The organism is Herbaspirillum sp. SJZ099, assembly GCF_007828355.1.
Taxonomy (GTDB): domain Bacteria; phylum Pseudomonadota; class Gammaproteobacteria; order Burkholderiales; family Burkholderiaceae_D; genus Herbaspirillum.
This window is the reverse complement of the sequence record NZ_VIUO01000001.1, coordinates 113598-228940: the sequence shown is the minus strand read 5'-3', so window position 1 is coordinate 228940 and position 115343 is coordinate 113598. Positions and strand designations below refer to the sequence as shown.

General features: G+C 63.5%; 98 protein-coding genes (2 of these 98 cut by a window edge). 49 read left to right on the top strand and 49 right to left on the bottom strand.

Features of this window, described 5'->3' with window-relative positions; genetic code table 11:
- From FB597_RS00965 to FB597_RS00930, 8 genes are all read right to left on the bottom strand, one after another.
- A protein-coding gene (locus FB597_RS00965) for a cytochrome c (RefSeq protein ID WP_183405799.1) crosses the window boundary here: on the bottom strand, nt 1-534 show its start. It extends 777 nt beyond the left edge of the window; only the first 534 of its 1311 coding nucleotides appear in the window; its start codon is at nt 532-534; its stop codon lies off the left edge, out of view.
- A gap of 11 nt (nt 535-545) precedes the next feature.
- Nucleotides 546-2327, bottom strand: coding sequence for a GMC family oxidoreductase (locus FB597_RS00960; RefSeq protein WP_141912828.1), 1782 nt, complete (start codon nt 2325-2327; stop codon nt 546-548).
- Between the two features lie 2 nt (nt 2328-2329).
- Entirely contained in the window at nt 2330-3052 is a 723-nt protein-coding gene (locus FB597_RS00955) for a gluconate 2-dehydrogenase subunit 3 family protein (RefSeq protein ID WP_141912825.1), read from the bottom strand.
- A gap of 293 nt (nt 3053-3345) precedes the next feature.
- The gene (locus FB597_RS00950) at nt 3346-4113 is read right to left on the bottom strand and encodes a dienelactone hydrolase family protein (protein ID WP_144767655.1); all 768 of its coding nucleotides are present in this window, start codon (nt 4111-4113) and stop codon (nt 3346-3348) included.
- Nucleotides 4114-4447: 334 nt separating this feature from the next.
- Nucleotides 4448-5839, bottom strand: coding sequence for an MmgE/PrpD family protein (locus tag FB597_RS00945; RefSeq protein ID WP_255517049.1), 1392 nt, complete (start codon nt 5837-5839; stop codon nt 4448-4450).
- Between the two features lie 71 nt (nt 5840-5910).
- Nucleotides 5911-6702: a transporter substrate-binding domain-containing protein gene (locus FB597_RS00940; protein WP_144767653.1), complete on the bottom strand. Its 792-nt coding sequence runs from the start codon at nt 6700-6702 to the stop codon at nt 5911-5913.
- Nucleotides 6703-6864: 162 nt separating this feature from the next.
- Complete coding sequence (locus FB597_RS00935; RefSeq protein ID WP_255517048.1) at nt 6865-7791, bottom strand: MurR/RpiR family transcriptional regulator; 927 nt, start codon at nt 7789-7791, stop codon at nt 6865-6867.
- Between the two features lie 308 nt (nt 7792-8099).
- A complete protein-coding gene (locus FB597_RS00930) occupies nt 8100-9017 on the bottom strand; it encodes a LysR family transcriptional regulator (protein WP_141912812.1) in 918 nt (305 codons plus the stop codon).
- Nucleotides 9018-9174: 157 nt separating this feature from the next.
- On the opposite strand from FB597_RS00930, the gene FB597_RS00925 reads away from it, so the two are divergent.
- The 3 genes from FB597_RS00925 to FB597_RS00915 are packed head-to-tail and all read left to right on the top strand — an operon-like array spanning nt 9175 to nt 11056.
- Nucleotides 9175-10137: an agmatinase gene (locus FB597_RS00925; RefSeq protein WP_144767647.1), complete on the top strand. Its 963-nt coding sequence runs from the start codon at nt 9175-9177 to the stop codon at nt 10135-10137.
- Nucleotides 10138-10192: 55 nt separating this feature from the next.
- Nucleotides 10193-10606, top strand: coding sequence for a RidA family protein (locus FB597_RS00920; protein WP_144767645.1), 414 nt, complete (start codon nt 10193-10195; stop codon nt 10604-10606).
- A gap of 60 nt (nt 10607-10666) precedes the next feature.
- Entirely contained in the window at nt 10667-11056 is a 390-nt protein-coding gene (locus tag FB597_RS00915) for a hypothetical protein (RefSeq protein WP_141912808.1), read from the top strand.
- 150 nt (nt 11057-11206) lie between these two features.
- On the opposite strand, the gene FB597_RS20080 is transcribed toward FB597_RS00915, so the two are convergent.
- Both FB597_RS20080 and FB597_RS00910 read right to left on the bottom strand, forming a co-directional pair.
- The gene (locus tag FB597_RS20080) at nt 11207-11356 is read right to left on the bottom strand and encodes a hypothetical protein (RefSeq protein WP_183405798.1); all 150 of its coding nucleotides are present in this window, start codon (nt 11354-11356) and stop codon (nt 11207-11209) included.
- Between the two features lie 215 nt (nt 11357-11571).
- Nucleotides 11572-12453 carry a LysR family transcriptional regulator gene (locus FB597_RS00910; RefSeq protein ID WP_144767643.1) on the bottom strand — a complete coding sequence of 294 codons (882 nt, stop codon included), beginning with the start codon at nt 12451-12453 and terminating at the stop codon, nt 11572-11574.
- Nucleotides 12454-12567: 114 nt separating this feature from the next.
- Here FB597_RS00910 and bla point away from each other — a divergent pair, with 114 nt between their 5' ends.
- Together bla and FB597_RS00900 are read left to right on the top strand one after the other, a co-directional pair.
- Nucleotides 12568-13467, top strand: a complete 900-nt coding sequence (gene bla / locus FB597_RS00905; protein ID WP_144767641.1) for a class A beta-lactamase — start codon at nt 12568-12570, stop codon at nt 13465-13467.
- Between the two features lie 136 nt (nt 13468-13603).
- Nucleotides 13604-14245, top strand: coding sequence for a LysE family translocator (locus FB597_RS00900; protein WP_141912802.1), 642 nt, complete (start codon nt 13604-13606; stop codon nt 14243-14245).
- A gap of 8 nt (nt 14246-14253) precedes the next feature.
- On the opposite strand, the gene FB597_RS00895 is transcribed toward FB597_RS00900, so the two are convergent.
- Entirely contained in the window at nt 14254-15003 is a 750-nt protein-coding gene (locus tag FB597_RS00895) for a 2-keto-4-pentenoate hydratase (protein WP_144767639.1), read from the bottom strand.
- A gap of 182 nt (nt 15004-15185) precedes the next feature.
- Between FB597_RS00895 and FB597_RS00890 the strand changes: the two genes are divergently transcribed.
- Genes FB597_RS00890 through FB597_RS20555 form a run of 4 tightly spaced genes read left to right on the top strand, consistent with a single transcriptional unit; the run spans nt 15186 to nt 16918 of the window.
- The gene (locus FB597_RS00890) at nt 15186-15674 is read left to right on the top strand and encodes a MerR family transcriptional regulator (protein WP_144767637.1); all 489 of its coding nucleotides are present in this window, start codon (nt 15186-15188) and stop codon (nt 15672-15674) included.
- Nucleotides 15671-16705 carry an aldo/keto reductase gene (locus FB597_RS00885; protein ID WP_144767635.1) on the top strand — a complete coding sequence of 345 codons (1035 nt, stop codon included), beginning with the start codon at nt 15671-15673 and terminating at the stop codon, nt 16703-16705. Before FB597_RS00890 ends, FB597_RS00885 begins: the two co-directional genes overlap by 4 nt.
- Nucleotides 16698-16856 carry a hypothetical protein gene (locus FB597_RS20075; protein WP_186442738.1) on the top strand — a complete coding sequence of 53 codons (159 nt, stop codon included), beginning with the start codon at nt 16698-16700 and terminating at the stop codon, nt 16854-16856. Before FB597_RS00885 ends, FB597_RS20075 begins: the two co-directional genes overlap by 8 nt.
- Nucleotides 16847-16918, top strand: a complete 72-nt coding sequence (locus FB597_RS20555) for an FAD-linked oxidase C-terminal domain-containing protein (protein ID WP_370454636.1) — start codon at nt 16847-16849, stop codon at nt 16916-16918. Before FB597_RS20075 ends, FB597_RS20555 begins: the two co-directional genes overlap by 10 nt.
- A 74-nt stretch (nt 16919-16992) precedes the next feature.
- Here the strand turns inward: FB597_RS20555 and lpdA are convergent, their stop codons facing one another.
- The 4 genes from lpdA to gshA all read right to left on the bottom strand — a co-directional run bounded on the left by lpdA (nt 16993) and on the right by gshA (nt 25501).
- Entirely contained in the window at nt 16993-18780 is a 1788-nt protein-coding gene (lpdA, locus tag FB597_RS00875; protein ID WP_144767633.1) for a dihydrolipoyl dehydrogenase, read from the bottom strand.
- A 63-nt stretch (nt 18781-18843) separates the two neighbouring features.
- Entirely contained in the window at nt 18844-20508 is a 1665-nt protein-coding gene (gene aceF, locus FB597_RS00870; RefSeq protein WP_144767631.1) for a dihydrolipoyllysine-residue acetyltransferase, read from the bottom strand.
- A 192-nt stretch (nt 20509-20700) separates the two neighbouring features.
- On the bottom strand, nt 20701-23397 hold the full coding sequence (aceE, locus tag FB597_RS00865; RefSeq protein ID WP_141917117.1) for a pyruvate dehydrogenase (acetyl-transferring), homodimeric type: 2697 nt from the start codon (nt 23395-23397) through the stop codon (nt 20701-20703).
- A gap of 508 nt (nt 23398-23905) precedes the next feature.
- Complete coding sequence (gshA, locus tag FB597_RS00855) at nt 23906-25501, bottom strand: glutamate--cysteine ligase (RefSeq protein WP_144767628.1); 1596 nt, start codon at nt 25499-25501, stop codon at nt 23906-23908.
- Between the two features lie 274 nt (nt 25502-25775).
- On the opposite strand from gshA, the gene folD reads away from it, so the two are divergent.
- The 10 genes from folD (at nt 25776) to FB597_RS00805 (ending at nt 37693) form a co-directional block, all read left to right on the top strand.
- Entirely contained in the window at nt 25776-26621 is an 846-nt protein-coding gene (gene folD, locus FB597_RS00850) for a bifunctional methylenetetrahydrofolate dehydrogenase/methenyltetrahydrofolate cyclohydrolase FolD (protein WP_141917125.1), read from the top strand.
- Nucleotides 26622-26646: 25 nt separating this feature from the next.
- Complete coding sequence (locus tag FB597_RS00845) at nt 26647-28719, top strand: M3 family metallopeptidase (RefSeq protein WP_141917126.1); 2073 nt, start codon at nt 26647-26649, stop codon at nt 28717-28719.
- A 197-nt stretch (nt 28720-28916) separates the two neighbouring features.
- Nucleotides 28917-29336, top strand: a complete 420-nt coding sequence (locus tag FB597_RS00840) for a DNA polymerase III subunit chi (protein WP_141917468.1) — start codon at nt 28917-28919, stop codon at nt 29334-29336.
- Between the two features lie 15 nt (nt 29337-29351).
- Nucleotides 29352-29756, top strand: coding sequence for a hypothetical protein (locus FB597_RS00835; RefSeq protein ID WP_144767626.1), 405 nt, complete (start codon nt 29352-29354; stop codon nt 29754-29756).
- A gap of 182 nt (nt 29757-29938) precedes the next feature.
- Entirely contained in the window at nt 29939-31249 is a 1311-nt protein-coding gene (locus FB597_RS00830; protein ID WP_141917131.1) for a D-amino acid dehydrogenase, read from the top strand.
- A gap of 347 nt (nt 31250-31596) precedes the next feature.
- Nucleotides 31597-32496 carry a lipid A hydroxylase LpxO gene (gene lpxO / locus FB597_RS00825; protein ID WP_141917133.1) on the top strand — a complete coding sequence of 300 codons (900 nt, stop codon included), beginning with the start codon at nt 31597-31599 and terminating at the stop codon, nt 32494-32496.
- A gap of 675 nt (nt 32497-33171) precedes the next feature.
- Complete coding sequence (locus FB597_RS00820; protein WP_183405797.1) at nt 33172-34239, top strand: GGDEF domain-containing protein; 1068 nt, start codon at nt 33172-33174, stop codon at nt 34237-34239.
- Nucleotides 34240-34536: 297 nt separating this feature from the next.
- Nucleotides 34537-35580 (top strand): asparaginase, encoded by a 1044-nt coding sequence (locus tag FB597_RS00815; protein WP_255463964.1) that lies wholly within the window; start codon nt 34537-34539, stop codon nt 35578-35580.
- Nucleotides 35581-35794: 214 nt separating this feature from the next.
- Complete coding sequence (locus tag FB597_RS00810) at nt 35795-36037, top strand: hypothetical protein (RefSeq protein ID WP_141917138.1); 243 nt, start codon at nt 35795-35797, stop codon at nt 36035-36037.
- A 222-nt stretch (nt 36038-36259) separates the two neighbouring features.
- On the top strand, nt 36260-37693 hold the full coding sequence (locus FB597_RS00805; protein ID WP_141917140.1) for an NAD-dependent succinate-semialdehyde dehydrogenase: 1434 nt from the start codon (nt 36260-36262) through the stop codon (nt 37691-37693).
- Nucleotides 37694-37887: 194 nt separating this feature from the next.
- Here FB597_RS00805 and FB597_RS00800 read toward each other — a convergent pair whose 3' ends face one another.
- The 3 genes from FB597_RS00800 to FB597_RS00790 form a co-directional block, all read right to left on the bottom strand.
- Entirely contained in the window at nt 37888-40863 is a 2976-nt protein-coding gene (locus FB597_RS00800) for a DNA translocase FtsK (RefSeq protein ID WP_141917141.1), read from the bottom strand.
- A 142-nt stretch (nt 40864-41005) separates the two neighbouring features.
- Nucleotides 41006-41572, bottom strand: a complete 567-nt coding sequence (locus FB597_RS00795; RefSeq protein WP_141917143.1) for a DNA-3-methyladenine glycosylase I — start codon at nt 41570-41572, stop codon at nt 41006-41008.
- 23 nt (nt 41573-41595) lie between these two features.
- Nucleotides 41596-42603: a serine/threonine protein kinase gene (locus FB597_RS00790; RefSeq protein WP_141917144.1), complete on the bottom strand. Its 1008-nt coding sequence runs from the start codon at nt 42601-42603 to the stop codon at nt 41596-41598.
- Between the two features lie 153 nt (nt 42604-42756).
- On the opposite strand from FB597_RS00790, the gene FB597_RS00785 reads away from it, so the two are divergent.
- Entirely contained in the window at nt 42757-43452 is a 696-nt protein-coding gene (locus FB597_RS00785) for a UPF0149 family protein (RefSeq protein ID WP_141917145.1), read from the top strand.
- An 89-nt stretch (nt 43453-43541) separates the two neighbouring features.
- Here FB597_RS00785 and blaOXA read toward each other — a convergent pair whose 3' ends face one another.
- Together blaOXA and orn are read right to left on the bottom strand one after the other, a co-directional pair.
- The gene (blaOXA, locus tag FB597_RS00780; RefSeq protein ID WP_141917473.1) at nt 43542-44303 is read right to left on the bottom strand and encodes a class D beta-lactamase; all 762 of its coding nucleotides are present in this window, start codon (nt 44301-44303) and stop codon (nt 43542-43544) included.
- Between the two features lie 177 nt (nt 44304-44480).
- Entirely contained in the window at nt 44481-45074 is a 594-nt protein-coding gene (gene orn, locus FB597_RS00775; RefSeq protein WP_141917146.1) for an oligoribonuclease, read from the bottom strand.
- Between the two features lie 156 nt (nt 45075-45230).
- Between orn and FB597_RS00770 the strand changes: the two genes are divergently transcribed.
- From FB597_RS00770 to rsgA, 3 genes are read left to right on the top strand one after another with little or no spacing between them, the layout of a single operon-like run.
- Entirely contained in the window at nt 45231-46508 is a 1278-nt protein-coding gene (locus tag FB597_RS00770) for a M48 family metallopeptidase (RefSeq protein WP_141917147.1), read from the top strand.
- Between the two features lie 57 nt (nt 46509-46565).
- Entirely contained in the window at nt 46566-46922 is a 357-nt protein-coding gene (locus tag FB597_RS00765) for a 4a-hydroxytetrahydrobiopterin dehydratase (protein ID WP_141917148.1), read from the top strand.
- Complete coding sequence (gene rsgA, locus FB597_RS00760; RefSeq protein WP_141917149.1) at nt 46922-47854, top strand: ribosome small subunit-dependent GTPase A; 933 nt, start codon at nt 46922-46924, stop codon at nt 47852-47854. The genes FB597_RS00765 and rsgA overlap by 1 nt, the downstream gene beginning before the upstream one ends.
- Nucleotides 47855-47922: 68 nt before the next feature.
- Here rsgA and FB597_RS00755 read toward each other — a convergent pair whose 3' ends face one another.
- Entirely contained in the window at nt 47923-50064 is a 2142-nt protein-coding gene (locus tag FB597_RS00755; RefSeq protein ID WP_141917151.1) for a TonB-dependent siderophore receptor, read from the bottom strand.
- 35 nt (nt 50065-50099) lie between these two features.
- The gene (locus FB597_RS20070) at nt 50100-50267 is read right to left on the bottom strand and encodes a hypothetical protein (protein WP_186442717.1); all 168 of its coding nucleotides are present in this window, start codon (nt 50265-50267) and stop codon (nt 50100-50102) included.
- Between the two features lie 215 nt (nt 50268-50482).
- On the opposite strand from FB597_RS20070, the gene argF reads away from it, so the two are divergent.
- The 3 genes from argF to FB597_RS00740 are packed head-to-tail and all read left to right on the top strand — an operon-like array spanning nt 50483 to nt 53133.
- Nucleotides 50483-51397, top strand: coding sequence for an ornithine carbamoyltransferase (argF, locus tag FB597_RS00750; protein ID WP_141917153.1), 915 nt, complete (start codon nt 50483-50485; stop codon nt 51395-51397).
- Between the two features lie 52 nt (nt 51398-51449).
- Nucleotides 51450-52784 carry an argininosuccinate synthase gene (gene argG, locus FB597_RS00745; RefSeq protein WP_141917155.1) on the top strand — a complete coding sequence of 445 codons (1335 nt, stop codon included), beginning with the start codon at nt 51450-51452 and terminating at the stop codon, nt 52782-52784.
- A gap of 34 nt (nt 52785-52818) precedes the next feature.
- Nucleotides 52819-53133 carry a pyrimidine/purine nucleoside phosphorylase gene (locus FB597_RS00740; RefSeq protein ID WP_141917156.1) on the top strand — a complete coding sequence of 105 codons (315 nt, stop codon included), beginning with the start codon at nt 52819-52821 and terminating at the stop codon, nt 53131-53133.
- Nucleotides 53134-53764: 631 nt separating this feature from the next.
- Here FB597_RS00740 and murB read toward each other — a convergent pair.
- Nucleotides 53765-54790 carry a UDP-N-acetylmuramate dehydrogenase gene (gene murB / locus FB597_RS00735; protein ID WP_144767624.1) on the bottom strand — a complete coding sequence of 342 codons (1026 nt, stop codon included), beginning with the start codon at nt 54788-54790 and terminating at the stop codon, nt 53765-53767.
- A 131-nt stretch (nt 54791-54921) separates the two neighbouring features.
- Here murB and FB597_RS00730 point away from each other — a divergent pair, with 131 nt between their 5' ends.
- A complete protein-coding gene (locus FB597_RS00730; protein WP_141917158.1) occupies nt 54922-55407 on the top strand; it encodes a YajQ family cyclic di-GMP-binding protein in 486 nt (161 codons plus the stop codon).
- Nucleotides 55408-55498: 91 nt separating this feature from the next.
- Here the strand turns inward: FB597_RS00730 and FB597_RS00725 are convergent, their stop codons facing one another.
- The 5 genes from FB597_RS00725 to FB597_RS00705 all read right to left on the bottom strand — a co-directional run bounded on the left by FB597_RS00725 (nt 55499) and on the right by FB597_RS00705 (nt 64527).
- Nucleotides 55499-55981 (bottom strand): VOC family protein, encoded by a 483-nt coding sequence (locus tag FB597_RS00725; RefSeq protein ID WP_141917159.1) that lies wholly within the window; start codon nt 55979-55981, stop codon nt 55499-55501.
- A gap of 185 nt (nt 55982-56166) precedes the next feature.
- On the bottom strand, nt 56167-57237 hold the full coding sequence (aroG, locus tag FB597_RS00720) for a 3-deoxy-7-phosphoheptulonate synthase AroG (protein ID WP_141917160.1): 1071 nt from the start codon (nt 57235-57237) through the stop codon (nt 56167-56169).
- Nucleotides 57238-57799: 562 nt separating this feature from the next.
- Nucleotides 57800-59260, bottom strand: coding sequence for a metalloprotease TldD (tldD, locus tag FB597_RS00715; protein ID WP_141917161.1), 1461 nt, complete (start codon nt 59258-59260; stop codon nt 57800-57802).
- 77 nt (nt 59261-59337) lie between these two features.
- Nucleotides 59338-60144, bottom strand: coding sequence for a carbon-nitrogen hydrolase family protein (locus FB597_RS00710; protein ID WP_141917163.1), 807 nt, complete (start codon nt 60142-60144; stop codon nt 59338-59340).
- A gap of 111 nt (nt 60145-60255) precedes the next feature.
- Nucleotides 60256-64527: a YhdP family protein gene (locus tag FB597_RS00705; protein ID WP_144767622.1), complete on the bottom strand. Its 4272-nt coding sequence runs from the start codon at nt 64525-64527 to the stop codon at nt 60256-60258.
- Between the two features lie 263 nt (nt 64528-64790).
- Between FB597_RS00705 and glnE the strand changes: the two genes are divergently transcribed.
- Entirely contained in the window at nt 64791-67505 is a 2715-nt protein-coding gene (glnE, locus tag FB597_RS00700) for a bifunctional [glutamate--ammonia ligase]-adenylyl-L-tyrosine phosphorylase/[glutamate--ammonia-ligase] adenylyltransferase (protein WP_141917168.1), read from the top strand.
- Between the two features lie 273 nt (nt 67506-67778).
- Here glnE and FB597_RS00695 read toward each other — a convergent pair whose 3' ends face one another.
- From FB597_RS00695 to tkt, 4 genes are all read right to left on the bottom strand, one after another.
- Complete coding sequence (locus tag FB597_RS00695; RefSeq protein WP_141917170.1) at nt 67779-68285, bottom strand: hypothetical protein; 507 nt, start codon at nt 68283-68285, stop codon at nt 67779-67781.
- 227 nt (nt 68286-68512) lie between these two features.
- Complete coding sequence (gene gap / locus FB597_RS00690; protein ID WP_141917173.1) at nt 68513-69526, bottom strand: type I glyceraldehyde-3-phosphate dehydrogenase; 1014 nt, start codon at nt 69524-69526, stop codon at nt 68513-68515.
- A gap of 216 nt (nt 69527-69742) precedes the next feature.
- Nucleotides 69743-70306 (bottom strand): GNAT family N-acetyltransferase, encoded by a 564-nt coding sequence (locus tag FB597_RS00685; protein ID WP_144767620.1) that lies wholly within the window; start codon nt 70304-70306, stop codon nt 69743-69745.
- 17 nt (nt 70307-70323) lie between these two features.
- The gene (gene tkt, locus FB597_RS00680; protein WP_370454635.1) at nt 70324-72342 is read right to left on the bottom strand and encodes a transketolase; all 2019 of its coding nucleotides are present in this window, start codon (nt 72340-72342) and stop codon (nt 70324-70326) included.
- A gap of 227 nt (nt 72343-72569) precedes the next feature.
- Between tkt and FB597_RS00675 the strand changes: the two genes are divergently transcribed.
- From FB597_RS00675 to FB597_RS00645, 7 genes are all read left to right on the top strand, one after another.
- Complete coding sequence (locus FB597_RS00675) at nt 72570-73295, top strand: 16S rRNA (uracil(1498)-N(3))-methyltransferase (protein WP_141917181.1); 726 nt, start codon at nt 72570-72572, stop codon at nt 73293-73295.
- A 146-nt stretch (nt 73296-73441) separates the two neighbouring features.
- Nucleotides 73442-74419 carry a bifunctional riboflavin kinase/FAD synthetase gene (locus FB597_RS00670; RefSeq protein ID WP_144767616.1) on the top strand — a complete coding sequence of 326 codons (978 nt, stop codon included), beginning with the start codon at nt 73442-73444 and terminating at the stop codon, nt 74417-74419.
- 123 nt (nt 74420-74542) lie between these two features.
- A complete protein-coding gene (ileS, locus tag FB597_RS00665; RefSeq protein ID WP_144767613.1) occupies nt 74543-77437 on the top strand; it encodes an isoleucine--tRNA ligase in 2895 nt (964 codons plus the stop codon).
- Between the two features lie 134 nt (nt 77438-77571).
- On the top strand, nt 77572-78081 hold the full coding sequence (gene lspA, locus FB597_RS00660; protein WP_141917189.1) for a signal peptidase II: 510 nt from the start codon (nt 77572-77574) through the stop codon (nt 78079-78081).
- Nucleotides 78082-78121: 40 nt separating this feature from the next.
- Entirely contained in the window at nt 78122-79318 is a 1197-nt protein-coding gene (gene coaBC / locus FB597_RS00655) for a bifunctional phosphopantothenoylcysteine decarboxylase/phosphopantothenate--cysteine ligase CoaBC (protein WP_141917190.1), read from the top strand.
- A 65-nt stretch (nt 79319-79383) separates the two neighbouring features.
- A complete protein-coding gene (dut, locus tag FB597_RS00650) occupies nt 79384-79833 on the top strand; it encodes a dUTP diphosphatase (protein ID WP_141917192.1) in 450 nt (149 codons plus the stop codon).
- Between the two features lie 11 nt (nt 79834-79844).
- Nucleotides 79845-80942, top strand: coding sequence for a M48 family metallopeptidase (locus FB597_RS00645; RefSeq protein ID WP_255463960.1), 1098 nt, complete (start codon nt 79845-79847; stop codon nt 80940-80942).
- A 198-nt stretch (nt 80943-81140) separates the two neighbouring features.
- Here FB597_RS00645 and clpA read toward each other — a convergent pair whose 3' ends face one another.
- Nucleotides 81141-83444, bottom strand: coding sequence for an ATP-dependent Clp protease ATP-binding subunit ClpA (gene clpA / locus FB597_RS00640; RefSeq protein WP_144767611.1), 2304 nt, complete (start codon nt 83442-83444; stop codon nt 81141-81143).
- Entirely contained in the window at nt 83441-83755 is a 315-nt protein-coding gene (clpS, locus tag FB597_RS00635) for an ATP-dependent Clp protease adapter ClpS (RefSeq protein ID WP_050468104.1), read from the bottom strand. The genes clpA and clpS overlap by 4 nt, the downstream gene beginning before the upstream one ends.
- A 337-nt stretch (nt 83756-84092) precedes the next feature.
- Here clpS and FB597_RS00630 point away from each other — a divergent pair, with 337 nt between their 5' ends.
- The gene (locus tag FB597_RS00630; RefSeq protein ID WP_141917199.1) at nt 84093-84299 is read left to right on the top strand and encodes a cold-shock protein; all 207 of its coding nucleotides are present in this window, start codon (nt 84093-84095) and stop codon (nt 84297-84299) included.
- Nucleotides 84300-84475: 176 nt separating this feature from the next.
- On the opposite strand, the gene icd is transcribed toward FB597_RS00630, so the two are convergent.
- Nucleotides 84476-85732: an NADP-dependent isocitrate dehydrogenase gene (gene icd / locus FB597_RS00625; protein WP_141917202.1), complete on the bottom strand. Its 1257-nt coding sequence runs from the start codon at nt 85730-85732 to the stop codon at nt 84476-84478.
- 269 nt (nt 85733-86001) lie between these two features.
- On the opposite strand from icd, the gene FB597_RS00620 reads away from it, so the two are divergent.
- From FB597_RS00620 to FB597_RS00615, 3 genes are all read left to right on the top strand, one after another.
- Complete coding sequence (locus tag FB597_RS00620) at nt 86002-86562, top strand: pseudouridine synthase (protein ID WP_141917204.1); 561 nt, start codon at nt 86002-86004, stop codon at nt 86560-86562.
- Nucleotides 86563-86739: 177 nt separating this feature from the next.
- Nucleotides 86740-86910, top strand: a complete 171-nt coding sequence (locus tag FB597_RS20065) for a hypothetical protein (protein WP_006463172.1) — start codon at nt 86740-86742, stop codon at nt 86908-86910.
- Between the two features lie 214 nt (nt 86911-87124).
- Nucleotides 87125-87592 (top strand): DUF192 domain-containing protein, encoded by a 468-nt coding sequence (locus tag FB597_RS00615; RefSeq protein WP_141917206.1) that lies wholly within the window; start codon nt 87125-87127, stop codon nt 87590-87592.
- Nucleotides 87593-87766: 174 nt separating this feature from the next.
- Here FB597_RS00615 and rpsT read toward each other — a convergent pair whose 3' ends face one another.
- The gene (rpsT, locus tag FB597_RS00610; protein ID WP_050468109.1) at nt 87767-88033 is read right to left on the bottom strand and encodes a 30S ribosomal protein S20; all 267 of its coding nucleotides are present in this window, start codon (nt 88031-88033) and stop codon (nt 87767-87769) included.
- Between the two features lie 392 nt (nt 88034-88425).
- Between rpsT and murJ the strand changes: the two genes are divergently transcribed.
- Nucleotides 88426-89979 (top strand): murein biosynthesis integral membrane protein MurJ, encoded by a 1554-nt coding sequence (murJ, locus tag FB597_RS00605; RefSeq protein WP_141917208.1) that lies wholly within the window; start codon nt 88426-88428, stop codon nt 89977-89979.
- 152 nt (nt 89980-90131) lie between these two features.
- Entirely contained in the window at nt 90132-90980 is an 849-nt protein-coding gene (locus FB597_RS00600; protein WP_141917210.1) for a SirB1 family protein, read from the top strand.
- Between the two features lie 48 nt (nt 90981-91028).
- Here FB597_RS00600 and FB597_RS00595 read toward each other — a convergent pair whose 3' ends face one another.
- Complete coding sequence (locus tag FB597_RS00595; protein WP_141917211.1) at nt 91029-92951, bottom strand: ATP-binding cassette domain-containing protein; 1923 nt, start codon at nt 92949-92951, stop codon at nt 91029-91031.
- Between the two features lie 240 nt (nt 92952-93191).
- Here FB597_RS00595 and FB597_RS00590 point away from each other — a divergent pair, with 240 nt between their 5' ends.
- From FB597_RS00590 to FB597_RS00580, 3 genes are all read left to right on the top strand, one after another.
- A complete protein-coding gene (locus FB597_RS00590; protein ID WP_144767608.1) occupies nt 93192-95645 on the top strand; it encodes a penicillin-binding protein 1A in 2454 nt (817 codons plus the stop codon).
- Nucleotides 95646-96333: 688 nt separating this feature from the next.
- Entirely contained in the window at nt 96334-97053 is a 720-nt protein-coding gene (locus FB597_RS00585) for a cytochrome c (protein WP_370454619.1), read from the top strand.
- Complete coding sequence (locus FB597_RS00580) at nt 97050-98345, top strand: cytochrome c (protein WP_144767606.1); 1296 nt, start codon at nt 97050-97052, stop codon at nt 98343-98345. Before FB597_RS00585 ends, FB597_RS00580 begins: the two co-directional genes overlap by 4 nt.
- Nucleotides 98346-98432: 87 nt before the next feature.
- Here the strand turns inward: FB597_RS00580 and FB597_RS00575 are convergent, their stop codons facing one another.
- The 4 genes from FB597_RS00575 to ftsH form a co-directional block, all read right to left on the bottom strand.
- On the bottom strand, nt 98433-99131 hold the full coding sequence (locus tag FB597_RS00575) for a winged helix-turn-helix domain-containing protein (protein WP_141917218.1): 699 nt from the start codon (nt 99129-99131) through the stop codon (nt 98433-98435).
- Between the two features lie 69 nt (nt 99132-99200).
- On the bottom strand, nt 99201-100535 hold the full coding sequence (gene glmM / locus FB597_RS00570; protein WP_144767604.1) for a phosphoglucosamine mutase: 1335 nt from the start codon (nt 100533-100535) through the stop codon (nt 99201-99203).
- A gap of 100 nt (nt 100536-100635) precedes the next feature.
- Nucleotides 100636-101484, bottom strand: a complete 849-nt coding sequence (gene folP, locus FB597_RS00565) for a dihydropteroate synthase (RefSeq protein WP_141917223.1) — start codon at nt 101482-101484, stop codon at nt 100636-100638.
- A 193-nt stretch (nt 101485-101677) separates the two neighbouring features.
- Complete coding sequence (gene ftsH, locus FB597_RS00560) at nt 101678-103567, bottom strand: ATP-dependent zinc metalloprotease FtsH (RefSeq protein WP_144767602.1); 1890 nt, start codon at nt 103565-103567, stop codon at nt 101678-101680.
- Here ftsH and FB597_RS20060 point away from each other — a divergent pair.
- A complete protein-coding gene (locus tag FB597_RS20060; protein ID WP_186442716.1) occupies nt 103527-103883 on the top strand; it encodes a hypothetical protein in 357 nt (118 codons plus the stop codon). The genes ftsH and FB597_RS20060 overlap by 41 nt on opposite strands.
- 30 nt (nt 103884-103913) lie before the next feature.
- Here the strand turns inward: FB597_RS20060 and FB597_RS00555 are convergent, their stop codons facing one another.
- Nucleotides 103914-104558 (bottom strand): RlmE family RNA methyltransferase, encoded by a 645-nt coding sequence (locus FB597_RS00555; protein ID WP_144767600.1) that lies wholly within the window; start codon nt 104556-104558, stop codon nt 103914-103916.
- Nucleotides 104559-104633: 75 nt separating this feature from the next.
- Here FB597_RS00555 and yhbY point away from each other — a divergent pair, with 75 nt between their 5' ends.
- A complete protein-coding gene (gene yhbY, locus FB597_RS00550) occupies nt 104634-105092 on the top strand; it encodes a ribosome assembly RNA-binding protein YhbY (RefSeq protein ID WP_144767598.1) in 459 nt (152 codons plus the stop codon).
- 146 nt (nt 105093-105238) lie between these two features.
- Here the strand turns inward: yhbY and greA are convergent, their stop codons facing one another.
- From greA to FB597_RS00530, 4 genes are all read right to left on the bottom strand, one after another.
- On the bottom strand, nt 105239-105715 hold the full coding sequence (greA, locus tag FB597_RS00545; RefSeq protein WP_144767596.1) for a transcription elongation factor GreA: 477 nt from the start codon (nt 105713-105715) through the stop codon (nt 105239-105241).
- A 507-nt stretch (nt 105716-106222) separates the two neighbouring features.
- Nucleotides 106223-109456 (bottom strand): carbamoyl-phosphate synthase large subunit, encoded by a 3234-nt coding sequence (gene carB / locus FB597_RS00540; RefSeq protein WP_144767594.1) that lies wholly within the window; start codon nt 109454-109456, stop codon nt 106223-106225.
- Complete coding sequence (gene carA, locus FB597_RS00535; RefSeq protein ID WP_144767591.1) at nt 109449-110612, bottom strand: glutamine-hydrolyzing carbamoyl-phosphate synthase small subunit; 1164 nt, start codon at nt 110610-110612, stop codon at nt 109449-109451. The genes carB and carA overlap by 8 nt, the downstream gene beginning before the upstream one ends.
- A gap of 296 nt (nt 110613-110908) precedes the next feature.
- Nucleotides 110909-111316, bottom strand: coding sequence for a heme-binding protein (locus FB597_RS00530; RefSeq protein WP_144767589.1), 408 nt, complete (start codon nt 111314-111316; stop codon nt 110909-110911).
- A 256-nt stretch (nt 111317-111572) separates the two neighbouring features.
- On the opposite strand from FB597_RS00530, the gene FB597_RS00525 reads away from it, so the two are divergent.
- The gene (locus tag FB597_RS00525; protein ID WP_141917241.1) at nt 111573-112175 is read left to right on the top strand and encodes a C40 family peptidase; all 603 of its coding nucleotides are present in this window, start codon (nt 111573-111575) and stop codon (nt 112173-112175) included.
- Between the two features lie 111 nt (nt 112176-112286).
- On the opposite strand, the gene FB597_RS00520 is transcribed toward FB597_RS00525, so the two are convergent.
- The gene (locus FB597_RS00520) at nt 112287-113234 is read right to left on the bottom strand and encodes a patatin-like phospholipase family protein (RefSeq protein WP_141917243.1); all 948 of its coding nucleotides are present in this window, start codon (nt 113232-113234) and stop codon (nt 112287-112289) included.
- A 186-nt stretch (nt 113235-113420) separates the two neighbouring features.
- Between FB597_RS00520 and FB597_RS00515 the strand changes: the two genes are divergently transcribed.
- Both FB597_RS00515 and FB597_RS00510 read left to right on the top strand, forming a co-directional pair.
- Nucleotides 113421-114326, top strand: a complete 906-nt coding sequence (locus FB597_RS00515; RefSeq protein ID WP_144767587.1) for a hypothetical protein — start codon at nt 113421-113423, stop codon at nt 114324-114326.
- An 18-nt stretch (nt 114327-114344) separates the two neighbouring features.
- Nucleotides 114345-114935, top strand: coding sequence for a YigZ family protein (locus tag FB597_RS00510; RefSeq protein WP_141917247.1), 591 nt, complete (start codon nt 114345-114347; stop codon nt 114933-114935).
- Here FB597_RS00510 and FB597_RS20055 read toward each other — a convergent pair.
- Together FB597_RS20055 and FB597_RS00505 are read right to left on the bottom strand one after the other, a co-directional pair.
- Entirely contained in the window at nt 114875-115045 is a 171-nt protein-coding gene (locus FB597_RS20055; RefSeq protein WP_183405796.1) for a hypothetical protein, read from the bottom strand. The genes FB597_RS00510 and FB597_RS20055 overlap by 61 nt on opposite strands.
- An 11-nt stretch (nt 115046-115056) precedes the next feature.
- Nucleotides 115057-115343: the final stretch of an MFS transporter gene (locus FB597_RS00505; protein ID WP_144767585.1), read on the bottom strand. 1210 nt of this gene lie beyond the right edge of the window; the window shows 287 of its 1497 coding nt (coding positions 1211-1497); its start codon lies off the right edge, out of view; the stop codon is at nt 115057-115059.

Here is a 115343-nt window from a genome sequence, read left to right as displayed (position 1 = left end):
GAGCGGGCTGTTGTCGTCGGCGCCGTCAACTGCGACGGCCGGCGCGAATACCTTGCGCCAGATCGACAGCGGCCAGCGCATCGACAACGGCCAGACGATATCGACGCCGCGATTGGGCGTCGGATCGGCTTGCACGCCGTTCATGAAGTAGGCATACAGCGCCTTGACGTCGGCCGGCTTGACCTTGGCGTAGGACGGATACGGCATGGCCGGGTACAGCGACGCGCCATCCTTGCGGATGCCGTGGCGCAGGGCCTTGTCGAAGTCGTCCTCGCTGTAGTTGCCGATGCCGTGCTCCTTGTCGGGCGTGATGTTGGACGAGTACACGGTGCCGATCGGGGTTGCCATCGGCAGGCCGCCGGCGAAGGGCTTGCCGCCCTTGGCCGTGTGGCAGGCCACGCAGTCGCCGGCCTTGGCCAGGTACTCGCCGCGCTTGACCAACTGCTGGTCCGCCGGAGCGTTTTGCGCCGAGGCGGCAGCCGCGGACAGCGTCATGACTGCCGCGCAGGCGGCGATGAAATAGTGCTTGATCATGTTCGTTATCCTTATGCCTGAACCAGCGGACCGGGGTTTTTCAGATACTGCTCGCGGATCGCCTTGGCGGAGTGATACGCCAGCGCCGTGACCAGGCCGGTCGGGTTGTAGCCCATGTTCTGCGGGAACGCCGAAGCGCCGTAGACGAACACGTTGGGCACGTCCCAGCTTTGCAGGTACTTGTTGACCACGCTGTTCTTCGGGGTAGTGCCCATGATCGCGCCGCCGGTCAGGTGGGTCGACTGGTACACGCGGGTGTCCCACGACGAGCCGGTCTTGCGCACGGCCTTGACGACCTTCTCCGGGTTCATCGCGTGGCCGACCTTTTCCATCTGGTCGGCGATGTAGGTCAGCATCTTGCCTTCGTTTTCCTTCCAGTTCAGCGTCAGGCGCAAGAGCGGCTGGCCGTTGGCGTCCTTGTAGGTCGGATCCAGCGACAGGTAGCAATCGCGGTAAGCCATCACCGAACCGGACATGCCGATGGTCAGGGTGCGCTGGTAGGCGTCCTGCACGCTGCCCTTCCATTCCGATCCCCAGCTGGGCACCTTCTCGCCCGGCATGGTGCCGGTCTGCTTGATGGGGCGGCCGCCGTAGCGCACGTGGCGGATCGAGGCGCCGCCGATGAAGCCCAGCGGACCGTGGTCGAACTGGTCGGCGTTGAGGTCGTCCATGCCGACGCCGCCGGCGCCGGTGCCGATGAACGGGTTGAACTGGGTGCCCTTGGGCATGACCACGTTGATGCCGCCGTTGTACTGGTAGGCGAAGTTCTTGCCCACCACGCCTTCGCCGGTGACCGGGTCATACGGCTTGCCGATGCCCGACAGCAGCAGCAGGCGCACGTTGTGCGTCTGGAACGCGGTCAACAGCACCAGGTCGGCCGGCTGCTCGACCTCGCGGCCTTGCGAGTCGATGTAGGTAACGCCGGTGGCGCGCTTGCCGGAAGCATCGAGGTTGACCTTGATCACCTGCGCCTTGGTGCGCAGCTCGAAGTTCTTGCGCTTCAACAGCACCGGCAGGATAGTGGTCTGCGGCGAGGCCTTGGAATACATGTAGCAGCCGTAGTTTTCGCAGAAGCCGCAGTAGTTGCAGGGGCCGATGCGCACGCCATAGGGGTTGGTGAACGGCTCGGAGGCGTTGGCCGCCGGCGCCGGATAAGGATGGTAGCCGACGTCGCGCATGGCCTTTTCGACCAGCGAGGCGCTGTACTGGTATTGCAGCGGCTTGGTCGGGAATTCGTCGCTGCGCTCGCCTTCCAGCGGATTGCCGCCTTCGACGATCTTGCCCTTGAGGTTGCCGGCCTTGCCCGATACGGCCATCACCTTCTCCGAGAAATCGTAGAACGGCTCCAGTTCCTTGTAGGTGACGCCATGGTCCTGGATGGTCATGTCTTCGGGGATGAATTTCTTGCCGTACTTCTGCTCGTGGTGGCTGCGCATTTCCAGCTCTTCCGGCAGGTTGCGGTACATCATGCCGTTCCAGTGGAAACCGGCGCCGCCGACGCCGTCGCCCAGCAGGAAGGAGCCGTGCTGGCGATACGGCACGGCCACGTCGGCCACGCCGTGGCGGATGGTCACGGTCTCGCGCGAGAGGTCCTGGAACAGCGCGCCGCGCACCGAGTATTTCAGTTCGTCGACCGCCTTCGGATAGGGGGTATCGGTATTGGTGTCGCGCATGTCGCCGCGTTCCAGCGCCAGCACGTTCAGGCCCGCTTCGGTCAGCTCCATCCCCATGATGGAACCGGTCCAGCCCAAGCCCACCATCACCACATCTACTTTGTCTTTTTTGATTGCCATGATCAGCCCTTTTCTCCCAGAATCGACACAGGGCCGTATGGATATTTCACGTTGTACTGGTCGACCCAATCCAGGTAGTCGGCGCGCGCGCCGGGGAAGCCGACCATCTTCCAGCCGCCCATTTTCTGGTTGCCGCCGTACATCGGGTCGGCGAAGTAACCTTCCTTGGTGTTGCCCAGCATGAAACTGAAGAAAGTCTTGGCGGGCACGGTCTCGAACGTAATCTTGCCGGCTTCCATCTGCTTCAGGACCTCGACCTGCAGCTTCTTGTCCAATTCGGCGAACACCTTGCCGTGGTTCTTGGTGCACCAGTCGTTGGCGGCGGCGATGCCCTGGCGGTAGATGTCGCGCGGCACCAGCGAGAGCTGGTAGCCCAGTTCGGGCACGCTGTCCGGATGGAACGGGCCTTGCATGTACCACAGCTTGCCGGCGCCGTAGGGCGTTTCCATCTGGCGGTCGATGAACTCGGGCACGCCGGTCTCGAGCGCGCCCGCGCCGTACTGGTCGGAGGGAATCAGGTGGTCGACCGCGGCATTGATGAATGCCCATTCGGCGGCGTTGAAATAGGTCGGGGTATAAGCGCGCGGCTTGCCCGGTTCGGAGTTGTCGGCGATGGCCGGCTGGCTGACTGCGACTGCGGTGGCGCCGCCTAGCGTACTGGCTGCTGGGACGATCGCCAGTACCTGACGCAGAAAGCGCCGCCTCGGCTCTTTATCTTGTGACATGACTTTCCTTTGGACTGTGGTTTGAGGAGAGAGGTATTGCCGGGCACTCTTCCATTTGCAAACGTCGGGATGAACACGCCCCGGCGGCTGCGAATGGCAGTTGCCTCTTGTGGCGCCGCGGCTCGGGCCGGCAAAGCCGGAGCGATGGCGCTGTTTGGTTTGCGATCATGGCATCGCGCGAAAAGCTGTGCACTTGGCTTGCTGGTTTCGTCATGAAAACAACTGGCTGAAAAAGCGGGAAACCGGTCACATATGGCCAGCCGGTTTCAACATCGACACTTGCATCGATACTTTTAAGCGAACAACTCGCCGAAGAAGTTCTTCAGCGCCACCGAGGCACGCTCGGCGGTCTGGCGGTGATAAAAGAAACCCGGACTGTTGGAATCCGGGTCGGTGAATGAATGGCCGGCCTGGCCGTAATTGACCAGTTGCCAGTCGATCCTGGCGGCGTTCATCTCGTCGATGAAGCCATTGACCTGTTCGCGCGGCACGGACGGATCCTGCACGCCGTGCAGCACCAGCACCGCTCCCTTGATCTTGCTGGCGTCGGGCGCCGGGCTCGACAGGGCGCCATGCAGCGACACAGTGCCGCGCACGTCGGCGCCGGAGCGCGCCAGTTCCAGCGCGGCGGTGCCGCCGAAGCAGAAACCGCAGGCGCCGAACCTGTCGGCGGCGATCCGGACTTTCTGTTGATTGCGGAAGACTTCCAGCGCAGCGTTCATGCGCTTGCGCAGTTCGGCGCGATCCTGCTTGAGCGGGCCGATGACCGCCACCGCCTCATCGGGGTTGGCCGGCCGCACATGCTTGCCGTAGACGTCCGCCACGAACACGGCATGCGCCGCGCCGATGGTGGTAGCGGCGATTTCGAGCGCCTGCTGGCGCACGCCGAAATAATTGGGCACAGCCAGTATGCCCGTGGCAGGCGGCGCGGCCTTGTTGAACAGGAGGATGCTTTCGTATTCGACGCCATCGGTCGAATGGGGGATGATTTCAATGGCGAGGTCGGCAACGGCAATGCCGAATTTCTCGGCGATCGCGGCTGCATTCCAGGACTGGGGCATGTTCTGGCTCCTTTGATGGCAGTGGCCGGCGGCATGGCCGCGGCGGCACGGAGGAAACTTATTGATTTATTGGCGCGGCAACAAGTACAAAAACAAGTGCAAAAGATGCAATATCCCTTGTACATAACTCGCTATGTTCGCACAAACAATGCAACTTTGCAGGAGGTCATACCAGTTGTCGCCAGGAAAATACGATAGCTTGCCATACATTCCTCCTACATACCCCAGCCAGCAAAGGCGCTTGCCCGTTTTTTAACTGCGAGCAACAAATGCTTTACTGCACCATTGGCTGTGACCACACTTTCAGCCATCCGACCCGCCTTTGTCAAATGGTTCAAGCGCGGAACAATCCGCGCACCGACCCGCAAGACGCCAGCGAGCGCAAACGCGCCAGCCAGTCGTCGGACGACGCCAGGCCGGCGAAACGCAGGCATCCCAGGAACTTGGCATCGAGTTCTTCGGCACTGAGCGGATAACGCGCGGCGCCGCGCGCGAAATCGCGGAATGCCTGCACCACCCTGCCGTCGCGCAATGCGATGCTGACTTGCGCACCTTCCGGCGCGGCCGCCCGGCGCCCCGCATCTTCCCAGTACGCACCGCTGGTCATGCCGACCTTCGCCATCAATTCCCGCAGGCGCGGGTCTGCCAGCGTCGCGGCCGACAAATGTTCCAGCCCGACCGTGCCATGCAACAGCGAAACGGCCACTGCGAACGGCATGCTGAACTGCGCCTGTTGCGGCGTGGCCGGATCGTCATGGATCAGGTTGGCGATGACGATCGGCGGCACGTCGCAGGTGATCGTCGCGATCTCGCCGGCATCGATGGCATGCATATGCGCCAGCGCCATGACCGCGTCCACCGCCGCATGCGAAGACAGGCAGAGCGGAATGCGCTTGATGTCCACGCCCGGGTTGTGCAGCGCCCAGCGCATGCCCAGCATCTCCACCGCCTGCGCATCCCAATGGCCGCCATTGAACAGCCGCGCGAAACCGTTGCGATGCTCAACGGCATCGGTGGGGCCGCTGGCGCCGAGCTGCGCCATGAACGCGGCGGTCACGCCGGCCTCTGCCGCGCGCCCGGCGAGGAAGGCCTTGGCGTCGGTGCCGAAACAGGCCTTGATGCCGGCCGCCCCGGACAGCGCCAGGCCCAGCGCCGCCGCGGTTTGCCGTTCATCCAGCCGGAGCAGCCGCGCCGCCGCCGCGCATGCGCCCACCGGCCCCAGCACGCCGGTCGTCCACCAGCCCTGGTCGTACAGCACATTGGCGCTGGCCAGGCCGAGCGCATACTCGCACTCGGCGCCGGCCACCAAGGCCACCACCAGCTCGCGGCCGCTGGCATCGGCATGCTGGGCCGCCGCCAGCGCGGCCGGCACGATCACCGCCGAACCGTGGACGAAACCGGCATAACAGTTGTCGTCGAAATCCAGCGCGTGGGCCGCCACACCATTGGCAAAGGCGGCCTGCCTGGCATCGGCCTGCAACGCCGTACCGATGATGTTGCACATGCCAAGGTGGCTGCCCATGCTGCCCATGCCGGCCAGCGCGCGCGCATGGGCGGCGACCCTGGCGGCGGAACCGGCGGCGATCACGCCGACGGTATCGATCAGGCAATCTTGCGCAACGCTGCGAACGTGCGCAGGGATGTCGCCCTCCTCAAGCTGCGCGATCCACCGGCTCATCACGGTGATCGCGCCGCGTCCTGTCCCCTGCCCCGTTGTTTCCTTCACGCCTGTTCCTCCCGACAATAAAAACGGCCGGCCGCGTCGGCGGCCGGCCGGTGCACATCACGCGGGCAGGCTCAGTCCGGCAACTGGCCGGCCGGCGCCCCCAGCCAGGTCTGCGAGAACTTGTCGATGGTGCCGTCGGCGCGCGCTTCGCGGATGATCATATTGATCTTCGCCAGCAACGTCGATTCGCCCTTGGGCATGGCCACATAGCATGGCGCATTGGCCAGGATCACCTTCAGTTCCATGTCCAGCGAAGGGTTCATCTTTTGCAGCGCGGCGGCAACCGTGGTTCCGGTCGCGAACATCTGGGTCTGCCCGGCCAGGAAGGAAGACAGCGTCGCGTTGTTGTCTTCGAAGCGTTTGACGACCGCGCCTGGCGCCATCTGTTCCAGCTCCTGGTCCTGCATCGAGCCGCGTGTGACCGAGATGGTCTTGCCCTTGAGTTCGGCGAAGCTGCTGGCCTTCACATTCTTGCCGCCGAACACCGCGTCGAAGAATGGCGCATAGGCGATGCTGAAATCGACTACCTTGGCGCGCTCGGCGGTCTTGCCCAGCGACGAGATGGTGATGTCGGCCTTGTTGGTTTGCAGGTAGGCGATGCGGTTGGGCGCCGTCACCGGAACCAGCTCGACCTTGACGCCCAGTTTGCTGCCGATCAGGTTGGCCATGTCGATGTCATAGCCGCGCGGCCGCATGTCGGTGCCGACCGCGCCATAGGGCGGATAGTCGGTGGGAACGGCCACGCGTATCGACTTGCGCGACATGATGGTCTGGTACAGGTCATCGGCCAATGCGTTGGCCGAAGAAAAGCAGGCGGCGGCCGCGGTGAGGCCGATCAGGGCGAGTAGCGGGCGGCGTTTCATGGGTGATCCTTTCTGAAGATATGGCTCAATGCGAGGTGCGCGCTGCAAGGCGCACCGGCGTGGTTCGAGAAATCCCGGCGCCTGTTGCGGCGCCATTTTTTGTCGGCCGCATGTCTCGCGCATGCGCCGCTCCGGTAAATTCGTATTCGCCGATCCGCGGCGTCATGCGCCGCGCTTGGCGGGAGCCTTTGCGCGCGGCGCCGGCGCGGCGTCGGCCTGCATGCCCCACCATTCCCCCACGCCCCACAGTTTCTTTTCCGTGTCGGCGATCTGCGACTTGATGTTGATCCGGGAAGTGGCGGCCATCAGCGCCACCAGGATTTCCGCCACCAGGAAGGCCGGCAGCAGCGTGTCGAAAAACGAAGGCCCCTTGTTGGGCACCAGGATGCTTTCGGTGGCGATGCGCGCCAGCGGCGAACTGGCGCTGTCGGTAATCACCACCAGCTTGACGCTGGCCTTTTCCAGGTGCGTGGCGATCGACATGGCGCGGCGCGAGTGCGGCGCCATGCTGCAGATCAGCGCCACGTCGCGCGAGGAAGGCTGGTGCATGACCTTCATGATCCCGCTCTCGCCGGCCCCGTCCACCAGAGTGACGTTGCGCGCGAAGTATTCGCATACATGGGCGAACTGGAAAGCCACCGGGAAGGAACCGCGCAAGCCGAGGCAAAAGATCTCGCGCGCGGAAGACAGCAGCCTGGCCGCGCGCACGATGGACGACATGGTCTCGCCCGCGCACAGCGACTGGATCTGGGCCGTGGCGTTGTGGGCCAGATCCATCGCCAGGCCGGCTTCGCCGATGCGCTGGTTCAGCTCGACCAGGCCCTGGGCGCGCGAACCGAATTCATTGCCGCGGGCGCGCAGGCTGCTCTTGAAGACATCGCGGATGGCGTCATAACCGTCCAGCCCCAGCGCCTTGGCAAAACGCGTCATGGTCGACGGCGGCACTTCGGCCAGCCGCGCCTGTTCGCGCATGGACAGCACCGCCACTTCGTGCGGATTGTCCAGCACGAAGGCCGCCACCTGGCGTGCCTGGCGCGGCAGGCTGTCGAAGCGTTCCTTGATGAGGGCGGTCAGCGATGGCTGGTTCACGATAGGTTGGCGGCTGGCTGGATGATGCCAACCATTGAGCAACATATGTGCCAATCGATTCTACAAACGGTTCAAACGAACCATTTTCATGCCGATGCGACATCCCCCCGCGATCCGTTTGCATGGGCGTTTGTCTGGCTAAGTCGCCAAACCATTTCGGCACAAACGGTACAAAAATGGCCGGATCAATGTTCCGTCGCCAGCGGGCCTACGCCAGGACGGCACGGCCTGGCGCCGGCAAAACGCCCCAGCATGGTTAGCCGTGCGATCGGGTTCGCCCCATTTTGGCGTGCGCGGGAAGCGCCGGATTACGCGGCGGCGAGGGCGCCTGCAGAACGCGCGTGGAATTCCTTGAGGATGGACAGGAACAGGTCGACCCGATGGGTGGACGGGCGAACCGGGTCGGTCACCGCGCAAATGGTGTGGTGGAAGGTAGGGCTGCCGCGGCGCGCGCGCAACGCGTAGCGCTTGCCGATCAGTTGCGCGTAGTGCGTAGGCAGCAGGCCGACATAGTCGCCGGTGGCCACCAGCAGCGCGATGGCTTCCAGTCCGCCGGCATCGGGCCCGCGCACGTAGCCGCCCCCGGCCAGCACCGCCTCCACATAAGGATGCGGGCGATGCACCAACGGCAACTCCCTGGCGCCGCCGCGCCCGGCTTTACCCTCCCGCCCCTCTGGGCGGATGGCGCCGTAGATGCGGTGGCTTTCGGCAAACAGCGGCAAGTAGTCGAACTCATCGTCGCCGGGGTAACGCCCGCGGATGGCGATGTCGACGCGATGCTCGCGCAGCGCCTGGTTCAGTTCCGGGAAGGTCATCACCTCGATGCGCGGCTGCACCTTGGGCGCGCGCCGCTTGAGCATGGCGATGGCTTGCGGCAGCTTGCAGTCCGGATGGCCCAGCGCATGCTCGACCACGCCCAGCGCCAGCGGGCCGGACAGCACGCCATGCACGGCATCGATCTCGGGCCGGATGCGCTCCAGCGAGCGCAGCGCGCTGGTGGCCAGCTTGACCGCCACCTCGCCCTCCGGCGTCAGCCTGAAGCCGGCCGGGCCGCGCTCGCACAAGCGCACGCCAAGGCGTTCCTCGACCTCGCGCACATGGCGGCTGATGGAGGCCTTGGACATATGCAGCGACTTCTCGGCCGCGGAGAAACCGCCCGCCTCGGCGACGTTGCAAAACACCCGCAGCGAGCGCAGGTCGCGTTCATCGAGGTCGAGTCGGAGCATGGGATTGGTTTTTCATAAAGTCTTGAAAAATGGAACTATACCTCCAAAAGAATCATTTTCCATGCGCCATGGCAATCGCTACAGTGCATTCGAAACGGCACGCCGCAACGCCCGCCCTCCCGGACTATTACCGCCTCTTACCCCAAGGATGCCAGCCATGGAACAACTCATCGTCCCGCCGCGCAGCGGCCACAAGACCCTGCTTTACTCGGAACCGGTCGCCGACTTCACCGACCTGAAGTGCGACATCGCCGTGCTGGGCATGCCCTTCGGCGCCGCCTACAGCCCGCGCCAGTACAGCAACGACCAGACCAACGCGCCGCAGGCGCTGCGCGACCTGAGCGACCGCATGGTGCGCCATCCCACGCATTACGACTTCGACATCGATGGCCCGCTGCTGCAGGAGCGCGACGACATCCGCTTCGTCGACTGCGGCGACGTCATGCCCGACCTGGGCGATCCCGAAGCCCACAAGCGCCGCGCCGAAACCGCCATCCGCCAGATCGTGCGCGGCGGCGGCATGCCCATCGTGCTGGGAGGCGACCACGGCATCACCAACCCGGTGCTGCGCGGCTTCGATGAAGTCGGCCCGGTGACGCTGGTGCATATCGATGCCCACCTGGACTGGCGCGATGAAGTCAACGGCGTGCGTGACGGCCTCTCCAGCGTGATCCGACGCGCCTCCGAACTGCCCTTCATCAAGCACATCGTGCAGATCGGCCTGCGCGCGCAAGGCAGCGGCCGTCCCGCCGACTACCGCGCCGCCAGGGAATGGGGCGCCGACCTGGTCAGCGCCTACGAATTGCACGACATCGGCATGGACGCGGTGCTGGCGCGCATCCCCGACGGCGGCAACTATTACCTGACCATCGACGCCGACGGCCTGGACTGCGCCATCATGCCGGCCGTCGATGGCCCCGCGCCCGGCGGCGTGACCTTCCTGCAGGCGCGCAAGCTGATCCACGGCCTGGTGAAGAAAGGCCGCGTGGTCGGCATGGACATCGTCGAGATCCAGCCGGCCAAGGACAACGCCAGCAAGATCAGTTGCGTAACCGCCGGCCGCCTGATCGTCAACCTCATCGGCGCCACGATCCGCGCCGGGTATTTCGACAAGAAATAAGCAGCCTTTCAACCACTCATTCACCCACTCACCCACTCACCCATCGGGAAAAGACATGGCACACACACGCATCCGCAAGTTCAACACCAAGGCCACCTATCCGGAACAGAAGATCGACAACGACCTATGCCAGGCCGTGGTGGCGCGCGGCACCATGGTGTTCTTGCGCGGCCAGATCGGCCAGGACCTGGACACCTCCGAGAGCGTCTGCATCGGCGACGTCCGCGGCCAGACCGAACAGGCGATGAAGAATATCGACATGCTGCTCAAGGAAGCCGGCAGCAAGCTGGAGCACATCTGCAAGGTCACCATCTACATCTCCGACCCGCGTTTCCGCGAAGACGTCTACCTGGTGGTCGGCAGGTGGCTGAAGGGGGTGTTCCCGGTCTCCACCGGCATCGTGGTGACCGCCTTTGCGCGGCCGGAATACCTGGTGGAAGTCGATGCCACGGCGGTGATCCCGGATTAAGGGCGAGATCAAATCATGGCATTAGCACGGCCGCGGCCAAGCTTGGCCGCCAGCGGCAGGATGCATGCAATTTCATCCGCCGGCTTCGGCTTGCCGCGCTCGTTCATCGTGCAGGCATTGCGCCGCGAGCTGATCAGGATATACGGCCTGGCCGATGATTGCTGCACTGCCATGGGCGTCGGCGAGACAGGCGAGTTCCTGGCGCTGGATGGACAACCGGACTACAACGCCCCGGGCTTCGCCTTGCGCTTGTCGCTGGCCGATGCCAATGGCCGCCGCATGCAAAGGTTGCTGGAATTTGAGGTGGGTATCCTGATGCAGCAGTATCGCGTGCGCCTCGGCGCACGCAGTTTCAACATCGCTTTCCTGCCGGCGCTGGACCGGCCAGCCCTGGCCACCGCCGCGCGGGCGGCCATGCAGGAAGCCCTGCGCCCGCAGGCACAGGGCTGATCCTCACGTAACGTCTCTGGTAAGTCGCTGTACTTTGGGCCGCATCGCTGATGCGGCCTTTTTTTATGCACAGGCAAAAATCAGAAGGAATTGTTGAACGCCGGCGATGCCGCGCCTCGCGGGAAAAATAAGCGCGCTGCCGGCGCAATGTCACTGCTCGCGGTTGTCCCGTCCCATCGGGGACAGCCCGGAGTACAGGCTGCAGGATTGCGGCTGGCCGCGGTGCGAGCCGGTAGTGAGGTCGCCCGAATCATTGAGGTAATCGACCAGCTTGCGATAGAGCTTCGCGAAGTATTTCATGATACGCCCCGTCCTCTGCACTTGGATTGCTACGGATACCACCTGATCTTCACGGAAAGGGCCACGGCGATTCCGCCCTTTCTAAATTATTTATATCATTTATTCTATGCCGGACCATCGCCCCCGTCCACCAGGAAATTCTCCATCGATGCGGCGCTGTTGCCACAAGACCTCACTTTTCGGCCAGCCGGCAAGCTCTGCGTGGCGCCGCCGGCTCACGCCGGTTCGGGCAAGCCGGCCGCGCCGGAATGCGCCAGCAGCCACTGGCGAAACACCAGCATCGCCGGCGTCTCCTGCTTCGATTTAAGCCGCGTCAACCAATAGGCGCCGGCGCCGATGGCTATGTCAAACGGACAGACCAGCCGGCCCTGCTGCAACTCCCGCTCGAACATCAGGATCGGCAACAAGGCCACGCCGGCCTGCTGCGCGGCCGCCTCGGCCATGGTCAGCGAAGAGTCGAAGACGAAGCCGCGTATGGCCGGGCATACCGCGCCCGCCGCGGCGAACCACTCGCTCCATTCGTCGCTGCGGTAGGAGCGCAGCAGGGTTTCTCCCGCCAGGTCGGCGGGACGGCGCAGGCGGGCGGCGATCTCGGGAGAACACATCGGTGCCAGCGGCGCGCTGAACAAACGTTCAGCATCAGTCCCGTGCCAGGCGCCATCGCCAAAGCGGATCGCGTAATCCAGGCCTTCGCCGGCCAGGTCGACGCGGTTGTTGTTGGTCAGCAGCCGCAGGTCGACGAAGGGATAGGTCTGCTGGAATTCGCGCAGGCGCGGCATCAGCCAGCCGACCGCGAAGGTGCCGACCACGCCCAGCGTGAGCACCTCGCGCTTGCGGCCGTTCTCGAACTGCGCCAGCACGGTGCCGATGCGGCTGAACGATTCCGCCAGCACCGGCAACAGCGCCAGCCCCTCGTCCGTCAGCGCCAGGCCGCGCGGCAAGCGGCGAAACAGCGCCACGCCAAGGCGCTCCTCCAAGTTCTTGACCTGCATGCTGACGGCAGTCTGGGTCACGTTCAGTTCATCGGCGGCGCGCGTGAAACTCAGCTGGCGGGCCGAGGCTTCGAAGGCGCGCAAGGCATTCAGGGGTAAATACATGACTTCTCCATGACCAAGTTTTTCTAATGCCTGCTGCCAATTATCGTGAATTGCGGGCCTTTACACCACCTCCTATCATCTTGGCTCGCACACTAACAATAGCAAGGAGAACTCATGCTGGACAGACGCAATTTCCTGACGCTGGCAGGCCTGGCGGCAAGCGGATGGCTCACTGGCGCCTTGGCGGCGCAAGGGTCGAATACAAGTAAACCTGATGGATCGGGCAGCTTCGTCCAGCAAATGGCGAAGCTGGAAAGCGGCGTCAACGGCCGCCTCGGGGTCTTTATCCTGGACACGGCCAAAGGCCGTCAATGGGGCTACCGCGCCGACGAGCGCTTCCCAATGTGCAGCACCTTCAAGTTCCTGGCCTCGGCCGCGGTCTTGAAGCGCGTCGACCAGGGCGAAGAACGCCTGGAACGCCGCATCGTCTACACCAAAGAATCCCTGGTGCCCTACTCGCCCGCCACCGGCAAGCACACCGGCGGCAACGGCCTGTCGATGTCTCAGTTATGCGAAGCGGCCATGACACTCTCCGACAACACTGCCGCCAACCTGATGCTGGAAAGCCTGGGCGGCCCGGCCGGCCTGACCGCTTTCATCCGCTCGCTGGGCGACGACCTGACCCGGCTGGATCGCAACGAACCCACGCTCAACGAGTCTCTTCCCGGCGATCCGCGCGACACGACGACTCCGGCGGCCATGGTTGCCGACCTGCGCAAGATCGTGCTGGGCAACGCCCTCAACCCGGCCTCGCGCACGCTGATCACGCAATGGCTGCTGGACAACCAGACCGGCGCAAAACGTGTGCGTGCAGGATTGCCCACGGGCTGGAAGGTGGGCGACAAGACCGGCACCGGCAGCCACGGCAGCACCAATACCGTGGGCGTCGCCTGGACGCCGCAAGGCGTGCCGCTGCTGTTCGCGGTTTACCTCACCGAGACCGGCGCCGATGAGGCGCAGCGCAACGGCCTGCATGCGGCAATTGGCAAGCTGATCGCCGCGAAACTGGCCTGAGAACCTGTTCACAATCTCGCCGGCAAACAGGCATGCCATAATGCGCCGCAAGGACGAAGGCGTGCCGGCCTTCGCAGTTTGCGGCGCAGAACAAAAGCCAGGGTGCTGCCCACAGCCGCTTTGCCAAGGAGCCCCGATGACCGCCCACAGTCTCAGCCTCACCACACTGTTCCTGTTTTCGCTGGTGGCGATGGCCACCATCGCCACGCCCGGCCCTACCGTCTTGTTGGCCTTGTCCAATGGCGCGCGCCTGGGCGTGCGGCGCGCCTTGCCGGGCATGCTCGGCGCCGTCGCGTCGGACTGCGTCCTGGTGGGATCGGTAGCGGTGGGCCTGGGCGCGCTGCTGGCCGCCTCGGAATTCTGGTTCTCGGTGGTGAAATGGGTGGGCGCGGCCTACCTCGCCTGGATCGGCCTGCGCATGCTGCGCTCGGGCGGAACCGATCTCGCCGTGGAGGCGGGCGATCCGCAGGCCAGCCCGCGCAAGGTATTCATGAAATCGTTTCTGGTGGCGGTAACCAACCCCAAGGGCTACCTGTTCTGCTCGGCATTGCTGCCGCAATTCATCGACAGCGCCGCTCCCCAGGCCTGGCAATACCTGGCGCTGGGCACGGTGTTCTGCGCCCTCGATTTCGCCATCATGTTCGGCTACGCCGCCATCGGCGCGCGCGCCATCAGCTTGCTGCGCCGGCGCGCGCTGCGGTGGATGGACCGCACCTGCGGCGCCATCCTGCTGGCGCTGGCCGGATCGCTGGCGTTCTACCGCCGCAGCGGCAGCTGAAACCGGCATCAGTCCCCGAAACTGAAGGCCACCGCGCCGATCCCATCCAGCACGGCCTCCACCTTCATGCCCGGGCGCGCATGCTGCACACCCGTACATGAGCCGGTGGTGACGATCTGCCCTTTCTTCAGCGGCATGCGGCGCCGCGCGCAATGGCGCGCCAGCCAGGCCAGCATGGCCCACACGTCGGCGGCGGGGTTGCCGCCGGTCATGCGCGCCACTTCCTTGCCATCCAGCGACAGGCTCGCACTGATGGCGCGCAAGTCGGGCGCGGCAGCGGGCATGGGCAATGGCGTGCCGAGCACCAGCGCGCCGTGGCTTTGCAGGTCGGCCATCGCAGCCCAGGGGTTGCCGCAAGGCGCCGGCCCCAGCCGGGTTTCCACCACTTCGATGGCAGGCAGCACGGCGTCGAACACGCCCAGCAGCTCCTCGCGGGACGGCAACGCATCGCCCGGATCGAAGTCTCGCCCGACGCGCAACGCCAGCTCGGCCTCCAGTCCGCGTATCCGCCACTGCGGGCCGGACAATTCGACGCCCGCGGCCAGCATGCCGGAGGCCGGCAACGGCGAACAGGCCGGCTCCATTCCCTCACCCTTGCTGCCGACTTTCCAGCCGCCCACCGGCCCCAGGCGCAACAACTGCGCATCCTGCACCGCATAGGCGGTGGCAGCATCCCCGACTGCCAGCCGGCGCCAGTCCAGCAAGAGGCCGCTGGTGCGGGCATCGAGCAGAAGTTGTGTGGCGGCGTGGGCGTTCATTGGTGCTTCCTCCGGAGGGCAGGGTCATGGGCGGCAGCGCGCATTGTACGCGGACATGCCGCCCCCCGGCAGCATGGCAAGATGACAATAAACCACGGCCGCCAGCAAGCCGGCGCCAAGTTGCCGATAATGGAAAAACCGCGCTTGACTTAGAGCGCACTCCAACAAATAGACTGCCTCCCATGACGACTTCCATGACCATTGCCCAGGCTGCCGCGGCTACCGGACTTTCGGTGCATACGCTGCGCTATTACGAACGCATCGGCCTGCTCGATCCGGTCGAACGGCGCGACAACAGCCACCGGCGCTATACGCAGGAAGACCTGAACTGGGTCGCCTTCCTGCTCAAGCTCAAGGCTACTGGCCTGCCGGTGCGCGCAATGCTGCGCTACGCCGAGCTGCGGCGCCTGGGCAATACACTGGAAAGCGTCACGGAACGGAAAGCGATCCTGCAGGCCCATACGCTTTCCGTACAACAAACGCTGGCCGAACTGCAGAGCAACCTGGCCGTGTTGCACCAGAAGATCGACCTCTACGGCGACATTGAAAAAGAAGCCGCAGCCAACGCCGCGCGCTCTTCGCGCAAGCAGGAACGCCGCGCCGCCGATCGCAACGATGCAGCCGTCGCCGCGCGGCCCGCCAGCGTCAACCATGAAAGGACGCCAACATGACACAGCAAACTTCCGCCAACCATCTCCAACCCGGATCGGCCGTCGGCACCCGCCGCCTGGGCGCCAACGGCCCGCTGGTCTCCGCCATCGGCCTGGGCTGCATGGGCATGAGCGATTTCTATTCCAACCGCGACGACGCCGAATCGCTGTCCACCATCGACCGCGCGCTGGAACTGGGCGTGAACCTGCTCGACACGGCCGACATGTACGGCCCCTTCACCAATGAAGAGCTGGTGGGCCGCGCCATCAAGGGCCGCCGCGACAAGTTCTTCATCGCCACCAAGTTCGGCTTCGTGCGCGATCCCAACGATCCTTCGGTGCGCGGCGTCGACGGCAGCCCCGGCTATATCCGCAAGGCCATCGAAGGCAGCCTGAAGCGGCTGGGTGTGGAAACCATCGACCTCTACTACCAGCACCGCATCGATCCCAACACGCCGATCGAGGAAAGCGTGGGCGTGCTGTCGGACCTGGTGAAGGCCGGCAAGATCCGCTACATCGGCTTGTCCGAAGCCTCGGCCGCCACCATCGAGCGCGCGCACCGCGTGCATCCGATCGCCGCGCTGCAAAGCGAATACTCGCTGTGGACGCGCGATCCGGAACAAGATGCGCTGGCCACCTGCCGCAAGCTGGGCATCGGCTTCGTCGCCTACAGCCCGTTGGGACGCGGTTTCCTCACCGGGGCGATCACCAGGTTCGAGGACCTGGCCGAGGATGACTTCCGCCGCACCAATCCGCGTTTCCAGGGCGAGAACTTCGCCAGGAACCTGGCGCTGGTGGAGAAGGTAAAACAACTGGCGCAAGGCTACGGTTGCACGCCCAGCCAGTTGGCGCTGGCCTGGGTCATGGCGCAGGATCCGCACATCGTGCCCATCCCCGGCACCAAGCGCCGCCGCTATCTGGAAGAAAACGCCGGCGCAGCCGGCGTGAAGCTGAGTCCGCAAGACCTGCTGCAGCTCAACGCCTTGTTCCCGATCGGCGCGGCGGTCGGCGAGCGTTATACCGAAGCCAGCCTGAAGTTGGTCAATGGTTGATTCGATTAATTGGGCAGATCAGGCTGATGGCCTGGCGCTTTGGCAACGGTCGCTGGCGGCGTTCACGCAGGCGGCCGAAACCGCCATCGGCGGCGAGGACAGCGCCGCGACGAACTGCGCCATTACAAGCAACCGCTGGAGATGGAATTGATGTTGCGGATCAAGCAGGCTTTCGATCCCAACCTGATCATGAATCCGGGCAAACTTCTTTAAGCGCCGCCGGTCCTGTCCGCAGGCGAAAAAAAACGGCGAACCGGAGTTCGCCGTTTTTCATTGCGCAGCAACGCTTACTTCTTGCGCTGCGGCGGCAGGTCGGTGCAATGCCCTTCCGCCACTTCCGCCGCCATGCCGAGCGATTCGCCCAGCGTCGGGTGCGGGTGGATGGTCTTGCCGATGTCGACCGCGTCGGCGCCCATCTCGATGGCCAGCGCCACTTCGCCGATCATGTCGCCGGCGTGCGTGCCGACGATGCCGCCGCCGATCACGCGGTGCGTCTCGGCGTCGAACAGCAGCTTGGTGAAGCCTTCGGAACGGCCGTTGGCCACCGCGCGTCCGGAAGCGGCCCACGGGAAGTGGCCCTTCTCGATCTTGATGCCGCGGGCCTTGGCTTCGTCTTCGGTGACGCCGACCCATGCCACTTCCGGATCGGTGTAGGCCACCGACGGGATCACGCTGGCGTCGAAGAAGCTCTTCTCGCCGGCGATCGCCTCGGCCGCCACGTGGCCTTCATGCACAGCCTTGTGCGCCAGCATCGGCTGGCCCACCAGGTCGCCGATGGCGAAGATGTGCGGCACGTTGGTGCGCATCTGCTTGTCGACCGGGATGAAGCCGCGCTCGCCGACGATCACGCCGGCCTTGTCGGCCGACACCTTCTTGCCGTTGGGGCTACGGCCCACGGCCACCAGCACCAGGTCGTAGACTTGCGGCTCGGGCGACTTGGCGCCGGCTTCGGCGGCCTCGAAGGTGACCTTGATGCCTTCCTTCAACGCTTCCACCGCCACGGTCTTGGTCTTGAGCATGACGTTGTCGAAGCGCTTCTCGTTGAACTTCTGCCAGACCTTGACCATGTCGCGGTCGGCGCCCTGCATCAGGCCGTCCATCATCTCGACCACGTCGATGCGCGCGCCCAGCGTGGAGTAGACCGTCGCCATTTCCAGGCCGATGATGCCGCCGCCGATGACCAGCATGCGCTTGGGCACCTGGCGCAGTTCCAGCGCGCCGGTGGAGTCGACGATGCGAGGATCCTGCGGCACGAACGGCAGGTTCACCACCGATGAGCCGACGGCGATGATAGCGTGCTTGAACTGCACCACCTTCTTGCTGCCGTCGGCGGCCGTCACTTCGATATGGTTGGGGCCGGCGAACTGGCCGTTGCCGTTGACCACGGCGACCTTGCGCGCCTTGGCCATGCCGGCCAGGCCGCCGGTCATGGTGCCGATCACCTTGTCCTTGTAGCCGCGCAGCTTGTCGATGTCGATCTCGGGCTTGCCGAAGGTGACGCCGTGCGAGGCCATGGCGGCGGTCTCGTCGATCACGGCGGCCACGTGCAGCAGCGCCTTGGACGGGATGCAGCCGACGTTCAGGCAGACGCCGCCCAGCGTGGCTTCCTGTTCGACGATGACGGTGTTGAGGCCAAGGTCGGCCGCGCGGAAGGCGGCCGAGTAGCCGCCGGGACCGCCGCCCAGCACCATCACGTCGCACTGCACGTCGGCGCTGCCGCCGAAGCTGGCGGCGGCCGGTGCGGCCGCTGTGGCTGCGGGAGCGGCGGGCGCTGCCGCCGGTGCCGCCGCTGCAGGCGCCGGAGCGGCCGCCGGCGCAGGGGCCGCGGCAGCCGCGTCCGAAGCTTCCACCATCAGCAGCACCGAGCCTTCGGCGACCTTGTCGCCGACCTTGACCTTCAGTTCCTTGACCACGCCCGCCGTCGACGACGGGATTTCCATGCTGGCCTTGTCGGACTCGACGGTGATCAGCGACTGGTCGACCTTGATCGTGTCGCCCACCTTGACCATCACTTCGATGACTTCGACTTCCTTGAAATCCCCGATATCGGGGACCTTGACTTCAGAGAGACTCATTGTCTTGGCTCCGTTATGTTCTGTTTCGCTGCGCGCCGCCACCGGGGCGGCGCATCGACTTGATTAGAGCAAGGACTTGCGCAGGTCGCCCAGCACGTCAGCCAGGTAGGCCGAGAAGCGGGCCCCCATTGCACCGTCGATGACGCGGTGGTCGTAGGACAGCGAAGTCGGCAGCATCAGGCGCGGCACGAACTGCTTGCCGTCCCACACCGGCTTGGTGATCGACTTGGACAGGCCGAGGATCGCCACTTCCGGCGCGTTGATGATGGGCGTGAAGGCGGTGCCGCCGATGCCGCCCAAGGACGAGATGGTGAAGGTCGCACCCTGCATGTCGGCCGGCTTCAGCTTGCCGTCACGCGCCTGTGCCGACAGCTCGCCCATTTCGGTGGCGATCTGGCTGATGCTCTTCTGGTCGGCGTTCTTGATCACCGGAACCACCAGGCCGTTCGGCGTATCGGCCGCGAAGCCGATGTTGTAGTACTGCTTGAGGATCAGGTTTTCGCCATTGGCGTCCAGCGAGGAATTGAACGCCGGGAATTTCTTCAGCGCGGCGACGCTGGCCTTGATGACGAACGCCAGCATGGTCAGCTTGACCGGCGACTTGGCCTTGGCGTAAGCGGCATTGGAGGCGACGCGGAATTCTTCCAGTTCGGTGACGTCGGCTTCGTCGAATTGCGTCACGTGCGGGATCATCACCCAGTTGCGGTGCAGGTTGGGGCCGCTGATCTTCTTGATGCGCGACAACGGCTGCAGCTCGGTGGCGCCGAACTTGGAGAAGTCCAGCGACGGCCACGGCAGCAGGTCCATGCCGGCGCCGCTGCCGTTCTTGCCCGGTGCGGCGGCAACCTGGGTCGAACCGGCCATCACGCCCTTGACGAAGTTCTGCACGTCCTCTTGCAGGATACGGCCCTTGGGGCCGGTGGCCGGCACGCGCGCCAGATCCACGCCCAGTTCGCGCGCGAACTTGCGCACGGACGGCGAGGCGTGGGCCTTGCCGCCGGTGCTGGTCGCCGATGCGGTGGCGATGGCCGGCGCGGCGGCCGGTGCTGCCGCAGGCGCTGGCGCAGCCGCGGGGGCCGCGGCAGCAGGCGCTGGTGCGGCGGCCGGAGCAGCCGCGGCAGGCGCGCCGCCAGTGGTTTCCAGCGAGGCGATGATGCTGCCCTTGGCGACCTTGTCGCCCAGCTTGACCTTCAGTTCCTTGATCACGCCGGCGTGGCTGGACGGGATTTCCATGCTGGCCTTGTCGGACTCGACGGTCAGCAGCGACTGTTCGGCCTTGACCGTGTCGCCGACCTTGACCATCAGTTCGATGACTTCGACTTCCTTGAAGTCGCCGATGTCGGGCACTTCGATCTGGATCACGCCGCCGGCGGCAGCGGGTGCAGCAGCGGGAGCAGCAGCAGGTGTCGGTGCGGGCGCCGCAGCCTGTGCCGCTGCCGGCGCCGCTGCTGCGGCTTGTGCTGGGGCCGCGGCCGGCGCTGCGCCGGCGCCTTCGCCTTCGACGATCAGCAACAGCGAGCCTTCGGCGACCTTGTCGCCGACCTTGACCTTGATTTCCTTGACCACGCCAGCCTGGCTGGAGGGAATCTCCATGCTGGCCTTGTCGGATTCGACGGTGATCAGCGACTGGTCGACCTTGATCGTGTCACCGACCTTGACCATCACCTCAATGACTTCGACTTCCTTGAAGTCGCCGATGTCCGGGACTTTTACTTCGACTTGACTCATCTGTTGCGCTCCGTTGTTCTGTTCCCCGGCCTTGGGCTGGGAGGGGGTATTCGCAGAGGGGAAGGTGCTGCCGCGTGGCCATTGCATCTTAAGCCATGTTGCGGCCGCCGTTTTCCTGTTTTCCGGCTGGCACCGACACGAAACATCCCCGCGATCAGGAAGCTGAAGCGGGGATGCTCGGGTCGGCGGAACTTACTGGGTCACCGGGTTCGGCTTGTTCGGGTCGATGCCGTACTTGGCAATCGCCTGCGCCACGACTTCAGGCTTGATCTTGCCTTCATCGGCCAGCGACTTCAAGGCCGCCACGGTCACGAAGTAGCGGTTGACCTCGAAGAACTCGCGCAGCTTGGCGCGGGTGTCCGAACGGCCGTAGCCGTCGGTGCCCAGCACCTTGTAGGAACGGCCCTTGGGCACGAAGGCGCGGACCTGTTCGGCATAGGTGCGCATGTAGTCGGTGGAGACCACGATCGGGCCGTCGGTGCCTTCCAGCGATTGCTCGAAGTAGCTCTTCTTCGCGGTCTCGGCCGGGTGCAGCATGTTCCAGCGTTCCACGTCCTGGCCGTCGCGGGCCAGCAGCGTGAACGAGGGCGCGGACCAGACGTCGGCGTCGACCTTCCAGTCGTCGCGCAGCAGGTCGGCGGCGGCGATGACTTCGCGCAGGATGGTGCCCGAGCCCAGCAGTTGCACGCGCAGCTTGTTCTTCTTGCCGCCTTCGTTCAACAGGTACAGGCCCTTCAGGATGCCCTCTTCCTGGCCCGGCTTGATGCCAGGATGCGCGTAGTTCTCGTTCATCACGGTGATGTAGTAGAACACGTCTTCCTGGTTGGCCACCATGCGGCGCAGGCCGTCATGGATGATCACCGCGACTTCGTGGGCGAAGGTCGGGTCGTAGGGTACGCAGTTCGGGATCGCCGAGGCGAACACGTGGCTGTGGCCGTCTTCGTGCTGCAGGCCTTCGCCGTTCAGGGTGGTGCGGCCGGCGGTGCCGCCGATCAGGAAGCCGCGCGCGCGCATGTCGCCTGCCGCCCATGCCAGGTCGCCGATACGCTGCAGGCCGAACATCGAGTAATAGGTGTAGAACGGGATCATTACCCGGTTGTTGGTCGAGTACGAGGTCGCCGCGGCGATCCACGAGCTCATGCCGCCCGCTTCGTTGATGCCTTCCTGCAGGATCTGGCCGGCCTTGTCTTCGCGGTAGTACATGACCTGGTCCTTGTCGACCGGTTCGTACAGCTGGCCGACCTGGCTGAAGATGCCGATCTGGCGGAACAGGCCTTCCATGCCGAAGGTACGGGATTCGTCGACCATGATGGGCACCACGCGCGGGCCCAGGTTCTGGTCGCGCAGCAGCGCGGTCAGCACGCGCGAATAGGCGGCGGTGGTGGAAATTTCACGGCCTTCGGCGGTCGGCTCCAGCATTGCCTGGAAGGCGGACAGCTCAGGCACCGGCAGCTTCTCGTCGGCTTGCGGACGGCGCTGCGGCAGATAGCCGCCCAGGGCCTTGCGGCGCTCGTGCAGGTATTGCATTTCAGGCGCGTCGTCGGCCGGCTTGAAGAACGGGATATTGGGCAGGTCGGCGTCCGAGATCGGCAGCTGGAAGCGGTCGCGCATGGCCTTGATGGCCTCGTCGTCCAGCTTCTTGGTGTTGTGCGCGGTGTTGCGCGCTTCGCCGGCCTTGCCGAAGCCGTAGCCCTTGATGGACTTGGCCAGGATCACGGTCGGTTGATCCTTGCTCTCTTGCGCGACCTTGAAGGCGGCGTAGATCTTGTGCGGATCGTGGCCGCCGCGGGTCAGGCGCCAGATGTCGTCGTCGGACATCTTGCTGACCATTTCCAGCAGCTTGGGGTGCTTGCCGAAGAAGTGCTTGCGCACGTAGGCGCCATCCTTGGCCTTGTAGTTCTGATATTCACCGTCGACGGTTTCCATCATCACCTTCTGCAGGATGCCTTCCTTGTCCTTGGCCAGCAGCTCGTCCCAGCCGCTGCCCCAGATGACCTTGACCACGTTCCAGCCGGCGCCGCGGAAGTCGGATTCCAGTTCCTGGATGATCTTGCCGTTGCCGCGCACCGGGCCGTCCAGGCGCTGCAGGTTGCAGTTGACCACGATGACCAGGTTGTTGAGCTTTTCGCGGCCGGCCATGCCGATGGCGCCCATCGATTCCGGTTCGTCCATCTCGCCGTCGCCGCAGAAGGCCCAGACCTTGCGGTTGTCGGTCTTGGCGATGCCGCGGGCGTGCAGGTACTTCAGGAAGCGCGCCTGGTAGATCGCCATCAAGGGGCCCAGGCCCATCGAGACGGTCGGGAACTGCCAGAATTCCGGCATCAGTTTCGGGTGCGGGTACGAAGACAGGCCCTTGCCGTCGGCTTCGCGACGGAAATGGATCAGTTGCTCTTCGGTCAGGCGGCCTTCCAGGAAGGCGCGCGCATAGATGCCGGGCGAGGAGTGGCCCTGGATGTACAGCAGGTCGCCGCCGTGGTCTTCGGTCGGGGCGTGCCAGAAGTGGTTGAAGCCGATGCCCAGCATGTTGGCCAGCGAGGCGAACGAGGACAGGTGGCCGCCGAGGTCGCCGTCGACGCGGTTGGCCTTGACCACCATGGCCATGGCGTTCCAGCGCATCCACGAGCGCAGGCGCTCTTCGTATTCGAGGTTGCCGGGGCAGTGCTCGCCCTGGTCGGCGGGGATGGTGTTGACGTAGGCGGTATTGCTGGAAAACGGAATATGCGCGCCGCGGCGGCGGGCCAGGTCGACCATGCGCTCCATCAGGTAGTGGGCGCGGTCCGGACCTTCCTTCTCGATCACGGCTTCGAGGGCGTCAAGCCACTCCTGGGTTTCCATCACGTCGGGATCGTTGGCGGCCTGCGCCAGGACTTGGTCGATTTGGGCTGACATGTCATGTCTCCTGTTTGTTGAAGGCCCTGGCCAGATCTCATGGACTGGCCGGGTCGGTCGGGTCATTCAGTGCAAATAGCCGCCGGCGATGATGCGTGGAAAACACTCATAAACTCTAATGTACGGTCTTCCAGCCGTATGGACGACGCATTTTATCAGGGATTTTTTGATTTTCAAATTGCGATAATTGATTTCATAATGCAAAATTATGCTGCAAAGCGGCATGAACAGGCGCTTTCCAGCCACCGTATTTTTACGGTCAGGACGATATGAAGGGGATTTTTTGCCATGTTTGCAATGCCGCAAAATAATCCTTCGCCACCCCGTTCAGGCCATCGAAGAAGCACTGCGACCGCAGCGGCCCACCACGAAAAATATCAAAAAGACAATGAAGTTCGCATCACAAGCCTGGCGGCAGCAGCGATACCGCCCCATGGATCATGCACCGGATGAGGTCGGTTCTATATAGATAGGCGTAAAGACGGCGGCTTGGTTCCGGCCTGGAGGATCAGACGCTGATATTGCCCAGCGTGCTGGCGCGGTAGGCGGCGACGAAGGCGTCGAAGTCGCCGGTCTGGGTGCGCTCGATTTCGCGCTGGGCCTCCAGCGAAGCCTGGGCGATGGCGACGAAGTCGGCGGTCTGCGCCGCCGTCAGCGGCTCGGCCAGCAGTTGTCCGGCCTGCGCCGCGCTGTTTTGCAGGGCCCAGGCCGGGAAGGAATTGCCGGCCGCGCGGATCTCGCGCAGCACCCGCGCCGATGGCGTGGCGTCGGGGTCGGCCAGCTTGGCGCGCTGGGCGGCCATGCTGTCGCGGTGGGCGCTGCCGCCGGCCTGCCGGTCCAGCAGTTCGGCCACCGGCGCCATGCGCTCCAGCAGTTGCTCGCCCCATTCCTTCAAGCCGATCGCACGGCCCTTGAACTGCAATTGCAGGCCGGGCTGACGCCCCTGCTTGACCGTGGCCATGAAGTTGGCGCGGTTCTCGATACCCTCCTCGTCCGAGGTCAGGCAGCTGTCGTCGAAAGCCAGGAAGTGCAGGAACACATCGAGGAAGCGCGCCGTCTGCAGGTTGATGCCCAGCGGATCGAACGGGTCGATGTCCATACAGCGCACTTCCACATACTGCACGCCGCGCGCCGACAAGGCCTGCACCGGGCGTTCGCCGCTGTAGATGACGCGCTTGGGGCGGATCGACGAATAGAACTCGTTCTCGATCTGCAGGATGTTGGTGTTGATCTGCACCCATTCGCCATCGCGCTTGGTGCCGATCGCCTCGTAAGGCGGATAGGGCTCGCTGACCGCATGCGCCAGGCTGCGGATGTAGGCCGGCAGGTTGTTGTAGTGCGGGGTGATGTTGGCCTGGGCGTTGTTCTGGTAACCCAGGTCGCTCATGCGCAGGCTGGTGCCGTAGGGCAGGTAGAGCGTGTCGTCGGACAAGGTCTCCAGCTGGTGCGGGCGGCCGCGCAGGAAATTGGTCGCCACCGCCGGCGAGGCGCCGAACAGGTACATCAGCAGCCAGCTGTAGCGGCGGAAGTTGCGGATCAAGGCGATGTAGCGTTCCGACTGGTAGTCGCGCCGCGAAACCGAGGCATCGACGCCGCGGTCGCTTTCGCGCAGCACGTCCCATACGCCTTCATTCAGCGAGAAGTTGTAATGAATGCCGGCGATGCACTGCATGGTGCGGCCATAGCGCAGCGCCAGGCCGCGGCGGTAGACGTGCTTGAGCATGCCGATGTGCGAACTGCCGTACCAGGCGATGGGAATCTCGTCCTCAGGCGGCAGCACGCAGGGCATCGAGGCATTCCACAGCAGCTCGCCGCCCAGCCGGGCGTAGACGAAGCGGTGGATCTCATCCAGCCGTTGCAGGGCGGTGGCGATATCCGGCTCGGCCGGCGTGATGAATTCCAGCAGCGACTCGGAGTAATCGGTGGTGATCAGGTCGTTGGTCAACGCCGAACCCAGCGCCGGCGGATGCGGCGTATGCGCCAGTTGCCCGTGGCGGTCGACCCGCAGCGTTTCGCGTTCCACGCCGCGCAAACCCTGGCCGAGCAGCGCGATATGTTGCGGGCTGGCGAGCTGTTGCAGGCGTTGGTTCAGCAAATCGGTCATGCGGGCGTCCTTCAAAAGTGATGTCGTAGCGCTTTGGTTGCGGGAGCATAACCGAAATTGAAATTCCCCGTCGCGCACGGGGCAAAATGCCCCCATTGTGGAAGCGCGGGCATTTTGATTGCATGAAAGGCAATTTTCTTCGATGCTCTTCCGTCGGGCGCCGCATCGTCGCCCGGCCGCGCTGGCTTTATAATCACGGGTTCTGCGCTTCATGCGCTTTCATCGCCCCGGCGCCGCCCGGGGCTTTCGCCACCGCCCTGCTTCTATATTTGCCATGCCAGCTCAACTGATCGACGGAAACCTGCTCTCCCAACAACTGCGCGCCGACGTTGCCAAACGCGCCGCCGCCCTGACCGCTCAAGGCAAGCAGCCTGGCCTGGCGGTGATCCTGGTCGGCGACAGCCCGGCGTCCCAGGTCTATGTGCGCAACAAGGTCAAGGCTTGCCAAGACAACGGCCTGTATTCGGTGCTGGAAAAGTATGAGGCCTCGCTGACCGAGGCCGAACTGCTGGCCCGCATCGACGCCCTGAACCAGGACCCGAAGATCAATGGCATCCTGGTGCAGCTGCCGCTGCCGGCCCATATCGATGCGCACAAGGTGATCGAAGCCATCGCCCCCGAGAAGGATGTGGACGGATTCCACATCAGCAACGCCGGCCTGCTGATGACCGGCCAGCCGCTGTTCCGCCCCTGCACCCCGTACGGCGTGATGAAGATGCTGGAATCGATCGATTACCCGGTGCGCGGCGCCAACGCCGTCGTGGTGGGGGCTTCCAACATCGTCGGCAAGCCGCAGGCGATGTTGCTCTTGCAAGCCGGCGCCACCGTCACCATCTGCAATTCCAAGACCCGTGACCTCGGCGCGCATACCCGCAACGCCGACATCCTGGTAGTGGCCACCGGACGCCGCAACATCGTCACCGCCGACATGGTCAAGCCGGGCGCCGTGGTGCTGGACGTCGGCATGAACCGCGACGACAACGGCAAGCTGTGCGGCGACGTCGACTTCGCCAACGTCAAGGAAGTCGCCGGCTACATTACCCCGGTGCCGGGCGGCGTCGGACCGATGACCATCACCATGCTGCTGGTCAACACCATCGAAGCCGCCGAACGCACCTGATATTGAACTGAATAGAGAAGACTCCATGACCACTGACATCGCCGCCAATCCCCTGCTCGACTTTTCGGGCTACGCCCAGTTCGACGCCATCCAGCCGGAACACGTCACGCCCGCGCTGGACAAGCTGCTGGCCGACGCCGGCCGCCTGGTAACCGAACTGGAAGCGCCGATGGCGGAGGTCACCTGGGACAACTTCGTCGAACCGCTGGAGTCCGCCACCGAAAAGCTGGGCCGCGCCTGGAGCGTGGTCGGCCACCTGAACTCGGTGATGGATACGCCGGCGCTGCGCGCCACCTACAACGAGAACCAGCCGCGCCTGGTGGAATTCTGGACCGGCCTGGGCCAGAACCTGGCCTTGTTCGAGAAGTACAAGGCGCTGCAGGCCAGCCCGGCCTTCGCCTCGCTGTCGGCCGCGCGCCGCAAGGTGGTGGACAACGCCGTGCGCGACTTCCGCCTGTCCGGCGCCGAGCTGCCCGACGACAAGAAGGAACGCTTCGCCGCCATCCAGGAAAAGCAGGCGGCGCTGACCACCCGCTTCTCCGAGAACGTGCTGGACGCCACCAACGACTTCGGCCTGTTCGTCGAGGACGAAGCCGAACTCGCCGGCCTACCGGATGACGTCAAGCAGGCCGCGCGCGCCGCCGCCGAGAAGGACGGCAAGCCCGGCTTCAAGTTCACGCTGCACTTCCCCTCCTACTTCCCGGTGCTGCAATACGCCGACAACCGCGCGCTGCGCGAGAAGATCTACCGCGCCAACGCCACCAAGGCGTCCGAGCTGGGCGCCAGGCCGGAATGGGACAACAGCGCCAACATCGACGACATCCTGAAGCTGCGCAAGGAAGAGGCGCAACTGCTGGGCTACGCCAACTTCGCCGAAGTCTCGCTGGTGGCCAAGATGGCGCAATCGCCGGCCGAAGTCATCGCCTTCCTCGAAGACCTGGGCCGGCGCGCCCGCCCCTTCGGCGAAAAGGACTATGCCGAACTGAAGGCCTTCGCCAGGGAAAAGCTGGGCCTGGACACACTGGAAGCCTGGGACAGCACCTATGCCTCGGAAAAGCTGCGCGAGCAGCGCTACGCCTTCTCGGAACTGGAAGTGAAGCAATACTTCCCCGAGCCCAAGGTGGTGGGCGGCCTGTTCCAGGTCGCGCAGCAACTGTTCGGCGTCACCATCAAGCCGGACACCGCGCCGGTGTGGCACAAGGACGTGAAGTTCTTCCGCATCGAGCGCGACGGCCAGCTGGTCGGCCAGTTCTACCTCGACCTGTACGCGCGCAGCGGCAAGCGCGGCGGCGCCTGGATGGACGACGCCCGCGCCCGCCGCCTGACCGCCAACGGCGTGCAGACGCCGATCGCCTACCTGGTGTGCAACTTCACCGAACCGGCGGTGGTCGACGGCGTGGCCAAGCCGGCGCTGTTCACGCACGATGAAGTGATCACGCTGTTCCACGAGTTCGGCCATGGCCTGCACCACATGTTGACGCAAGTCGATGAAGTCGGCGTGTCCGGCATCTCCGGCGTGGAATGGGACGCGGTCGAGCTGCCGTCGCAGTTCATGGAAAACTTCTGCTGGGAATGGGATGTGCTGCAGCACCTCTCCGCGCATGCCGAGACCGGCGCGCCGCTGCCGCGCGCGCTGTACGACAAGATGATCGCCGCCAAGAACTTCCAGTCCGGCCTGCAGATGCTGCGCCAGGTGGAGTTCTCGCTGTTCGACATGATGATCCACCACGAGTACCAGGCAGGCGGCGACCAGACCGTGCAGCAATTGCTCAACGAATTGCGCGACCGCATCGCCGTGATCCGCCCGCCTGAGTTCAACCGCTTCCAGCACTCGTTCTCGCACATCTTCGCCGGCGGCTATGCGGCGGGCTATTACAGCTACAAGTGGGCCGAAGTGCTGTCGGCCGACGCCTACAGCGCCTTCGAGGAAGCCGCTGCCGGCGGCGGCAACGTGGTGTCGATCGAAACCGGCCGCCGCTTCCAGCAGGAAATCCTGGCCGTGGGCGGCTCGCGCCCGGCCATCGAGTCGTTCAAGGCCTTCCGCGGCCGCGAACCGAGCATCGATGCGCTGCTGCGGCATAGCGGCATGGCGGCTTGAACACCACACCGTCGTCCTGATGAAAGTCAGGGCCCAGCGTCGTTTGTCACGCTCTGCAAGCGCCTGCTGAGCGTAACGGACGGCGCTGGATCCCGGGGCATGCGCCGGGATGACGGCGCCATGAATATGGCTCGCGGCGAAGCAATCTTCTCCGCCCGATCATGGCAGCCCGTACCGCTTGCCACTATACTTCCGCCATGACCCGCATCGACTTCCATAGCAACGTCCCGCAAAAACTCGCCTATGTCTGCCGGCTGGTGCGCAAGGCGCGCGGCGCCGGCACCCAGATCGTGCTGCGCGTGCGCGATCGCAGCGAACTGCAGCAGCTCGACCAGGCGCTGTGGACCTTTTCCGAACAGGACTTCCTGCCGCATGTGGCCGCAGGCGATCCTCTGGCCGCGCAGACCCCGATCATCCTGACCGCCAGCGACGACATCGAACTGCCGCACCACCAGGTGCTGATCAACCTCTCAGGCGAAACGCCGGCCCATTTCGCCCGCTTCGAGCGCATGCTGGAAATCATTTCCGTCGACGACGCCGACCGCGCCGCCGGCCGTGAGCGCTACCGCTTCTACAAGGAACGCGGCTATCCGCTGTCCCACTTCGTGGCCAGCTAAGCGACGGTGCATGCCATGAACCACGACGACAACAGCATCCCGCTCCTGACCGAGGTCATCCCGCTGGCGCCGCCGCAGGCCGGCCATCCCGCCAGCGCCGCAGCCCAGCCCGGCGCCTTCTGGCAGCCGTCGGTGCCGGCCGCTCACCAGGCCCAACCCGCACCAGAAATGGCCAGCCCGAGCGCCGAACAGTACCGCCAATGGGAACAGGAAATCAGCGAAAACGTCCTGCAAAACCTGCTGGCGCAAGCCGATTCCGTCCTGCAGCAACACCTGCAGGACCAGATGGCGGTGGTGCTGGACAATATCTCCGACATCCTGACGCAGCGCGTCAAGGAGAGCCTGCGCCAGGCGCTGGCAGAAACCGTGACCCGCGCGGTGGCCGAGGAGATGGCCCGCTTCTCATCTTCAAAAAATTAAACATCTGCTCCAATTTCTTTGTTTTTTAAATAAACAAAGCCTCATTGCTTAATATTGAAGAAAATTCCTTGCCGGTATTGAATACATCGGCAATCGGGAAATTCTTACAATGCTGCTATCTGCTATCTGCTGGCAGCTCGGCGCCGCCGCGCACCAGACCACGCATAAACCGGGAGAATGAGATGAAAGTGATCGTATTGGGCGCAGGCATTATCGGGACCGCTTCGGCCTGGTTCCTGCAGAAAGAAGGCTACGACGTCACCGTCATCGAGCGCCAGCCCGGCGCGGCGCAGGAAACCAGCTTCGCCAACGGCTGCCAGATCTCGGTCTCGCACGCCGAGCCGTGGGCCAACCCGGCCGCGCCGATGAAGGTGCTCAAGTGGCTGGGCAAGGAAGACGCCCCGCTGCTGTACCGCTTCCGTCCCGAATGGCTGCAATGGAAGTGGGCCGTCAGCTTCCTGCGCGAATGCACTGCCGCCCGCACCGACGAGAACATCCGCAACATCGTCGCCCTGTGCGAATACAGCCGCCAGACCCTGCAGGCCGTGCGCGCCGAAACCGGCATCCAGTACGACCACCTGACCCGCGGCATCCTGCACTTCTATACCGAGGAAAAGGAATTCCAGGAATCGCTGCCGGCCGCCAAGCTGATGCGCGACCTGGGCTGCCCGCGCGAATCGATCGGCGCCGACGAAGTGGTGAAGATCGAACCGGCGCTGGCCTCGATCCGCAACAAGATCGTCGGCGGCGACTTCACCGCCACCGATGAATCCGGCGACGTCTACAAGCTGACTACCGGCCTGGCGCAAAAGGCCGAGCAAGCCGGCACACAGTTCCGCTTCTCCACCACCATCACCCGCCTGATCACCGAAGGCGCGGGCGCTTCGGCCCGTGTGACCGGGGTCGAAGTCATCAATCCGGACGGCCGCCATGAGGTATTGAAGGCCGATGCCTTCGTGGTCGCCATGGGCAGCTTCTCGCAACCGCTGGTCAAGCCGCTGGGCATCGACCTGCTGCTCTATCCAGGCAAGGGCTATTCGGCCACCTACAAGGTCATCAATCCCGACGCCGCCCCCACCGTCTCGCTCACCGACGACGGCTACAAGCTGGTGGTCTCGCGCCTGGGCGACCGCCTGCGCGTGGCCGGCACCTGCGAACTGAACGGCTATACCCGCGAGCTCAACACCACCCGCTGCGAAGCCATCACCCGCCGCACCCGGGAACTGTTCCCGGACGGCTGCGACTACGAGAACCCGGTCTACTGGACCGGCCTGCGCCCGCTGACGCCGTCCAACGTGCCCTATGTGGGCAAGACCAAGTTCAGCAACCTGTACCTGAACACCGGCCACGGCACCCTGGGCTGGACCATGGGCTGCGGCTCCGGCCGCGCCATCGCCGAAATCGTCGCCGGCCGCGTACCGGAGATCGACTTCGCCTTCACCGGCCTGCCGCGCTGGAACCGCGGCCCGGCCGTGGTGCAGCAAGCCGCCTGAGCGATACGCAACGTCTCATCCTTCACTGTTGTTGTCCCTCGCGGGCCGGTTTCCCCGGCCCGCTTTTTTATTGCCTGTTTGATTTCCCTCATGCCGTAGCCGCGCAGCGGGGCCAAGGCGGCAGGTACGCTTACATTTGCTGACACCCCCTTGGTGTAGAATCGTTTGCTTGCCTCGCGCGCTGCGCGGGCCTACGCTCGGGAACCAACTCAGCTCATCCGCGCGCTTTGGGCGCCTTCAGACGCTTTCTGCGGTTGGTTTTTCCCGATCCGACTCCATCTGGCAGACATCTGCCTTGCCGCATGCCAACATCGGCCGGCGGCCTGCAACATCAAGAGGACCATGCAATGAAGTGGGTAATCGTCTTTATTTACCTGTTTTCGATCGTTTTCATCCATTTCCGCGGACGCGTGCGGCTGCCCTTCCTGCGCCAGTTCTTCGACCACTCGTCGATCATGTCGCCGATCAACCTGTTCATGTACGCCTTCTCGCGCGTACCGGCGGTGCCCTATCCGGCCGTGCGCGAGTTCAAGGACCTGGCCCTCATCGACGAGAATTGGGAAACCATCCGCGATGAAGCCGTGGCGCTGCAGAACCTGGCCAAGATCAAGGCCGCCGAGAAAAACGACGATGCCGGATTCAACTCCTTCTTCAAGGCCGGCTGGAAGCGCTTCTACCTGAAGTGGTACAACGCCAGCCATCCTTCGGCCGAGAAATTCTGCCCCAAGACCGTCGAGATCCTGCGCCGCGTCCCCAGCGTGAAGGCGGCGATGTTCGCCGAGCTGGCGCCGGGCGGCACGCTCAATCCGCACCGCGACCCCTATGCCGGTTCGCTGCGCTACCACCTCGGCCTGGTCACGCCCAACGATGACCGTTGCTTCATCGAAGTCGACGGCAAGCGCTATAGCTGGCGCGACGGCCAGAGCGTGGTGTTCGACGAGACCTTCATCCACTGGGCGCAGAACGGGACCGAGACGAACCGTATCATCCTGTTCTGCGATGTCGAACGCCCGCTGCGCTACCGCTGGGCCGAAGCGATCAACCAATGGCTGGGCCGCACCATGATGACCGCCGCCGCTTCGCCCAATGAAACCGGCGACCAGACCGGCCGCGTGAACAAACTGTTCCGCTTCGTGTGGCTGGCCGGCCAGTATCGCCGCCGCTTCAAGAAATGGAACAAGACCGTCTACCGCATCACCAAATTCGGGTTGATCATCGCCATTGCGCTGCTGATCATCTATGCCTGACAAGCTGGCGAAACTGAAAGCAGCATAAAAAATCGCCGGCCTAGCAACCTAATGCCGTTCAGTTAAACGCTGAACGGCATTTGTGTTTGTGCGGTCCAGATTCCGTTCGCCCTGAGTAGCTGCGCAAGCAGCGTATCGAAGGGCAGGCAAGAGCGCTAAACGGTGACACGCTGGCTTCGATACGCCCCTGACGGGCCTACTCAGCCCGAACGGGCTTGGGGGATGAGCGCTTCAGAATTAGCCTTGACTGAACGGCATTACGGCCTAGCAACCGGCGATTTTTTTGCGCGCGTTTTGCCGCGCTTGCATACGGCGCCGCCGTCCCTCGGGTATGCATGCGATGCCAGGATCAATTCTCACAAATACTCACGAAACGCACTCGGGGCAAGGCTTCCAGGCAACTGTCCATGAATCGGCAAACGCGCACAAAGTCAAAAGACTATCAAACCAGCGCGTAAATATGACTCACTGCAAAACAAAATTTCCAAGTGGAAATGAATTCGATATTTTCGGTTTCAAACTGCAGAAACTGCTTCATCCCAGCGCGCGCGAACGTGTAAAATCATCCCGCTTCCTTGCTTGATTCATGGCGTGATTCTTGCATAAGTGCTGATACATCGCGCGAATGGCGAAGCACGAAATCCGAGTACCGACCATACATAGAACAATGGGCTCATGCAGGACATCGATAACGAGATGAAGAAACCGCTGCTCAAGCATCTGGTAGAGATCACTGCTCACCGGGAGCATTCCCGTCTGGCGCTCTCCGTCATCTCGGCGCTGTACCAGCTGACCAATGTGCAGGAAATCCGCATGCTGGATATCTTCAACATGCGCGATACGCACTACGTTCAGGAAAAGATGGTGATCCGCGACGGCGAAGTCCACACCATCGACGAACACACCAGCGACGACCCCAAGGAACCCCTCTCCAGCTACCCGGCGATGGTGGCCTGCATCCGCAGCCATCTCAACGAATATCTCGAAACCGCCGAGGACGGCACGCACATCCTCTGGCTGCCGGTATGGCTGCACGGAAAGATGAACTCCTGCGTCGAAATTCGCAGCACCAAGCCCTTCGATGCACAGATGCTCGATGTCATCCATGGCATCTTCCATGTCTACTGCAATTACCAGAGCCTGCTCGACTACAGCGAGCGCGACGCCTTGACCGGCCTGTTCAACCGCAAGACCTTCGACGAACAGTTCACCAAGTACGCCTTCGCCATCGCGCCGCATGAAGCGCATTCGCTGGAGAAGAACGACCGCCGCCATGACGGCCTGGCTGAAGCCAAGGGCCACTGGCTGGCCGTGGTCGACATCGACCACTTCAAGCAGGTCAACGATCGCTACGGCCACCTGTACGGCGATGAAGTGCTGATCCTGATGGCCAACATCCTGCGCGCCTCCTTCCGCAGCCACGACCGCATCTTCCGTTTCGGCGGCGAAGAGTTCGTCATCCTGCTGCGCTCGACCACCCTGTCCGACGCGCGCAAGATATTCGACCGCTTCCGCCAGAACGTGCAGGAATACGACTTCCCGCAGGTCGGCAAGGTCACGGTCAGCCTCGGCTTTGTCGGCATCTCGCGCGAAACGCCGGTGGTCATCCTCGGCCATGCCGACCAGTCCCTGTACCACGCCAAGAAAAACGGCCGCAACCGTATCTGCTTCTATGAAGAGCTGGTCGATTCCGGTGTACTGCATTCCGGCATCACCACCAACGACACCGTCGAATTCTTCTGACCCGCCGTCTTCGACGAACGCCTCCCCAACCGCCTTCACGGCGGTTTTTTCTTGCCCTCCCCCCGCGATCCGGGCCGCCGGCGGGACTCATGCGTTTGGCGCATCCTTCCATGTTTTAAAAGCATGAGACATCGCAATTCGGCTTTCGTATGATCGCTGCGTTCCTCACCATCCGTGCGGGACCGGCCGTTTCGACGCGCCATCAGAACAACGGAAGCAAGCCGTAAAACGGACTTACAAACTGTCACCAGGAGACTTCAAATGCAGCAGGCAAAATTCAAACAAATCGGCGCTGTCATGATCATGTCCGCCGCCTTCGCCGCCCTGAGCGTATCGGCGCAGGCCCAGGACAAGAAACCCAACGTCGTGGTCATCGGCACCGGCGGCACCATCGCCGGCGCGGGCGCTTCCAGCGTCAACACCGCGGCCTACCAGTCGGCCGTGGTTCCGGTCGACAAGATCATCGCCGCCGTGCCGGAAGTGTCGAAGATCGCCAACGTGCGCGGCGAACAGATTTTCCAGATCGGCAGCGAAAGCTTCAATGACGAGCGCCTGCTGAAGCTGGGCAAGCGCGTTTCCGAACTGCTCAAGCAAAGCGATGTGGACGGCATCGTGATCACCCACGGCACCGACACCATCGAAGAGACCGCCTACTTCCTCAACCTGGTGTTGAAGAGCGAGAAGCCGGTGGTGGTGGTCGGCTCGATGCGCCCCGGCACCGCGCTGGGCGCGGACGGCGCGCTGAACCTGTATGACGCGGTGCTGGTCGCCGGTAGCAAGGAAGCCGCCGGCAAAGGCACGCTGGTGGTGATGAACGACGAAATCCATTCCGGCCGCGACGTCACCAAGAGCAACTCGTTCAAGGTCGAGACCTTCCGTTCGCCCTACGGCCCGCTGGGCTACGTGGTTGAAAACAAGCTGATGTTCTACCGCCTGCCGGCCCGTCCGCACACCACGCAAACCGAGTTCGACATCGACAAGATCAACAGCCTGCCGCGCGTGGATATCGCCTACAACTACGGCAACGTCAGCCGCGCCGCCTATGACGCCTTCGTCAACGCCGGCGCCAAGGCGATCATCCATGACGGCACCGGCAACGGCAGCGTGGCCGAACAGATCGTGCCGGTGCTGCAGGAAGTGCGCGGCAAGGGCGTGCAAGTCATCCGCGCCACCCGCACCGGCAGCGGCGTCGTGATCCGCAACGGCGAGCAGCCTGACGACAAGTACGACTGGGTCGTCACCGACGACCAGAATGCCCAGAAGGCCCGCATCCTGGCCGAACTGGCGCTGACCAAAACCAACGACAGCAAGGAACTGCAAAAGATCATGTGGAAGTACTGATCGGCCAACCTTGGCGCAAACCGGCGCAGACCGGGCCGATTTGCGTTGTTGCAAAAAAACTGGGATGACTCCCAGTTCCCTCTTTGCCCCGCTTCGGCGGGGCTTTTTTCGTCCGCAAGGCTGGCCCCGGGCAATGCAACCCGCCGCCTTCCCGGCTCCGGAACATTCCCTCTTGCGGCACAGTCTCACCAGACCCGACCAAGAGGAGATCGCCATGGACAAACGGCTTGCCTTGCTGACAAGCATCGCCGAACTGAAGAGCTCCCACGACGAAGCAGCCACGATGCTCTCGCACATCATGCTCAACGTCATCCGCACCGCCAGGCACGAAGATAGCGGGCCGCCGCTGCTGAAGTCGGTGCGCCAGTACCGCAAGGCCATCAAGGAACTGAAGATACAGTGCCTGCAGGTGGAAATGATCCTGGCCGAAATGGAAATCCCCCGGCACGTCCATTGACTCATTGCCCCGTTGGCGGTCCGCAGGCGCCGCCTGCGGACATGCGCGATGCGTGGTATAACTCTCCTTCTCGCAGGCCGGCCCATCCACAAGCAACTGGCCGGCCCGCACATCGACAAGACGCCGCCAGAGCTGTCGCCATCACCATCATTGACGCCCGCCGCGCAAGCCGCAACTGCCGTCGGCGGCATCCCTGTAACCCCTGACGAACGAGGACCTCATATGTATAAGGACGTACAGCTTTTCATCAACGGCGAATGGAGCGCCAGCGTTTCCGGCGGCACCATTGACGTGGTCAACCCGGCCACCGAAGAAGTCATCGGCAAGATCGCCCACGCCGGCCGCGAAGACCTCGACCGCGCGCTGGAAGCCGCCCAAAAGGGCTTCGACGTATGGCGCAATATCTCCGCCTTCGAGCGTTCGAAGATCATGCGCCGCGCCGCCAACCTCCTGCGCGAACGCGCCGACGAGATCGCCCGCCTGATGACGCTGGAACAAGGCAAGCCGATTCCCGAAGCCAAGATGGAAACCCTGGGCGCGGCCGACACCATCGACTGGTTCGCCGAGGAAGCCCGCCGCACCTACGGCCGCCTGGTACCGGCGCGCGTGCCGGGCGCCTACCAGATGGTGATCAAGGAGCCGGTCGGCCCGGTGGCTGCCTTCACGCCCTGGAACTTCCCGCTCAACCAGGTGGTGCGCAAGCTGTCGGCCGCGCTGGCCGCCGGCTGCTCGATCATCGTCAAGGCGCCGGAAGAAACCCCCGCCTCCCCGGCCGAACTGATCCGCGCCTACGCCGATGCCGGCGTGCCGGCCGGCGTCATCAACCTAGTCTACGGCGTGCCGGCCGAGATCTCGGAATACCTGATCCCGCATCCGGTGATCAAGAAGATTTCCTTCACCGGCTCCACCCCGGTGGGCAAGCAACTGGCCGCGCTGGCCGGCCTGCACATGAAGCGCGCCACCATGGAGCTGGGCGGCCACGCCCCGGCCATGGTGTTCGACGATGCGGACATCGACGCCGCCGCCAAGCAACTGGCCGCCGCCAAGTTCCGCAATGCCGGCCAGGTGTGCGTCTCGCCGACCCGCTTCCTGGTGCAGAAGAACGTGTTCAACGCCTTCGTCGACAAGTTCGTCACCTACGCCGAGCAACTGAAGGTCGGCAACGGCATCGACGCCGGCACCACCATGGGCCCGGTGGCCAACAAGCGTCGCATCCCGGCGCTGGAATCGCTGATCGACGACGCCGTCTCGCAAGGCGCGCAACTGCGCACCGGCGGCAAGCGCATCGACGGCCGCGGCTACTTCTTCCAGCCCACCGTGCTGACCAACATCCCGCTGTCGGCCCGCGTGATGAACGAGGAACCGTTCGGCCCGCTGGCGCTGATCAACCCGTTCGACACGCTGGATGAAGTGATTGCCGAAGCCAACCGCCTGCCCTTCGGCCTGGCGGCCTACGCCTTCGCCAAGTCGGCGCACACCAAGCACGCGCTGGCCGCGCGCGTGGAAAGCGGCATGCTGACCATCAACCACCTGGGCCTGGCGATCCCCGAACTGCCGTTCGGCGGCATCAAGGACAGCGGCTACGGTTCCGAAGGCGGCACCGAGGCGATCGAAGCCTATATCAACACCAAGCTGGTGACCCAGTTGGATGTCTGATCGGCCTGGATGAAATAAAAATGGCGAACCGGAAATCCGGTTCGCCATTTTTTTATCTGCCGCTCAATTCACCGTCGTCCTGACGAAAGTCAGGACCCAGCGTCGTTCGTCGCATCACCCCGACGCCGGTTAATCGCTACCAACGACACTGGATCCCGGCCTGCGCCGGGATGACGGGAAGCTGCGATAAGGATTTATTCTTCGCCCGACGGCGGCACCAGGATATCGCGGCTGCCATTGCGCGACATGGCCGACAGCACGCCGGCCGTCTCCATCTGTTCCACCAGCCGCGCGGCGCGGTTGTAGCCGATGCGGAACTGGCGCTGCACCGATGAAATGGACGCGCGGCGCGACTTCAGCACGAAGGCCACCGCCTCGTCATACAGCGGATCGGATTCGGGATCGGGCATGTCGCTGCCGAACATGTCGCCTTGCGCCGCATCCTCCGCGATCAGCGGCGCCAGGATCTCTTCGATATAGCGCGGCTCGCCGAACGACTTCAGGTATTCCACCACACGGTGCACCTCCTCGTCGGAGACGAAGGCGCCATGCACGCGCTGCGGATAACCCGAGCCGGGCGGCAGGAACAGCATGTCGCCATGGCCCAGCAGCGACTCCGCGCCCATCTGGTCGAGCACGGTGCGCGAGTCGATCTTGGACGATACCTGGAAGGCCACGCGGGTCGGGATGTTGGCCTTGATCAGGCCGGTAATCACGTCCACCGACGGGCGCTGCGTGGCCAGGATCAGGTGGATGCCGGCCGCACGCGCCTTTTGCGCCAGGCGCGCGATCAGCTCTTCCACCTTCTTGCCGACCACCATCATCAGGTCGGCCAGCTCGTCGATGACGATCACGATGGTGGGCAACTTGTCCAGCGGCTCGGGCGCGTCCGGCGTCAGGCTGAACGGATTGGGGATCTTCTCGCCGCGCGCATGGGCGTCATCGATCTTCTGGTTGTAGCCGGCCAGGTTGCGCACGCCCAGTTTCGACATTTTCTTGTAGCGGCGCTCCATCTCGTCCACCGCCCAGTTCAGCGCATGCGCGGCCTCGCGCATGTCGGTCACCACCGGCGCCAGCAGGTGCGGAATGCCTTCGTAGATCGACAGTTCCAGCATCTTGGGATCGATCATGATCATGCGCACTTCTTCCGGCGTGGCCTTGTAGAGCAGCGACAGGATCATGGCGTTGATCGCCACCGACTTGCCCGAACCGGTGGTGCCGGCCACCAGCATGTGCGGCGCGCGCGCCAGGTCGGTGACCACCGGCGTGCCGGTGATGTCCTTGCCCATGGCCAGCGTCAGCAGCGAGGCCGACTTGCGGTAGGCTTGCGAATGCACGATCTCGGACAGCTTGATCATCTGCCGGCGCGCATTGGGCAGCTCCAGGCCCATGCAGGTCTTGCCGGGGATGGTCTCGACCACGCGGATCGAGGTCAGCCCCAGCGCGCGCGCCAGGTCCTTCATCAGGTTGACCACCTGCGCCCCGCGCACGCCCTGCGCCGGCTCGACTTCAAAGCGCGTGATCACCGGCCCCGCTTCGGCGCCCAGCACCGCCACCGGCACCTTGAATTCCTTCAGGCGCTGTTCGATCAGGCGGCCGGTCTCTTGCAATTGTTCGGCATCGACTTCGATGGCGGCATCCGGCACCACATCGAGCAAATCCAGCGCGGGCAATGGGATCTGCACCTGCGGCTCGGGCGCTTCATCTTCCGCATAAGCGGTAACGGGCGGCGCTACCGGCGCCGGCCCGGGGCTGCGCACCGCAAACGATGGCGTACCGGAAACCGGACCGGAAGGCGCTTGCGGCGCAGGAACCGATTCCGGTTCCTGGTCGAACAGCGACATGAAAGGATCTTCAATATGAAGCGCTTCAGGCTGCGCCTCGACAGGCGCAACAGAATCAACAAGAGCGGCCGGAACCAGCGGTTCCGGCACAGCTTCGAGCCATGGCGCCGTGTACGGCTCGACGGCTGCAGGCTGGGCTGCCGCCGGCATGTCTTGCGGCATCTCGCCGTGCGCCATGCCGGATTCCGCAGCTGGGGCGATGGCGCCGCCATCCGCCATCTGCATCCCGCCCGCAACCGCAGGCGCCTGTGGCTCGGCCGCTTCGCCGCCGGCAACCGCTTTCTGCCCCGCCGCTTCTTGCAGCGAGCGCATCAGGCGCGTGGGAATGACATCGGCGCGCTCGGCCGGCGTACTGGGTTCCGGGGCCTGCCTGGCCGCGCGGCCGACACTGCTGATGCGGATGCTGCGGGTCGGCGCCAGGCCGGGTTGCGAAGATTGGCTAGGCGTCGCGCGCACGATCGACGGCGGGATCTGCTGCGCCGGCGGCATCGGATTGGCCGCGCGCGACAGGCTGGCATTGGCCGCTGCGCTGGCGGCGGTAATGGCGCTGCTGGCAGCGGCGCGCGCCAGCATGGCATCGGTCGGGCGCAAGGTCTCGAAAGTCGCCCATTCCGATTCAGGGCGCGGGCGCGCATCTTGCGCCATGGGCTTGAGGGAAGGCCATTTTCCGCCGTGTCCGGAACTGTCCTGCGGTGGCGTGAACTGGCGCTGCGCGGCGCTCCTGTTCAGTGCCGACAAAGGCACTTGCCAGTCCTCCCGCCCGGCCATGCCGGGGTGGCGGCCGGGTGCGGCGGCGGGTGCGCCGGTCGCCCGCTGCATATTGGCCAGACCGGCTGGACGGGCCGGCGGCATGCGCCGCTCGGCGCCTTGCGCCGACGAGCCGCCATAGCGGAGCCCCGCCAGCCGGTTGCGTTCGCTCTCGATGCTGCCGCGCCGCGGCGGCGCCAGGTCGAGCTCGGGATGGTCGTCGCGGTCGGCCTGGTTGCCGCGTCCGAAGAACGCGCCCAGCAGCCACTTCAACCCCAGCGCCGCCAGCGCCAGCATCAGCACCACGGCGATCACTTTGTTGAACTTGCCGGCCAGCGCGCCCATCAGGGCGAAACCGAACAGGTCGGCGCTGGCGCCCTCGTCGGCGGTATCGAACTGCGCGCGGATGAGCGACTCGATAGCGCTGCTGCCGCACAGCAGCAGCAAGGTGCCGAGCCAGACGCGGATCGCGCCGCGTCCGCCGAGAATGGATTTGCGGGTCAGCGCGGACACCGCCGACCTCAGCAACAGGGGCAGTATCCACAGCACCGACCAGCCAAACCACTTGATGAAAATCATGCTATTCCCAAACTGAATCCGGCAGGCTGCTTGCCTGAACCGGCATCTTGATTCCAGATCCACGGCCGGTCAGGATCCGGCCGCCAGCGAGTGTAAACCATCCTGGCGTCATTGCTCCCCTGCCCCGGCCCCTGCCTCTGCTTCAATGCTTGCGGCCATGGCAGTGGCAGCCCACCACATGGTCGTCGACCATGCCGATGCCTTGCATGTAGGCATAGACGATAGTGGAGCCGACGAACTTGAAACCGCGCTTGGCCAGATCCTTGGAAATCTGGTCCGACAGCGGCGTCTTGGCCGGACATTCCCCGTGCGCCTTCCATTTGTTGCGGATCGGCTTGCCGCCGACGAAGCCCCACAGGTAGGGATCCAGCCCGCCCGTTTCTTCTTTCAGCCGCAGATAGCTATGCGCATTGGTGATGACCGCGGCCACCTTCAGGCGGTTGCGGATGATGCCTGGATTGGCCAGCAATTCGGCTACCTTGCGCTCGTCGTAGCGGGCGATCTTGCGGGCGTCCCAGTGATCGAAGGCGGCACGGTAGTTGGCGCGCTTGTTGAGCACGGTTTCCCATGACAGGCCGGCTTGCGCGCCTTCCAGGTTGAGCATTTCGAACAGCCGGGTCTCGTCGTGGCAAGGCACGCCCCATTCCTCGTCGTGGTAGCTCACGTACAAGGGATTGTTCATATTGACCCAGGCACAGCGTGTTTTCATGTTTCCCCCTTCGTCTTGTCGATTCAGACCGGCCATAGCGGCGGCTCATCCATCAGCGCGATCTGCTCGCGCAGCTCCAGGATGCGGTCTTGCCAGTAGCGTTGCGTGTTGAACCACGGGAAGGCGACCGGGAACGCCGGATCGTCCCAGCGCCGCGCCAGCCAGGCCGAATAATGGATCAGGCGCAAGCTGCGCAGCGCCTCGATCAGGTAGAGCTCGCGCGGGTCGAATTCGCAGAAACTCTCGTAGCCGGCCAGCAGGTCGGACAACTGGCGCACCATGTCGCCGCGCTCGCCCGAGAGCAGCATCCACAAATCCTGCACGGCCGGGCCGCTGCGGCTGTCGTCGAAATCGACGAAGTGCGGGCCGGCGTCGGTCCACAGCACATTGCCGACGTGGCAGTCGCCATGCAGGCGCAACGCCCGCACCTCGCCGGCACGCTCGAAGCAGCGGCGCACGCCATCCAGCGCGTGGTCGACGGTACTGAGCCAGGAAGCCTTGAGCTCATCCGGGATGAAATTGTGGGAGAGCAGCCAGTCGCGCGGCTCTATGCCGAAGCTGGCGATATCCAGCGCCGGGCGCTCGGCGTAAGGCTGCTGCATGCCGACCGCATGGATGCGGCCGATGAAGCGCCCCATCCATTCCAGCGTGTCGGGGCTGTCCAGCTCGGGCGCGCGTCCGCCGTGGCGGCGAAATACCGCGAAGCGAAAGCCCGCATAGCGCTGCAGGGTCGCGCCGTTTTCCAGCGCCAGCGCCGGCACCACCGGTATCTCCTCGTCGGCCAGTTGCTGCGAAAACGCATGCTCTTCCAGGATCTGCGCGTCGCTCCAGCGCAGCGGCCGGTAGAACTTGGCCACCAGCGGCGGCCCCTCCTCCATCCCGACCTGGTAGACGCGGTTTTCGTAGCTGTTCAAGGCCAGCAGCCTGCCATCGCCGAAGAGGCCGACGCTGTCGAGGGCATCGAGCACCATGTCGGGCGATAGCGTGGCGAAGGATGTGGCGTCGGGAAAATTGCTGGCGGATTCATTCATCCGGCTATTGTACTGGCGAGTACCGGCGAGGCGGCGGTCTGCGTGCTTCAAAGACCTCTCGCGGCAGTAGACAAACCGACAATGCTCGCACCGCTGGCTGAATAGAATTACACTGGCAAGCTGATTATCAGTAATTCGCATACCAAGGAAGCCATGCACCTCGACCAGCCCCTTTCCGATCAAGAGTTCGACGAACTCGACGATTTCCTCCTGTCCGACCGCTGCGCCGACGACGTCATGACCATGGACACGCTGCACGGCTACCTGACCGCGCTGGTCATCGGCCCGCAGGAAGTGCTGATGGCCGAATGGCTACCGCGCGTGTGGGGCAGCCGCCCGGAAGACACGCCCAAGTTCAAGTCCGGCAAGGAAGCCGAGCGCATCACCAGCCTGATCGCGCGCACCATGAACGAGATCGCCATCACCTTCGAGGTTGCGCCCAAGGAATACGAACCGCTGTTTTGCGAGCGCGAGCATGAAGGCAAGCCGCTGCTGGATGCGGAAGCCTGGGCCTGGGGTTTCTGGGAAGGCATGCAACTGCGCGCCCAGCAATGGGACGAGATCTTCCACTCTGACCTGGCGCCGCTGATGCGCCCGATCTACCTGCTGGGCTCGGACGAGCTGGAGGAAGAAGAAACCAAACTGATCGACGATCCGGTCAAGACCCACAAGCTGGCCATCGAGATCGAATCGGCCATCCCGCATATCCACCGTTACTGGGCGCCCAAGCGCAAGTCGGCGGTGGAGCAGGTGCAGCGCGACGCGCCCAAGGTCGGCCGCAATGACGATTGCCCCTGCGGCAGCGGCAAGAAATACAAGAAGTGCTGCGGGGCCGATGGCCAGGAGTAAGACTGTCCCGCCATTGTCGTCGCAAGCCAAGGTAAAACGGCGCGCCAGCATGAACTGGCGCGCCGTTTTGCATGAAAAGGACTGCGCAATCAGGCCGGCAACACGCCCATCTTCTTCAACGCCTGGCGCACGATCCGCTCGCGCTTGGGCAAGTCGGCCATGCGGTTGGGCGTGTCGATATTGAGCGCGAAGAACACCGGGCCTTCCTCCCGCTCCACCCAACCCACCCACCAGCCGATCTTGCCGCTCCAGCCGGATTTGGCGCGCAGGATCCAGTCCTTTCCGGCCTCGTTGACCATCACATCCTTGACGATCAACTGGTGTTCCACCTTGAAAGGCAATTCATTGCGATACAGGCGGCGCAGGAAGGCGATCTGCTCATTGGCTGAAATGGCCAGTTGGCCATCGACCCAGAACGGCTCGGGGCCGTCGGCCGAGGCATTGCCGTACGGGATCTTGCGCATATAGGCGACTTCGCGCTCCTTGCCGATCTCGGCGGCGAAACGCTCGAACACCCAGACCGCCGAATAGCGCATGGCCGAGCGCAGGTCCTGGTCGCGGTTCCATGCCGGGACGGAGCGTTGCACGCCATCCCATGGGATCACCTGGAACTCGTCGCGCAGCACGCCGGCATCGAGCGCGATCAGGCTGTGCGGCACCTTGAAGGTGGATGCCGGCACGAAGCGCTGCGCCGCCCGCTCCTGTGCATGTACCAGGATGCGTTCCTTGCCGCCGCGCAGGTCCGCTACGACCAGCGTACCCGGCACGCCGGCTTCGGCAAAATAGGCCGCCCAGTTTTCTCCCGTTTCATTACCTGAAGAAGAGGCGGCTGCTTTTGCCAAACCCGGCATGGCGCCGGCGGCAATGGCGGCCTGCAGGAATAGGCGTCGACTGGTTGACATGGCGTTCCTTTCATCATGTTGTACACACCTGGGCGACACTGCCGCCCTCGCGCACAGGCCGCCCAATATAAAACGCCCCGGTTCAAGCCGGGGCGTCAGGTGTAGAGCTGCGCGCTCAACCCAAGTTCATTCCTGGATGAAATGCTCGCGATAAAACTTCAATTCTTCGATCGATTCCAAGATATCCGCCAGCGCGGTATGCATCTGGCGCTTCTTGAAGCCGGTGGCGATGGCCGGCTTCCAGCGCTTGCACAGTTCCTTGAGCGTGGACACGTCCAGGTTGCGGTAATGGAAGAATTCTTCCAGCTTGGGCATGCCGCGCACCATGAAGCGACGATCCTGGCAGATCGAGTTGCCGCACATGGGCGACTTGCCGGCCGGCACGTATTTCTTCAGGAATTCAATCAGTTGCTTCTCGGCGTCGGCCTCGGTCACGGTCGAGGCCTTGACGCGCTCGATCAGCCCCGAGCGGCCGTGGGTGCCCTTGTTCCAGGCGTCCATGCCGTCCAGCACTTCATCGGATTGATGAATCGCAAACACCGGGCCTTCGCCCAGCACGTTCAGCTCGGAGTCGGTCACCACCACCGCCACTTCGATGATGCGGTCGTTGTCCGGGTCGAGGCCGGTCATTTCCATATCCACCCAGACCAGGTTCATCTCATTGGGGCGGATCGGTGCGGCAACTGCTTGCCCGGCGTTGGCGTCGGCGGCTTGTGACATAATTCTTCCTTATCGATGCAGTGGGAAAACGCCCATCTGCAGGTTTATTCGTTCGCTTGCTGTATGGATTGATCGTCCTGCTGTACAGCGCTGTCGCCCAGAAACTCTCAGGACAGGCCGGACATTGAACCTCCGCCATTTTCGCACAGGGAAAGCATGTCTTCACTCACGTTCTCGGTTTTGTTCGTCGCATTCCTGGCCGCCAGCCTGGCCGTTCGCTTCTGGCTGGCCGCGCGCCATGTCCGCCATGTACTGGCGCATCGCGCCGCGGTGCCGGCCGAATTCGCCGAGAAAATCCCGTTGGCCGCGCACCAGAAGGCGGCCGACTATACCGTGGCGCGCACCAGGTTCGGCCTGGTGACGCTGGCGGTCAACGCCGCGGTGCTGGTCGTCTTCACGCTGCTGGGCGGGCTGCAATGGCTGTCCGGTACCATCCTGGGCTGGACCGGCGGCCCCGGCATGTGGTACCAGATCGGCCTGGTGGCGGCCTTCGGCATCATCTCCGGCGCGGTCGACCTGCCCTTCGATTACTACCGCCAGTTCCGCCTGGAAGCCCGTTTCGGCTTCAACAAGATGACGCCCGGCCTGTTCTTCAGCGACCTGGTCAAGCAATCGCTGGTCGGCGCGGCCATCGGCCTGCCGCTGCTGTGGGTGGTGCTCACGCTGATGGAAAAGGCCGGCGCGCTGTGGTGGCTCTACACCTGGATCGTGCTGTGCGCGTTCCAGCTGCTGATGCTGGTGATCTACCCCAGCTTCATCGCCCCGCTGTTCAACAAGTTCACCGCGCTGGAAGACGATAACCTGCGCCGCCGCATCGAGGGCCTGATGCAACGCGTCGGCTTCGCTTCCAAGGGCCTGTTCGTGATGGACGGCTCCAAGCGCAGCGCGCACGGCAACGCCTATTTCTCCGGCTTCGGCGCGAGCAAGCGCATCGTCTTCTTCGACACCCTGCTGGCGCGCCTGGCGCCGCAGGAGATCGAGGCGGTGCTGGCGCACGAACTGGGCCATTTCAAGCTCAAGCACATCGTCAAGCGCGTGAGCGTGATGTTCGCCATCTCGCTGGGCTTTTTGGCGCTGCTGGGCTACCTCAAGGGCCAGGTGTGGTTCTACACCGGCCTGGGCGTGAACCCGTTGCTGTTCGGCAGCAACGATGCGATGGCGCTGATCCTGTTCATGCTGGTGCTGCCGATCTTCACCTTCCTGCTGTCGCCGCTGTCGTCGCTGACCTCGCGCAAGCATGAGTTCGAGGCCGATGCCTTCGCCGCCCAGCACACCAATGCGCAAGACCTGGTGTCGGCGCTGGTCAAGCTGTACGAAGACAATGCCTCGACGCTCACGCCCGATCCGCTGCACTCGGCCTTCTACGACTCGCACCCGCCGGCCTCTCTGCGCATTGGCCGCCTGAACCTGGCGCAAGGCGCCGCGGGCCACTAGCCACTAATCAACATGTTCCGGCTGCGCCTCGGCGCAAGCGGAACCGAGGAGAATTTCATGAGCATTACCGCCAACGAACTCGCAGCCCGCCGCTGCGCCCACCAGACCGACGCCCTGGACGCAGCCGCCATCCAGGCCCACCTGGCCGCCTTGCCCGGCTGGCAGGTCGACGGCGGCAAGCTGGCGCGCAGCTTCGACTTCAAGGACTATTACCAGACCCTGGCCTTCGTCAACGCCATCGCCTGGGTGATCCATGCCGAAGACCACCATCCCGAGCTGGCGGTCAGCTACAACCGCTGCGGCGTGAAGTTCGATACGCACAGCGTCAACAACGGCAAAGGCGGCCTGTCGATCAACGACTTCATCTGCGCCGCCAAGGTGGATGCCGTGTTCGCCCAGCGCGCCGCCTCCTGATGGCATCGAAGAAACCGCACGCCGCACCGCGCCAGGCAGCCGGCGCCTTGGAAGCCGGCCTGGTGATTGCCGCCCACGGGCGGCATTATCTTGTCCAGGCCGGCGAGCAGAAATTGCAATGCGTCACGCGCGGCAAGAAAAGAGATGTGGCCGTCGGCGACCGCATCCGCTTCGCCCGCACCTCGTCCAACCAGGGCGTGGTGGAATCCATCGACGAGCGCAAGACGCTGCTGTACCGCTCCGACCAGTACAAGTCCAAGCTGTTGGCCGCCAACGTCACGCAATTGTTCATCGTGGTGGCGACCGAACCCAGCTTCTCGGACGACCTGGTATCGCGCTCGCTGGTGGCGGCCGAATCGGCCGGCGTAGCCGCCCACCTGATCCTGAACAAGACCGACATCGCCGAAGCGCTGCCGAAGACGCGCGAACGGCTGCAGGTCTACTCCCGCCTCGGCTATCCGGTGCACGAAGTCTCGGCCACGGCGCAACCGGAGCAGACCCGCGCCGCCTTCATGCCGCTGCTGCAAAACCAGAGCACCATCCTGATCGGCCAGTCCGGCATGGGCAAGTCCTCGCTGATCAACCTGATCATTCCCGACGCCGACATCGCGGTGCGCGAAATCTCGGCGGCATTGGATACCGGCAAGCACACCACCACCTTCACGCGGCTGTACCAGATGGGGGAAGAGACCAGCATCATCGATTCGCCCGGTTTCCAGGAATTCGGCCTGTACCAGTTGAGCGAAGGCATGCTGGAACGCGCCTTTCGCGACTTCACGCCGTACCTGGGCAAGTGCCGCTTCTACAACTGCCACCACCTCAACGAACCCGGCTGCGCGGTGCTGGAGGCGGTGCAGTCCGGCGCGATCTCGGGCATGCGGCATCAGTTGTATGCGCAGCTGGTGCATGAATCGTCGCAGACCTTGTACTGAGTTCTGCCCGCCAGGAAAAACGGCCGCCTTGCATGTGCAGGCGGCCGTTTCTGTTGGCACCGTCCGGCTCAGAATTTGTAGGCTGCACTCAGCAGGACACTGCGCGGCGCGCCGGGCATGATCTGCGTCACCGCGGTGGAACTGGCGTAGTACTGGCGATTGGTCAGGTTGGTGACGGCGAGCGTCAGTTCAAGCTTGGGCAGGCGATAGCCCACCTTGCCATCCCAGCGCGTGTAGGCGGGCAGGTCGAGCCGGTTGGCCACGTCGGCGTAACGGGAGCCTTCGTAGACCAGCCCGGCCTCGCCAAAGAAGCCCAATGCCGGCGCATAGCTGACGAACAGGCTGCCGTTGGCGCCGGAGATGCCGGTCGAGCGCTTGCCCTGGAGATCCGGCGTGGCGCAGCGGTTGCAACGGGGCGCATCGACGATGCGGGAGCGCTGAACCGCAAAACCGCTGCGGATGAACCAGCTCGGCGCCACCTGGCCGTCTACCGACAATTCAATGCCGCGATTGCGTTCCAGGCCGCTGGTGACGAACAGGTTCGGGTTGCTGGAAATCAGGGTGCGGCGGTTATACAGATCCAGCTGGAATACCGACAAGGTGGTGCTGATTTTCTTCTCCAGCCAATCGCTTTTCACGCCGACCTCGAATTGCCGGCTGGACTGCGGCTGCAGCGCATTGTTGGACACCGTGCTTGCGCCGGTGTCCAGGTTGACGGTATCGGCCCCTCCGCTCGGGATAAAGCTTTTGCTGTAGGAGGCATAGAAACTGTGCTCGGCCAGCGGCGACCAGACCAGGCCCATACGCGGGCTCAAGGCGGAAGTCGTGCGTTCGGCCCGGGCTCCCGCGCCCATGCGGCTGGTCGAATCGACCGCGAAGCGATCCCAGCGCACCCCCGCCAGCATCTTCCATTGCGACGAAAGGGTGAGTTGATCCTGCGCATACAGGGCGATGCCGTCGGCGCGATGCAAACTGTTGCTGAACAAGGCCGGTGGCGCCAATGCATCTGGCGCCTTGGAGGGATTCAACAACGACACGCTGCCGGCGGGGGCACGGGAATACAGCGTCGGCTGCCGGCGTTCCACGCTGTATTCGGCGCCGAACAGCATGTCGTGACGCACGGCGCCGGTCATGGCGCGGCCTTCCAGCTCCAGATTATTCTGCCAGTTGCGCTGGTGCATATTCTGCTGCCAGCGCGCGCGCCTCACCATACTATGGTTGGCTCCCTCGAGATTGGTCGCGAAGGTATTGTCGAAGATGCTGTTCAGATGGAGCATGCCCAGCGTGTAGCGCAACTTCCAGTCCTGGTCGATCCGCTGTTCCAGCGTGGAGCGCAGGTACAGCATGCTGTCCTTGATGTAGTCGCGCTCCGGCACGCCATAGGTGGTGGCCCGGCCCGCCGGCGGCAACTGGTAGGGGCTGCCGGCGTTGCGGCGCCAGGCCGGCATGCCGCGATCCGGGGTGCGGTCGAATTCGGAAAACTCCGCCTGCAGCAGCCATGAGGTGCGGCCGTCGTCCCACTTCAGCGAGGGAGCGATGTATTGGCGCGCGCTGTTGACGTCGTCGCGAAAGCTGTTGGCATGCTCGCGGCCGGCATTGATGCGCATGGCCCATTGCTCGCTCAAGACCTTGTTCACATCCGCGGCAAAGCCCAGGCGGCTGTAACTTCCGGCGAATAGCTTGAGGCTGCTCTGGACATCGGCTCCCGGCTGCTTGCTGATGCGGTTGATCACCCCGCCGCCGCTGCCGCGCCCATAGAGGACGGCGGCCGGCCCCTTCAAGATCTCGATGCGCTCGATATTGCCCAGGCTGCGCACGTACTGCGCATCGTCGCGGATGCCGTCGAGGAAGACGTCGCCGGCACTGGAGAAGCCGCGGATCTTGAAGGAATCGAAACGCGTGTCGGAATTATTGGTGACGCCCGGCACCCCCGCCAGCGCCCCGGCCATGGTTTGTGCGCCGTAGGAGGCGGCGTCTTCCATGTTGACGCTGTTGACGGTTTGCGGCACATCCCTGAGATCGGCGGCCGTGCGCGTCGCCGTCGATACCTTGCCCGGACGCGGGTCGTAATGGCTGCGCTCGCCGGAGACTTCGATGTGCGGCAGCTTGTCATCCGCTTCGCCTTCTGCGAAGGCCGGGATGGAAAACAGGGAGGAAAAGGCCAGCGCCATCACGCTGAGGCGATGCTCGGAAATGCATTGGGTAGGCATGGATTGAATGAGGCCCGGACAGGGCCCCTCTCTGATCAAAAAGGAGGGGCAATTCCAGGACCACAAACAACAATAATTCTCATTACCATCAACGCGAGAATGCGAAAGCGCCAACAAATCACAAAACATGGCGCCCGCCCTTCAATAAATGAAAGAAATCCACCGATGTCTTTCTGACGCTTGATCGCTTGATCTTTTGACATGCCGGAACCGGCGCCAGGCGGGCATCAAGCCCCGCGTCGTACAATCCGATCCGCATCCGGCCGGAACACCGATGCCTCGCGGCAGGCACAGCACGGGCTGCGGCCCGGTTTCCTCCCGGCAACCCCGGTCGGGTATCTTTTTGCCCTGAATCCCTTATAATCTAAGCAGTTATAACGATCGGCGGCAGGCGCCACGCTGGCCGCCGTTTTCATTTATGGCAATCAAACACTACCTTCAGTTTTCCGACTTTACGCTTGATGAATACGAATACGTGATCGAACGTTCTCGTGTGATCAAACGTAAGTTCAAGAATTACGAGCCCCACCACACGCTGGCCGACCGCACGCTGGTGATGGTGTTCGAGAAGAACTCGACCCGCACCCGCCTCTCCTTCGAAGCCGGCATGCACCAGATGGGCGGCGCGGCGATCTACCTGAACACGCGCGACAGCCAGCTGGGCCGCGGCGAGCCGGTGGAAGATGCGGCGCAGGTGATGTCGCGCATGTGCGACGTGATCATGATCCGCACCTACGGCCAGGAAATCATCGAACGCTTCGCCGCGCATTCGCGCGTGCCGGTGATCAACGGGCTGACCAATGAGCAGCATCCCTGCCAGGTGCTGGCCGATGTGTTCACCTTCATCGAACACCGCGGCTCCATCTGCGGCAAGATCGTGGCCTGGATCGGCGACGCCAACAACATGCTGTATTCGTGGCTGCAGGCGGCCGAGGTGTTCGGCTTCCATGTCAACGTCTCCACCCCCAAGGGCTACGACATCGACCCGGCGCAAGTCACGCCCGGCAACAAGAACTACACCTTCTTCGCCGACCCGGCCGACGCCTGCCAGGACGCCGACCTGGTCACCACCGACGTGTGGACCAGCATGGGTTACGAAGATGAGAACGCTGCGCGCCTGAAGGCCTTCGACGGCTGGATCGTCGACGGCCCCAAGATGGCGCGCGCCAGGAAGGACGCCCTCTTCATGCACTGCCTGCCGGCGCACCGCGGCGAGGAAGTCGCCGCCGAGGTGATCGACGGCCCGCAGTCGGTGGTCTGGGACGAGGCGGAAAACCGCCTGCACGTCCAGAAGGCCCTGCTCGAATACCTGGTACACGGCAAGTTCGACTGAGCCGCCCGCACCAGCAACAAGTCATATCAACACACTCGCAACAGCCAAGATCATGTCCAACATCCTGCAATCCGTTCCGGTCAAACAAAAAGTCGGCATCGCCTTTTCCGGCGGCCTCGACACCAGCGCCGCGCTGACCTGGATGCGCCAGAAAGGCGCCATCCCCTACGCCTACACCGCCAACCTGGGCCAACCGGACGAGCCGGACTACGACGCCATCCCCAAGAAGGCGATGCAATACGGCGCCGAACTGGCGCGCCTGATCGACTGCCGCGAACAGCTGGCCAACGAAGGCATCGCCGCGCTGCAAAGCGGCGCCTTCCACATCTCCACCGCCGGCGTGACCTACTTCAACACCACCCCGCTGGGCCGCGCCGTGACCGGCACCATGCTGGTGGCCGCGATGCGCGAAGACAAGGTCGACATCTGGGGCGACGGCAGCACCTTCAAGGGCAACGACATCGAGCGCTTCTACCGCTACGGCCTGCTGGTGAACCCCAACCTGAAGATCTACAAGCCGTGGCTGGACAATACCTTCATCGATGAACTGGGCGGTCGCAAGGAAATGTCCGAGTTCATGATCAAGTCCGGTTTCGACTACAAGATGTCGGTGGAAAAAGCCTACTCGACCGACTCCAACATGCTGGGCGCGACCCACGAGGCCAAGGACCTGGAGTTCCTGAACAGCGGCATCAAGATCGTGCAACCGATCATGGGCGTGGCGTTCTGGCGCGATGACGTCGAGGTCAAGGCCGAAACCGTCACCGTGCGCTTCGAGGAAGGCCGCCCGGTGGCCCTGAACGGCAAGACCTTCGCCAACATGACCGAGCTGATCCTGGAAGCCAACCGCATCGGCGGCCGCCACGGCCTGGGCATGAGCGACCAGATCGAAAACCGCATCATCGAAGCCAAGAGCCGCGGCATCTACGAAGCCCCGGGCCTGGCGCTGCTGTTCATCGCCTACGAGCGCCTGATCACCGGCATCCACAACGAAGACACCATCGAGCAATACCGCGACAACGGCCGCAAGCTGGGCCGCCTGCTGTACCAGGGCCGCTGGTTCGACTCGCAGGCAATCATGCTGCGCGAAACCGCGCAACGCTGGGTGGCGCGCGCCATCACCGGCGAAGTGACCATTGAACTGCGCCGCGGCAACGACTACTCGATCCTCAACACCGAGTCGCCCAACCTGACCTACCAGCCGGAACGCCTGACCATGGAAAAGGGCGAAGGCGCCTTCACCCCGGCCGACCGCATCGGCCAGCTGACCATGCGCAACCTGGACATCACCGACACCCGCCAGAAGCTGGCGATCTACCAAAGCACCGGCCTGCTGGACAGCAGCACCGCCGTTTCGCTGCCGCTGCTGGACAAGGATTCGAAGTAATCGCCTGCAACCGAGATATCTGAAAGAATTTCTGATGAGCACCCAATTCGACAACGTCACCGTCCTGAAAAAGGGCAATGTCTACTTTGACGGCAAGTGCGTCTCGCACACCGTGCTGTTCGCCGACGGCACCAGGAAGACCCTGGGCGTGATCCTGCCCGCGTCGCTCAATTTCGGCACCGCTTCGCCGGAAATCATGGAAATCATCAGCGGCAGCTGCCGTGTGCGCCTCAAGGGCGAAGAAACGTGGAATACCTACGGCGCCGGCACCCAGTTCAGCGTACCGGGCAATTCGTCCTTCGACATCGAAGTCACGGAAACCGTGGATTACGTCTGCCATTACGGCTGATCCGCCGGCAGTTGCAGCGCATGTAAAAAGCGCCAGTCGATGACAAATGCCGTTCAGTTAAGCACTGAACGGCATTTTCATTTGTGGAGTTGTGTTTGTGGAGTCCAGACTCCGTTCGCCCTGAGTAGCTGCGCAGCAGCGTATCGAAGGGCAGGCAAGGCCGCTGACGCTGGCGCGCTGGCTTCGATACGACCCTGACGGGTCTACTCAGCCCGAACGGATTCTGTGGTGAGTGCTTCAGAATTAGCCTTAGCGGAACGGCATTTGTGTTTGTGCACTCCAGACCCCGTTCGCCCTGAGTAGCTGCGCAGCAGCGTATCGAAGGGCAGGCACGGCCGCTGACGCTGGCGCGCTGGTTTCAATACGGCCCTGGCGGGCCTACTCAGCCCGAACGGACTCGGTGATGAGTGGTTCTGCATTAGCCTTGACTGAACAGCATTTGTGCTTGTTGAGCCCCGCTCCCGTTCGCCCTGAGTAGCTGCGCAGCAGCGTATCGAAGGGCAGGCAAGGCCTGCTGACGCTGGCGCGCTGGCTTCGATACGGCCCTGGCGGGCCTACTCAGCCCGAACGGACTCCGGTGTTGAATAGCTCAGCATTAGCCTTGACTGAACGGCATTCCAGATCTGCCCGCTCAGATGAAAACCGGCTCCAGCTCCAGCGCCACCCCGAACCTTGCCTGCACGTCGGCCTGGATCGCCCGCGCCAGCGCCGCCACCTCGGCCCCGCTGGCGCCGCCCCGGTTGACCAGCACCAGCGCCTGCTTCTCGTACACACCGGCCGCGCCCAGCGACTTGCCCTTCCAGCCGCACTGGTCGATCAGCCAGCCGGCGGCCAGCTTGTAGCTGCCGTCGTCCTGGCGATAGCTGACCAGGCCGGCATGCTGCTTCACCAGGGCCTCGCGCTGCTGCGCGCTGACGATGGGGTTCTTGAAGAAACTGCCGGCATTGCCGATCCGTGCCGGGTCGGGCAGCTTGCGCGTGCGGATGGCGATGACGGCATCGGCGATGTCGCGCGCGCCGGGTTCAGAAATCTGCTTGTCGGCCAGCGCCTGCGCGACATCGGCGTAGCTGGCGTTGGCCTGCCATTTCCTGGGCAAGGCAAAGGTGACGTCCAGCACCACGGCGCTGTCGCGCAGTTCATGCTTGAACACGCTGTCGCGATAGCCGAAGCGGCAGGCCGGGCGGTCCAGCACCGTCACTTCGCCGGTGGAGAAATCGAAGGCGCTCAGCGCATGGAAACGATCCTTGACCTCCACGCCGTAGGCGCCGATGTTCTGGATCGGCGCGGCGCCCACGCTGCCGGGAATCAACGACAGGTTCTCCAGCCCGCCCAAGCCCTGGGCCAGCGTCCATTGCACGAAGCCATGCCAGTTCTCGCCGGCGGCGGCGCGCACATAGGTGAATTCGCTGTCCTGGCCGACCACGGCGATGCCGCGGCCGCACATGTGCAGCACCAGGCCTGGAAAGTCGCGCGTCAGCAGCAGGTTGCTGCCGCCGCCCAGCACCAGGCGCGGCAAGGCGGACAATTCGGCGTTTGCGCGCACCGCGCGCAAGGTATCGACGGCATCGACCGCCAGGTAGGCCTGCGCGCGGGCGTCGATGCCGAAGGTATTGAGTGCGCGCAGGGAAAAATCGCGCTGTATGGGGATCGGGAACATAAGGGCTGGATTATAGCCGCTGCCGGAGAACGTCTGTCGGCGCACATGCCATAGCCCTGCTGCCGCCAGTCCGTTAAAATCTCGTTGGTAACGCCGGAACCCTCCGGCCGCAAGAATAAAAGGATACTGCCATGCCCTCATTTGATACCGTTTGCGAAGCCAACCTGGTCGAAGTCAAGAATGCCGTCGAGCAGGCCAACAAGGAAATCTCTACCCGTTTCGACTTCAAGGGCACCGACGCCCGCGTCGAGCAAAAGGAACGCGAACTGACCGCCTTCGCCGACTCGGAATTCCAGCTCGGCCAGGTGCGCGACGTGCTGACCAACAAGATGACCAAGCGCAACGTCGATGTGCGTTTCCTCGACGAAGGCAAGATCGAGAAGATCGGCGGCGACAAGGTCAAGCAGGTGATCAAGGTCAAGAACGGCATCGAAAGCGACGATGCCAAGAAGATCGTGCGCGTCATCAAGGACAGCAAGATGAAGGTGCAGGCCAGCATCCAGGGCGATGCCGTGCGCATCGCCGGGGCCAAGCGCGACGACCTGCAGGCCGCCATGGCGCTGCTGCGCAAGGAAGTGAAGGATATCCCGCTGGAATTCAACAACTTCCGCGACTAAGCGGCGGCAATACGATGACGACATAACGACAACGCCGGCATGATGCCGGCGTTGGCGCTTCAGGCCACGCTGTTGCGCTGCGTGGTATCGCTTATTTCCCCGCCGCGGCCATCATGGCGTTGGCGCCCTCGCGTATCTCTTCCGGAGTCAGGTCGCGCACATGCGTGGCCACCGACCATTTATGACCGAAGGGATCGACCAGTTGCCCATAGCGGTCGCCCCAGAACATGTCGGTCAGCGGCAAGGTCACCTGGGCGCCGGCCGCCACGGCCTGGGCGAATACGGCATCCGCGTCTTCCACGTACAGGTGGATGGTGACCGGCGAGCCGCCCAGCGCCTTGGGCCCCAGGCTCTTCCATTCCGGCGCTTCATCGACCAGCATCAGGTAAGAATCGCCGATGCTGATCTGCGCATGCATCAGCCTGCCGTCGGGACCGGGCAAACGCCCCCGGTCCACGGCGCCGAAGGCTTTCTTGTAGAACTCGATGGCGTCTGCGGCGCCGGCACAGACCAGGTGCGGCGTGATGGAATGCATGCCTTCGGGAATCGGTTTGACTTTGGATGAAGTAGACATCTGCAATCTCCTTAAGTATTTTAAGCATCAGCAATGGAACTGCGGATGCCATTCTGCACCGGGACACATGCAAAACAAAGCTCTTCCATCACACTTGCGCCGCACGGCCGCCAGTGATGCGGATAAAAAAACCGCCGTGGCCACAACCTGGCTCACGGCGGCTTGCCATGCAACAACAGCAATGATCAGGCGGCGTCGCGCTCACCCACCAGGCGGCGCTGCTTGACCGAGTCGGCCAGGCCTTGCAGCACTTGCAGGCTTTCTTCCCAGTTGATGCAACCATCGGTGATGGACTGGCCGTAAGTCAGTTCCTTGCCCGGCACCAGATCCTGGCGGCCGGCCACCAGGTGCGACTCCACCATCACGCCGACGATGCGGGTGTCGCCGGCGGCGACCTGGCGGCCGATGTCGGCGCACACCGGGATCTGGTTTTCCGGCTTCTTGGAACTGTTGGCGTGCGAGGCGTCGATCATCAGGCGCGAGGCCAGGCCGCTCTTGGCGATGTCCTGGCATGCGGCTTCCACGCTGGCGGCGTCGTAGTTGGGCGTCTTGCCGCCGCGCAGGATGATGTGGCAATCCTCGTTGCCGGCGGTCGAGACGATGGCCGAGTGGCCGCCCTTGGTGACCGACAGGAAGTGGTGCGGCTGCGAGGCGGCCTTGATCGCGTCCACCGCGATCTTGACGTTGCCGTCGGTGCCGTTCTTGAAGCCGACCGGGCACGACAGGCCCGACGCCAGCTCGCGGTGCACTTGCGACTCGGTAGTGCGGGCGCCGATGGCGCCCCAGCTGATCAGGTCGGCGATGTATTGCGGGCTGATCACGTCGAGGAATTCGGTGCCGGCCGGCAGGCCCAGCTCGTTGATGTTGAGCAGCAGTTCGCGTGCGGTGCGCAGGCCGTCGTTGATGCGGAAGCTGTTGTCCATGTACGGATCGTTGATCAGGCCCTTCCAGCCGACGGTGGTGCGCGGCTTTTCGAAGTAGACGCGCATCACGATTTCCAGCTCGTTCTTGTGGCGCTCGCGCTCGACCACCAGGCGGCGCGCGTATTCCATCGCGGCCTTGGTGTCGTGGATGGAGCACGGGCCGATGACCACCATCAGGCGGTCGTCCTGGCCGTGCAGGATGCGGTGCAATGCGGTACGCGCTTCGGCCGTGGTGCTCTCGACCTTTTCGGTGCAGGCAAACTCGCGGATCAAATGCGAAGGAGGAAGCAGTTCTTTCATTTCTCGGATGCGAAGATCGTCAGTGCGCGGCATTTTTTCTCCTGAGTTGCTTTAGCTTGGTTAGCTGGAAATCGACTAAAAAAAAACCGCCATCACTGGCGGTTTTTTAGGAAATTCGGTTTTGTCTTTTTACGAACGCTTACCGCTTTTCACCGCCGTGGGGCTGGAATAGCTAAAGTAAAAATAAAAGTAAGCGCGGAAGAAAGACATCGTCGGCTGCATGGATAAATCGAAACAGGCACCCATAGTGCTACAAATCCCGGGCTTTGGCAAGCGAAGCCACCAAAATGGCTTTCCCATGATTATTTACACAAAACATCCAAAAATAATGACTTAAATGAAAATTTAAACTCAAAATATGTGCAAAGACGGCTACAAATACAATAAATAACCAAGGCCGATGCACGGAATCTGGCCCCTATCCGATCATCCCGGGTGTGGCGGACATGCAAAAAAACATTGAAATCGCCTGCCCATTTCACCTTTTTACTGCTTCGGCGCCGCAGGCTCACCCCGCTCCGCAGCCAATCGGCTTCCTAAAAAAATAAAAGCCGCCGGGAACGCCGGCGGCTTTTGTGAGGCATGCGAAAAACGCTCAGGCGGTGCCGCCCACCGTCACGCCATCCAGGCGCAAGGTCGGCTGGCCTACGCCCACCGGCACGCTCTGGCCCTCCTTGCCGCACACGCCCACGCCCGAATCCAGGCTCATGTCGTTGCCGATCAGCGAGACGCGGTTGAGTACATCCGGGCCGTTGCCGATCAAGGTGGCGCCCTTGACCGGATAGGTCACCTTGCCGTTCTCGATCATGTAGGCCTCGCTGGCCGAGAACACGAACTTGCCGTTGGTGATGTCGACCTGGCCGCCGCCGAAGTTGACCGCATACAGGCCGTTCTTGACCGAGGCCAGGATCTCGGCCGGGTCCTTGTCGCCGGCCAGCATGTAGGTGTTGGTCATGCGCGGCATCGGCAGGTGCGCGAACGATTCGCGGCGGGCGTTGCCGGTCACCGGCATCTTCATCAGGCGCGCGTTCATGGTGTCCTGGATATAGCCCTTCAGGATGCCGTCTTCGATCAGCGTGGTGCACTGGGTCGGATTGCCTTCGTCGTCGATGTTGAGCGAACCGCGGCGGTCGGCCAGGGTGCCGTCGTCGACCACGGTCACGCCGCGGGCGGCGACGCGTTCGCCGATGCGGCCGGAGAAGGCGCTCGATCCCTTGCGGTTGAAATCGCCTTCCAGGCCGTGGCCGATCGCCTCATGCAGCAGCACGCCGGGCCAGCCGGGCCCGAGCACGACCGTCATCGGGCCGGCCGGGGCCGGGCGCGATTCCAGGTTGACCAGTGCGGTGGCGACCGCTTCGGAAGCGTACTTCTCCAGCAGCGCGTCGGTGAAATAGGCATAGCTGTAGCGGCCGCCGCCGCCGCTGCTGCCCATCTCGCGGCGCCCGTTCTGCTCGGCGATGACTGTCACCGACACCCGCACCAGCGGGCGGATATCCGCCGCCAGCACGCCGTCGGCGCGCGCCACCAGCACCACGTCGTATTCGCCCGACAGGCTGGCCATGACCTGCACCACGCGCGGATCCTTGGCGCGCGCGATGCGCTCGACGCGCTCCAGCAACTGCACCTTGGCGGTGGCGTCCAGCGAGACCAGCGGATCGTGCGGCAGGTACAGCGCACGGCCGCCGCCGGGAGTCATGTTGCCGGCGACCTTGATCTTGCCCGCGCCCTGGCGCGCGATGGTGCGCGTGGCAGCCGCGGCATCCAGCAGGGCGCGCTCGGAAATCTCGTCGGAATAGGAAAACGCGGTCTTGTCGCCGGACACGGCGCGCACGCCGACGCCCTGGTCGATGGAAAAGCTGCCGGTCTTGACGATGCCCTCTTCCAGGCTCCAGCCCTCGCTCTTGGTGAACTGGAAATACAGGTCGGCGTAATCCACTTTATGGGTGAACATGCTGCCCAGCGCTTTCAACAGCTTGGACTCGTCCAGGCCGAAAGGGGTCAGGAGCACGTCGCGCGCCACTTGCAGGGCGCCCATATTCGGTTCAAATAATTTCATAGGATCTTCTGGAAGGCTTAATACAGTGCAGCGACAGCGACATCGGCAACAACATCGGCGACGACATCAGCAACGTTTCAAAACTTGCGGTGGCGCAATGCCGGCAGGCTTTCTCTGACATATTGTAGACGATGGGGGTCGATATCGCCGATCACAAGGCCTTCGCCTTCGGGCAATACGGAAATGATTTCCCCCCAGGGGTCGACCAGCATGCTGTGGCCCCATGTGCGGCGCCCATTGACGTGCTTGCCGCCCTGGGCCGAAGCCAGCAGGTAGCACTGGTTCTCGATGGCGCGGGCGCGCAGCAGGGTTTCCCAATGGGCATTGCCGGTGGTGTAGGTGAAGGCGGCCGGCATCACGATCAATGCGCACTCGCCCATGGCCCGGTACAGTTCCGGGAAACGCAGATCGTAGCAAACCGACAAGCCCACCCGGCCGAACGGCGCCTCGAACGTCTTGACCTCGGTGCCGTATTCGATGGTGCGCGCCTCGTCGTAGTTTTCTTCGCCGCGGGAAAAGCTGAAGAGGTGGATCTTGTCGTAGCGCGCCACGCGCCGTCCCTGCGGATCGTAGACCAGCGACGTATTGAGCACCTTGCCGTCGGTGGCCGCGGCCATCGGCAGCGTGCCGCCGATCAGCCAGATGCCGTGCCTGCGCGCCAGGTCGGCCATGAACTCCTGGATGCGGCCGGCCTGGTCGGTCTCGGCATGGCCGAGCTTGTCGCGCTCGTGCATGCCCATGATGGGCCAATATTCCGGCAGCAACACCAATCCCGCGCCCTGCTCCGCCGCCTGGCCGACCAGGCGCGCGGCGCTCTCGAAGTTCTGTCCTACCTCGGGCGTCGACACCATCTGTATCGCCGCCACCCTGAATGCTTGCGTCATGTTGTCATGCCTCATCGGAAATGCCTGCATTGCTTCAAGTACATTACCTCAAGTATCGCGCAGAACCGCCTGCCGCGCCGGCAACGTCAAGCTCCCGGCGCATCGACGGAATCAGTGGCCCACGTTGATCGGCGGGCCGATATTCTGTGCCCGGCGGCGCGCAGTCCCGGCAGCTTCGGCCGGCGTCGACGGCATGCCCGTCGCCGGCTTGCCGTTATCCGGTACGCGCTCGGGTTCGACCTGCGACACCTGCCCCTGCTTGACCACGATAGGATCGCTCCACGGGCCGGTGACCTTGTACTCGAAAGTGAGTGACTTCATCACCGGATTGCGCAGGAACAGCTGGGCCAGCAAGGTGCCTACGCCGACCACCGGATTGACCGCCATCGCCACCACCGAAGCAGTGCCGAGGTTAATTTCGGGAATCACCACGACATGCAGGTCCTGCGTTTCCCTGGCGATGTCGGCCGAACCGTTCATCAGCACCGAGGCGGTGACGCCGGTCATTTTCAGGTTGTCGGTGGTTGCAATGCCGCGGTTGACCGAAGCGGTGCCGACCACGTTGTCGAACGCAAAGCCTTCGGAAAACACATCGCGGAAATCCAGCGTCAGGCGGCGCGGCAGCGCCTGCAGGTTCAGCACGCCCAGTAGCTTGCCCGCCCCCGGGTCGACCTTGAGGAATTGCCCTGAATGCACATCCATGTGCAGCTGCCCGCCCAGGCTGGCCATGTCCATGGCATAGGGCAGGCCCTTCCAGCTCAGGTCGCCGTCCAGCTTGCCGTGGCCGCCCCTGATCGTGCCCGGATAACCGAAGCGCTCCAGCAACTTGCCGGCGTCGTTGATATCCAGCGCGTAGGTGATGTTGGTGGTATTGCTGGCGCCGAAAGACATCCAGTTGCCGGCGGCGCGGAACTGCGCATCCTCATTGGCCAGCACCAGGCGGTTGATGCGCCATTCACGGCCCACCGCAGTCATCATATTGTTGGCGTCGAGCTCCAGGCGGCCAAGCTTCTTGCCTGCCAGTTCGAACTGCTCCGCGCGGATATCCAGCGCGGGCATTTGCTCCGAACCGCCGGCGCCTGATGCATTGGCATTGGCGGCGTCGGCCGCGCCATTCCCCTTGGGCAGAACCAGCGAAGACAGGCGCGCCGTGACCTTGCCCGACCCGCGGCTGCCGCCGGGCTCGTCCCAGGTAATGTCGCCGGAAACCTGCTGCGACTCCAGCTTCATTTTCCAGGCGTTCTTCTGGTGTGTGGCGTCCAGCACCAGCTTGTTGAGTTTTTTGCCCATCAGCGTGAATTCGCCTACGCGCGCCGAGACCATGTCCGGCTCCACGTATTGGGCCATTTCCGAACTGGTCAGCTTGCTCTGTCCCGCCGCCGATGCCGCATTGCCCTTGCCCGCGATCTCGGCCTTGAAAGCCTGCCAGGCATCCATGTCGACACTGTCGGCGGACAATGCCAGCCTCAAGCCCGACGCCGGCGACGGCAGCGGCTGGTTGTAGGCGATGCCGCCGCTGACCACGCGCCACTCGTCGGAGCGGGCCGCGACCTTCTCGCGCAGATAATGCGATGCGATGTTCGGGCCCAGCGCGACCTTGATCTCCTCGCGTTCGATCAGCGGATCGTTGGAGGCGACGGGCTGCAGCTCGAAGCGCATCGGCAGGCTCTCCTGCGGCGACTTCCTCAGCGGCGCCGGCAACTCCGACCCCAGCCCGGCCAGGCTGGACTCGACGATCACCTCGGGATGATGCTGGCGCACCAGCACCGAAGCGGTATAGCGGGCGCCGCCGGACAGGCGCGCCAGCAGGCGTTGCATCGAAGCTTCGGGATAGAGCTGGCGCAAGGCCTCGATATTGATCGCGCCATCCATGCGAACCTGGCTGCTGCCGTCGCGCTGCGTGCCGCCGGTAATGGCCACGCTGTCCCCCAGGAACTGGCCGCGAATGCCGTTGAGGCTGAAGCCGCGCTCGTTGAACTCGACCTTGCCGACGGTGCGATACATCATGGGCAACGTAGGCAACAGGTCGACATCGTTGTTGGCGAAACTGAACACGCCTTGCGCCTTGGTATCGATGGCATGGTTCAGCGGCATCTGGAATTTCAGGTCCAGCCGCGCATCGCCGGTGGCGCTGGCCTGGGCCATGACCTCGCCGGTCCAATGCGCCACCGGGCTTTGCCTGACATATTGCAGGAAGGTCGACATCGGGCCGTTGGCCGCGCCATCGATCTCCAGCACGGCCTCATGCGAGGCCAGGTCGGCAATGCGCGCCGTGACCCGGCTCAGGTTCGCGCCCAGGGTCCTGGCGCTGTCGGCCTTCACTTCCAGCTGCGTGCTGTCGATGCTGAATCTGCCGCTCCCGTCTTCCAGCAAGGGCCATTCCGGTTCCTTGCCATCCTGGTTCACATGGCCGGGCGTGTAGTTGATCTTGAGCCCGTCGAAGTCGCCGCTGACCAGGAACCGGCCCTTGGGCTTGTCGCCCGGCTTTGCCGCATGAAAAGGGAAGTCGGCCAGTGCGCCCTTGAGCGTCAGCTGCACATCGCGCATGGTGCCGTCCATCAGCCCTTCGGTGAGCCAGCGCCGCAGCGGCTCGCTGATATGCGCCGGCAGGTAGCGCCGCAGCGTCTTGAGGTCGAACGCGCTCAGTTCGCCGGTGATGTCCACGCTGCCCAGCGACTGGCCCTGCAACGGCAGCAAATGCGTGCCGCGCAGGCGGCCGGCCACGCCCGGCTGGGTAAATTGCATGTCGTCCAGCGCAAACAGCAGGGTCTGGTCCTTCTGGTATTGCCAGTGCGCCTTGAGTTCGAGACTGTCGAAAGGCATGCTTGGCTCGGCAAACATTTGCTCCGGCAATTGCAGGGCCATCTTCTTCGAAGACAGGCGCACCGTGCCGCCTTTCTCGGTCGCATCGATTTCCCCGGCCAGGTTCTCCACGCCCGGAAGACCTGCCCACTGCGCCGGCACCGCCTGCTGCAGCGCGGTCTTGCGCACCTCGACATGGCGCGCCTGGGCCTTCAGGCCAAGACCGGTAAAACCGCCCCGGATGCGGTAGGAAGTCAATTCCGGATAAGTCCCCTGCCACTGCACGGTGAAATCGTGAAGCTCGCCGCGCGGAGCCAGGTCATCCAGCAGCTTGCGCTGCGACAGCGTCAAGGGCAGGCGCGCCGCCAGTTGCGACAGAGCCTCCAGGTTCAGGTGGGTGGCCTTGACGCTGGTCTGTTCGGCTTTGAGCAGGGTGGCCGGCTCATAGCTTTCGGATATCGATGTGGGCGGCAGGCTGAAACCATCCGGCATCTCGATGGAGAAATCCGAGAGCGCCACCTTGTGGCCGTTGGCGCCGAAGGTAGGCACGCCGTCCTCGGGCGTGCCGCCCAGGCTCTCGCTGGCCGAAATGCGACCATTGACGCGCTTGAGGTTCAGCGGCTCCAGCTTCTTCGACAGGCGCGCGGTGAAATCGGACAAGGCCAGGTCGGCGGTGAAATTGGCCACCTTGGCGCGATCCAGCGCCAGCCAGGCGCGCACCGAACCGCGCCCCTGGGCAATGTCGAGCGGATAGTCGAACCAGGCGCGCCAGACCGAAAGATCGGTCTGGCGCAGGTCGGCATAGAGGGTGCCGGTCCAGTGCGAAACGTCGGAAATGCGGCTGGCAAAGGCCGGATGGCTGAAATCTGCGCGCACATCCAGCGGCGCCGCATACGCGGCCGGTGGCGTGGCGCGCAGGGCCATGCGGTGGCGCAACCAATGGTTGTGCAATACCAGGTCGACATCTTCCAGCGCCAGTTCGGGCGCGCCGCGCATTTCATCGCTCCAGCGCAGCTTGCTGCCGCGGATGACAATCTCGCGCTGCGACAGCAACCAGTCCAGCGAACTGCCGTCGCCGCCGGTCGGCACCGGAATGCCGGCCACGAACAGCTTGCCGGAGGGATCGCGCCGGATGGCCAGGTCGGCTTGTTCGATGACCAGGCTCTCCAGGCGCAGGCCGGCCACCAGCACGCTGGTCCACGACAGGGTGGCGGACACGTGCGGCAAGGTCAGCGCAGGCTGGCCGGCCTCGTCGTGTACGGTGATGTTGTTCAGCGAGAGTTGCGGCCGCAAGCCGCTCCAGGAGGCGTCGATGGCATCGATGGACACCGCGCGGCCGATGGCCTTGGAAGCCACGCCCTCGATCTGCGGCTTGTAGTGGCCGATTTCGGGCAGCACGACATAGCGCAGCACCAGGAACAACGCGCAGAAAATGAAATAAGCCGCCAGCAGCAGCTTGAAGGTGAAGCCGAGGACGCGATAGCTGGCCCGGTTCAGGTGAAAACAGGTGCCCCGCACGATTCGCCAGCATAGCGCCCAATGGGCAGGCTTCGATGTGGCGTTATGTTGTTCTTCGGACATCAGGCTAAGGCAACTCGATATGAAATAATTCGCGCGAATGACATGATCGCATGGAAAACATGGTGTTGCCATCCGAACGGAATAGCTATGAACAGCAAAAACAGCGATAAGTTTAAAAACGGGGGATAAAATCCGCCTTTGGATAAAAATCCGTCAGTGCCGCGTCAGGCCAGTCCTATTTTCGGTTGTCGCCGGCCGGGACTGAACCTGTTTTACGCCCTGTTTTCCTTCTTTTACACCTGCGCCAACCCATTCGTCCCCTTATGCCAGATCCGACCGCTCCCCTCGTCAACGCCCAGGCTTCACGTTATTTCACCCGCTGGACCCAGGCCGACGCCGCCCGTCCGGCACTGGTCGCCGAAGCAGCCGCCCGGGCCATGGATCGCGCATTCTTTGCACGCCGCCTGCAGGCCGACCTGGATACCGGCCTTGCGCTCAACGCCGCCATGCGCCGCCTGCGCAACCTGGTTGTCTGCACGCTGATCGAGCGCGACCTGGCCGGCCGCGCCGACCTGGGCGAGGTCGTCGCCACCATGACCGAGTTCGCCGACTTCGCGGTGCAGACTCACCTGGCCGCCCTGATGCGCGAGCAGACCGCGCTGTACGGCGTGCCCATGGGCGAGGAATCCGGGCGCCAGCAGCAGATGATCGTGCTGGGCATGGGCAAGCTGGGCGGCGGCGAGCTCAATGTCTCCTCCGACATCGACCTGATCTTCGTCTACCCGGAAGACGGCGACACCCGGGCAGAAGATGGCCAGAAGCAACTCTCCAACCATGAATTCTTCGTGCGCCTGGGCAAGAAGCTGATCGGCGCCCTGGCCGAGATCACCGAGGACGGCTTCACCTTCCGGGTCGACATGGCGCTGCGCCCCAACGGCAATTCCGGCCCGCTGGTGGCCAGCTTCAACATGGTCGAGGAATACCTGGTGCGCCAGGGCCGCGAATGGGAGCGCTACGCCTGGACCAAGGCGCGCGCGCTGACCGGCGACCCGCAAGACATCGCCGCGCTGGAAGCCATCAGCCGCCCCTTCATCTTCCGCCGTTACCTGGACTTCGGCTCGATCGATGCGCTGCGCTCGATGCACGCGCAGATCCGCGCCGAGGTCAAACGCCAGGAAGCGCTGCATCCGGACCGCAGCAACAACGTCAAGCTGGGACGCGGCGGCATCCGCGAGATCGAATTCGTCAGCCAGGTATTCCAGCTGATCCGGGGCGGCCGCGATCCGGAACTGCGCGACCGCTCCACCCGCGTCACCCTGCGCACGCTGGCCGCCAAGAACCTGCTGGCGCCGGAGGTGGTGGAACAGTTGCTGGCGGCCTATGCGTTCCTGCGCGACCTGGAACATCGCCTGCAATACCTGGAAGACGCGCAGACCCACACCCTGCCGGTCAATCCCGATGACCTGCTGCTGGTGGCGCGCATGATGGGCTACCCCGACAGCGCGGCCCTGCTGCAGGCGCTGGAAGCGCATCGGCGCATCGTGGCGGCGCAGTTCGATGCCATTTTCAACGACAAGCAAGCCGCGCCCGACAACGAAAGCGAAACCCCGGGCATCAACGACACCGACGGCCTGGAAGCCATCGCCGATGCGCTCACGCTAGTCGGTTTCCCGGCGGCCGATATCGAAGCCGGCGCCAAGCGCCTGCAACTGACCTGGCAATCGCCGCGCATGCAAAGCCTGCCGGAACAGAGCCGCAACCGCCTCAATACCGTCATCAACGCCGCCCTGCCGCTGGTGGCGGCATTGCATTACGACCAGTTGCCGACGCTGGGCCGCCTGCTCGACTTCCTTGAGGCCATCGCGCGCCGCGCCGCCTACCTGGCGCTGCTGACCGAATATCCCCATGCGCTCACACGCCTGATCCGCATGATCGGCGCCAGCGGCTGGGCCGCCACCTACCTGATCCAGCACCCCATCCTGCTGGACGAACTGCTGGACGACCGCAACCTGAAAGCCGACTCCGACTGGGCCGCTTTCGCCGACAACTGCCAACGCCAGCTCGACACCGCCCCGGGCGATACCGAACGGCAGATGGATATCCTGCGCGAGCTGCACCACACCGAACTGTTCCGCCTGCTGGCGCAAGACCTGGAGGGCGACCTGTCGGTGGAGAAGCTGGCCGACGAACTCTCGGCGCTGGCCGACATCCTGGTCGCCGCCACCATCAAGGCGGCATGGCAGACCATCGCCCAGCGCCACCGCGAAGTGCCGCAGTTCGCGGTGATCGCCTACGGCAAGCTGGGCGGCAAGGAGCTGGGTTACGTGTCCGACCTCGACGTGGTGTTCCTGTACGACGACGACGACCAGGAGGCCCCGGCGCTCTACGCCAAGCTGGCGCAGCGTTTCATCACCTGGATGACCAGCCACACCCCGGCCGGCACGCTGTTCGACATCGACATCGCGCTGCGCCCGGACGGCGCCAGCGGGCTGCTGGTGTCGCCGGTCAGCTCGTTCGAGAAATACCAGCTCAACTCGGCCTGGATCTGGGAACACCAGGCGCTCACGCGCGCACGCTTCTGCGCCGGTGACGCCGCCATCGGCGAACGTTTCGAAGCGCTGCGCGAACGCGTGCTGCGCCAGCCGCGCGATTACCAGAAACTGGAGGAGGAAGTGCTGTCGATGCGCCGCCGCATGCGCGACGCCCATCCCAACCGCAGCACCCAGTTCGACCTCAAGCACGATGAAGGCGGCATGATCGACATCGAGTTCATCGTCCAATACCTGGTGCTGCGCCATGCGCCGGAACATCCGCAGTTGACCGGCGACATCGGCAACATCGCGCTGCTGAAGCTGGCCGCGCAACTGGGCCTGATCGACACCGCGCTGGCGGCTGAAGCCGCCAATGCCTACCGGCTCTTCCGCAAGCTGCAGCACCAGATCCGCCTGCAAGGCGCGGAACGCGCCCACATCGACGCCGAGCGCGTGGAACATGAGCGCGCCTGCGTGATCCGGCTGTGGCAGTTGGTGTTTGGTTGAGCGGACCGCTTGCCGGAAAAACAAGAAGATCCCGTGAGGGGTAATGCCGTTCAGTTAAGGCTAATTCTGAACCACTTATCACGGAGCCCGTTCGGGCTGAGTAGGCCCGCCAGGGCCGTATCGAAGCCAGCGTTAGCGCTCTTGCCTGCCCTTCGATACGCTGCTGCGCAGCTACTCAGGGCGAACGGAGTCTGGACTGCACAAACAAAAATGCCGTTCAGCGCCTAACTGAACGGCATTACTCCGTAAGGGGCGTTTTTGCTTTGCTGCGCCTCAATACTTGGGCGTGGGCTTGCTGTCGTCGTCGCGGCTGGCGCGGCGGTCGCTGGAACCGCTGTCGCGCGAGGAGCTGCTATCGCGGTCGCGCGACCGGTTGCTGTCGCGGGTACTGTCGCGCTCGCGCGAACGGCTGGAGGAATCCTTGGCGTCCCTGCCATCCTTATTGTCCTTGCTGTCCTTGGCCGGTTCAGGCGGCGGCGGAGGTGGCGGCGTGACGGTCTGGATGTTCTTGGCCGCCATGTATTCGTGCATGTCCTTCCAGCCGGCAAAGATGCCCGCCTTCAGGGCGTCCGGATTGCGCTGGTAGCAGTCTTCCAGGGTCTGGCCGGCCTGGCGGCAACCGGCGCCCAGGGCAATGCCTTCGGCCTTGGCTTCCTCCGGGGTCTGCTTGGGCTTGGCGAAACTGCTGATGTAGTCGCACGCGGAAAGCGAAAAGGCGACACCGGCGATCAGGGCCAGCCTGGCAACGAGGCGATGCGCTTGGAATGAGGTTGCTGACATGACGTCCCTCTTGTGGATTCGAATTGATCTTGTTTGAAATGCAATGCCGCAAACGGACGAAAGGCCATTGCAAACCGAAGTTTGCAACAGCCTTTCGATCCTTTGCAGGCTGATGACATATTTTCACCGGCCTGCGCAAGCTTGCATCCGAGGAAAAGAACCCGAATCAGCCCGGAAATTGACGATACCGACCGGGAAAATTTCCAGCGGCCGGTATCGCCGGGGTCTTACTTGGCGGTCGCCAGGGCCACGGTGGTGTCCAGCATGCGGTTGGAGAAGCCCCATTCGTTGTCGTACCAGGACGAAACCTTGACCAGGCGGCCGGAGACCTTGGTCAGGGTGGCGTCGAAGTTGGACGATGCCGGGTTGTGGTTGAAGTCGACCGACACCAGCGGATCGGTGTTGTAGGTCAGGATACCCTTCAACGGACCGGCTTCCGAAGCGGCCTTCAGGATGGCGTTGACTTCGTCCACGGTGGTGTCGCGCGCGGCGACGAAGGACAGGTCGACCAGCGAAACATTGATCGTCGGCACGCGGATCGCGAAGCCGTCCAGCTTGCCGTTCAGCTCAGGCAGCACCAGGCCGACCGCTGCTGCAGCGCCGGTCTTGGTCGGGATCATCGACTGGGTGGCCGAGCGGGCGCGGCGCAGGTCTTCGTGGTAGACGTCGGTCAGCACCTGGTCGTTGGTGTAAGCGTGCACGGTGGTCATCAGGCCGTTCAGCAGGCCGATCTTGTCATGCAGCGGCTGCACCAGCGGCGCCAGGCAGTTGGTGGTGCACGATGCGTTGGAGATCACGGTATCGCTGGCCTTGAGCACGCCGTGGTTGACGCCGAACACGACGGTCGCGTCCACGTCCTTGCCGCCCGGAGCGGAGATGATCACCTTCTTGGCGCCGCCCTTGATGTGGGCGCTGGCCTTTTCCTTGGTGGTGAAGAAGCCGGTGCATTCCAGCACCACATCCACGCCCAGCTCGCCCCATGGCAGCTCGGCCGGGTTGCGCTGCGCCAGCACCTTGATGCGGTCGCCATTGACCACGATCGAATCGCCGTCGACGGCCACGGTGCCCGGGAACTTGCCGTGCGCGGTGTCGTACTGGGTCAGGTGGGCATTGGTCTTCGGATCGCCCAGGTCGTTGATGGCGACGATCTCGATGTCGTGCTTCTTGCCGCCTTCGTAGTGGGCGCGCAGGATATTGCGGCCGATGCGGCCATAACCGTTGATTGCGACGCGAATTGCCATGCTCTTCTCCTTAAGGTATTAAAAAATCAATGCAAACCGGTTCTGCCGGAAAACCGCCCGCAGCAAGAGAGTCTACTGGGGCGGCCGGGGCGCTCCCGGCCATTTTTCGGTCTTTCCCGGCCTTGTTCTTGCGTATTGTTCTGGCCCTGCCCTGCACTGCACCGGATGGCCTGCGTCTCAGGCAAACCTTCCGGCTGACGATTCCCTGCCGTCCGCTTAAGACGATGATGACTTCAGCTTGCGCCAGACGAAACCGACTTCGTCGATCTCGGTGCCGTCGTCCCAGGTGAAGGTCTGCTCGAACAGCTGTTCGGCGCCCAGTGCCTTGAAAAACTCCCGCGCCCCCTCGTTCTTGGCCAGCACCCAGGCCATCAGTCCGGTGGCGCCGGCGCTGATCAGGGTCGCCGCGACGTTGGCCAGCAGCTTCTTGCCCAGGCCGCGGCGCTGTTCGTCGGGCAGCACGCAGATGGCGGAGAGCTCGGCATCGCAGCCGAACTTGCTCTCGGCCAGCGTCATGCCCGAGGCGAAGCCGATGATCTCGCCGCCGGTTTCGGCCACGAAGGTGCAGGCCGCGTCCGAGGACGCGCCCAGCACCTGTTCCCACAGCTTCACGCTCTGCTCGGGCTGCAAGCTGTCCAGGTAGCTGTCGGGCACCAGGCCGCGATAGCTGGCGCGCCAGCTGTCGATGCGCACCCCGGCAATCGACGCCGCGTCCGAAACGCGGGCGCGCCGGATCGTGACTTCCTCGGCCGGCGCGCCCGTTGCTGCTGCTTGTGTCATTGCGTTGTCCTCGGGGGTCAGGCCAGCAGTTGCTTGGCCTTGCCCACCACGTTCTCGACGGTGAAGCCGAAGTGCTTGAACAGCACGCCGGCCGGCGCCGATTCGCCGAAGGTGTCGATCCCGACCACGGCGCCGTCCAGGCCCACGTACTTGTACCAGAAGGCGGTCACGCCGGCTTCGATGGCCAGGCGCGGCAAGCCGCGGGGCAGCACGGATGCCTTGTAGGCGGCGTCCTGGCGGTCGAACACGTCGGTCGACGGCATCGACACCAGGCGCACGGCGATGCCTTCTGCCGCCAGCGCGTCGGCGGCCTTGGTGGCCAGTTCGATCTCGGAACCGGTGGCGATGATCACCAGCTTGGCGCCAGGCGCATCGCGCAGCACGTAACCGCCGCGCGCGATGTCCTTGATCTGGGCCTCGGTGCGTTCCTGGAACGGCAGGTTCTGGCGCGAGAAGATCAGGGTGCTGGGACCGTCGTTGCGCTTGATGGATTCAGCCCAGGCCACGGCGGATTCGGTAGTGTCGCACGGACGCCAGTTGTCCAGGTTGGGGATCAGGCGCAGGCTGGAGACGTGTTCCACCGACTGGTGGGTGGGGCCGTCTTCGCCCAGGCCGATCGAGTCGTGGGTGAACACGAACAGCGAACGCACCTTCATCAGCGCGGCCATGCGCAGCGCATTGCGGCTGTAGTCGGAGAAGGTCAGGAAGGTGGCGCCGAACGGCAGGTAACCGCCATGCAGGGCGATGCCGTTCATGATGGCGCTCATGCCGAACTCGCGCACGCCGTAGTTGATGTGGTTGCCGGCCTGGTCGGCGCGCACCGCCACCGATTCCTTCCAGTTGGTCAGGTTGGAGCCGGTCAGGTCGGCCGAGCCGCCCAGGAATTCCGGCAGCACCTGCGCGTAGGCCTGGATGGCGTTCTGGCTGGCCTTGCGGGTGGCGATGTTTTCCTTCTTCTCGACGGTGGAGGCGATGTAGGCGGCCACGGTCTTATCGAAATCGGCCGGCAGCTCGCCCTTCAGGCGGCGCAGCAGTTCAGCGGCTGCGGCCGGGAACTTGGCCGAATAGTCGGCGAACGTCTTGTTCCACGCGCCTTCCAGTTGCGCGCCGTTGGCCTTGGCGTCCCATGCCGAATAGACGTCGGCCGGGATTTCAAACGGGGCGGAAGTCCAGCCCAGCGCTTCGCGCACGGCGGCGATTTCCTTGTCGCCCAGCGCGGCGCCGTGCACCTTGTCGGTGCCGGCCAGGTTGGGCGAACCCTTGCCGATCACGGTGCGGCAGCAGATCAGGGTCGGCTTGTCGGCCAGCTTGGCCTGGTGGATGGCGGCGTTGACCGCTTCCACGTTGTGGCCGTCGACGGCCGGAATCACGTTCCAGCCGTAGGCTTCGAAGCGCTTCGGGGTGTCGTCCTTGAACCAGCCTTCGACGTGGCCGTCGATGGAGATGCCATTGTCGTCGTACAGCACGATCAGCTTGGACAGGTTCAGCACGCCGGCCAGCGAGCAGGCTTCATGCGAGATGCCTTCCATCAGGCAGCCGTCGCCGACGAAGGCGTAGGTGTAGTGGTCGACCACGGCCAGGCCGGGCTTGTTGAATTCGGCCGCCAGCAGCTTCTCGGCCAGCGCCATGCCCACCGCGTTGGTGATGCCCTGGCCCAGCGGGCCGGTGGTGGTTTCCACGCCCGGGGTGATGTGCACTTCGGGGTGGCCGGCGGTCTTGGAATGCAATTGGCGGAAGTTCTTGATCTCTTCCATCGGCAGGTCGTAGCCGGTCAGGTGCAGCAACGCGTAGTGCAGCATCGAACCGTGGCCGTTGGACAGCACGAAGCGGTCGCGGTTGGCCCATTGCGGATTGGCCGGATTGTGGCGGTAGTGCTTGGCCCACAGCGCCACGGCGATTTCCGCCATCCCCATCGGCATGCCCGGGTGTCCAGAATTAGCTTTTTGTACAGCGTCCATCGCCAGCGCGCGGATCGCGTTGGCCATCTTATCGGTGGGGAGAGTGGAAATCATGTCGGTGTCAGAGAGTTGCTGGATGCGCCCGCAGGCGCCAAAAACCTGTATCGGGGAGCCAACGCCCTGTTGCCGCCGGCTCCGGTGCTGCCATTCAAATGCAAACCCCGGAAATGTCCGGGGTCGCGCGGGGCTATATTTTACCAGAGAGCGCCCGCCCCCAAGCCCTGTGCGCCATAAATGGGCCGGGAGCGGGGGCGGAGGCGGTAAAATCTCGGATCGCCCCATATTTATCGCCAAGTCCCATCCACATGCCCCGTTTCTTTTGTCCGCAACCCCTCAGCATCGGGGCATCCCTGGTGCTGCCCGACCACGTAGCCCATCACGTCCAGGTGCTGCGGCTGCAGCCGGGCGAGCATGTCACGCTGTTCAACGGCGAGGGCGGCGAGTACACCGCCACCCTGAGCGCCATCGAAAAAAAGCGCGTCCATGCCGAGATCAAGACCTTCTCCCCGCGCGAGGCCGAACTGCCCTATGCGCTGACGCTGGCGCAGGCGCTGCCGGAAGGCGCCAAGATGGACTGGATCGTGGAAAAAGCCGTCGAACTGGGCGCCACCGCGCTCGTCCCGCTGGCCGCGCAGCGCTGCGTGGTGCGCCTGTCGGGCGAGCGGGCCGAGAAAAAACTGGCGCATTGGCAGGGCATCGTACAGTCCGCCGTCGAGCAATGCGGCCGCAACCGCCTGCCGCACCTCGCCGGATTATCCGAATTCCGCCGCTGGATCGCCCAGAGCGACCTGCACCGCCGCATCCTGCTGTCGCCGCGCGGCGAGCAACCGCTGTCGAGTTGGGCGCGCCATCATCCGCCGCAGGCCGTGACCCTGATCGTCGGCCCCGAAGGCGGCTTCAATGAAGAAGAGGAACAACTCGCTTGCGCCCAGGGCGCCTTGATGCTGTCCATGGGGCCGCGCGTGCTGCGCACCGAAACGGCTGGCATGGCGGCTCTTTCGGCCTTGAATGCGATTTGGGGAGAGATGTAAAGGTTTGTTTATTTCTCAACAGAAATATTCATACCAGGCTCGATCGCGCCGATTCCAGCCATCGAATCAAGGAAAGCCTTCGAAAACATTTATAATGGAAGGCTTTTGCAACAGAGCCACTTTCCAGCGTTCCAAACAGCTTTTCAATGAAGGTATTTCGCGGACTTCCCAACGCCGAATCGCGCGCGCCCTGCGCGCTGACCATCGGCAACTTCGACGGCGTGCATCTCGGCCACCAGGCGCTGCTGGCGCGCGTGCGCGAGGCTGCGGGCCGCCTGGGGCTGGACGCCGCGGTGATGACCTTCGAGCCGCATCCGCGCGAATTCTTCGCGCAACTGGCGGGCAAGCCGGAAAACGCGCCGGCGCGTATCGCCAACCTGCGCGACAAGCTGCAGTCGCTGGCCGACTCCGGCATCGACCGGGTGATCGTCGAACATTTCGGCAGCCATTTCGCCGCGCTCTCGCCGCAAGATTTCATCGAAAAGATCCTGATGCAAGGCCTGCACGTGCGCTGGCTGATGGTCGGCGACGACTTCTGCTTCGGCGCGCGCCGCGCCGGCAACCTGGACACCCTGGTCGCAGCGGGCAAGCAATACGGCTTTGAAGTGCACTCCATGCCAACCGTGACCAATGCCGGCGTGCGCATTTCTTCTTCGGCCGTGCGCGCGGCGCTGGCCGCGGGCGATTTTGGCCTGGCGCGCCAGTTGCTGGGCCATCCCTATTCGATCAGCGGCCATGTGGTGCACGGCAAGAAACTGGGCCGCACCATCGGCTTCCCCACGCTGAACATGCGCGTGGGCCACAAGCATCCGGCGTTGTCGGGCATCTTCGTGGTGCAGGTGCACGGCCTCGGCGACCATCCGCTGCCGGCGGTGGCCAGCCTGGGCGTGCGCCCGACGGTGGACGACAGCGGCCGCGTGCTGCTGGAAACCCACTTGCTGGACTTCCAGGGCGATTGCTACGGCAAGCTCCTGCGCGTGGATTTCCTGAAGAAACTGCGCGACGAAGAGAAGTACGTCGACCTGCCCACGCTGACCGCGGCGATCGCGCGCGATGCCGAACAGGCGCGCGCCTATTTCCGGGAAAACGCCGGCTTCGCCATTTCGGCGACCGACCGAATTTGACGCTGGCAGCCGGCCGGCCACCACGCCAGCCGCCGTCCAGCTCTCCGTTCCAGTTCTCCGTATTTGCGCCGCGTCCCATGCGGCGCCACCTGAATCAACCAGCATCCATCAGAGAAATTTGTCATGTCCAACAACGAATCGCCGGCCAAGCCGGGCAAGCAGGAAAAACCGGGCAAGGCGCCCTCCAAGTACCCGGTCAACATGACCGAGACCGCGTTCCCGATGCGCGGCGACCTGGCCAAGCGCGAGCCGCAATGGGTCAGGCAATGGCAGGAAAAGAAAGTCTACGAGCGCATCCGCAAGGCTTCCGCCCACCGCCCCAAGTTCATCCTGCATGACGGTCCGCCGTACGCCAACGGCGACATCCACATCGGTCACGCCGTCAACAAGATCCTGAAGGACATGATCGTCAAGGCCCGCAACATGGCCGGCTTCGACGCGCAATATGTGCCGGGCTGGGATTGCCACGGCATGCCCATCGAGATCCAGATCGAAAAACAATTCGGCAAGAACCTGCCGGTGGCCGAAGTGCAAGCCAAGGCGCGCGCCTACGCCAGCGAGCAGATCGAGCGCCAGAAGGCCGACTTCATCCGCCTGGGCGTGCTGGGCGAATGGGACAATCCGTACAAGACCATGAACTTCTCCAATGAAGCCGACGAGCTGCGCGCGCTCGGCACCATCCTGGAGAAGGGTTACGTCTATCGCGGCCTCAAGCCGGTGAACTGGTGCTTCGACTGCGGCTCGGCGCTGGCCGAGGCGGAAGTGGAATACCAGGACAAGCGCGACCCGGCCATCGACGTCGGCTTCCCGTTCGCGGAACCCGACAAGGTCGCGGCCGCCTTCGGCCTGTCCAAGCTGCCGACCGACCAGGGCTACATCGTCATCTGGACCACCACGCCCTGGACCATCCCGTCCAACCAGGCGCTCAACGTACATCCGGAATTCGACTACGCGCTGGTACAGACCGAGCGCAACGGCGAACCGCTGCTGCTGATTCTGGCCAAGGACCTGGTCGAGTCCTGCCTGCAACGCTACGGCCTGGAAGGCAGCGTGATCGCCACCACCGTCGGCGAGAAGCTCTCGCTGATCAACTTCCGCCACCCGCTGGCCGCCGCCGACAAGGGCTACGACCGCCTGTCGCCGGTCTACCTGGGCGACTACGTAACCGCCGACAGCGGCACCGGCATCGTCCACTCGGCGCCGGCCTACGGCATCGAAGACTTCGTCTCGTGCAAGGCGCACGGCATGAAGGACGACGACTTCATCAACCCGGTCATGGGCGACGGCCGCTACGCATCGTGGCTGCCGCTGTTCGCCGGCCTGACCATCTGGGAGGCTTCCAAGCCGATCTGCGCCAAGCTGGAAGAAACCGGTTCGCTGTTCAAGCTGGTCATGTTCGACCACAGCTACATGCACTGCTGGCGCCACAAGACGCCGATCGTCTACCGCGCCACTTCGCAGTGGTTCGCCAGCATGGACAACACGCCCAAGGACGGCGGCAAGAGCCTGCGCGAAACCGCGCTGCAAGGCATCGAAGACACCGCCTTCTTCCCCGCCTGGGGCAAGGCGCGCCTGCATGGCATGATCGCCAACCGTCCGGACTGGACGCTGTCGCGCCAACGCCAGTGGGGCGTGCCGATGGCCTTCTTCGTGCACAAGGAAACCGGCGAGCTGCATCCGCGCACGCCCGAGCTGATCGAACAGGTCGCCCAGCGCATCGAGAAGAGCGGCATCGAAGCCTGGCAGGCATTGGATCCCAAGGAACTGCTGGGCGCCGACGCCGAGCACTATGTGAAGAACAAGGATACGCTGGACGTATGGTTCGACTCCGGCACCACGCACCAAACGGTGCTGCGCGGCTCGCACAAGCAACAGTCGCAGTTCCCGGCCGACCTTTACCTGGAAGGTTCGGACCAGCACCGCGGCTGGTTCCACTCTTCGCTGCTGACCTCCTCGATGCTCAACGGCCGCGCGCCGTATAAGGCGCTGCTGACGCACGGCTTCGTGGTCGACGGCGAGGGCAAGAAGATGTCCAAGTCCAAGGGCAACGTGGTAGCGCCGCAGAAGGTGTCCGACTCGTTGGGCGCGGAAATCCTGCGCCTGTGGGTAGCCTCGACCGACTATTCGGGCGAGCTGTCGATCTCCGACGAAATCTTGAAGCGCGTGGTCGAGTCCTATCGCCGCATCCGCAACACGCTGCGCTTCCTGCTGGCCAACACCTCGGACTTCGATCCCGCCAAGCACGCCGTGCCGGTGGCCGAACTGCTGGAAATCGACCGCTACGCGATCGCCGACATGGCGCGCCTGCAGGCCGACGTGCTGACGCACTTCGAGTCCTACGAATTCCATCCTGTGGTGGCCAAGCTGCAGATGTACTGCTCGGAAGACCTGGGCGGCTTCTACCTCGACATCCTCAAGGATCGCCTGTACACCAGCGGCGTCGAATCGGCCGCGCGCCGCTCCGCGCAGACCGCGATCTGGCACATCACCCAAGCGCTGCTGCGCCTGATGGCCCCGATCCTGTCGTTCACCGCGGAGGAGGCATGGAGCTTCTTCGCCGGCAAGGAAGCCTTCGAAGCAAGCGGCGAAACCATCTTCTCGCAGACTTACTATGCCCTGCCCGAAGTGGCCGGCGCCGATGCGCTGCTGGCCAAGTTCGCGGTGCTGCATGAAGTGCGCGCGACGGTCACCAAGCAACTGGAAGAAGTGCGCATCGCCGGCAACATCGGTTCCTCGCTGCAAGCCGAGGTCGAAGTCAAGGCGGCCGGCGACAAGGCGGCCGTGCTGGAAAGCCTGGGCGACGACCTGAAGTTCGTGCTGATCACCTCCGCCGCTCGCGTGACCAAGGTCGCCACAGCGGAAGAGGAAGCCGTGGTCGTCACGCCGTCGGCGAACCAGAAATGCGAACGCTGCTGGCACTATCGCGCCGATGTCGGGTCTCATGCCGAGCATCCCGGCCTGTGCGGCCGCTGCTTCGCCAACCTGTTCGGCCAGGGCGAGCAGCGTCGCTTCGCCTGATTATTTGTAGTCGGCGCGTCTTCGATACGCCGCTATGCGGCTACTCAGCCCGAACGGAAACCAATCAATGACCGTTCGGACTGAGTAGCGCCATCGGCGCGTATCGAAGGCGCGCAATCTTAACGAGCATCCTCATGGCAACCAAAAAGCGCTCTTCCTCCACTGCCTCCGGCACGCAAAATCTTCTACCTTGGCTGGGTATCGCCGCCATCGTCCTGCTGCTGGACCAGCTCACCAAGATCACCATCCTCAAGCTGTTCCATTACGGCGAATCGCTGCCGGTGACCGGCTTCTTCAATCTCGTGCTGGTCTACAACAAGGGCGCGGCCTTCAGTTTCCTGGCCGCCAGCGGCGGCTGGCAGCGTTACCTGTTTACCGCCATCGGCATCGCCGCCGCGGTGTTCATCATCCACCTGCTGCGCAAGCATCCCGGGCAGCGCATGTTCTGCTGGGCGCTGGCGCTGATCCTGGGCGGCGCCATCGGCAACGTGATCGACCGCGTCGCCTACGGCCATGTGATCGACTTCCTCGACGTCTATGTCGGCAACTGGCACTGGCCGGCCTTCAACCTGGCCGATAGTGCGATTTGCGTAGGTGCGGTATTGTTCGTGGTGGACGAGCTGCGCCGGGTTTCCAAAAAGTAAAGAATCCGTCGTTCGCCTCATCAGGGACAAGGGACAAGACATGGATCTCGCTGGCAAGAAAATCGTACTCGGCCTGACCGGCGGCGTGGCCTGCTACAAGGCCGCCATGCTGGCGCGCGAACTGGGCCGCGCCGGCGCCGCCGTGCAGGTGGTGATGACGGCCGCGGCCACACAGTTCATCACCACGGTCACCATGCAGGCGCTGACCGGCAACACGGTCTATACCGACGCCTGGGATGCGCGCATCGCCAACAACATGCCGCACATCGACCTCACGCGCGATGCCGACGCCATCGTGATCGTGCCCTGCTCCACCGATTTCATGTCCAAGCTGGCGCACGGCGCCTGCGACGACCTGCTTTCCACGCTGTGCATCGCGCGTCCGGCGCGCGTGCCGCTGATGGTGGCGCCGGCCATGAATGTGGAGATGTGGCAGAACCCGGCCACCCAGCGCAACGTGCGCCAGTTGCGCGAAGACGGCATCCTGCTGCTGGGTCCCGACGCCGGCGCGCAAGCCTGCGGCGAAATGGGCGAAGGCCGCATGCTGGAGCCGGCCCAACTGCTGGAAGACATCGTCGCCGCGTTCCAGCCCAAGCTGCTGGCCGGCCGCCGCGTGCTGCTCACCGCCGGCCCGACGTTCGAGCCGATCGATCCGGTGCGCGGCATCACCAACCTCTCGTCCGGCAAGATGGGCTACGCGCTGGCGCGCGCGGCGCGCGAAGCCGGCGCCGAGGTCACGCTGGTGTCCGGCCCGACCGCGCTGCAGCCGCCTCACGGGGTACAGCGCATCGACGTGCAGACCGCGCAGCAGATGCATGATGCGGTGATGGCCAACGTCGCCGGGCAGGATCTGTTCGTCGCGGTGGCGGCGGTGGCCGACTGGCGCGTGGCCAATGCCAGCACGCAAAAACTGAAGAAGGACGCCGACGGCGCCGCGCCGCAATTGCAGTTCGCACAGAATCCCGACATCCTGGCCGAAGTCGCCGCCCTGCCCAAGCGCCCCTATTGCGTGGGCTTCGCCGCCGAGTCGGAGAACCTCGAACAATACGGCGCCGCCAAGCGGGTGAAGAAGAACATCCCGCTGCTGGTGGGCAATCTCGGCCCCCAGACCTTCGGCCGTGACGACAACGCCCTGATGCTGTTCGACGAACAGGGCCACGCCAGCCTGCCGCCAGCCGACAAGCTGATGCTGGCGCGCCAGCTGGTGCGCGAAATCGCGCGCCGCATGGCAGCCTGAAACCCCGCGGCCCGCGTCCTTCGCGGGCCATGTTTTTTACCCTATCGAAACAGACCGCCGCCTCCATGAAGACCATCGACATCAAGATCCTCGACCCGCGCATGCAAGACCAGTTGCCCGCCTACGCCACGCCCGGCAGCGCCGGCCTGGACCTGCGCGCCTGCATCGACGCGCCGCTAACGATCGCCCCCGGCAGCACCCACCTGATCCCCACCGGCCTGGCGATCCACCTGGCCGACCCCAACTATGCGGCCGTGATCCTGCCGCGCAGCGGGATGGGCCACAAGCATGGCATCGTGCTCGGCAACCTGGTGGGCCTGATCGACTCCGACTATCAGGGCCAATTGATGGTCTCGACATGGAACCGCGGCGCAACCGAGTTTGTCCTAAACCCCATGGAACGCCTGGCCCAGCTGGTGATCGTCCCGGTACTGCAGGTCGGCTTCAATGTGGTGGAAGAATTCGACAGCAGCGCACGCGGCGCCGGGGGTTTCGGCAGCACAGGCAAACACTGATGGAGAACCGCATGTCCGTACCCTACCTGCCCGCGTGGCAGAAGCTCAGAAGTATCGCCGTACTGGCGCCGCTGGCCGTATTGGCGGCCTGCGCCACGCAGGAAACCGGCGTCCCTGTTGCGCCCGCCGCCAGCAGCGGCAGCCCCGCCGCGGTCGTGACGCAAGCGCCCCGGCCGGCGGACACTCCTCAGCAAAAACAACTGCGCGATCTAATCGCGCAACAGGATCGCCTGTACCGTGTGGCGGCGCCGCTGTTGACCAGCAATGCGCAACTGTGCCGAGGCAATGCGCGCAACCTGCTTGGTTTCACCGCCAAGAACAAGTACTCGTTCCCCATCGAATATGCCGATACTGCGCGCAGCCTGGGCTATGACGAGCGCCTGCAGGTGACCGGCGTGCTGCCCGGCAGCGGCGCCGAGCAAGCCGGCATCCAGCGCGGCGACCTGCTGGTCATGCTGGCCGGCAAGCCGATGCCGCAAGGCACCGACGCCGAGCGCCAGGCCGCCGTGCTGCTCTCCCCGCTGGTGGTGAAAAAGGCGCCGATCAGCCTGGGCGTGCTGCGCAACGGCCAGCAACGCAACATCAATGTTCCGCTGACGTTCGCCTGCGCCTTCAGTATCGAGCTGGGCAACGCCGACAACATCAATACCTATGCCGACGGCCGCCGCGTGCTGATCACCCGCGGCATGCTCAAATTCACCCAGACCGACGAGGAACTGGCCTACCTGATCGCCAAGGACATGGCCCACAATATCCTCGGCCACGCGATCCGCCAGCGCATGGTGTCGACCATCGCCGAAGTCATCGACAACCTGCTGCTGCCGCATCCGGATCCGACCACCACCGCCGGCACCGCGGGCATCCGCGTCTATCCCCAGGATCTCGACGCGGCCGCCGATACGCTCTCGCTCTACCTGCTGGCGCGCGCCGGCTACAACATCGACAACGTGCCGGCTTTCTGGAAGCGCCTGGCGGATCAATATCCGGCCAGCGTGGCCAACGGCTACACGGCCTTGCATCCATCGACGGCGTATCGCCTCTCGATGATCGACAAGGTGACGCAGATCGTGAAGGCGAAGCAGGAAGCGGGCAAGCCTTTGATGCCCTGAACTGTTGTGGCTTGAATGAAAACGGCGCGGAAGAGAATTCTTCCGCGCCGTTTTCATTTCTACATTTGCCAATCCACCGCCGTCATCCCGGCGAAGGCCGGGATGACGGCGGTGGATATCATGCGCATTCCCGTCCCCCGGAGGGCATAAAAAAAGCCGGAACGATGTTCCGGCTTTTTCGCGGCTGCGGCCTGACGTTTATTCCACTTCCAGCTTTTCCTGCGGCTCTTCGGGAGGCGCCGAGTCGTCGCCTTCCGGGAACTCCAGCTTGACCTGGTCCTTGTCATCCATCTCGACAGTGACGCGGCCGCCGCTGACCAGCTTGCCGAACAGCAGTTCGTCGGCCAGCGCCTTGCGGATCATGTCCTGGATCAGGCGCGACATCGGACGTGCGCCCATCAGCGGATCAAAGCCCTTCTTGCCCAGGAACTTGCGCAGGCTGTCGGAGAAGACGGCTTCCACCTTCTTCTCATGCAACTGCTCTTCCAGCTGCATCAGGAACTTGTCGACCACGCGCAGGATGATGTCCTCGTCCAGCGGGCGGAAGCTGATGATGGCGTCCAGGCGGTTGCGGAATTCAGGCGTGAACATGCGCTTGATATCCACCATCTCGTCGCCAGCTTCCTTCTTCTCGGTAAAGCCGATGGTGCGCTTCTGCAAGCTCTCGGCGCCCGCGTTGGTGGTCATGATGATGATCACGTTGCGGAAGTCGGTCTTGCGGCCGTTGTTATCGGTCAGCGTGCCGTGGTCCATCACCTGCAGCAGGATATTGAAGATATCCGGATGCGCCTTTTCGATTTCGTCCAGCAGCAGCACGGCATGCGGCTTCTTGTTGATGGCCTCGGTCAGCAGGCCGCCCTGGTCGAACCCGACATAACCTGGCGGCGCGCCGATCAGGCGGCTCACCGCATGGCGCTCCATGTATTCGGACATGTCGAAACGCACCAGCTCGATGCCCAGGATGAAGGCCAATTGCTTCGCCACTTCGGTCTTGCCCACGCCGGTCGGGCCGGAGAACAGGAAGGAGCCGATCGGCTTGTCGGTCTTGCCCAGGCCGGCGCGCGCCATCTTGATGGCCGACGACAATGCCTCGATCGCCGGATCCTGGCCGAACACCACGTTCTTGAGGTCGCGGTCGATGGTCTGCAGCTTGACGCGGTCGTCCTGGTTGACCGATTGCGGCGGGATGCGCGCGATCTTGGAAATGATTTCCTCGATCTCGGACTTGCCGATGGTCTTCTTCTGCTTCGACTTCGGCAGGATGCGCTGGGCCGCGCCGGCTTCGTCGATGACGTCGATCGCCTTGTCGGGCAGATGGCGGTCATTGATGAAGCGGGCCGCCAGCTCGGCCGCCGAGGTCAGCGCCGAAGCGGAATACTTCACGCCGTGGTGCTCTTCGAACTTGGACTTCAGGCCGCGCAGGATCTGCACGGTCTGCTCGACGGTCGGTTCGTTGACGTCGATCTTCTGGAAACGCCGGGACAGCGCGTGATCCTTTTCGAACACGCCGCGGAATTCGGTATAGGTGGTCGCGCCGATGCACTTCAGCTGGCCGCTGGAGAGCGCCGGCTTGAGCAGGTTGGACGCGTCCAGCGTACCGCCCGAGGCCGAACCGGCGCCGATGATGGTATGGATCTCGTCGATGAAGAGGATGCCGTTGGGGCTGTCCTTCAATTGCTTGAGCACCGCCTTCAGGCGCTGCTCGAAGTCGCCGCGATACTTGGTGCCGGCCAACAGCGCGCCCATGTCGAGCGAATACACGACGGCGTTCTTGAGGATTTCCGGAACGTCGCCCTGGGTCACGCGCCATGCCAGGCCTTCGGCGATGGCGGTCTTGCCCACGCCGGCCTCGCCGACCAGCAGCGGATTGTTCTTGCGGCGGCGGCACAGGGTCTGGATCACGCGCTCGACCTCGGACTCGCGGCCGATCAGCGGATCGATCCGGCCTTCGGCGGCGGCCTTGTTCAGGTTCTGCGTGAACTGGTCCAGCGGGCTTTCCTTCTGCTGGCCCTCGACCTGCACATCCTCGGCGCCTTCCGGCGCCTTCTGCGGATCGGCCTGCTGGTCCTTGCGCACGCCGTGCGAAATGAAATTGACCACATCCAGGCGGGTCACGCCCTGCTGGTGCAGGTAGTAGACCGCGTGCGAATCCTTCTCGCCGAAGATGGCCACCAGCACGTTGGCGCCGGTCACTTCCTTCTTGCCGTTGGAAGCCGACTGCACGTGCATGATGGCGCGCTGGATGACGCGCTGGAATCCCAGCGTGGGCTGGGTGTCCACCTCGTTGGTGCCGGGCACGGTCGGGGTGTTGTCGGTAATAAAATTGGTCAGCGTTTTGCGCAAATCGTCGATATTCACCGAGCAGGCGCGCAGCACTTCGGCTGCGGACGGGTTGTCCAGCAGCGCGAGCAGCAGGTGCTCCACGGTAATGAATTCATGACGCGATTGTCTGGCTTCGACAAAGGCCATATGCAAACTGACTTCAAGTTCCTGCGCAATCATGCTTCCTCCATCACGCATTGCAGGGGATGCCCTGCCTTTCGAGCGTGGGTTAAAACGAGTTCCACTTTTGTGGATGCGATATCTTTGGGATACACACCACACATACCCTTCCCATCGCGGTGAACCTTGAGCATGATCTGCGTCGCAGTTTCACGGTCTTTGTTGAAGTACTCCTGGATGACGGCGACGACGAATTCCATCGGCGTATAGTCATCGTTCAACAAAAGGACTTGGTACATAGGGGGCGGCTTAAGTTTCGCCTCTTGCCGCTCCAACACGGTACCGCCATCATTTTCGTGCTTGGTTGCCATGCGTTTATTTGACCATCAAAAGCTGTGCAACGCACAATGATTACGTAAGATCCAGATGGGGAGATATTACGCGTTTTCCAGATGCTGCGCAGATGACGGTGATTTATCCTAAATCAAGGGCTACCGTAACCATCGGAGAAACAAGCGGCCAAACTTTAAGCTGAAAACCGCTTGACTTTTGGATTTCCAGCGAGAACAATGGATTCATTGATTAGTAGTTACTACTTGTCAATGCTGAAGGTATGTAAGGGGGCACGGTTTAAGGGGGGCTGCGTGACGCGCGATGCTTCTTGCTTTAACGGCTCGTGTGATAGTTTAAAATTTGAAAGATGCTTTTATGGCAACAGGTACAGTCAAGTGGTTCAACGATTCCAAAGGCTTTGGCTTCATCACTCCGGATGACGGCGGCGAAGATTTGTTCGCCCACTTCTCGGCCATCAACATGAATGGCTTCAAGACCTTGAAAGAAGGTCAGAAAGTCCAGTTTGATGTCACGCAAGGCCCCAAAGGCAAGCAAGCTTCGAACATCCAGCAAGCCGCTTAATCCCGGTTAGCGCCTGAAAAAGCCTCGCATCGCGAGGCTTTTTCATTGCCGCGCGCCCCTTCCTGCCTTGGCAAGGCATCCGCTGCCCGTACCGGCACGCTGAACCGTCAACGCACCCGCCAAGCAAAAAGCCGGGCATCGCCCGGCTTCCGCACTTCGCGCAAACATCAACGCGCTCACATGTTTTCGATCATTACCTCACCAAATCCCGAGCAGGAAACCTGGGTCGCGCCTTCAAGCAAGCGTGCGAAGTCGTAAGTCACGCGCTTGGACGACACCGATTTCTGCATTGCATTGATGATCAGGTCGGCGGCTTCGATCCAGCCCATATGGCGCAGCATCATTTCGGCCGACAGGATCACCGATCCCGGGTTGACGTAGTCCTTGCCGGCATACTTGGGGGCGGTGCCATGGGTGGCTTCGAACATCGCTACCGAGTCGGACATGTTGGCGCCGGGCGCGATGCCGATCCCGCCGACCTGGGCCGCCACGGCGTCGGAAATGTAGTCGCCGTTCAGGTTGAGCGTGGCGATCACGCTGTATTCGGCCGGACGCATCAGGATCTGCAGGAAGAACGCATCGGTGATCGCATCCTTGATCATGATATAGCGCCCAGTCTTGGGATTCTTCAACCTCATCCACGGGCCGCCATCGATCAATTCGGCGCCGAACTCCCTGGCCGCCAGCGCATAGCCCCAGTCGCGGAAAGCGCCTTCGGTGAATTTCATGATGTTGCCCTTGTGGACCAGGGTCACCGAAGGCTTGTCATTGTCGATGGCGTACTGGATCGCCTTGCGCACCAGGCGCTCGGTGCCTTCGCGCGAGACCGGCTTGATGCCCAGCGCCGAGGTCTCGGGGAAGCGCAGCTTCTTGACGCCCATTTCATTGACCAGGAAATCGATCACTTTCCTGACTTCAGCCGAACCGCTCTGCCATTCGATGCCGGCGTAAATATCTTCCGAATTCTCGCGGAACACGACCATGTCGGTCTTTTCCGGTTCGCGCAGCGGCGATGGCACGCCCTTGAAATAGCGCACCGGACGCAGGCAGACATACAGGTCCAGATGCTGGCGCAGCGTGACATTGAGCGAACGGATGCCGCCGCCGACCGGCGTCGTCAACGGTCCCTTGATCGAGACCAGGTAATCCTTGACCACTTCCAGCGTTTCATCCGGCATCCAGACCTCCGGGCCGTAGATCCTGGTCGCCTTTTCGCCGGCGTAGATTTCCATCCAATGGATCTTGCGCGCGCCGCCATACGCCTTTTCCACGGCGGCATTGACCACCTTGAGCATCACCGGCGTGACGTCCATGCCGATGCCATCGCCTTCGATGTACGGAATGATCGGGTTATTCGGGACATTCAGGGTGAAGTCGGCATTGGCGGTAATCTTCCGGCCTTCGGCAGGCACTTGGATATGTTGGTACGGCATCGTGGTCTCCGGCGTTTAAGCAGAACAAGCGGGGAATTTTAAGAGATTTCGGGAAAGCAGGTCGGATGGATGCCCGGGGAAGGCAACGCTGCTGCCGGCCCGGACGCCATGTCCTCTATAAGACATAAGATATGCCCTCGATTATGCCCGAGGATTTTACGGAATCCCATGATTTTGCGACGCCAGGGCCTGTTAACATTCAATTTACGCCTGCTGGCTGCGCCCGACCGGGTGCAGCCAGCAAATTCATTGTTCACAGGCCCCAGCGCATGCCTCTCATATTATTCAACAAGCCGTTCCAGGTGATGAGCCAGTTCTCCGCCCATCCGGAACGCGAAACCCTCGCCGGCTACATCCCGGTTCCCAACGTTTATCCCGCCGGCCGCCTCGATGCCGACAGCGAAGGCCTGCTGCTGCTCACCGACGACGGCAAGCTCCAGCATGAAATCAGCAATCCGCGCCACAAGCAGCCCAAGACCTATCTGGCGCAAGTCGAAGGCGACGTCTCCGGGGAAATGCTGCAACGCCTGCGCAATCCGCTCGACCTGGGCGACTTCGTCACGCAGGAAAGCCAAGCCCGGCTGATCCAGGAACCGGGCTGGCTGTGGCCGCGCAATCCCCCCATCCGCGAACGCAAGAGCCAGCCGACTAGCTGGATCGCGCTCACCATCAGCGAAGGCAAGAATCGCCAGGTGCGGCGCATGACGGCGGCGGTCGGCCTGCCGACGCTGCGCCTGGTCCGCATCGCCATCGGCCCGTTTTCGCTGGCCACGCATCCGTTGCTGCCAGGGGAGTGGCGCGAGGTGGATCCGGAGGAGCTGAAGCGTTAAGCGACAAGACTCGGTTAAATTATCAAAACGACATCAATCTTCCATCGCACGCCCAGCGACTCCCAAAAAAGATCGAAAAGGTTGTCAACCTCTGTTGCCTGCTACCGTTATTGTCAGTGATTCGCACGAATCATCGTTTGCCTCACATCCCTAACATGTTGAATTGAAGGACGCAAAATGAAAAAATTGATCGCCGCTCTGATCGCTGGTCTGTTCGCAACTGCCGCTTTCGCACAAGCTCCGGCCGCTCCGGAAGCCCCGAAGGCTGAAGCTGCCGCTCCTAAGGCAAAGAAGGCCAAGAAGGCAAAGAAAGCCAAGAAGGCAAAGAAGGCTGCTGAAGCTAAGTAATTTAGCGTCGCGCAATTCAAAAAGGCAGGCTAGTCCTGCCTTTTTTCATGCCCGGACGATCCCGCCCGGATGATCCCGCCCAAACGATTCATTTTCCCGCCGCCAATCATTGCCGGATTAACCTGTTCGCCAGCCGCGCCAAAGCACAACTGCTGCGAATCGCTATAATCCTGCAGATTCCAATCCCCCGATTGATCGAACACCAATATTGACCATGCGCCAACTCAATCGCCCCCGCCTGTTCGCCGGCATCGCCGCCACCCTGCTCACGGCATTGTGCCTTGCCGACGCTGCGGCCCAGACGCCGCAGCAAGTCCGCCGCTTCCCGACCACACAGCTCAACATCGGCATCCACCTGATCAAGGCCGAAGTCGCCCAGACCGAAGCCGAGCGTGAGCAAGGCCTGATGTTCCGGGAAAAAATGGGCGATAACGAAGGCATGCTATTCCTGTTCGGTGCACCGGCAGGCGTTTGCATGTGGATGAAGAACACGCTGATCCCGTTGTCGGTCGCCTTCATGGATGAAAAAGGCGAGATCATCAACATCGAGGAAATGAAGGAACAGACCCTGGATTCGCATTGCGCCAAACGCGGCGCGGTCTATGCGCTGGAAATGAACAAGGGCTGGTTCAAGCAAAAGAACATCAAACCGGGCGCAAAAATCGAAGGCCTGCCCAGGTAAACGCCAGGCGTCGCATCGGGACGGCATGCACCGCCCCCCCCCCGGCGCAAGCTGGGACATGCGCCCGCCATGCCAGAAACGATACAAACGCAAAAACCCGCCTGAAAAGACGGGTTTCTGTTTTACTGCAACTGAACTGCGCCGGACTGGCCGGCTCAGCCAACAGCCGGCGAATTAAGCAGCCAGGGCCTTCAGGGCAGCAGCCAGGCGGCTCTTGTGGCGAGCGGCCTTGTTCTTGTGGATGATCTTCTTGTCGGCGATGCTGTCGATGGTCGACACCGATGCCTGGAACACGCTGGTTGCCGCAGCCTTGTCGCCACCGGCGATTGCCTTGCGAACAGCCTTGATCGCGGTACGCAGGGTCGAACGCTGGCTCGAGTTGTGCGCGTTTTGCTTAACTGCCTGACGTGCACGCTTGCGTGCCTGTGCGGTATTTGCCATGAAATTATCCTAAATCGAGAGTCGTATGCGCCGCAAACCCTTAGGACTCGCGAAGCCAAATTCTGTAAAGCCTTGGAGTATAACCATTTTTGCAGGCTTGGGCAAATACCTTGTCCAAGCCGCGTGCCCATCCGTTGCATTCAGGTCAAAACGGCGCATGCCATCCTGGCTTGCCTCAGATGCCCTACCTGACCAGCATAGGCAAATGGGCATGCGGATTCAATGACGGATACCGATGTTGCAATAAAGAAATTTCATTCATGCATCGAACCGATTTGGAATCAGGAGACTCTACCGCCACCGCCCACCCTTCCGCCCATCAGGCCGAAACGCTTGCCCGCGCCGCCGATTCCCGGCCGCCGGACTGCGCCGCGCCGCTATAATGCCGCACCATGAACTTGCATAAAACGCTCGCGACCATCTCCGGCATGACGATGCTCTCCCGCATCACCGGACTGGCCAGGGAAATCCTGTTTGCCCGCGCTTTTGGCGCCTCCGCCTATACCGATGCGTTCAACATCGCCTTCCGCATTCCCAACCTGCTGCGCCGCCTGTTCGCCGAAGGCGCCTTTTCGCAAGCCTTCGTCCCCATCCTCGCCGAATACAAGAACCAGCGCGGGGAGGAGCAGACCAAGCACTTGGTCGACCATGTCGCCACCGTGCTGATGTGGGTGATGCTGGTCACCTGCGTGGCCGGCATCGTCGCCACTCCCTTCGTGGTCTATTTCATCGCCACCGGCCTGAAATACAATCCGGAAGCGTTCGACGCCTCGGTGACGATGACCCGCATCATGTTCCCCTATATCGGCTTCATGGCCTTCGTGGCGCTGGCCGGCGGCATCCTCAATACCTGGAAGGAATTCAAGATTCCGGCCTTTACCTCGGTGCTGCTGAACCTGGCCTTCATCGTCGCATCGCTGTTCGTCGCGCCGTTCATGAAACAGCCGATCTACGCCATGGCGTTCGCCGTGCTGGTCGGCGGCATCCTGCAAGTGGCCCTGCAATTGCCGGCGCTGGTAAAGATCGGCATGCTGCCGCGCCTGTACTGGAACCCGATGATCGGCCTCTCCGACGCCGGCGTGAAGCGCGTGCTGCAGAAAATGGGGCCCGCCGTATTCGCCGTCTCGGCCGCCCAGATCAGCCTGATGATCAATACCAACATCGCCTCGCGCCTGGAGCACGGCAGCGTGTCCTGGCTCTCCTACGCCGACCGCCTGATGGAATTCCCGACCGCCCTGCTGGGCGTGGCGCTGGGGACCATCCTCCTGCCCAGCCTGTCCAACGCCCACTCCGCCAACGACATGGACGAATACTCGTCCCTGCTCGACTGGGGCCTGCGCCTGACGTTCATGCTGGCCATGCCGGCGGCGGTGGCGCTGGCCACCCTGTCGGAGCCGCTGACGGCCACGCTGTTCCACTATGGCAAATTCGACAACCTGTCGGTGACCATGACCGGCCATGCGCTGGTGGCCTACGGCGTCGGCCTGATCGGCCTGATCATGGTCAAAATCCTGGCGCCGGGGTTCTATGCCAAGCAAGACATCCGCACCCCGGTGATGATCGCCATCGGCGTGCTGATCGCCACCCAGTTGATGAACGGCATTTTCGTGCCGATGTTCGCCCATGCCGGCCTGGCCTTGTCGATCGGCCTGGGCGCCTGCCTGAACGCGGCACTCCTGTTCCTGGGATTGCGCCGCCGCCAGATCTACATCCCGCGTCCGGGCTGGGGGATCTTCCTGGCGCGGCTTACCGGTGCGCTGCTGGTGCTGGCGGGCGTGTCATTGTGGATGGCCGGCCAGTTCGACTGGATCGCCCTGCGGGCCCATCCGCTGGCGCGCATCGGCGCGCTGATGCTGGTGATCGCGGTGTGCGGGCTCGCCTATTTCGGGCCGCTGCTGGCGATGGGATTCAGGTTGCGCGAATTCAAGCGCATCGCCCGGCGTTAAGAACCTGTTGCCGCTCCGCGAAGAACGGCAAGCGAAAAAGAATAAACCGCGGCGACCTTGTATGCCAGAGTAGCTGGCTGGAAACAACAAGTATTTTTTCGCCGCGTTGCCAAGCGTGACGCGCGCCAAAATATTTTGATAGGATGGATGGCATGACGCTCACCTCCCTCGACTATTTTGCTTCGCTGGTGCGCCAGGACGATTCGATTCCGCTGTTCGAATCCGCCTTGACGCTGGGTCAGGACTTTTATCCCGAAATGGATTTCGCCGAGCAGGAAGTCGAGCTCGACCTGCTGGCGCAAAAGCTGAGGCAGCGCTTGCCGTCAGATGCCTCGCAGATCCAGAAGCTGCGCATGCTCAACCATTTCTTCTTCCAGGAAATGGCCTTCGCCGGCAACGTCAACAATTATTACGACCCCGACAACAGCTACATCCACCGCGTCATCGCGACCCGGCGCGGCATCCCGATCTCGCTGGCGGTGGTCTATATCGAACTGGCGCAACAGGTCGGGCTGGACATGAAGGGCGTTTCCTTCCCTGGCCATTTCCTGATGAAGCTGTCGGTGCAGTCGGGCGAGATCGTGCTGGATCCGATGAACGGCTCCAGCCTGTCGCGGGAAGAATTGGAAGAACGCCTGGAACCGTACCTGGAACGCCAGCACGAACAGGACTTCGGCGATGAGCTGCCGCTGGGCGCTTACCTGCGCGCCGCCCATCCGCGCGAGATCCTGGCGCGCATGCTGCGCAACCTCAAGGCCATTTTCATGGAAAGCCAGCGCTGGCAACAGGTGCTGGACGTGCAGGAACGCCTGGTGATCCTGCTTCCCGAAGAGATTACCGAAAAGCGCGACCGCGGCCTGGCGCGCGCCAACCTCGGCCTGCCCCAGGCTGCGCTGGAAGACCTGGAAGCCTACCTCGCGCTGCGCCCGCATGCGGACGATGCGCAAAACCTGCGCGAGATGCTGCCCGACCTGCGCGAGGCGCTGCGCAAACCCAACTGAGCCCCTGCGCAAACAGGAACGGCGGCTCCCGGCCCGTCCGGGCTCCGCTTACTTGCGCGCCTCGATCTCTTCCCAGCGCTCCAGGCTGACCAGCAATTCCTCGTCGATTTCGGCAAAGCGCTGGTTCAGCTTCACCGCGTCATCGGCATTGTTCTTGTACAGATCGGGATCGGCCAGCTTTTCCGAGATCGACTTCTGCTCCGCCTCCAGTTCAGCGATACGCTTGGGCAACTCCTCCAGCTCGCGCTGCTCCTTGTAACTGAGCTTCTTTTTCGGCTGTGCGGGCGCCACGGGCGCTGGGGCCGCCATGCTCGACTCGGCCTTGACTTCGTTCTTGTCTGTCTTGGCCGCCGGCCTGGCCGACGTGGTGGGAGAAGCCGCGCGCACGCGCTCCCAATCGGAATAGCCGCCGACATATTCGCGCCAGACGCCATTGCCTTCGGCGGCGATCACCTGGGTCACCACGTTGTCCAGGAACATGCGGTCGTGGCTGACCAGGAACACGGTGCCGTCGTACTCTTCCAGCAATTCTTCCAGCAGCTCCAGCGTGTCGATATCGAGATCGTTGGTCGGTTCGTCCAGCACCAGCACGTTGGCCGGCTTGGCGAACAGGCGCGCCAGCAGCAGGCGGTTGCGCTCGCCGCCGGACAGTGTGCGCACCGGCGAACGCGCGCGCTCGGGCGAGAACAGGAAGTCGCTGAGGTAAGTCATGACGTGCTTGCGCTGGCCGTTGACCTCGACCCAGTCGCTGCCCGGCGCAATGGTGTCGGCCAGGCTGGCTTCTTCATTGAGCTGGGCGCGCATCTGGTCGAAATACGCCACCTGCATCTTGGTGCCCTGCCTGACCGTGCCGCTGTCGGGCGTTTCTTCGCCCAGGATCAGTTTGAGCAGCGTGGTCTTGCCGGCGCCGTTCTGGCCGATCAGGCCGATCTTGTCGCCGCGCATGAGGATGGAGCTGAACTCGCGCACCACGGTCTTGGGGCCGTAGGCCTTGCTGACGTTGTCCAGCTCCGCCACGATCTTGCCCGAACGCTCTCCGGCCGACACTTCCAGCTTGACCTGGCCCTGGCGGTCGCGGCGCTCGCTGCGCTGCACGCGCAATGCCTCCAGCCGGCGCACACGCCCTTCGTCGCGGGTACGGCGCGCCTGCACGCCCTTGCGGATCCACACTTCTTCCTGCGCCAGGAATTTGTCGAACTTGGCGTTCTCCACTTCCTCATTGGCCAGCAACTCGGCCTTGCGCGCCTGGTAAGTGCTGAAATTGCCGGGGAAGGACAACAATTTGCCGCGGTCCAGCTCGATGATGCGGGTCGAGACGTTGTCGAGGAAGCTGCGGTCGTGGGTGACGAACAGGATGCTGCCCTTGAAGTCGCGCAGCAGGCCTTCCAGCCACAGGATGGAGCCGAAGTCGAGGTGGTTGGTCGGCTCGTCCAGCAGCAGCACGTCGGGGTTGCCGACCAGGCCGCAGGCCAGCGCCACGCGCTTTTGCATGCCGCCGGAGAGTTCGCCGATCCTGGCGTCGCGGTTCAGGTTGAGCTTGTCCAGCGTGGTCTCGACCTTGTTGCCGATGGACCAGGCATCGGCCGCGTCCAGCACGGTCTGGATCTGGTGCATGCGCTCCAGCAAGGCGTCATCGTTGTCGCCGCCGAACTGGCCGGTGATCGCCTCATATTCGGCCAGCAGCGCGGGCAGTTCGCCCAGGCCGGAGGCCACGGCGTCGAACACCGTCATCTCGTCAGGGAAATGCGGTTCCTGGTCGACATAGGCGATCTTCAGGCCCTGTTGCATCACCAGCAAGCCATCGTCCAGCCTGGAGCGGCCGGCGATGACCTTCAGCAGCGACGACTTGCCGGTGCCGTTGCGGCCGATCAGGCCGACGCGTTCGCCGGTCTCCAGCGAGAATTCGGCGTGATCGAGGAGGGCGACGTGGCCAAAGGCCAGTTGCGCGTCGCTAAGGGAAATGACTGCCATAGGAGATATGCCGCGGCCTGCTGCACCGCGTCCGGAATATGCGTAAAGAGCGGCATTGTACCGACTGCGGCGGGGAAATGCGGCGCCGCATGGCCGGTTTGTGGAAATGCTTGCCGGCAAGCACATGAAAAACATGCCCCGAAACACTTTTTACATCCTGTTAAGCATTGCCGGCGCCTGTCTTTCCGGGCCGGCGGGCTTGATGCTGTAAGATAACGCATCCAGATTTCCGCCTACTCCATGCCTCTTCCAACGTCTCCGGGCCGCTTGCAGCGCCAACGCGGCTTCCTCAATCCCAATATCGCCAAATTCATCGGACTATCCATCCTCGGCCTCGGCATCGCCGGCGCCCTGCTGGTGGTCTATGCGCTGATCTTCATCAATCCGCGCCTGCCCTCGCTGGACCTGATCACCGACTACCGGCCCAAGGTTCCGCTGCGCATCTATTCCGAAGACAAGGTCTTGCTGGGCGAATTCGGCGAGGAAAAGCGCAGCCTGGTCAAGCTGGACGATATTCCGGCCGACATGAAGAATGCCGTGCTGGCCATCGAAGACTATCGCTTCTACCAGCATGGCGGCATCGACTATATCGGCATCGCCCGCGCGCTGGTGACCGACGTGCTGCGCGGCAGCGCCTCCCAGGGCGCCAGCACCATCACCATGCAGGTGGCGCGCAACGTGTTCCTGACCAAGGAAAAGACCTTTTCGCGCAAGCTCTACGAAGTCCTGCTGGCCAACAAGATCGAGAACGCCCTGACCAAGGACCAGATCCTTGAGGTCTACATGAACCAGATCTACCTGGGCCAGCGCGCCTTCGGCTTTGCCGCCGCCGCGCGCACCTATTTCGGCAAGGATCTCAAGGATGTCACGCTGGCCGAGGCCGCGATGCTGGCCGGCCTGCCCAAGGCGCCCTCGGCCTACAACCCCATCGTCAACCCCAAGCGCGCGCACATCCGCCAGCAATACATCCTGCAGCGCATGCTGGACGTGGGCTTCATCACCCAGGCGCAATACGACGCGGCCTCCAAGGAAGAGTTGAAGGTACGCACACCGGGCAGCCAGTACAACACCCACGCTGAATACGTCAATGAAATGGTGCGCCAGATGGTGTATGCGCAATACAAGGAAGACACCTATACCCAGGGCTTCAACGTCTACACCACCATCAATGCCGCCGACCAGCAGGCCGCCTACCTTGCCGTGCGCAAGGGCGTGATGGACTACGACCGCCGTCACGGCTACCGCGGCCCGGAAGAGACGGTGGCGCTGCCGGCCAACGCCGACGAGCGCGCCAGCGCCATCGACGATGTGCTGGACGACCATCCCGACAACGACGACATCCTGGCCGCCGTGGTGGTGGCCGCCGGCCCCAAGCAGGTCGACGCGGTGCTGCGCTCGGGCGACAAGGTGAGCATCAAGGGCGATGCCCTGCGTTTCGTCGCCAACGCGCTGTCCGACAAGGCCAAGAAGGAAGTGCGCATCCAGCCGGGTTCGCTGATCCGCGTGATGCAGGATGCCAAGCAGAACTGGCAGATCGTGCAGTTGCCGCAAGTGGAGGCGGCGCTGGTGTCGGTGGTGCCGCAGGATGGCGCCATCCGCGCCCTGATCGGCGGCTTCGACTTCACCCAGAACAACTTCAACCACGTCACCCAGGCGTGGCGCCAGCCGGGCTCCACCTTCAAGCCCTTCATCTATTCGGCGGCGCTGGAAAAGGGTTTTGCTCCGGCCAGCATCGTCAACGATGCGCCGGTTTCCTACCCGGCCGGCCCCGGCCAGCCGAACTGGGAACCGCGGGACGATGAACCGCCGGCCGGGCCGATGAGCGTGCGCACCGCGCTGCAAAAGTCGGTCAACCTGGTGGCCATCCGCACGCTCGACTACATCGGCGTACCCTACGCCAAGGACTTCATCACCGGCGCCTACGGCTTCGATTCCGACAAGGTCCCGCCCTATCTGCCGATGGCGCTGGGCGCCGGCCAAACCACTCCGCTGCAGCTTTCCGCGGCCTACTCGGTGTTCGCCAACGGTGGCTACAAGATCCAGCCCTACCTGATCACGCAGATCACCGACTCCCGCGGCAAGGTCTTGTCCAAGGCCGATCCGCTGGTGGTGGGCAACGGCGCACCGCGGGTGGTGGCCGAACGCAACAGCTACATGATGACCAGCCTGCTCAAGTCAGTGGCCCAGCGCGGCACCGGCGCACGCAGCAACAGCCTCGGCCGCGCCGACCTGGCGGGCAAGACCGGCACCACCAATGAAGCGATCGACGGTTGGTTCGCCGGCTACCAGCGCACGCTGGCTACCGTGGTATGGATGGGTTACGACCAGCCCAAGAGCCTGGGCGGCATGGAGTTCGGCGCGCAACTGGCCCTGCCGATCTGGGTCGATTACATGGGCAAGGCCTTGAAGGGCGTCCCGCAATTCGACCAGCCGGTGCCGGACGGCATCCGCTTCATCGACGGCGAACCGTATTACGACAACTTCACGCCCGAGAATGGCCTGGTCACCAACGTCGGCGTGACGGTGGTCGATGCGATTTCCAATTTCTTCGGCTGGACGCCGAGCCAGGCGCCGGCCACCGGTACGCAGTCCGCGCCTAACGCACCTAACGCCCCGGGCACGCCACAAGCGCCGCCGCCATCGCGCGGCGCGCCTGCCAATAATTTCGACAGCAAACTGTACCAGGGGCATTGAAGCGAAGCAGGCCGGAACCGGAGCCCCAAAAGGAAAAAGCGCAGAAGACATCTTCTGCGCTTTTTTTATGCTGGCGCCCCCGACACGGATCGAACGTGTGACCTATCCCTTCGTACCACTATGGCTTTCGCCACCAGATGAATGTTTGTGGTCTGGACTATACCTTGGCCTTGGGCGGCTATCGCCATTGAGGCAACGTCGCCGACAGGCCGGAGCCGTCTAGTCTCTACACCTTCCGGTTCCCATGCTTGCCTGGAACCGGCTTGGCTCGGTATCGCCAGCAGCCGCACGCCATGTTGGCCGATGCGCTGTCAGGGTTCACCGAATTTGACTCCATTCACGCGGCGCCTTTCGGCATCCGGTGCCCAATCGTCTTTAGGAGGGGATCGCTCTATCCACTGAGCTACGGGGGCAGCAGGTCGCTATTGTAGCCGCTGCGCCCCGGCTTGGAAAGCGCAGGCCGCGCCGCGGCCGCGTTGTCCGCATGCGCCGTGCGGGGACAGGCTTGCAATGCCGGCGGCCGCTCTTCCACTACAATAGCTGCATGGCTGCCCCGGGCAGCGCCAGAAAAAGCATAAAAATCGCATCGGCCCCTGCAATCCAGGCCGATGCCGGCAAAGGGAGACCGAAGTTGGCGTTCATAGCGTATCCGGCCCGCCACGGCCACAGCAGGTTCGTACCAGGCCTGATGCTGCTGGCATGCAGCCTTGCCCTTGGCGCCGCGCAGGCGCAAAGCCCGCCGGTTTCGCCAACGGTCGCGGCCGATGCCGTCCCCGACATGCCGCAGCGGGTCGCCGCCTGCATCGCCTGCCATGGCAAGGAAGGCCGCGCCACTCCGGACGGCTACTATCCGCGTATCGCAGGCAAACCCGAAACCTATCTGTACAACCAGTTGCAACACTTCCGCGACGGCCGGCGCCAGTATCCGATGATGAACTACCTGCTCGGCAACCTTTCGGACGACTACCTGCATCAGATCGCCGCCTTCTTCGCCAACCAGCATCCGCCTTATCCGGCGCCCACGCCGGCCGACGCCTCGCCCGCCGTCCTGCAACGCGGCCAACAGCTCGTCACGCGAGGCATCGAGGAACGCAAGGTCCCGGCCTGCGCCGCCTGCCACGGGACGGCGCTGACCGGCGTGCAGCCCGCCATCCCCGGCCTGCTCGGCCTGCCGCGCGACTATATCAATGCGCAACTGGGCGCATGGACCAATGGCGTGCGCCAGGCCAGGTCTCCCGATTGCATGGCGACGATCGCCCATAAGCTGACCCCGGAAGACATCAATGCCGCCAGCAGTTGGCTGTCGGCCCAGCCGGTGCCGCACGATGCCGCGCCGGCAGCGTCGCCGCCTGCCCCGCTACCGCTGGCCTGCGGCAGCATGGCGCAGGCAGGAGTGCCGGGACAATGAAAAAAGCGCTCTGCATTATCGCCGCAACCGTGATGGCCGCTGCCATCGCGGTACCTGCCGCGGTCGTGGCATGGCAGTTGCTGCGCAGCGAAGATCGCGGCATCGCCACGCCCGTTGCCGACCGCGCGCAGCAGATCGAACGTGGCCAATACCTGGCGCGCGCCGGCAATTGCATCGGCTGCCACACCCCGCGCGGCGGCGATGCCTACGCCGGCGGCCGCGCGATCGCCACCAAGTTCGGCACGCTCTACTCCTCCAATATCACGCCGGACAAGAAGACCGGCATCGGCAACTGGGATGCCGACGATTTCTGGCGCGCGCTGCACCATGGGCGCGCCAAGGATGGCCGCTTCCTCTATCCTGCCTTCCCCTTCCCCAGCTATACCAAGGTCAGCCGCGACGATTCGGATGCGCTGTTCGCCTTCCTGCAGACGGTCCCGGCCACAGACCGCCCCAACCGGGAACACGCGCTGCGCTTTCCCTACAACCAGCGCATCCTGCTGGCCGGCTGGCGCGCCCTGTACTTCGAACCGGGCGAGTACCGGGCCGATACAAGGCAATCGGTCCAATGGAACCGCGGCGCCTACCTGGTCCAGGGGCTGGGGCATTGCAGCGCCTGCCATACCGCGCGCAACGCCTTGGGCGCCACCGCCGCACAGGCGGAACTGGCGGGCGGCATGATCGCGATGCTGGACTGGTATGCGCCGCCGCTCAACGGCGACCGCGAAAACGGCCTGGGCAGTTGGGAAACAGCCCATCTCACCGCCCTGCTCAAGACCGGCGTCTCGCCGCGCGGCGCAGCCTTCGGGCCGATGGCCGAGGTGGTGGGACGCAGCCTGCAGTACCTGGACGACGCGGATATCGAAGCGATGGCCATCTACCTCAAATCGCTGCCGCCGGATGCGACGCCCGCGCTGCCCCTGGCGCCACCGCCGGAGCCGGCCGAAGCAGAGCGCATCATGAAGCTCGGCAAACAGCTTTATGAAAATTTGTGCATCGATTGCCACAGCGACAAAGGCCAGGGCGCGAACCCAAGCTACCCGCCGCTCGATGGCAACCAGGCGGTCGCCGCCGCCTCTGCGGTCAATGCCATCCGCGTTGTGCTCAACGGCGGCTACCCGCCCTCGACGGCGGGCAACCCGTATCCGTTCGGCATGCCGCCATTCGGGCCGAGGCTGAGCGACCAGGAAGCGGCAGCCGTGGTTTCCTACATCCGCAACAGTTGGGACAACCGCGCCGGTTTCGTCTCGCCGTCGGAGGTGAACCGCTATCGCGGCGTGCCGCTGGATTGAACGTTCCGGACGTAAAAATCCGGACGTAAAAAAAGCGATCCGAATTTCGGATCGCTTCTTTATCGACCGATGCGGATTCCCGGCTGCTCAATCCTGGACATCCGTACTCAGCCGGTATCCCACGCCGCGCACCGTCTGCACATAATGCGCCAAATCGCCGAGCGACTTGCGCAAACGCATGATGTGGACATCCACGGTGCGTTCTTCAATGAAGGTATGGTCGCCCCACACCTTGTCCAGCAGCTGCGAGCGCGAGAAGATGCGGTCCGGGTGCGCCACCAGATAACGCAACAGCTTGAATTCGGCCTGATCCAGCGCCACCGGCCGCCCGGCTGCCGATACTTGGCGGCGCTCGGCGTCGATGCTGATCTCGCCGTACTTCAGCAGCTGGCTGCCAATCTCCGGCGTCTTGCGGCGCAACAGCGCCTGTACCCGCGCCACCAGTTCCTTGGGCGAGAACGGCTTGGTCACGTAATCGTCGGCCCCTTCATTCAAGCCTTTGACCTTGTCCTCCTCCATCCCCTTGGCGGTCAGCATGATCACCGGCAGCGCAGCGGTGCGCGGCTCCCGGCGCAGCTCGTTGAGCAAGATCAGGCCGGAGCTGTCGGGCAGCATCCAGTCCAGCAGCACCGCATGCGGCAGCGACTCGGCGATCGATTGGCGGGCTTGCGCAACGTCGGTGGCGATGGTGGTGGCAAAACCTGCCCCTTGCATCGTGAAACGCAACAATTCGGCGATGCTGGGCTCATCTTCGACCAGCAGGATATGGGGCGACTCTTTTGACATGGTCCTTCTGCCTGGAAACTACATCACGGCCTGGGGCGCCCACGGACAAATCCGCAAGCGCCATGGGGGTTACAGTACCTTGTCGGCGATGCGCTGGGCCATGCTGCGCGCCAGCTCGGCATCCTCGGCTTCGACCATCACGCGAATCAGCGGCTCGGTGCCGGAAGGCCGCAGCAGCACCCGGCCGCGCTCGCCCAGCGACGCCTCCACGGCCGCCTGCTCGGCCCGCAGCGCCGCATTCGACTTCCAATCGTAGCCGGCCGGGATCCTGACATTGATCAGCGATTGCGGAAACAGTCGGATGTCGGCCGTCATCTGCGCCAGCGACTGGCCGCTGCGCTTCAATGCCGACAGCACCTGCAAGGCGGAGACGATGCCGTCGCCGGTGGTGTGCTTGTCCAGGCACAGCAAGTGGCCGGAACCTTCGCCGCCCAGCAGCCAGCCTTTTTCCTGCAGCACTTCGAGCACATAACGGTCGCCTACCTTGGCGCGTTCGAACGGGATGCCCATTTTCTTGAAGGCCACCTGCAACGCCATATTGGTCATCAGGGTGCCTACCGCGCCATCGACCGGGCCGGTGGCGAGGCGGTCCTTGACCATCAGGTACAGCAGCTCGTCGCCATTGTAGATGCGGCCCGATGCATCGACCATCAGCAAGCGGTCGGCGTCGCCGTCCAGCGCAATGCCGAGGTCGGCGCCATTGGCGCGCACCGTCTCCGACAGGGCCTTGGGCGCCGTGGCGCCGCATTCCTCGTTGATGTTCAGGCCGTTGGGCTTGTTGCCGATGGTGATGACCTCGGCGCCCAGTTCGTGGAACACATGGGGGGCAATGTTGTAGGCGGCGCCATGCGCGCAGTCGAGCGCGATGGTCATGCCGCGCAGGTCCAGCGCGTTGGGGAAGGTGCTCTTGCAGAATTCGATGTAGCGGCCCTGGGCATCGTCCAGGCGGCGCGCCTTGCCGAGTTTTTCCGAAGGCACGCAGTCCATGGGCTGTTCCAGCGCCGCTTCGATATCGGCCTCGACCGCGTCGGGCAGCTTGTTGCCCGAGGCCGAAAAGAACTTGATGCCATTGTCGTGGAAGGGATTATGCGAAGCCGAAATCACCACGCCGGCCGACAGGCGCAATGCGCGCGTGAGATAGGCGACGGCCGGCGTAGGCACCGGGCCGGCCAGCATCACATCCACGCCGGCGGCGGCAAAACCCGCTTCCAGCGCGGCTTCCAGCATGTAGCCGGAAATCCGCGTGTCCTTGCCGATCAACACCGTTGGACGCGCAACCCCATCCCGCGCCTTGGCGAGGACTTTGCCTGCGGCATAGCCCAGGCGCATGACGAAATCCGGAGTGATGGGGGCTTCGCCCACGCGGCCGCGAACGCCGTCGGTGCCGAAATATTTTGCTGCCATAAGCTCGTTTCCTTTTAAACTGACTGCCGCTCTGCGGCGGCATCGCAGGACGCCCGTAGGGCACGTCCTGTCTTTCCATTCTAATTTTTATTTGCCGGGATCAATGCTCTTCCCGTCCGGCCTGCCACATGTTGAGCGCATCGACGGTTTCAGCCACATCGTGCACCCGGATGATCATCGCCCCCTGCTGGGCCGCCGCCAGCGCAGCCCCGATACTGCCTGCCATGCGCTTTTCCAGCGGTTTGCCGGTGACCGCGCCGACCATGGATTTGCGCGACATCCCCGCCAGCAACGGCAGGTCGAGCGCGCCGATCATGCGCCGGGTGTTCTTGAGCAAAGCCAGATTATGCGCCAGTGTCTTGCCAAAGCCAAAACCCGGATCGATACAGATGCGCTCGCGCGCCACGCCGGCCGCCATCATCTTGTCCGCCTGGCGGCGCAGGAAACCTTCCACCTCCGCCACGACGTCGCCGTAATGCGGCTCCTGCTGCATGGTCTGCGGCTGGCCCTGCATGTGCATCACGCACAGGCCGGCTTCGCTGTCCTTGACGGCGTCAATCGCGCCCTCGGCGCGAAAGCCGCTGATGTCGTTGATCATGTCCACCTCGGCCAGCAGCGCCTCGCGCATGACAGCCGGCTTGTAGGTATCGATGGAGAGCGGCTTGCCGCAGTCGCGCAGGGCGTAGATCACCGGCATCACGCGCTCCAGTTCCTGCTGCAGCGACAGCGGCGCGATGCCGGGGCGGGTCGACTCGCCGCCGATGTCGATGATGTCGACGCCGTCGGCGATCATCTGCTCTGCATGGGATAGCGCGAATTCGAGCGAATTGTGTCGTCCGCCGTCGGAAAACGAATCCGGCGTGACATTGAGAATGCCCATCACCAGAGGGCGACGGCCTTGCTGCACCGGCAGGCGGAACCTGCCGCATTTCAGAAATGCTTGTGTCATCGTGCGTTGTTGCCTATATCTTTGCTGCCTGGATTGCTGCTGTCCGGTGTTTTTCTTGCATTGACCTGGGCGGCCCCGCCTTGTCCCGGCAACGCGGCAACCGGTTGCAATGGGTGCGCCGGACGGAAAAAAGGGTGAGGATCGCTCCTCACCCTTTGCCCGGTTCGCTTGCCAAACCCGCCGGCCGGAATGATCAGGCCGGTGCAGTGGCGTTGGGCGAGATGTCGCCCGGACGATTGTTATCCGACGAGGACTTCTTGGCCGGCACGCCGTTGCGCGGCGGGCGCGGCTCGTCGCCGTTCATGATGTCGTTGATCTGGTCGGCGTCGAGGGTTTCCCACTCCAGCAGCGCCTGCGCCATCACTTCGACCTTGTCGCGGTTTTCTTCCAGCAGCTTGCGCGAGAGCGCGTATTGCTCGTCGAGGATGCTGCGGATTTCGGCATCGACCTTTTGCTGGGTGGCTTCCGACACGGTCTTGGACGCCATGCGGCCGAAGTAGGCGTCCTGCTCGGAATCCTCGTAGACCATGGTGCCCAGGGTCTCGGACATGCCGTAGCGGGTCACCATCGCGCGGGCCAGCTTGGTGGCGCGCTCGAAGTCGTTGGATGCGCCGGTGGACATCTGGTGCATGAAGATCTCTTCGGCGATACGGCCGCCGAACAGGATGGAGATTTCCTCCAGCATCTTGTCCTTGTACATGTTCACGCGGTCATGCTCGGGCAATTGCCAGGTCAGGCCCAGGGCGTAACCGCGCGGCATGATGGTGACCTTGTGCACCGGATCGGCCTTGGGCAGCAGCTTGGCAACCACCGCGTGGCCGGACTCGTGGTAGGCGGTGTTGCGGCGCTCTTCTTCGCGCATCACGGCCGACTTGCGTTCCGGGCCCATGACGATCTTGTCCTTGGCGTCTTCGAAGTCCTGCATTTCGACCAGGCGCTTGTTGCGGCGCGCGGCGAACAGGGCGGCCTCGTTGACCAGGTTGGCCAGGTCGGCGCCGGAGAAACCGGGGGTGCCGCGGGCCAGGATGTCGGCCTTGACGTCCGGAGCGATCGGCACCTTGCGCATGTGCACGTACAGGATCTGTTCGCGGCCGCGGATGTCGGGCAGGCCGACCATCACCTGGCGGTCGAAACGGCCCGGACGCAGCAGCGCCTTGTCCAGCACGTCGGCGCGGTTGGTCGCGGCGATCACGATGACGCCGGAATTGGCTTCGAAGCCGTCCATCTCGACCAGCATCTGGTTCAGGGTCTGCTCGCGCTCGTCGTTGCCGCCGCCCATGCCGGCGCCGCGATGGCGGCCGACAGCGTCGATTTCGTCGATGAAGATGATGCAGGGCGCGTGCTTCTTGGCGTTCTCGAACATGTCGCGCACGCGGGATGCGCCCACGCCGACGAACATTTCAACGAAGTCCGAACCGGAGATAGTGAAGAACGGTACCTTGGCTTCGCCGGCGATGGCGCGCGCCAGCAGCGTCTTGCCGGTACCCGGGGGGCCCACCATCAGCACGCCGTGCGGAATGCGGCCGCCCAGTTTCTGGAATTTGGTGGGGTCGCGCAGGAACTCGACCAGCTCGTGCACTTCTTCCTTGGCTTCGTCGCAACCGGCGACGTCGGCGAAGGTGACCGAGTTGCTGTTCTCATCGAGCATGCGCGCCTTGGACTTGCCGAAGGAAAACGCGCCGCCCTTGCCGCCGCCCTGCATCTGCCGCATGAAGAAGACCCATACGCCGATCAGCAGCAGCATCGGGAACCAGGAAATGAAGACTTGCGACAGGAAGGATTGCTCTTCCGGCTGCTTGACGTCGAACTTGACGCCGTTGTTGAGCAGGTCGCCCACCAGGCCGCGATCCAGATAGGTAGCGGCGGTCTTGACCTTGGTGCCGTCCTGCGTGGTGGCAACGATGGTGCGGTCCTCGATGGTCGCATCCTTGATGCGGCCGGCCTTCACCTCGCTGATGAAGTCGGAATACGCGATCGCCTTCGCGTTCGACGCCATGGTGCGGCTGTCGAACTGTTTGAACACCATAAACAGGACGAGCGCGATGACCACCCAGATGGCGGCTTTGGAAAACATGTTGTTCACTGGAACTCCTCCGACGCCGATGCGCCACGTTGCCTTTGTATGTCCCGATTTTACCCGGATTCAAACACCCTTACTAGGAAACCGCCCATCCCATCGTGCTTGCCTGCAACGCCGCGATGGCCTGATCGCCATCGCGGGCATTGCCAAACCGATCTCGGAATCGCGACGCGGGGAAATATGCGATGAAGACACACTACATCGATCTTGCCGAAATGACAGCCACCTCAAGCATAAGTTGCTTCCTATGAAGCGATATAAGGCTGAAGCGGCGCAAAACAAGACGCAAAACAGGCCAACGGCGGAGAATTGGGAATAAGGCCGGCCTTCGGGCCACTTTAGTCGATTTTCAGCGAGGATTCTTCAGGATCTTCCCTAACAGGAAGATTTCGGAAGATTTGTCCCGGCTGGCCTTGGGCTTTTTCGAGGTCACCGTCTTGAATTCAGCGCGGAACTTGTGCACCAGTTCGTTGTATCCAGTGCCGTTGAAGCATTTCACCAGCAGCGCGCCGCCGGGTTTCATGTGCGCCTGGGTGAATTCGATTGCCAGATCGATAAGATATTCGACCCGCGCCGCGTCGGCGATCGCCACCCCCGACAGGTTGGGCGCCATGTCGGACAGCACCAGATCGGCCTTGCGCCCATCCAGCAAGGTTTCCAGCTGGCGCAGCGGTTCTTCCTCGCGGAAGTCCCCCTGGATGAAATGCACGTCGGCGATCGGATCCATCGGCAGGATATCCAGGCCGATGATAGTGCCGTGGATGCCGCCGCCCTCGGCTCCGGCCAACTTGTTGCGCACATACTGGCACCAGCTGCCGGGCGTGCAGCCCAGGTCGACGATGATCTGCCCCGGCTTGATCAGGCGCTCTTCCTCGTCGATCTCTTTGAGCTTGTAGGCCGCGCGCGCGCGATAGCCTTCCTTCTGCGCGAGCTTCACGTAAGGGTCGTTGATATGGTCGTGTAACCAGTTTTTGTTTAATTTGTTCTTTGCCATTCGCGTAGAATACTGGTTTTATCTCTTTCAGGGACAGCTTCGCGCCGCCCGGCGCGGTTCCGCCATCGCATTCCCATGTTGAAACTTACTCCCGCCGAGCGCAGCGAACTGCGTGCCCAGGCCCATGCCTTGAATCCGGTCGTCATCGTCGGCGAAAGCGGCCTGTCCGACTCCGTGCTCAAGGAAATCGACAAGAGCCTCGACTCCCACGGCCTGATCAAGGTCCGCGTGTTCGGCGACGACCGCGAAGCCCGCATTGCCATCTATGAAACCGTCTGCGAGCAGCTCAAGGCGGCGCCGGTCCAGCATATCGGCAAGCTGCTGGTGCTCTACCGCCCCAAAAAGGAAGACGAGAAAAAGAAACCCGCCGGCAGCAAGGGCGGCCTGCGCGAGGTCACCATCGTCAAGACGCATATCACCAAGCGCCCCACGGTCAACAAGATCATGCTCAAGGGCAATGAACGCGTCACCGCCGGCGGCAACGTGCGCAAGGCCAAGCCGCGCCAGCGCAGCACCAAGAAGCCGCTGGGCTGAGCAGCGCCGCGTTCCGGGATGACCGGAAAAACGGAAAACGCCGAAAAACAGAATGCCCGCAGATTGCGGGCATTTTCATTGCTGCAGCTGCTGCCTGGCGTGACGCCTGCCGCCGCTGGATGAGCCAGCGGCGGCGCTCGCGCTCATCAGACGTAGCGCACTTCCAGGATTTCGTATTCCTTCACGCCGGACGGCGCTTCCACCGCCACCACATCGCCGGCGCTCTTGCCGATCAATGCGCGCGCGATGGGCGAAGTCACTGAAACCTTGGATTCCTTGATGTCGGCCTCGTCCATGCCCACGATCTGGTAAGTGACCTTCTCGCCGCTGTCCAGGTTTTCCAGGTCCACGGTGGAAGCGAACACCACGCGGCCTTCCGCGTTCAGTTCAGCGGGATCGACGATCTGGGCCGAGCCCAGCTTGCCTTCCAGGTCGGCAATGCGGCCTTCGATGAACGCCTGGCGTTCCTTGGCCGACTCATATTCGGCATTTTCCGACAGGTCGCCCTGCGCGCGCGCTTCGGCGATCGCGTTGATGACCTCCGGACGATCTTTGGATTTCAAACGTTGCAGTTCTTCTTTCAGGAGTTCTGCGCCACGCTTGGTAAGGGGAACTGTGCTCATAAGTCTCTTGCTCAAGGTTAGGGAATTGAGGAAAACGCCGACGGCGCCCACCGGCCAGACTGAAAACGCAAAAAGAAAACGCCGTCGCCGACAGGGCGACTGGTCGATGTCTTTTCATGGGAACAATCTTTACTGGTGAACGAAACGCCGCTGCAGATGTTCCGTCAGCTCGTCTCCAACACGTGCGTCCGACTCAGAGCCGCTAACAAAATCCCACTGGCCGCGTCGCGGCGGAAGGATTTTGTTAGCGGCCCCCGGACGGCGCTGCCCTGCAACATTGAACATGTTGTGGCCGCAGGGAGTCGTCCTAAGAGTCGCTAACAAAACGTCGCTGGCGGCGTTGCCCTGGCTTGCCGGGACTTCGTACCCGCGTACTGTCCGCGCCAGCCAGCCTTGCCATCAGCGTCTTGTTAGCGACTCTAAAAGTCAGAGAGGGCATCGATTGCTCAGATGCCCTCTGCGCTTGCCGGCACTACATCCAGCCGGCAAAAATAACGTGTTGTGGGTTTAGTGTATAGCTTTATGCAGGCCTTGTAAATCGTAGACGTCCAGCGCGTCCAGGTGGCGCATGCCCTCCACCGCGGCTTCGGCGCCGGCGATGGTGGTGAAGGTGGTCACGCGCGCAGCCAGGGCCGAGGTACGGATCGCTCCGGAGTCGGCAATCGCATTGCGCTTTTCCTCAACGGTGTTCACCACCAGGGCGATCTCGTTGTTCTTCACCATGTCGACGATGTGCGGACGGCCTTCGACCACCTTGTTGACGGTGGTCACCGCGATGCCGGCGGCGCTGATGGCGGCCGCCGTGCCCTTGGTCGCCACCACCGAGAAGCCCAGTGCGACCAGGTCGCGGGCCACTTGCACGGCGCGCGGCTTGTCGCTGTTCTTCACCGACAGGAACACCTTGCCCGAGGTCGGCAGCTTCACGCCGGCGCCCATCTGCGACTTCACGAAGGCTTCGCCGAAGGTCTTGCCCACGCCCATGACTTCGCCGGTCGACTTCATTTCAGGGCCGAGGATGGTGTCCACGCCCGGGAACTTGACGAACGGGAACACGGCTTCCTTGACGCTGAAGTAAGGCGGCACCACTTCGTTCTTGATGCCCTGGCTGTCCAGCGACTGGCCGACCATGCAGCGCGCCGCGATCTTGGCCAGTTGCAGGCCGGTGGCCTTGGACACGAACGGCACGGTACGCGAAGCGCGCGGGTTCACTTCCAGCACGAACACGGTGTCGACCGTCTTGCCGTCGACTTCGGCCTGCTGGATCGCGAACTGCACGTTCATCAGGCCGACCACGTTCAGGCCCTTGGCCATCAGCGCGGTCTGGCGCTTCAATTCGTCGATGGTGTCTTTCGACAGCGAGTACGGCGGCAGCGAGCAGGCCGAGTCGCCCGAGTGCACGCCGGCCTGTTCGATGTGCTCCATCACGCCGCCGATGAAGGTGCGTTCGCCGTCGGACAGGCAGTCCACGTCGACTTCGATGGCGTCGTTCAGGAAGCGATCCAGCAGCACCGGCGAGTCGTGCGAGACCTTGACGGCCTCGCGCATGTAGCGCTCCAGGTCACGCTGCTCGTGCACGATTTCCATCGCGCGGCCGCCCAGGACGTAGGACGGGCGCACTACCAGCGGGTAGCCGATTTCCTGCGCCAGGCGCAGCGCGTCGGCTTCGGTGCGGGCGGTACGGTTGGGCGGCTGGCGCAGGCCCAGGTCCTGCAGCAGCTTCTGGAAACGCTCGCGGTCTTCGGCCGCATCGATCATGTCGGGCGAGGTGCCGACGATGGGCACACCGTTGGCTTCCAGGTCCAGCGCCAGCTTCAGCGGGGTCTGGCCGCCGTACTGCACGATCACGCCGACCGGCTTTTCCTTGTCGACGATTTCCAGCACGTCTTCCAGCGTCACCGGCTCGAAGTACAGGCGGTCGGAGGTGTCGTAGTCGGTCGAGACGGTTTCCGGGTTGCAGTTGACCATGATGGTTTCGTAGCCGTCATCGCGCATCGCCAGCGCCGCGTGCACGCAGCAGTAGTCGAACTCGATGCCCTGGCCGATGCGGTTCGGACCGCCGCCCAGCACCATGATCTTCTTCTTGTCGGTCGGATTCGACTCGCACTCTTCGTCGTAGGTCGAATACATGTAGGCGGTGTCGGTCGAGAACTCGCCGGCGCAGGTATCGACGCGCTTGAACACCGGACGCACGCCCAGCTTCTTGCGTTGCTCGCGCACGGCGGTGTCGGTGGTCTTGAGCAGCTTGGCCAGGCGACGGTCGGAGAAGCCCTTCTGCTTCAGCTGGAACAAGGTAGCCTTGTCCAGCGACTCCAGGGCGACGTCCTTTTCCAGCCACAGTTCGATGTCGACGATCTCCTTGATCTGCGACAGGAACCACGGGTCGATATGGGTCAGGCCCTGCACTTCTTCCAGCGAGAAGCCCTGCGCGAAGGCGTCGCCCACGTACCAGATGCGATCCGGGCCGGGTTCGCCCAGCTCTTCCTCGATGGTTTCGCGGTCGGTGGTCTTCTCGTTCATGCCGTCCACGCCGACTTCCAGGCCGCGCAGGGCTTTCTGGAACGACTCCTGGAAGGTGCGGCCGATGGCCATCACTTCGCCCACCGACTTCATCTGGGTGGTCAGGTGCTTGTCGGCCTGCGGGAATTTTTCAAACGTGAAACGCGGGATCTTGGTCACGACGTAGTCAATCGACGGCTCGAACGAAGCCGGGGTCGCGCCGCCGGTGATTTCGTTGCGCAGTTCGTCCAGCGTGAAGCCGACCGCCAGCTTGGCGGCGATCTTGGCGATCGGGAAGCCGGTCGCCTTGGAGGCCAGCGCCGACGAACGCGACACGCGCGGGTTCATTTCGATGACGATCATGCGGCCGTCCTTCGGATTGACCGAGAACTGCACGTTGGAGCCGCCGGTATCCACGCCGATCTCGCGCAGCACCGCCAGCGAGGCGTTACGCATGATCTGGTATTCCTTGTCGGTCAGCGTCTGCGCCGGGGCGACGGTGATCGAGTCGCCGGTATGCACGCCCATCGGGTCGAGGTTTTCGATCGAGCACACGATGATGCAGTTGTCGGCCTTGTCGCGCACGACTTCCATCTCGTATTCCTTCCAGCCGATCAGCGATTCCTCGATCAGCAGTTCGGAGGTCGGCGAAGCTTCCAGGCCGCGCTTGCAGATGGTTTCGAATTCTTCGGCGTTGTAGGCGATGCCGCCGCCGGTGCCGCCCATGGTGAAGGACGGACGGATGATGACCGGGAAGCCCAGTTCCCGTTGCACCGCCCACGATTCTTCCATCGTGTGCGACACGCCCGAGCGCGCCGAACCCAGACCGATCTTGGTCATGGCGTCCTTGAACTTGGAACGGTCTTCAGCCTTGTCGATGGCTTCCGGCGTGGCGCCGATCAGCTCGACCTTGTACTTGTCGAGCACGCCGTTGCGGTGCAGGTCGAGCGCGCAGTTCAGCGCGGTCTGGCCGCCCATGGTCGGCAGGATGGCGTCCGGCTTTTCCTTGGCGATGATGCGCTCCACCGCTTGCCAGGTGATCGGCTCGATGTAGGTGGCGTCGGCCATTTCCGGGTCGGTCATGATGGTGGCCGGGTTGCTGTTGACCAGGATGACCTTGAAACCTTCTTCACGCAGGGCCTTGCAGGCCTGGGCGCCGGAGTAGTCGAATTCGCAGGCCTGGCCGATGATGATCGGGCCGGCGCCAATGATCAGGATGCTTTTAATGTCGTTACGCTTAGGCATTTTGTTTCTTCTCCATCATCGCCACGAACTTGTCGAACAGCGGGGCGATGTCATGCGGTCCAGGGGATGCTTCGGGGTGACCCTGGAAGCAGAAAGCAGGCTTGTCGGTGCGCTCGAAACCTTGCAGCGAGCCGTCGAACAGCGAGACGTGGGTGACGCGGCAGTTGGCCGGCAGCGTCGCCTGGTCCACGGCGAAACCGTGGTTTTGCGAAGTGATCATCACCTGCTTGCTGTCGAGGTCTTGCACCGGATGGTTGGCGCCGTGGTGGCCGAACTTCATCTTCAGCGTCTTGGCGCCGGAAGCCAGCGCCATGATCTGGTGGCCCAGGCAAATGCCGAAGGTCGGGATGCCGCGCTCGATCAGTTCCTTGGACGCGGCAATCGCGTAATCGCAAGGTTCCGGGTCGCCGGGGCCGTTGGACAGGAAGATGCCGTCCGGATTCAGGGCCAGCGCCTCGGCGGCAGTCGCCTGCGCCGGCAGCACGGTGACCTTGCAGCCGCGCTGCGCCAGCATGCGCAGGATATTGAACTTGACGCCGTAGTCGAACGCGACCACATGGAATTTCGGGGTGATCTGCTGGCCGTAGCCGCGGCCCAGTTGCCACTCGGTCTCGGTCCAGTTGTAGGCCTTCTTGGTCGACACCACCTTGGCCAGGTCCATGCCGGCCAGGCCCGGGAAGGCGCGCGCCAGTTCCAGCGCTTTCGCGGTGGCGGCTTCAATGCTGGCTTCGCCGGCCACGATGGCGCCGTTCTGGGCGCCCTTCTCGCGCAGGATGCGGGTCAGCTTGCGGGTATCGATGCCGGCGATGGAAACGATATTGCTTTCCTTCAGGTAATCGGACAGCGATTGCTGGGTGCGGAAGTTCGATACCAGGCGCGGCAGATCCTTGATGATCAGGCCGGCGGAGTGGATTTGCGACGCTTCGACGTCTTCGCGGTTGACGCCGGTATTGCCGATGTGGGGGTAAGTCAGGGTGACGATCTGGCGGCTATAGCTGGGATCGGTCAGGATTTCCTGGTAACCGGTCATGGCCGTGTTGAACACCACTTCGCCAGTGGTATTGCCTGCGGCGCCGATGGAAAAACCTTGAAAGACAGACCCGTCTGCGAGCGCGAGGATTGCCGGAATCGCGGAACCGGAAAGAAGAGGCAGCAAGGGTAACTCCTGAGATTGTTACCGTCGCTGCTGGATGACCGGAAGACCTTGCGCACCAAACCGACCGGCGCAAAGCCCCTGACTCATTCGGTTCGGGTGCTTGTTGGCCTGCTGGAACGAGGTGGAGGATGGGTATGCGCTACGACGGAATTTAAATTAGCTAAACCGCATAATTATAGCGCAAGAGACTCCCTCCGGCAAATCCAGGATCGCCGAAAGTTACCGCAAGATGCGTCGAAATGAACGCAAATCGCGGGATTCGCCGGCCAGGCGCGGCCTGCCGGCGAGGAACGGAATTACAGCGCCAGCGCGGCGATGCCGGCCTTGGCGATCTGCACGTCTTCCGACGACTTCACGCCCGACACGCCCACGGCACCGACGTAATGGCCATCGACCACGACCGGCACGCCGCCTTCGAGCAGCGCATCCAGCTCGGGCGCCGACAGGAAGGAGAAGCGGCCGTTGTTGATCATGTCTTCATAGATCTTGGTTTCGCGGCGACCCAGCGCGGCGGTGCGCGCCTTGCCCGGAGCGATGTGGGCCGAGATCGGAGCGGCGCCGTCCAGGCGCTGCAGCCACAGCAGGTGGCCGCCGTCGTCGACGATGGAAATCGTCACGGCCCAGTTGTTGGCCTTTGCTTCGGCTTCCGCGCCGGCGGCGATCTTCTTGACATCGTCCAGCGTCAGGAATGGTTTGTTTTGCATGTTGGCTCCGGTGTGCTGAAAAAATTGAACGGTGATTGTACGGCGAGAAAGATGTTTTGACACCAGGCCCGAACAAACTCTTCGGTGAGCGTTTTTCATGCGAGCCGCCGGGACGGGCAAGCTGTAAATCGTTTAGCGAAAAAATTCCGGTCATGCCTGGAAATAATGCAATTATTGCAAGCTGGCATGAAATTAGCTTTTGACAGGTCATGAGAATTCACTTACAGTCCCGCAATCCTACTTATAGAGGATCCTGATGACTCTACGCCGATCTGACCGATTCCGACGCCAAACCGTGCGAGCGTGCGTGCTCGCGGCCGGACTCTGGATCAGCGCATCGGCTGGCGCCGCCGACCTCTCCCTGGCGGCCCAGGATCTTCCCCCTCCCCAAGCACAAACCCCGCAAGCCCAGCAGCAGATCAGCAAGACCAATCTTGCCATCGCCCGCCTGCAAGCCATCACCGACCGCGCATCCGAACTGGCGACCCAGGCCCTGGCCATGCTGGGCATCAACTACCGCTACGGCGGCAATTCGCCCGATACCGGCCTGGACTGCAGCGGCCTGGTGCGCTACGTATTCAAGGAAGCATGGGGCACCGACCTGCCGCGCACCTCGGCTGAAATCAGCCGCGTCGGCGAAAAGATCGGCAAGGACAACCTGCAACCCGGCGACCTGGTGTTCTATAACACGCTGCGCCGCAGCTTCTCCCATGTCGGCATCTACCTGGGCGATGGCAAGTTCATCCACTCGCCCTCCAGCGGCGGCCAGGTTCGCATCGAGAGCATGGACGAGTCCTACTGGAAGAAACGTTTCAGCGGCGCGCGCCGGATCGCCACGGACGCCAGCGATACCCAATAAGCACTATCCAGCACCATCCAGCGCCATCCCGGTGCACCGCCTACGACAAAGCCGCCAAATCTGGCGGCTTTGTCTTTTTCGGCACTGGCGCTGGCGTTGCCTTGGTTCTGCTCAATTCCCCGAAAGCAACTTCAACTTGCGCTTGATCTCCGGCATGGCCTCCATCGCCGCCTGCTCGCCGGCCAGGATGGCCACGTTGCGACTGGCGAAATCGCTGCCCCTCATCGCGCCCAGGCTGGGCTGCAACACGATGTCGGCGTTCTTCAATTCATATTGGTTGATGGTCTGCCCCATGATGGCGAACGTCTGCAGCAGCACGTCCACCGAACTGGCCGACGCCTGCGTCTCGGGCTGCGCCGAGATGTTGACCGCGATCACGAAGTCGGCCCCCATCTGCCGCGCGAAGCGCACCGGCACCGGCGCCACCAGGCCGCCATCCACATAATAGCGATCGCCGATCCGAACCGACTGGAACACGCCCGGCACCGCCGACGACGCCCGCACCGCGATACCGGCATTGCCGCGCTGGAACAGGATCGGCTGGCCGCTCTTCAGGTCGGTCGCCACCGCCCCGAAGGGAATCTTGAATTTTTCGATGGGCAGGTTGTTCAGGGCCTTGTTGACGTAGTTCTGCACTCCCTCGCCCTTGAGCACGCCGGCGACCTTGGCGAAGAACGGCACCGACCAGTCGGAAATGGTGGCCTCGTCCATCTGCAGCGCCAGCTTCTGCAGCGCGAAGCCGTCATTGCCGGCCGCATACAACGCGCCCACCAGGCTGCCGGCACTGGTGCCGGCGACGATATCGGCGTCGATGCCCTGCGACTCCAGCGCCTTGATCACGCCGATATGGGCGAAGCCGCGCGCGGCGCCGCCGCCCAGCGCCAGGCCGATGCGGATTTTCTTCGGCGCCGTCGCGGTCGGCGGCGCCGGCGTGGCGGCAGCCGACTCGGCCGGCTTGGCGTCGGAAGAACCGGGCAGCCAGGCAGTCGTGCCGCAAGCGGCCAGCAACAGGGAAGATGTCAGGACGGCGAGGGTCGCCAGGTGCGAAGCGATGCGCATGGAGAAAATAGTGACTTGGAGAAACCAGCAGCAATACATAAGCCGCCACGCTGGCGACAGCGCCCGCTGACGGCGCCGCGCCATTTTACTTGAAGCCGCTTGCCGCAGCCGCGCCCGCCCGCTGGTGTAGAATGCGCCGCCCGGTTCCGAATCCGGCTCCGCCATGCAAACGATAGAACGAAGTCCATGAATATCGTCATCAACGAAGAACTGCAAAAGTACATCGATCCCCTCACCCCCAACGAATACGCCGCGCTTGAGCGCAGCATCCTGGCCGAAGGCTGCCGCGACGCGCTAGTGCTGTGGGGCGAGGTGCTGATCGACGGCCACAACCGCTACGAGATCTGCCGCAAGTACGAACTCGAATTCAAGACGGTGCAGAACGACAGCTTCAAGTCGCTCGAAGACGTGCTGTTGTGGATGATCGACAACCAGCTGGGCCGTCGCAGCGTCTCCGATTTCCAGCGCGGCATGCTGGCGCTGCGCAAGCGCGACATCCTCGCCGCCCGCATCAAGGCCGACGTCAAGCCGTCCAAGGCTGCCGCTGACGCCGATAATGCCGCCGCCGAACCCAACACGGCCGGCGGCGCCGACGCCGCGCCGGTCGATGGCGGCGATCCGCCATGGGACACCTCGCCCGACGGCGCCGCGCCGATCAAGACGCGCGAAGACATCGCCCGCGCCGCCGGCATCAGCAGCGCCACCATCGGCCAGATCGACCGCATCCGCAAGACCGCCGCGCCGGAACTGGTGCAGGCCGTGCGCAGCGGCGCCATCTCGATCAACGCCGCCGCCGCCGTGGCCTCGCTGCCCAGCGACGTCCAGGTCAATGCGGTAGCCGGCGGCAAGAAGGAACTGCGCGAAGCCGCCAAGAAAGTGCGCGAACAAAAGGCCGCCACCCGCACCCCGCGCGCGCCCAAGGCCGGCGACGGCGAAGGCAGCGCGGTGGCCATCGTGGAAGGCATGGAAAACGAAGTCACCGCCGCGCTGCGCCGCGAAGTCGCCGCGCTGCAGGCGCGCGTGACCCAATTGACGCAGGAGAACCAGGGCCTGCAAGCCGAACTGGCGCTGCTCAAGGGCAGCGGCGCCTGAGCCGCGCATCCGTCCGCCATGCCCACCTTCACCATCGCCGCGCGCGCCGAGATCGAGCTGGATATCCGCAAGAGCCGCTTCATCGGCATCGTCATGCCGGTGGCCGGCCGTGAGGCCGCGATGCAGGAGGTCGAACGCATGCGCGACGCCCACCGCGGCGCCACGCATGTGTGCTGGGCGCTGATGGCCGGCGGCCATTCCGGCATGTCCGACGATGGCGAACCCTCGGGCACCGCCGGGCGGCCGATGCTGGAAGTGCTGCGCCATCACGAACTCGATGGCGTGCTGGCGATGGTGGTGCGCTACTACGGCGGCATCAAACTGGGCGCGGGCGGCCTGGTGCGGGCCTACACCGAAGCAATCGCCACCGCGCTCAAGCACACCGAGCGCATCGAACGGGTAGCGCAAGCCGAGCTCGACATCGGCGTCGGCTATGCCGCCGAACCGCAGCTGCGCCACTGGCTGGCGCAACACAACTACGCATTGCTGGACAGTCGCCACGACACGCTGGCCCACTTGCGGCTGCGCCTGCCGGCGGCCGAGCTCGATCAGGCCGAAGAGGCAATCCGCCGCATCGCTTCGAACGCCTCGATCAAGCGCATCATCTGATCCATGCGTTGGCGGTCGCCCGGCAGCGGCCGGCGCGACCACAGCAAGTCGAACTCGGCCAGCAACAGGTAATACTCGATTTCATCCAGTTCGGCAGGCGTCGCCATCATCGCCCTTCTCCTTATTGCTCCAATGACTTCAGTGGCTTCAGTGGCTTCAGTGTGCGCGTCAGGCGCCGGGCCAGTTGCACCGCCAGCGCCGGCGCCAGCGCGAATACCGCAAACAGCACCGCCGCCGCCTCCTGCGCGCCGGCCACGCCGCCGGGAACGGTAAGTCCGGCCTCGTTGGCCGTCAGGCCGACCAGCGCCGCCCCCATTGCCATGGCGTACAACTGCACGGTGGTCACGGCCGACGACGTCAGGTTCTCCTCGCCCGGCTTGGCCGCATGCAATGCGCGCGCGATCAGGT

What these genes read in the sequence shown, in the direction of transcription:
- FB597_RS00960 (WP_141912828.1), bottom strand. Translation starts at nt 2,327, where the DNA reads ATGGCAATCAAAAAAGACAAAGTAGATGTGGTGATGGTGGGCTTGGGC.
- FB597_RS00955 (WP_141912825.1), bottom strand. Translation starts at nt 3,052, where the DNA reads ATGTCACAAGATAAAGAGCCGAGGCGGCGCTTTCTGCGTCAGGTACTG.
- FB597_RS00950 (WP_144767655.1), bottom strand. Translation starts at nt 4,113, where the DNA reads ATGCCCCAGTCCTGGAATGCAGCCGCGATCGCCGAGAAATTCGGCATT.
- FB597_RS00940 (WP_144767653.1), bottom strand. Translation starts at nt 6,702, where the DNA reads ATGAAACGCCGCCCGCTACTCGCCCTGATCGGCCTCACCGCGGCCGCC.
- FB597_RS00930 (WP_141912812.1), bottom strand. Translation starts at nt 9,017, where the DNA reads ATGCTCCGACTCGACCTCGATGAACGCGACCTGCGCTCGCTGCGGGTG.
- FB597_RS00925 (WP_144767647.1), top strand. Translation starts at nt 9,175, where the DNA reads ATGGAACAACTCATCGTCCCGCCGCGCAGCGGCCACAAGACCCTGCTT.
- FB597_RS00920 (WP_144767645.1), top strand. Translation starts at nt 10,193, where the DNA reads ATGGCACACACACGCATCCGCAAGTTCAACACCAAGGCCACCTATCCG.
- FB597_RS00915 (WP_141912808.1), top strand. Translation starts at nt 10,667, where the DNA reads ATGCATGCAATTTCATCCGCCGGCTTCGGCTTGCCGCGCTCGTTCATC.
- FB597_RS20080 (WP_183405798.1), bottom strand. Translation starts at nt 11,356, where the DNA reads ATGAAATACTTCGCGAAGCTCTATCGCAAGCTGGTCGATTACCTCAAT.
- FB597_RS00910 (WP_144767643.1), bottom strand. Translation starts at nt 12,453, where the DNA reads ATGTATTTACCCCTGAATGCCTTGCGCGCCTTCGAAGCCTCGGCCCGC.
- bla (WP_144767641.1), top strand. Translation starts at nt 12,568, where the DNA reads ATGCTGGACAGACGCAATTTCCTGACGCTGGCAGGCCTGGCGGCAAGC.
- FB597_RS00900 (WP_141912802.1), top strand. Translation starts at nt 13,604, where the DNA reads ATGACCGCCCACAGTCTCAGCCTCACCACACTGTTCCTGTTTTCGCTG.
- FB597_RS00895 (WP_144767639.1), bottom strand. Translation starts at nt 15,003, where the DNA reads ATGAACGCCCACGCCGCCACACAACTTCTGCTCGATGCCCGCACCAGC.
- FB597_RS00890 (WP_144767637.1), top strand. Translation starts at nt 15,186, where the DNA reads ATGACGACTTCCATGACCATTGCCCAGGCTGCCGCGGCTACCGGACTT.
- FB597_RS00885 (WP_144767635.1), top strand. Translation starts at nt 15,671, where the DNA reads ATGACACAGCAAACTTCCGCCAACCATCTCCAACCCGGATCGGCCGTC.
- FB597_RS20075 (WP_186442738.1), top strand. Translation starts at nt 16,698, where the DNA reads ATGGTTGATTCGATTAATTGGGCAGATCAGGCTGATGGCCTGGCGCTT.
- lpdA (WP_144767633.1), bottom strand. Translation starts at nt 18,780, where the DNA reads ATGAGTCTCTCTGAAGTCAAGGTCCCCGATATCGGGGATTTCAAGGAA.
- aceF (WP_144767631.1), bottom strand. Translation starts at nt 20,508, where the DNA reads ATGAGTCAAGTCGAAGTAAAAGTCCCGGACATCGGCGACTTCAAGGAA.
- aceE (WP_141917117.1), bottom strand. Translation starts at nt 23,397, where the DNA reads ATGTCAGCCCAAATCGACCAAGTCCTGGCGCAGGCCGCCAACGATCCC.
- gshA (WP_144767628.1), bottom strand. Translation starts at nt 25,501, where the DNA reads ATGACCGATTTGCTGAACCAACGCCTGCAACAGCTCGCCAGCCCGCAA.
- folD (WP_141917125.1), top strand. Translation starts at nt 25,776, where the DNA reads ATGCCAGCTCAACTGATCGACGGAAACCTGCTCTCCCAACAACTGCGC.
- FB597_RS00845 (WP_141917126.1), top strand. Translation starts at nt 26,647, where the DNA reads ATGACCACTGACATCGCCGCCAATCCCCTGCTCGACTTTTCGGGCTAC.
- FB597_RS00840 (WP_141917468.1), top strand. Translation starts at nt 28,917, where the DNA reads ATGACCCGCATCGACTTCCATAGCAACGTCCCGCAAAAACTCGCCTAT.
- FB597_RS00835 (WP_144767626.1), top strand. Translation starts at nt 29,352, where the DNA reads ATGAACCACGACGACAACAGCATCCCGCTCCTGACCGAGGTCATCCCG.
- FB597_RS00830 (WP_141917131.1), top strand. Translation starts at nt 29,939, where the DNA reads ATGAAAGTGATCGTATTGGGCGCAGGCATTATCGGGACCGCTTCGGCC.
- lpxO (WP_141917133.1), top strand. Translation starts at nt 31,597, where the DNA reads ATGAAGTGGGTAATCGTCTTTATTTACCTGTTTTCGATCGTTTTCATC.
- FB597_RS00820 (WP_183405797.1), top strand. Translation starts at nt 33,172, where the DNA reads ATGCAGGACATCGATAACGAGATGAAGAAACCGCTGCTCAAGCATCTG.
- FB597_RS00815 (WP_255463964.1), top strand. Translation starts at nt 34,537, where the DNA reads ATGATCATGTCCGCCGCCTTCGCCGCCCTGAGCGTATCGGCGCAGGCC.
- FB597_RS00810 (WP_141917138.1), top strand. Translation starts at nt 35,795, where the DNA reads ATGGACAAACGGCTTGCCTTGCTGACAAGCATCGCCGAACTGAAGAGC.
- FB597_RS00805 (WP_141917140.1), top strand. Translation starts at nt 36,260, where the DNA reads ATGTATAAGGACGTACAGCTTTTCATCAACGGCGAATGGAGCGCCAGC.
- FB597_RS00800 (WP_141917141.1), bottom strand. Translation starts at nt 40,863, where the DNA reads ATGATTTTCATCAAGTGGTTTGGCTGGTCGGTGCTGTGGATACTGCCC.
- FB597_RS00795 (WP_141917143.1), bottom strand. Translation starts at nt 41,572, where the DNA reads ATGAAAACACGCTGTGCCTGGGTCAATATGAACAATCCCTTGTACGTG.
- FB597_RS00790 (WP_141917144.1), bottom strand. Translation starts at nt 42,603, where the DNA reads ATGAATGAATCCGCCAGCAATTTTCCCGACGCCACATCCTTCGCCACG.
- FB597_RS00785 (WP_141917145.1), top strand. Translation starts at nt 42,757, where the DNA reads ATGCACCTCGACCAGCCCCTTTCCGATCAAGAGTTCGACGAACTCGAC.
- blaOXA (WP_141917473.1), bottom strand. Translation starts at nt 44,303, where the DNA reads ATGCCGGGTTTGGCAAAAGCAGCCGCCTCTTCTTCAGGTAATGAAACG.
- orn (WP_141917146.1), bottom strand. Translation starts at nt 45,074, where the DNA reads ATGTCACAAGCCGCCGACGCCAACGCCGGGCAAGCAGTTGCCGCACCG.
- FB597_RS00770 (WP_141917147.1), top strand. Translation starts at nt 45,231, where the DNA reads ATGTCTTCACTCACGTTCTCGGTTTTGTTCGTCGCATTCCTGGCCGCC.
- FB597_RS00765 (WP_141917148.1), top strand. Translation starts at nt 46,566, where the DNA reads ATGAGCATTACCGCCAACGAACTCGCAGCCCGCCGCTGCGCCCACCAG.
- rsgA (WP_141917149.1), top strand. Translation starts at nt 46,922, where the DNA reads ATGGCATCGAAGAAACCGCACGCCGCACCGCGCCAGGCAGCCGGCGCC.
- FB597_RS00755 (WP_141917151.1), bottom strand. Translation starts at nt 50,064, where the DNA reads ATGCCTACCCAATGCATTTCCGAGCATCGCCTCAGCGTGATGGCGCTG.
- FB597_RS20070 (WP_186442717.1), bottom strand. Translation starts at nt 50,267, where the DNA reads ATGTCAAAAGATCAAGCGATCAAGCGTCAGAAAGACATCGGTGGATTT.
- argF (WP_141917153.1), top strand. Translation starts at nt 50,483, where the DNA reads ATGGCAATCAAACACTACCTTCAGTTTTCCGACTTTACGCTTGATGAA.
- argG (WP_141917155.1), top strand. Translation starts at nt 51,450, where the DNA reads ATGTCCAACATCCTGCAATCCGTTCCGGTCAAACAAAAAGTCGGCATC.
- FB597_RS00740 (WP_141917156.1), top strand. Translation starts at nt 52,819, where the DNA reads ATGAGCACCCAATTCGACAACGTCACCGTCCTGAAAAAGGGCAATGTC.
- murB (WP_144767624.1), bottom strand. Translation starts at nt 54,790, where the DNA reads ATGTTCCCGATCCCCATACAGCGCGATTTTTCCCTGCGCGCACTCAAT.
- FB597_RS00730 (WP_141917158.1), top strand. Translation starts at nt 54,922, where the DNA reads ATGCCCTCATTTGATACCGTTTGCGAAGCCAACCTGGTCGAAGTCAAG.
- FB597_RS00725 (WP_141917159.1), bottom strand. Translation starts at nt 55,981, where the DNA reads ATGTCTACTTCATCCAAAGTCAAACCGATTCCCGAAGGCATGCATTCC.
- aroG (WP_141917160.1), bottom strand. Translation starts at nt 57,237, where the DNA reads ATGCCGCGCACTGACGATCTTCGCATCCGAGAAATGAAAGAACTGCTT.
- tldD (WP_141917161.1), bottom strand. Translation starts at nt 59,260, where the DNA reads ATGAAATTATTTGAACCGAATATGGGCGCCCTGCAAGTGGCGCGCGAC.
- FB597_RS00710 (WP_141917163.1), bottom strand. Translation starts at nt 60,144, where the DNA reads ATGACGCAAGCATTCAGGGTGGCGGCGATACAGATGGTGTCGACGCCC.
- FB597_RS00705 (WP_144767622.1), bottom strand. Translation starts at nt 64,527, where the DNA reads ATGTCCGAAGAACAACATAACGCCACATCGAAGCCTGCCCATTGGGCG.
- glnE (WP_141917168.1), top strand. Translation starts at nt 64,791, where the DNA reads ATGCCAGATCCGACCGCTCCCCTCGTCAACGCCCAGGCTTCACGTTAT.
- FB597_RS00695 (WP_141917170.1), bottom strand. Translation starts at nt 68,285, where the DNA reads ATGTCAGCAACCTCATTCCAAGCGCATCGCCTCGTTGCCAGGCTGGCC.
- gap (WP_141917173.1), bottom strand. Translation starts at nt 69,526, where the DNA reads ATGGCAATTCGCGTCGCAATCAACGGTTATGGCCGCATCGGCCGCAAT.
- FB597_RS00685 (WP_144767620.1), bottom strand. Translation starts at nt 70,306, where the DNA reads ATGACACAAGCAGCAGCAACGGGCGCGCCGGCCGAGGAAGTCACGATC.
- FB597_RS00675 (WP_141917181.1), top strand. Translation starts at nt 72,570, where the DNA reads ATGCCCCGTTTCTTTTGTCCGCAACCCCTCAGCATCGGGGCATCCCTG.
- FB597_RS00670 (WP_144767616.1), top strand. Translation starts at nt 73,442, where the DNA reads ATGAAGGTATTTCGCGGACTTCCCAACGCCGAATCGCGCGCGCCCTGC.
- ileS (WP_144767613.1), top strand. Translation starts at nt 74,543, where the DNA reads ATGTCCAACAACGAATCGCCGGCCAAGCCGGGCAAGCAGGAAAAACCG.
- lspA (WP_141917189.1), top strand. Translation starts at nt 77,572, where the DNA reads ATGGCAACCAAAAAGCGCTCTTCCTCCACTGCCTCCGGCACGCAAAAT.
- coaBC (WP_141917190.1), top strand. Translation starts at nt 78,122, where the DNA reads ATGGATCTCGCTGGCAAGAAAATCGTACTCGGCCTGACCGGCGGCGTG.
- dut (WP_141917192.1), top strand. Translation starts at nt 79,384, where the DNA reads ATGAAGACCATCGACATCAAGATCCTCGACCCGCGCATGCAAGACCAG.
- FB597_RS00645 (WP_255463960.1), top strand. Translation starts at nt 79,845, where the DNA reads ATGTCCGTACCCTACCTGCCCGCGTGGCAGAAGCTCAGAAGTATCGCC.
- clpA (WP_144767611.1), bottom strand. Translation starts at nt 83,444, where the DNA reads ATGATTGCGCAGGAACTTGAAGTCAGTTTGCATATGGCCTTTGTCGAA.
- clpS (WP_050468104.1), bottom strand. Translation starts at nt 83,755, where the DNA reads ATGGCAACCAAGCACGAAAATGATGGCGGTACCGTGTTGGAGCGGCAA.
- FB597_RS00630 (WP_141917199.1), top strand. Translation starts at nt 84,093, where the DNA reads ATGGCAACAGGTACAGTCAAGTGGTTCAACGATTCCAAAGGCTTTGGC.
- icd (WP_141917202.1), bottom strand. Translation starts at nt 85,732, where the DNA reads ATGCCGTACCAACATATCCAAGTGCCTGCCGAAGGCCGGAAGATTACC.
- FB597_RS00620 (WP_141917204.1), top strand. Translation starts at nt 86,002, where the DNA reads ATGCCTCTCATATTATTCAACAAGCCGTTCCAGGTGATGAGCCAGTTC.
- FB597_RS20065 (WP_006463172.1), top strand. Translation starts at nt 86,740, where the DNA reads ATGAAAAAATTGATCGCCGCTCTGATCGCTGGTCTGTTCGCAACTGCC.
- FB597_RS00615 (WP_141917206.1), top strand. Translation starts at nt 87,125, where the DNA reads ATGCGCCAACTCAATCGCCCCCGCCTGTTCGCCGGCATCGCCGCCACC.
- rpsT (WP_050468109.1), bottom strand. Translation starts at nt 88,033, where the DNA reads ATGGCAAATACCGCACAGGCACGCAAGCGTGCACGTCAGGCAGTTAAG.
- murJ (WP_141917208.1), top strand. Translation starts at nt 88,426, where the DNA reads ATGAACTTGCATAAAACGCTCGCGACCATCTCCGGCATGACGATGCTC.
- FB597_RS00600 (WP_141917210.1), top strand. Translation starts at nt 90,132, where the DNA reads ATGACGCTCACCTCCCTCGACTATTTTGCTTCGCTGGTGCGCCAGGAC.
- FB597_RS00595 (WP_141917211.1), bottom strand. Translation starts at nt 92,951, where the DNA reads ATGGCAGTCATTTCCCTTAGCGACGCGCAACTGGCCTTTGGCCACGTC.
- FB597_RS00590 (WP_144767608.1), top strand. Translation starts at nt 93,192, where the DNA reads ATGCCTCTTCCAACGTCTCCGGGCCGCTTGCAGCGCCAACGCGGCTTC.
- FB597_RS00585 (WP_370454619.1), top strand. Translation starts at nt 96,334, where the DNA reads ATGCTGCTGGCATGCAGCCTTGCCCTTGGCGCCGCGCAGGCGCAAAGC.
- FB597_RS00580 (WP_144767606.1), top strand. Translation starts at nt 97,050, where the DNA reads ATGAAAAAAGCGCTCTGCATTATCGCCGCAACCGTGATGGCCGCTGCC.
- FB597_RS00575 (WP_141917218.1), bottom strand. Translation starts at nt 99,131, where the DNA reads ATGTCAAAAGAGTCGCCCCATATCCTGCTGGTCGAAGATGAGCCCAGC.
- glmM (WP_144767604.1), bottom strand. Translation starts at nt 100,535, where the DNA reads ATGGCAGCAAAATATTTCGGCACCGACGGCGTTCGCGGCCGCGTGGGC.
- folP (WP_141917223.1), bottom strand. Translation starts at nt 101,484, where the DNA reads ATGACACAAGCATTTCTGAAATGCGGCAGGTTCCGCCTGCCGGTGCAG.
- FB597_RS20060 (WP_186442716.1), top strand. Translation starts at nt 103,527, where the DNA reads ATGACCACCCAGATGGCGGCTTTGGAAAACATGTTGTTCACTGGAACT.
- FB597_RS00555 (WP_144767600.1), bottom strand. Translation starts at nt 104,558, where the DNA reads ATGGCAAAGAACAAATTAAACAAAAACTGGTTACACGACCATATCAAC.
- yhbY (WP_144767598.1), top strand. Translation starts at nt 104,634, where the DNA reads ATGTTGAAACTTACTCCCGCCGAGCGCAGCGAACTGCGTGCCCAGGCC.
- greA (WP_144767596.1), bottom strand. Translation starts at nt 105,715, where the DNA reads ATGAGCACAGTTCCCCTTACCAAGCGTGGCGCAGAACTCCTGAAAGAA.
- carB (WP_144767594.1), bottom strand. Translation starts at nt 109,456, where the DNA reads ATGCCTAAGCGTAACGACATTAAAAGCATCCTGATCATTGGCGCCGGC.
- FB597_RS00530 (WP_144767589.1), bottom strand. Translation starts at nt 111,316, where the DNA reads ATGCAAAACAAACCATTCCTGACGCTGGACGATGTCAAGAAGATCGCC.
- FB597_RS00525 (WP_141917241.1), top strand. Translation starts at nt 111,573, where the DNA reads ATGACTCTACGCCGATCTGACCGATTCCGACGCCAAACCGTGCGAGCG.
- FB597_RS00520 (WP_141917243.1), bottom strand. Translation starts at nt 113,234, where the DNA reads ATGCGCATCGCTTCGCACCTGGCGACCCTCGCCGTCCTGACATCTTCC.
- FB597_RS00515 (WP_144767587.1), top strand. Translation starts at nt 113,421, where the DNA reads ATGAATATCGTCATCAACGAAGAACTGCAAAAGTACATCGATCCCCTC.
- FB597_RS00510 (WP_141917247.1), top strand. Translation starts at nt 114,345, where the DNA reads ATGCCCACCTTCACCATCGCCGCGCGCGCCGAGATCGAGCTGGATATC.
- FB597_RS20055 (WP_183405796.1), bottom strand. Translation starts at nt 115,045, where the DNA reads ATGATGGCGACGCCTGCCGAACTGGATGAAATCGAGTATTACCTGTTG.